Origin of the sequence: Alteromonas sp. P256 (genome assembly GCF_036864455.1) — a bacterium.
GTDB lineage: Bacteria > Pseudomonadota > Gammaproteobacteria > Enterobacterales > Alteromonadaceae > Alteromonas.
Genome location: NZ_JAZETM010000010.1, coordinates 1 through 115,343, shown reverse-complemented (window position 1 = coordinate 115,343; position 115,343 = coordinate 1). Strand labels below are relative to the sequence as shown.

Annotated in this window: 105 protein-coding genes, 5 tRNA genes and 1 pseudogene (1 of these 111 running past the window's edge); 75 read left to right on the top strand and 36 right to left on the bottom strand. The window is 44.7% G+C overall.

The window, feature by feature from the left end; all coding sequences use genetic code 11:
- Window positions 1–503, bottom strand: partial view of an ABC transporter ATP-binding protein gene (locus V7R39_RS14775; RefSeq protein ID WP_334031608.1) — the 5' portion only. Its footprint begins 277 nt before the window's first position; only the first 503 of its 780 coding nucleotides appear in the window; the start codon lies at window positions 501–503; its stop codon lies beyond the left edge, outside the window.
- A gap of 329 nt (window positions 504–832) precedes the next feature.
- Between V7R39_RS14775 and V7R39_RS14770 the strand changes: the two genes are divergently transcribed.
- Window positions 833–1,072 (top strand): type II toxin -antitoxin system TacA 1-like antitoxin, encoded by a 240-nt coding sequence (locus V7R39_RS14770; RefSeq protein WP_334031606.1) that lies wholly within the window; start codon window positions 833–835, stop codon window positions 1,070–1,072.
- A 1-nt stretch (window position 1,073) separates the two neighbouring features.
- The gene (locus V7R39_RS17865) at window positions 1,074–1,394 is read left to right on the top strand and encodes a type II toxin-antitoxin system RelE/ParE family toxin (protein ID WP_438823550.1); all 321 of its coding nucleotides are present in this window, start codon (window positions 1,074–1,076) and stop codon (window positions 1,392–1,394) included.
- A gap of 2 nt (window positions 1,395–1,396) precedes the next feature.
- On the opposite strand, the gene V7R39_RS14765 is transcribed toward V7R39_RS17865, so the two are convergent.
- The 9 genes from V7R39_RS14765 to V7R39_RS14725 form a co-directional block, all read right to left on the bottom strand.
- The gene (locus tag V7R39_RS14765) at window positions 1,397–2,098 is read right to left on the bottom strand and encodes a VC0807 family protein (RefSeq protein WP_032097241.1); all 702 of its coding nucleotides are present in this window, start codon (window positions 2,096–2,098) and stop codon (window positions 1,397–1,399) included.
- 44 nt (window positions 2,099–2,142) lie between these two features.
- Complete coding sequence (locus tag V7R39_RS14760) at window positions 2,143–2,685, bottom strand: rhomboid family intramembrane serine protease (protein ID WP_334031604.1); 543 nt, start codon at window positions 2,683–2,685, stop codon at window positions 2,143–2,145.
- Window positions 2,686–2,871: 186 nt separating this feature from the next.
- Window positions 2,872–4,038 carry a glutathionylspermidine synthase family protein gene (locus tag V7R39_RS14755; protein WP_334031601.1) on the bottom strand — a complete coding sequence of 389 codons (1,167 nt, stop codon included), beginning with the start codon at window positions 4,036–4,038 and terminating at the stop codon, window positions 2,872–2,874.
- Window position 4,039: 1 nt separating this feature from the next.
- Window positions 4,040–4,693, bottom strand: a complete 654-nt coding sequence (locus tag V7R39_RS14750) for a DUF1190 family protein (protein ID WP_334031668.1) — start codon at window positions 4,691–4,693, stop codon at window positions 4,040–4,042.
- A gap of 132 nt (window positions 4,694–4,825) precedes the next feature.
- Window positions 4,826–5,245, bottom strand: a complete 420-nt coding sequence (locus tag V7R39_RS14745; RefSeq protein ID WP_334031600.1) for a DUF350 domain-containing protein — start codon at window positions 5,243–5,245, stop codon at window positions 4,826–4,828.
- 11 nt (window positions 5,246–5,256) lie between these two features.
- Complete coding sequence (locus tag V7R39_RS14740; protein WP_287008722.1) at window positions 5,257–5,901, bottom strand: YjfK family protein; 645 nt, start codon at window positions 5,899–5,901, stop codon at window positions 5,257–5,259.
- Window positions 5,902–5,935: 34 nt separating this feature from the next.
- Window positions 5,936–6,991, bottom strand: a complete 1,056-nt coding sequence (locus tag V7R39_RS14735; RefSeq protein ID WP_334031597.1) for a potassium channel protein — start codon at window positions 6,989–6,991, stop codon at window positions 5,936–5,938.
- 117 nt (window positions 6,992–7,108) lie between these two features.
- Window positions 7,109–7,789, bottom strand: coding sequence for a PspA/IM30 family protein (locus V7R39_RS14730; protein WP_032097125.1), 681 nt, complete (start codon window positions 7,787–7,789; stop codon window positions 7,109–7,111).
- Between the two features lie 23 nt (window positions 7,790–7,812).
- A complete protein-coding gene (locus tag V7R39_RS14725; RefSeq protein ID WP_032097124.1) occupies window positions 7,813–8,202 on the bottom strand; it encodes a DUF2170 family protein in 390 nt (129 codons plus the stop codon).
- Between the two features lie 322 nt (window positions 8,203–8,524).
- On the opposite strand from V7R39_RS14725, the gene V7R39_RS14720 reads away from it, so the two are divergent.
- From V7R39_RS14720 to secF, 6 genes are all read left to right on the top strand, one after another.
- Entirely contained in the window at window positions 8,525–8,728 is a 204-nt protein-coding gene (locus tag V7R39_RS14720) for a DUF6471 domain-containing protein (RefSeq protein WP_235207730.1), read from the top strand.
- A 475-nt stretch (window positions 8,729–9,203) separates the two neighbouring features.
- The gene (queA, locus tag V7R39_RS14715; protein ID WP_334031595.1) at window positions 9,204–10,250 is read left to right on the top strand and encodes a tRNA preQ1(34) S-adenosylmethionine ribosyltransferase-isomerase QueA; all 1,047 of its coding nucleotides are present in this window, start codon (window positions 9,204–9,206) and stop codon (window positions 10,248–10,250) included.
- Between the two features lie 487 nt (window positions 10,251–10,737).
- Complete coding sequence (gene tgt / locus V7R39_RS14710) at window positions 10,738–11,850, top strand: tRNA guanosine(34) transglycosylase Tgt (RefSeq protein ID WP_334031593.1); 1,113 nt, start codon at window positions 10,738–10,740, stop codon at window positions 11,848–11,850.
- Window positions 11,851–11,902: 52 nt separating this feature from the next.
- On the top strand, window positions 11,903–12,241 hold the full coding sequence (gene yajC / locus V7R39_RS14705) for a preprotein translocase subunit YajC (protein WP_032097120.1): 339 nt from the start codon (window positions 11,903–11,905) through the stop codon (window positions 12,239–12,241).
- Between the two features lie 55 nt (window positions 12,242–12,296).
- Complete coding sequence (gene secD, locus V7R39_RS14700; protein ID WP_334031592.1) at window positions 12,297–14,141, top strand: protein translocase subunit SecD; 1,845 nt, start codon at window positions 12,297–12,299, stop codon at window positions 14,139–14,141.
- Between the two features lie 10 nt (window positions 14,142–14,151).
- The gene (gene secF, locus V7R39_RS14695; protein WP_334031591.1) at window positions 14,152–15,090 is read left to right on the top strand and encodes a protein translocase subunit SecF; all 939 of its coding nucleotides are present in this window, start codon (window positions 14,152–14,154) and stop codon (window positions 15,088–15,090) included.
- Between the two features lie 199 nt (window positions 15,091–15,289).
- On the opposite strand, the gene V7R39_RS14690 is transcribed toward secF, so the two are convergent.
- The gene (locus tag V7R39_RS14690) at window positions 15,290–16,162 is read right to left on the bottom strand and encodes a LytTR family DNA-binding domain-containing protein (RefSeq protein WP_334031590.1); all 873 of its coding nucleotides are present in this window, start codon (window positions 16,160–16,162) and stop codon (window positions 15,290–15,292) included.
- Between the two features lie 136 nt (window positions 16,163–16,298).
- Between V7R39_RS14690 and V7R39_RS14685 the strand changes: the two genes are divergently transcribed.
- Window positions 16,299–17,594 carry an acyltransferase family protein gene (locus V7R39_RS14685; protein ID WP_334031589.1) on the top strand — a complete coding sequence of 432 codons (1,296 nt, stop codon included), beginning with the start codon at window positions 16,299–16,301 and terminating at the stop codon, window positions 17,592–17,594.
- A gap of 171 nt (window positions 17,595–17,765) precedes the next feature.
- On the opposite strand, the gene suhB is transcribed toward V7R39_RS14685, so the two are convergent.
- Entirely contained in the window at window positions 17,766–18,542 is a 777-nt protein-coding gene (gene suhB / locus V7R39_RS14680; protein ID WP_032097239.1) for an inositol-1-monophosphatase, read from the bottom strand.
- 552 nt (window positions 18,543–19,094) lie between these two features.
- On the opposite strand from suhB, the gene trmJ reads away from it, so the two are divergent.
- The 20 genes from trmJ to der all read left to right on the top strand — a co-directional run bounded on the left by trmJ (window position 19,095) and on the right by der (window position 39,847).
- Entirely contained in the window at window positions 19,095–19,847 is a 753-nt protein-coding gene (gene trmJ, locus V7R39_RS14675; protein ID WP_334031588.1) for a tRNA (cytosine(32)/uridine(32)-2'-O)-methyltransferase TrmJ, read from the top strand.
- A 13-nt stretch (window positions 19,848–19,860) separates the two neighbouring features.
- Window positions 19,861–20,685 carry a serine O-acetyltransferase gene (cysE, locus tag V7R39_RS14670; RefSeq protein ID WP_334031587.1) on the top strand — a complete coding sequence of 275 codons (825 nt, stop codon included), beginning with the start codon at window positions 19,861–19,863 and terminating at the stop codon, window positions 20,683–20,685.
- Between the two features lie 272 nt (window positions 20,686–20,957).
- Complete coding sequence (iscR, locus tag V7R39_RS14665) at window positions 20,958–21,443, top strand: Fe-S cluster assembly transcriptional regulator IscR (RefSeq protein ID WP_163104967.1); 486 nt, start codon at window positions 20,958–20,960, stop codon at window positions 21,441–21,443.
- Window positions 21,444–21,460: 17 nt separating this feature from the next.
- A complete protein-coding gene (locus V7R39_RS14660) occupies window positions 21,461–22,627 on the top strand; it encodes an IscS subfamily cysteine desulfurase (protein ID WP_334031586.1) in 1,167 nt (388 codons plus the stop codon).
- A gap of 230 nt (window positions 22,628–22,857) precedes the next feature.
- Window positions 22,858–24,294, top strand: coding sequence for a Fe-S cluster assembly protein SufB (gene sufB, locus V7R39_RS14655; RefSeq protein WP_032097237.1), 1,437 nt, complete (start codon window positions 22,858–22,860; stop codon window positions 24,292–24,294).
- Between the two features lie 3 nt (window positions 24,295–24,297).
- Entirely contained in the window at window positions 24,298–25,059 is a 762-nt protein-coding gene (sufC, locus tag V7R39_RS14650; protein WP_032097114.1) for a Fe-S cluster assembly ATPase SufC, read from the top strand.
- A complete protein-coding gene (gene sufD, locus V7R39_RS14645; RefSeq protein ID WP_334031584.1) occupies window positions 25,056–26,312 on the top strand; it encodes a Fe-S cluster assembly protein SufD in 1,257 nt (418 codons plus the stop codon). Before sufC ends, sufD begins: the two co-directional genes overlap by 4 nt.
- A complete protein-coding gene (locus V7R39_RS14640) occupies window positions 26,309–27,526 on the top strand; it encodes an aminotransferase class V-fold PLP-dependent enzyme (RefSeq protein WP_334031582.1) in 1,218 nt (405 codons plus the stop codon). The genes sufD and V7R39_RS14640 overlap by 4 nt, the downstream gene beginning before the upstream one ends.
- A gap of 9 nt (window positions 27,527–27,535) precedes the next feature.
- A complete protein-coding gene (locus V7R39_RS14635; RefSeq protein WP_334031580.1) occupies window positions 27,536–27,892 on the top strand; it encodes a HesB/IscA family protein in 357 nt (118 codons plus the stop codon).
- Window positions 27,893–28,005: 113 nt separating this feature from the next.
- Complete coding sequence (gene sufT / locus V7R39_RS14630; RefSeq protein ID WP_334031578.1) at window positions 28,006–28,539, top strand: putative Fe-S cluster assembly protein SufT; 534 nt, start codon at window positions 28,006–28,008, stop codon at window positions 28,537–28,539.
- A 19-nt stretch (window positions 28,540–28,558) separates the two neighbouring features.
- Window positions 28,559–28,969 carry a SufE family protein gene (locus V7R39_RS14625; protein ID WP_334031577.1) on the top strand — a complete coding sequence of 137 codons (411 nt, stop codon included), beginning with the start codon at window positions 28,559–28,561 and terminating at the stop codon, window positions 28,967–28,969.
- Window positions 28,970–29,241: 272 nt separating this feature from the next.
- Window positions 29,242–29,673, top strand: a complete 432-nt coding sequence (ndk, locus tag V7R39_RS14620) for a nucleoside-diphosphate kinase (protein ID WP_032097108.1) — start codon at window positions 29,242–29,244, stop codon at window positions 29,671–29,673.
- Window positions 29,674–30,095: 422 nt separating this feature from the next.
- On the top strand, window positions 30,096–31,214 hold the full coding sequence (locus V7R39_RS14615) for a bifunctional tRNA (adenosine(37)-C2)-methyltransferase TrmG/ribosomal RNA large subunit methyltransferase RlmN (RefSeq protein WP_334031574.1): 1,119 nt from the start codon (window positions 30,096–30,098) through the stop codon (window positions 31,212–31,214).
- Between the two features lie 36 nt (window positions 31,215–31,250).
- On the top strand, window positions 31,251–32,516 hold the full coding sequence (gene pilW / locus V7R39_RS14610) for a type IV pilus biogenesis/stability protein PilW (RefSeq protein ID WP_438823551.1): 1,266 nt from the start codon (window positions 31,251–31,253) through the stop codon (window positions 32,514–32,516).
- Between the two features lie 6 nt (window positions 32,517–32,522).
- Window positions 32,523–33,542 (top strand): RodZ domain-containing protein, encoded by a 1,020-nt coding sequence (locus V7R39_RS14605; protein WP_334031570.1) that lies wholly within the window; start codon window positions 32,523–32,525, stop codon window positions 33,540–33,542.
- A gap of 8 nt (window positions 33,543–33,550) precedes the next feature.
- Window positions 33,551–34,669: a flavodoxin-dependent (E)-4-hydroxy-3-methylbut-2-enyl-diphosphate synthase gene (gene ispG / locus V7R39_RS14600; RefSeq protein ID WP_032097105.1), complete on the top strand. Its 1,119-nt coding sequence runs from the start codon at window positions 33,551–33,553 to the stop codon at window positions 34,667–34,669.
- 77 nt (window positions 34,670–34,746) lie between these two features.
- Window positions 34,747–36,030, top strand: a complete 1,284-nt coding sequence (hisS, locus tag V7R39_RS14595) for a histidine--tRNA ligase (protein ID WP_334031568.1) — start codon at window positions 34,747–34,749, stop codon at window positions 36,028–36,030.
- Window positions 36,031–36,042: 12 nt separating this feature from the next.
- Window positions 36,043–36,663, top strand: coding sequence for a YfgM family protein (locus V7R39_RS14590; RefSeq protein WP_334031567.1), 621 nt, complete (start codon window positions 36,043–36,045; stop codon window positions 36,661–36,663).
- Window positions 36,664–36,705: 42 nt separating this feature from the next.
- Window positions 36,706–37,962, top strand: coding sequence for an outer membrane protein assembly factor BamB (bamB, locus tag V7R39_RS14585; protein ID WP_334031565.1), 1,257 nt, complete (start codon window positions 36,706–36,708; stop codon window positions 37,960–37,962).
- 439 nt (window positions 37,963–38,401) lie between these two features.
- Window positions 38,402–39,847 carry a ribosome biogenesis GTPase Der gene (der, locus tag V7R39_RS14580; RefSeq protein WP_334031564.1) on the top strand — a complete coding sequence of 482 codons (1,446 nt, stop codon included), beginning with the start codon at window positions 38,402–38,404 and terminating at the stop codon, window positions 39,845–39,847.
- A gap of 154 nt (window positions 39,848–40,001) precedes the next feature.
- Here the strand turns inward: der and V7R39_RS14575 are convergent, their stop codons facing one another.
- Both V7R39_RS14575 and xseA read right to left on the bottom strand, forming a co-directional pair.
- On the bottom strand, window positions 40,002–41,051 hold the full coding sequence (locus V7R39_RS14575; RefSeq protein WP_334031562.1) for a hypothetical protein: 1,050 nt from the start codon (window positions 41,049–41,051) through the stop codon (window positions 40,002–40,004).
- 11 nt (window positions 41,052–41,062) lie between these two features.
- The gene (gene xseA / locus V7R39_RS14570) at window positions 41,063–42,415 is read right to left on the bottom strand and encodes an exodeoxyribonuclease VII large subunit (RefSeq protein WP_334031561.1); all 1,353 of its coding nucleotides are present in this window, start codon (window positions 42,413–42,415) and stop codon (window positions 41,063–41,065) included.
- A gap of 100 nt (window positions 42,416–42,515) precedes the next feature.
- Between xseA and guaB the strand changes: the two genes are divergently transcribed.
- The 4 genes from guaB to V7R39_RS14550 all read left to right on the top strand — a co-directional run bounded on the left by guaB (window position 42,516) and on the right by V7R39_RS14550 (window position 48,713).
- Window positions 42,516–43,985, top strand: a complete 1,470-nt coding sequence (gene guaB / locus V7R39_RS14565; protein WP_334031560.1) for an IMP dehydrogenase — start codon at window positions 42,516–42,518, stop codon at window positions 43,983–43,985.
- A gap of 179 nt (window positions 43,986–44,164) precedes the next feature.
- Window positions 44,165–45,742 carry a glutamine-hydrolyzing GMP synthase gene (guaA, locus tag V7R39_RS14560; RefSeq protein WP_334031558.1) on the top strand — a complete coding sequence of 526 codons (1,578 nt, stop codon included), beginning with the start codon at window positions 44,165–44,167 and terminating at the stop codon, window positions 45,740–45,742.
- Window positions 45,743–46,112: 370 nt separating this feature from the next.
- Complete coding sequence (locus tag V7R39_RS14555) at window positions 46,113–47,735, top strand: methyl-accepting chemotaxis protein (protein ID WP_334031557.1); 1,623 nt, start codon at window positions 46,113–46,115, stop codon at window positions 47,733–47,735.
- A 78-nt stretch (window positions 47,736–47,813) separates the two neighbouring features.
- Window positions 47,814–48,713, top strand: coding sequence for a histone deacetylase family protein (locus V7R39_RS14550; protein WP_334031556.1), 900 nt, complete (start codon window positions 47,814–47,816; stop codon window positions 48,711–48,713).
- Window positions 48,714–48,762: 49 nt separating this feature from the next.
- Here V7R39_RS14550 and V7R39_RS14545 read toward each other — a convergent pair whose 3' ends face one another.
- The 6 genes from V7R39_RS14545 to folD form a co-directional block, all read right to left on the bottom strand.
- Complete coding sequence (locus V7R39_RS14545) at window positions 48,763–49,773, bottom strand: phospholipase A (protein ID WP_334031554.1); 1,011 nt, start codon at window positions 49,771–49,773, stop codon at window positions 48,763–48,765.
- A gap of 36 nt (window positions 49,774–49,809) precedes the next feature.
- Window positions 49,810–50,658 (bottom strand): MBL fold metallo-hydrolase, encoded by an 849-nt coding sequence (locus V7R39_RS14540; RefSeq protein WP_334031552.1) that lies wholly within the window; start codon window positions 50,656–50,658, stop codon window positions 49,810–49,812.
- Between the two features lie 42 nt (window positions 50,659–50,700).
- A complete protein-coding gene (locus V7R39_RS14535; RefSeq protein ID WP_334031550.1) occupies window positions 50,701–52,425 on the bottom strand; it encodes a proline--tRNA ligase in 1,725 nt (574 codons plus the stop codon).
- 82 nt (window positions 52,426–52,507) lie between these two features.
- The gene (gene tsaA / locus V7R39_RS14530) at window positions 52,508–53,224 is read right to left on the bottom strand and encodes a tRNA (N6-threonylcarbamoyladenosine(37)-N6)-methyltransferase TrmO (RefSeq protein ID WP_334031549.1); all 717 of its coding nucleotides are present in this window, start codon (window positions 53,222–53,224) and stop codon (window positions 52,508–52,510) included.
- A complete protein-coding gene (locus tag V7R39_RS14525) occupies window positions 53,221–53,871 on the bottom strand; it encodes a DUF1415 domain-containing protein (protein WP_334031548.1) in 651 nt (216 codons plus the stop codon). The genes tsaA and V7R39_RS14525 overlap by 4 nt, the downstream gene beginning before the upstream one ends.
- A gap of 191 nt (window positions 53,872–54,062) precedes the next feature.
- The gene (gene folD, locus V7R39_RS14520; protein ID WP_334031546.1) at window positions 54,063–54,917 is read right to left on the bottom strand and encodes a bifunctional methylenetetrahydrofolate dehydrogenase/methenyltetrahydrofolate cyclohydrolase FolD; all 855 of its coding nucleotides are present in this window, start codon (window positions 54,915–54,917) and stop codon (window positions 54,063–54,065) included.
- Between the two features lie 468 nt (window positions 54,918–55,385).
- Here folD and V7R39_RS14515 point away from each other — a divergent pair.
- The 11 genes from V7R39_RS14515 to V7R39_RS14465 all read left to right on the top strand — a co-directional run bounded on the left by V7R39_RS14515 (window position 55,386) and on the right by V7R39_RS14465 (window position 65,171).
- Window positions 55,386–55,462, top strand: a tRNA-Pro gene (locus tag V7R39_RS14515).
- A gap of 41 nt (window positions 55,463–55,503) precedes the next feature.
- Window positions 55,504–55,580: transfer RNA gene (locus V7R39_RS14510), tRNA-Arg, on the top strand.
- 87 nt (window positions 55,581–55,667) lie between these two features.
- Window positions 55,668–55,743 (top strand) — tRNA-His (locus V7R39_RS14505).
- A gap of 7 nt (window positions 55,744–55,750) precedes the next feature.
- Window positions 55,751–55,835, top strand: a tRNA-Leu gene (locus V7R39_RS14500).
- Between the two features lie 43 nt (window positions 55,836–55,878).
- Window positions 55,879–55,955, top strand: a tRNA-Pro gene (locus tag V7R39_RS14495).
- A gap of 339 nt (window positions 55,956–56,294) precedes the next feature.
- On the top strand, window positions 56,295–57,599 hold the full coding sequence (gene tig / locus V7R39_RS14490; RefSeq protein ID WP_334031544.1) for a trigger factor: 1,305 nt from the start codon (window positions 56,295–56,297) through the stop codon (window positions 57,597–57,599).
- A gap of 98 nt (window positions 57,600–57,697) precedes the next feature.
- Window positions 57,698–58,327, top strand: a complete 630-nt coding sequence (gene clpP, locus V7R39_RS14485; RefSeq protein ID WP_032096878.1) for an ATP-dependent Clp endopeptidase proteolytic subunit ClpP — start codon at window positions 57,698–57,700, stop codon at window positions 58,325–58,327.
- A gap of 74 nt (window positions 58,328–58,401) precedes the next feature.
- Window positions 58,402–59,676 carry an ATP-dependent protease ATP-binding subunit ClpX gene (gene clpX, locus V7R39_RS14480; protein ID WP_334031543.1) on the top strand — a complete coding sequence of 425 codons (1,275 nt, stop codon included), beginning with the start codon at window positions 58,402–58,404 and terminating at the stop codon, window positions 59,674–59,676.
- Between the two features lie 399 nt (window positions 59,677–60,075).
- Complete coding sequence (gene lon / locus V7R39_RS14475; RefSeq protein ID WP_163104990.1) at window positions 60,076–62,430, top strand: endopeptidase La; 2,355 nt, start codon at window positions 60,076–60,078, stop codon at window positions 62,428–62,430.
- A gap of 304 nt (window positions 62,431–62,734) precedes the next feature.
- The gene (gene hupB, locus V7R39_RS14470) at window positions 62,735–63,007 is read left to right on the top strand and encodes a nucleoid-associated protein HU-beta (RefSeq protein ID WP_012518978.1); all 273 of its coding nucleotides are present in this window, start codon (window positions 62,735–62,737) and stop codon (window positions 63,005–63,007) included.
- 271 nt (window positions 63,008–63,278) lie between these two features.
- Complete coding sequence (locus V7R39_RS14465; RefSeq protein ID WP_334031541.1) at window positions 63,279–65,171, top strand: SurA N-terminal domain-containing protein; 1,893 nt, start codon at window positions 63,279–63,281, stop codon at window positions 65,169–65,171.
- Window positions 65,172–65,223: 52 nt separating this feature from the next.
- Here V7R39_RS14465 and V7R39_RS14460 read toward each other — a convergent pair.
- The 4 genes and pseudogenes from V7R39_RS14460 to V7R39_RS14445 form a co-directional block, all read right to left on the bottom strand.
- Window positions 65,224–65,556: pseudogene (locus tag V7R39_RS14460) on the bottom strand (excinuclease ABC subunit A); the annotation flags it as partial.
- An 81-nt stretch (window positions 65,557–65,637) separates the two neighbouring features.
- Window positions 65,638–67,887: a catalase/peroxidase HPI gene (gene katG, locus V7R39_RS14455; protein ID WP_334031540.1), complete on the bottom strand. Its 2,250-nt coding sequence runs from the start codon at window positions 67,885–67,887 to the stop codon at window positions 65,638–65,640.
- A gap of 460 nt (window positions 67,888–68,347) precedes the next feature.
- Window positions 68,348–68,518: a hypothetical protein gene (locus V7R39_RS14450; RefSeq protein WP_334031539.1), complete on the bottom strand. Its 171-nt coding sequence runs from the start codon at window positions 68,516–68,518 to the stop codon at window positions 68,348–68,350.
- Between the two features lie 117 nt (window positions 68,519–68,635).
- Window positions 68,636–70,354 (bottom strand): lysophospholipid acyltransferase family protein, encoded by a 1,719-nt coding sequence (locus V7R39_RS14445; protein WP_334031538.1) that lies wholly within the window; start codon window positions 70,352–70,354, stop codon window positions 68,636–68,638.
- Window positions 70,355–70,546: 192 nt separating this feature from the next.
- On the opposite strand from V7R39_RS14445, the gene V7R39_RS14440 reads away from it, so the two are divergent.
- Genes V7R39_RS14440 through V7R39_RS14430 form a run of 3 tightly spaced genes read left to right on the top strand, consistent with a single transcriptional unit; the run spans window position 70,547 to window position 73,278 of the window.
- Entirely contained in the window at window positions 70,547–71,368 is an 822-nt protein-coding gene (locus V7R39_RS14440; RefSeq protein ID WP_334031537.1) for an SDR family oxidoreductase, read from the top strand.
- A 60-nt stretch (window positions 71,369–71,428) separates the two neighbouring features.
- The gene (locus tag V7R39_RS14435) at window positions 71,429–72,526 is read left to right on the top strand and encodes a phosphotransferase family protein (protein ID WP_334031536.1); all 1,098 of its coding nucleotides are present in this window, start codon (window positions 71,429–71,431) and stop codon (window positions 72,524–72,526) included.
- A complete protein-coding gene (locus V7R39_RS14430; RefSeq protein ID WP_334031535.1) occupies window positions 72,526–73,278 on the top strand; it encodes an SDR family oxidoreductase in 753 nt (250 codons plus the stop codon). The genes V7R39_RS14435 and V7R39_RS14430 overlap by 1 nt, the downstream gene beginning before the upstream one ends.
- A 103-nt stretch (window positions 73,279–73,381) precedes the next feature.
- Here V7R39_RS14430 and rpsT read toward each other — a convergent pair whose 3' ends face one another.
- Entirely contained in the window at window positions 73,382–73,645 is a 264-nt protein-coding gene (gene rpsT, locus V7R39_RS14425; RefSeq protein WP_032096948.1) for a 30S ribosomal protein S20, read from the bottom strand.
- A gap of 336 nt (window positions 73,646–73,981) precedes the next feature.
- On the opposite strand from rpsT, the gene murJ reads away from it, so the two are divergent.
- The 11 genes from murJ (at window position 73,982) to V7R39_RS14370 (ending at window position 88,745) form a co-directional block, all read left to right on the top strand.
- Entirely contained in the window at window positions 73,982–75,541 is a 1,560-nt protein-coding gene (gene murJ / locus V7R39_RS14420; RefSeq protein ID WP_334031534.1) for a murein biosynthesis integral membrane protein MurJ, read from the top strand.
- 166 nt (window positions 75,542–75,707) lie between these two features.
- Window positions 75,708–76,628, top strand: coding sequence for a bifunctional riboflavin kinase/FAD synthetase (gene ribF, locus V7R39_RS14415; RefSeq protein ID WP_334031533.1), 921 nt, complete (start codon window positions 75,708–75,710; stop codon window positions 76,626–76,628).
- 134 nt (window positions 76,629–76,762) lie between these two features.
- Entirely contained in the window at window positions 76,763–79,582 is a 2,820-nt protein-coding gene (gene ileS / locus V7R39_RS14410) for an isoleucine--tRNA ligase (protein ID WP_334031532.1), read from the top strand.
- On the top strand, window positions 79,575–80,126 hold the full coding sequence (gene lspA, locus V7R39_RS14405) for a signal peptidase II (RefSeq protein ID WP_334031531.1): 552 nt from the start codon (window positions 79,575–79,577) through the stop codon (window positions 80,124–80,126). Before ileS ends, lspA begins: the two co-directional genes overlap by 8 nt.
- A gap of 11 nt (window positions 80,127–80,137) precedes the next feature.
- Window positions 80,138–80,605: an FKBP-type peptidyl-prolyl cis-trans isomerase gene (gene fkpB / locus V7R39_RS14400; RefSeq protein ID WP_032096892.1), complete on the top strand. Its 468-nt coding sequence runs from the start codon at window positions 80,138–80,140 to the stop codon at window positions 80,603–80,605.
- 2 nt (window positions 80,606–80,607) lie between these two features.
- Complete coding sequence (gene ispH / locus V7R39_RS14395) at window positions 80,608–81,552, top strand: 4-hydroxy-3-methylbut-2-enyl diphosphate reductase (protein WP_334031530.1); 945 nt, start codon at window positions 80,608–80,610, stop codon at window positions 81,550–81,552.
- A 489-nt stretch (window positions 81,553–82,041) separates the two neighbouring features.
- A complete protein-coding gene (gene pilV / locus V7R39_RS14390) occupies window positions 82,042–82,671 on the top strand; it encodes a type IV pilus modification protein PilV (protein WP_334031529.1) in 630 nt (209 codons plus the stop codon).
- Window positions 82,668–83,639 carry a PilW family protein gene (locus V7R39_RS14385; protein ID WP_334031527.1) on the top strand — a complete coding sequence of 324 codons (972 nt, stop codon included), beginning with the start codon at window positions 82,668–82,670 and terminating at the stop codon, window positions 83,637–83,639. Before pilV ends, V7R39_RS14385 begins: the two co-directional genes overlap by 4 nt.
- Window positions 83,636–84,199 carry a pilus assembly PilX family protein gene (locus tag V7R39_RS14380; RefSeq protein ID WP_334031526.1) on the top strand — a complete coding sequence of 188 codons (564 nt, stop codon included), beginning with the start codon at window positions 83,636–83,638 and terminating at the stop codon, window positions 84,197–84,199. Before V7R39_RS14385 ends, V7R39_RS14380 begins: the two co-directional genes overlap by 4 nt.
- A gap of 8 nt (window positions 84,200–84,207) precedes the next feature.
- Window positions 84,208–88,281: a PilC/PilY family type IV pilus protein gene (locus V7R39_RS14375; RefSeq protein WP_334031525.1), complete on the top strand. Its 4,074-nt coding sequence runs from the start codon at window positions 84,208–84,210 to the stop codon at window positions 88,279–88,281.
- A 2-nt stretch (window positions 88,282–88,283) separates the two neighbouring features.
- A complete protein-coding gene (locus tag V7R39_RS14370; protein WP_438823549.1) occupies window positions 88,284–88,745 on the top strand; it encodes a type IV pilin protein in 462 nt (153 codons plus the stop codon).
- Window positions 88,746–88,870: 125 nt separating this feature from the next.
- On the opposite strand, the gene V7R39_RS14365 is transcribed toward V7R39_RS14370, so the two are convergent.
- Genes V7R39_RS14365 through V7R39_RS14350 form a run of 4 tightly spaced genes read right to left on the bottom strand, consistent with a single transcriptional unit; the run spans window position 88,871 to window position 91,273 of the window.
- Complete coding sequence (locus V7R39_RS14365; protein WP_334031524.1) at window positions 88,871–89,164, bottom strand: hypothetical protein; 294 nt, start codon at window positions 89,162–89,164, stop codon at window positions 88,871–88,873.
- A gap of 39 nt (window positions 89,165–89,203) precedes the next feature.
- The gene (locus V7R39_RS14360; RefSeq protein ID WP_334031523.1) at window positions 89,204–90,157 is read right to left on the bottom strand and encodes a hypothetical protein; all 954 of its coding nucleotides are present in this window, start codon (window positions 90,155–90,157) and stop codon (window positions 89,204–89,206) included.
- Window positions 90,147–90,743, bottom strand: coding sequence for a prepilin-type N-terminal cleavage/methylation domain-containing protein (locus tag V7R39_RS14355; RefSeq protein WP_334031522.1), 597 nt, complete (start codon window positions 90,741–90,743; stop codon window positions 90,147–90,149). The genes V7R39_RS14360 and V7R39_RS14355 overlap by 11 nt, the downstream gene beginning before the upstream one ends.
- Window positions 90,737–91,273, bottom strand: coding sequence for a GspH/FimT family pseudopilin (locus tag V7R39_RS14350; protein ID WP_334031521.1), 537 nt, complete (start codon window positions 91,271–91,273; stop codon window positions 90,737–90,739). Before V7R39_RS14350 ends, V7R39_RS14355 begins: the two co-directional genes overlap by 7 nt.
- 79 nt (window positions 91,274–91,352) lie before the next feature.
- On the opposite strand from V7R39_RS14350, the gene V7R39_RS14345 reads away from it, so the two are divergent.
- Window positions 91,353–91,736 carry a type IV pilin protein gene (locus tag V7R39_RS14345; RefSeq protein WP_334031520.1) on the top strand — a complete coding sequence of 128 codons (384 nt, stop codon included), beginning with the start codon at window positions 91,353–91,355 and terminating at the stop codon, window positions 91,734–91,736.
- Window positions 91,737–91,761: 25 nt separating this feature from the next.
- Here the strand turns inward: V7R39_RS14345 and V7R39_RS14340 are convergent, their stop codons facing one another.
- Entirely contained in the window at window positions 91,762–92,328 is a 567-nt protein-coding gene (locus V7R39_RS14340; protein ID WP_334031519.1) for a GspH/FimT family pseudopilin, read from the bottom strand.
- Window positions 92,329–92,612: 284 nt separating this feature from the next.
- Here V7R39_RS14340 and nadE point away from each other — a divergent pair, with 284 nt between their 5' ends.
- On the top strand, window positions 92,613–93,449 hold the full coding sequence (gene nadE / locus V7R39_RS14335) for an ammonia-dependent NAD(+) synthetase (RefSeq protein WP_334031664.1): 837 nt from the start codon (window positions 92,613–92,615) through the stop codon (window positions 93,447–93,449).
- Between the two features lie 2 nt (window positions 93,450–93,451).
- The gene (locus V7R39_RS14330; protein ID WP_334031517.1) at window positions 93,452–93,790 is read left to right on the top strand and encodes a P-II family nitrogen regulator; all 339 of its coding nucleotides are present in this window, start codon (window positions 93,452–93,454) and stop codon (window positions 93,788–93,790) included.
- A gap of 71 nt (window positions 93,791–93,861) precedes the next feature.
- On the opposite strand, the gene V7R39_RS14325 is transcribed toward V7R39_RS14330, so the two are convergent.
- Together V7R39_RS14325 and ygfZ are read right to left on the bottom strand one after the other, a co-directional pair.
- A complete protein-coding gene (locus V7R39_RS14325) occupies window positions 93,862–94,347 on the bottom strand; it encodes an FKBP-type peptidyl-prolyl cis-trans isomerase (protein WP_334031515.1) in 486 nt (161 codons plus the stop codon).
- Between the two features lie 56 nt (window positions 94,348–94,403).
- The gene (gene ygfZ / locus V7R39_RS14320; RefSeq protein ID WP_334031514.1) at window positions 94,404–95,417 is read right to left on the bottom strand and encodes a CAF17-like 4Fe-4S cluster assembly/insertion protein YgfZ; all 1,014 of its coding nucleotides are present in this window, start codon (window positions 95,415–95,417) and stop codon (window positions 94,404–94,406) included.
- 155 nt (window positions 95,418–95,572) lie between these two features.
- On the opposite strand from ygfZ, the gene V7R39_RS14315 reads away from it, so the two are divergent.
- Together V7R39_RS14315 and V7R39_RS14310 are read left to right on the top strand one after the other, a co-directional pair.
- Window positions 95,573–95,851: an FAD assembly factor SdhE gene (locus V7R39_RS14315; protein ID WP_200883152.1), complete on the top strand. Its 279-nt coding sequence runs from the start codon at window positions 95,573–95,575 to the stop codon at window positions 95,849–95,851.
- Window positions 95,852–96,432: 581 nt separating this feature from the next.
- Window positions 96,433–97,437, top strand: a complete 1,005-nt coding sequence (locus tag V7R39_RS14310) for a MaoC family dehydratase (protein WP_334031513.1) — start codon at window positions 96,433–96,435, stop codon at window positions 97,435–97,437.
- 123 nt (window positions 97,438–97,560) lie between these two features.
- Here the strand turns inward: V7R39_RS14310 and nadB are convergent, their stop codons facing one another.
- Window positions 97,561–99,246, bottom strand: coding sequence for an L-aspartate oxidase (gene nadB, locus V7R39_RS14305; protein WP_334031512.1), 1,686 nt, complete (start codon window positions 99,244–99,246; stop codon window positions 97,561–97,563).
- A gap of 197 nt (window positions 99,247–99,443) precedes the next feature.
- On the opposite strand from nadB, the gene rpoE reads away from it, so the two are divergent.
- The 10 genes from rpoE (at window position 99,444) to V7R39_RS14255 (ending at window position 108,744) form a co-directional block, all read left to right on the top strand.
- Entirely contained in the window at window positions 99,444–100,022 is a 579-nt protein-coding gene (rpoE, locus tag V7R39_RS14300) for an RNA polymerase sigma factor RpoE (protein WP_032096904.1), read from the top strand.
- A gap of 99 nt (window positions 100,023–100,121) precedes the next feature.
- Window positions 100,122–100,703 (top strand): sigma-E factor negative regulatory protein, encoded by a 582-nt coding sequence (locus V7R39_RS14295; protein ID WP_334031511.1) that lies wholly within the window; start codon window positions 100,122–100,124, stop codon window positions 100,701–100,703.
- Between the two features lie 101 nt (window positions 100,704–100,804).
- On the top strand, window positions 100,805–101,935 hold the full coding sequence (locus tag V7R39_RS14290) for a MucB/RseB C-terminal domain-containing protein (protein ID WP_334031509.1): 1,131 nt from the start codon (window positions 100,805–100,807) through the stop codon (window positions 101,933–101,935).
- Window positions 101,928–102,383: a SoxR reducing system RseC family protein gene (locus tag V7R39_RS14285; protein ID WP_334031508.1), complete on the top strand. Its 456-nt coding sequence runs from the start codon at window positions 101,928–101,930 to the stop codon at window positions 102,381–102,383. Before V7R39_RS14290 ends, V7R39_RS14285 begins: the two co-directional genes overlap by 8 nt.
- A gap of 190 nt (window positions 102,384–102,573) precedes the next feature.
- Window positions 102,574–104,370: a translation elongation factor 4 gene (gene lepA / locus V7R39_RS14280; RefSeq protein WP_334031506.1), complete on the top strand. Its 1,797-nt coding sequence runs from the start codon at window positions 102,574–102,576 to the stop codon at window positions 104,368–104,370.
- On the top strand, window positions 104,370–105,272 hold the full coding sequence (gene lepB, locus V7R39_RS14275) for a signal peptidase I (protein WP_334031504.1): 903 nt from the start codon (window positions 104,370–104,372) through the stop codon (window positions 105,270–105,272). The genes lepA and lepB overlap by 1 nt, the downstream gene beginning before the upstream one ends.
- Window positions 105,272–105,958: a ribonuclease III gene (rnc, locus tag V7R39_RS14270; RefSeq protein WP_334031502.1), complete on the top strand. Its 687-nt coding sequence runs from the start codon at window positions 105,272–105,274 to the stop codon at window positions 105,956–105,958. The genes lepB and rnc overlap by 1 nt, the downstream gene beginning before the upstream one ends.
- Window positions 105,945–106,883, top strand: coding sequence for a GTPase Era (gene era / locus V7R39_RS14265; RefSeq protein ID WP_334031501.1), 939 nt, complete (start codon window positions 105,945–105,947; stop codon window positions 106,881–106,883). The genes rnc and era overlap by 14 nt, the downstream gene beginning before the upstream one ends.
- A 197-nt stretch (window positions 106,884–107,080) precedes the next feature.
- Complete coding sequence (pdxH, locus tag V7R39_RS14260) at window positions 107,081–107,719, top strand: pyridoxamine 5'-phosphate oxidase (RefSeq protein WP_334031500.1); 639 nt, start codon at window positions 107,081–107,083, stop codon at window positions 107,717–107,719.
- A gap of 77 nt (window positions 107,720–107,796) precedes the next feature.
- A complete protein-coding gene (locus V7R39_RS14255) occupies window positions 107,797–108,744 on the top strand; it encodes a TatD family hydrolase (RefSeq protein WP_334031499.1) in 948 nt (315 codons plus the stop codon).
- An 18-nt stretch (window positions 108,745–108,762) separates the two neighbouring features.
- Here V7R39_RS14255 and V7R39_RS14250 read toward each other — a convergent pair whose 3' ends face one another.
- Complete coding sequence (locus tag V7R39_RS14250) at window positions 108,763–109,434, bottom strand: hypothetical protein (protein WP_334031498.1); 672 nt, start codon at window positions 109,432–109,434, stop codon at window positions 108,763–108,765.
- Between the two features lie 174 nt (window positions 109,435–109,608).
- Between V7R39_RS14250 and serB the strand changes: the two genes are divergently transcribed.
- Window positions 109,609–110,553 carry a phosphoserine phosphatase SerB gene (gene serB / locus V7R39_RS14245; RefSeq protein WP_334031663.1) on the top strand — a complete coding sequence of 315 codons (945 nt, stop codon included), beginning with the start codon at window positions 109,609–109,611 and terminating at the stop codon, window positions 110,551–110,553.
- A gap of 37 nt (window positions 110,554–110,590) precedes the next feature.
- Here serB and V7R39_RS14240 read toward each other — a convergent pair whose 3' ends face one another.
- Window positions 110,591–113,203 (bottom strand): PilZ domain-containing protein, encoded by a 2,613-nt coding sequence (locus tag V7R39_RS14240; protein WP_334031496.1) that lies wholly within the window; start codon window positions 113,201–113,203, stop codon window positions 110,591–110,593.
- Between the two features lie 184 nt (window positions 113,204–113,387).
- Between V7R39_RS14240 and radA the strand changes: the two genes are divergently transcribed.
- Window positions 113,388–114,758, top strand: a complete 1,371-nt coding sequence (radA, locus tag V7R39_RS14235) for a DNA repair protein RadA (protein WP_334031495.1) — start codon at window positions 113,388–113,390, stop codon at window positions 114,756–114,758.
- Between the two features lie 25 nt (window positions 114,759–114,783).
- On the opposite strand, the gene V7R39_RS14230 is transcribed toward radA, so the two are convergent.
- Window positions 114,784–115,191: a PilZ domain-containing protein gene (locus V7R39_RS14230; protein ID WP_334031494.1), complete on the bottom strand. Its 408-nt coding sequence runs from the start codon at window positions 115,189–115,191 to the stop codon at window positions 114,784–114,786.
- Window positions 115,192–115,343: the final 152 nt, after the last annotated feature.

Genomic DNA, 115,343 nt, shown 5'->3' with positions numbered 1-115,343 from the left:
ATTGGCTTTTTCGCAAGAGGCAAAATATTGAGCTGTTCCATAAGTTCAGTTTGATACTGCGGGTTGTAGTTACCTTTTAATCGCGCGGTAAACGCAATGTTATCCCATGCATTAAAACAATCAAACAGGTTGTAGCTTTGAAATACTATCCCTAAATGATTCTTTCGAAAATCATCCACATTGCTTTTATTTCTCGCAACATTGTTTAAAACAGTCTCTGTTCCGAACGTACCTTTTTTAGCCGCAGCTAATTTTCGGGCATTGGAGGAAGCGTCCTGAGATGGGCTTTTACTGCCTTCATACAAGTAATAATCGTTAACTGAAATGGTACCTGAGGTAGGCGTATCAAAGCCTGCAATAAGCGATAAAAGCGTTGACTTGCCACACCCTGAAGCCCCTTGAATACTCACGGAATCGCCGTTATTTACCGAAAGTTCTAAATCACAAAGAATAGGTGCGCTAACGCCTTCAAACGACTTTGTTAACTTTTCAATTTTCAACATAGGTGACAGGAAGACCTTTTCGAGTAATAGAAGTAAAGAACAATTCATTCAGGGTCGCAGTTTGGCAACTCTATAGGATTTTAAAGAGGCAATCCTGACGACAATTTTAAGCTAGCCGTCTATTTCAAGCTAACAATTAATTTGTTCTATTATTGCGTCTTACTGATAGGTTTACGTTGCCTCAGCACTTTTGGAGCAGCAAAAAATAGCAATAATAAGAATAAGAATAATGGTAAATGGGGGCAAAAGAGGTAAATTTAAAAAACAACAAATTGACATAATGTTGTATCTGAACTATCGTTTTCAGCATCACCCCTATGGAGTTGTCTATGAGACTTTCAATTGATATTACTGCAGAACAGCACCAGTTTCTTAAAGCAGCAGCTGCTATTCAGGGCAAGAGCATAAAAACCTATGTGTTAGAATGTGCATTGCCTTCACAGGAGGAATCTGAGGCATTTAAAAAGTTGGAAAGCCTTTTGAATAAAAGGACCAATAGCGCATTAAGTGGTGCCATTTCAAACAAAACACTCGATGAAATATTCGATGAAGAGTTAGCAGATCAGTAACTTGACTTCATATCTTCTATCAAAAGACGCTGAAAATGATATTCGTGAAATAGTTCGCTACACCCTAAAAAACTGGGGTGAAAAACAAGTAAAACTATATCGCTCTGCATTGAGAAACCAATTCGACAAAATTGGTACAAATGAAGTTGTCTGTAAATATTATTCTAAAACACTCCCCAGCGTAAAATTTACGATTGTAAAAGAGCACTTCATTTTCTACATTTCACCTCTAAACGAAAAGCCAATAATAATTGCCGTACTACATAAATCAAGAGATATGGTGCGGCACCTATCGAGCAGGTCTAAAGGTACGCTTTATTAAAATTACTGATTAATAAAGTTATCGAGCTCTTCACCCGTAATTTTCTTTATTTGAGCAAATAGATACCACAACGCAGCAATCAGCAATACCATGCTAGGAATGACGATCACGGGGTAGCTCAGTGCTGTCATTCTGCCAAGCTCTTCGGTGTAGGCCGTTGTGCCAGGCTCGCTGACGAGTATCATTTTTGCCAGTATGTAATTAAGCGCAGAAGACAAAAAGAAAGAGCTTGCAACAATATATGAGCTTACCGCTACTTTTTTATTAAACTCAACCTGCTTGCCTTTAGCGTCAAGTACCTGATTTAGATGAGGCCAATTGATAATTTGGTCGTTTAATATCAACATCTTGACTAAAGGTTTTTCGGTATATTGAGTGACTAAAACTGCAATGCCAATAAGGCCAGGGATCGCGGCTTCCTTTATCGCAATATACTCGGCGGGAAGTTTTAATAGGCTAAATCCCCCGGTAAGCAGTACACTGATAATCCCAAGAATAGAGAAGCCATTTACTTTACCCGACTGCTTTAAATCATAAAGCCCGTAGCCGATGGGAAAGCTTAGCGCCGCCACTATGCTCCACGCTGGGCCTAAATAATCCTCAGAGCTTGCATAGCTCATAAGCACTACGGGAATAATGATATTAAAGGCGAGGTTGCCAAAAAAGCCCTGATTTTTTTGCTGAGGTTGTTGTACTGCTGACATAGTAATCTGTAACTTCAAATTCTGTAGTGTGATTATACGGAAAGTTATTTCCGTGCCCAGTGCCAAGCGGCAAATAACCCACCTAGAAAGCCAAATAGATGATATTCAAACGAAATAAACTTCGATGTGGGGAGCACGCCGACTAACATTCCGCCGTATAGCGCAGCAACCACCAAGGAAATGAGCAAATATCGAATCTTATTACTTCGAAAGCCAGCCAATACCAAAAAGCCAAAGTATCCATATACCATGCCGCTAGCCCCAATATGTGTAGCGCTTCGGCCAAACAGCCATACGCCGACGCCGCCAATAAGCAGCGCACACACGGTAGCAATAATGAAAGTGCGTTTGCCCCATTGCATTGTTAACCACATGAATAGCATTAGCGGCAATAGGTTTGCCAATAAGTGTGTAGGAGTGCCATGAAGAAAAGGGGCAGTAAAAATAAATGGCAAGTGATTTATAGAGCGTGGCACAACGCCAAAGGCATTGAGTGAATTACCCGTTAAAAGGTTTGCCACTTCAATTAAAATTAACAGTGCGCCTATGGTGAGTATGATGCGCAGCTGCATCGATAGCGACTTCATAATGTGTCCTTTACGATAATACTAAATATGTATTGTGAGTACTACGGTGTTAATATTGCGGTGCTAGAATGCAGTACATGTAATATAGGTTTTAGAGCGCACATGGTCACAAAATCTTTCGTTTACAGAATCTTGCGCTCATAAAGTCTTTCGTTTACAGGTTCTTGCGCTCATAAAGCCTTTCTTTTATAAAATAATGTGAGGCACATAGCGCGAGAGGTCTTGTGTAATGGCAGACGTATCCTCTCTGATTGAAATTCCCGCGGGCATGTCATCTACCAGCCAGCTGCCAATTAGGGTGTAATTATCACCAAAGGTGGGTAAAGGTTCAAATGCCTGCACAATAAAGCCTTCTTCTCCGTAGGGACCGCTGCTTAGCTCATCCTCTTTGCCATCCTGAAGAATCGAAACGTTTGCCCCCTCCCGTGAATACAATGGTTTTTTAATCCATTTACCCGACGCAACCGCTTTATCAGCTTCATCGCTGAAATACGATGGTAGCAGGTTAGGGTGGCCTTCAAACATCTTCCACAGCATGGGAAGCAATGCTTTGTTCGATAAAACAGATTTCCAAGCAGGCTCTAGCCAATTCACTTCTGCACCTGCCAGTGCGTCGCCGAATTCTTCCCGAAGCATAAACTCCCACGGATAAAGCTTAAAACAATCTGTGATGGGACTGTCGTTTAAATCGGTAAACACACCCGTATCTGCAATGCCGATATCTTCAATAAACACGAAGTCGGCGAGCAGCCCAGCTTCTGCTGCGCAATCTTGAAGGTACTGCACGGTACCTCTGTCTTCATCGGTATCTTTGCAACAGGCCATGTGAACTTGCTGAATATTATAATGCTTCGCTATTTCACGGAATCGATGTACCAGCTTTTCTTGCAGGCTGTTAAATTGATCTGAATGCCTAGCCAGTTTCCCATTATCCACGTTCTGCTCTAACCACAGCCACTGCCAAAAACCCGATTCGTATAAGCTGGTGGGCGTGTCGGCGTTGTTTTCTAGTAACTTTGCAGGGCCTGCACCGTTATAAACAAGGTCTAAACGAGAATATAAACTGGGATCGGCATTAAACCAGCTTGATTGCACCAAATCCCAGTGTTGTTCGGGTATGGCAAATCGGCGAAGTAATGATTCGCTGTTCACTACTTTCTCCACCACCGCTAAACACATTTGATGTAATTCTGCGGTGGGCGCTTCAATATCGTTTTCAATTTGCGCTAGCGAAAACTGATAATAGGCACTTTCATCCCAATAAGGCTGCCCGTACATGGTATGAAAATGAAAGCCGAACTCTGAGGCTAGCTGCTGCCAGTTTGGGCGCGGCTGGCAGGGCATTCTAAACATGCTAGCCGCCCCATCCGCCTTTGCGACTGCTGCTACCCCATGAAGATTTAGCGCGCACGCTACTGCCGAAGCCGCCTCGCTTCATTGTGCGGTTAACCGTAGGTTTTGGTTTTAACTGATCCTTACTTACTCGATAATTGCGCTTTCGAATATCGCCATCGAACACATGTCCGTCGGCCGTTATCCACCGTGAGCGAAAGGGCGAGTTGTATGAAGATGAGGTATACAGAGGTTGTGAATAATAGCGGTTTGGCGAGAGTAATGAGCTCACCATGTAGCCCGCCATAAACGGCATGAAAAAGCTGCCGCCGTTAGCGTTGACGTTACGGCACTGATTAGGGCCGAATTCGTATTCACAGTCGTATTCTGAATTAAATCGTGGGCTTGTGCGCAGCGCTTCTTCAGCCGCAGTTTTATAGGCCGCCTCGCACTTTTCTAATGCATCAGGATAATCCTGCTTGCAGTCATCAATTGATGTATAAATCTTAGCTTCTTCTCGCTCGGCGCCGCAGGCAGAGAGCATTACACTGGCAACGCCAAGTGCCAAAGGTTTAACGCTAAACGTTTTGCGCATTCGGCTTAAATTGATGTGCTTACTGCGTTTGGTTTTTACTTCAGGCTCAGCGTTCGTCTCAGATAAGACTTGAGTACTCATACAGTTGCCATCGCTGGTAGAAGTATTTTTACAGCTGGTTTTATAGCTGCTTTCGCAGTTACTTTCAAAAGACGTAGCGCCAAGTGGGCCCTGTTTATTTGTGTTGTCTGTTGAGTCTGTCATAGCGGCTCCCTAATAGGTCATGCATGCTGCGTTGAGCAAGCCTACGGCAATTGACATACTGGCAAGCATCACACCTGCAGAAACTTCGTTGTTGTTAATACGCTCAGCAATTTTTGGCATAAAGCTGAATCGTAAAATAGCAAAAGCCAGAGACTGAGCAATAACGGCAACAATGGCCCAAATGGCGAAGTCGATGACGGCAACCGAGTTTGAAGCGGCACTTCCAAGGGCAATAGCAAAACCGATAATAGCCCCGCCAAAACCAATGGCTGCGGCAACGTTTTTGTCTTCTTTAACCAGTTTCCACTCTTCATGGGGTGTGACTAACGCATACACCAATTTAAAAATAAATAAGAACAGGATTGAAAGGCCAAAGTACAAAGCAAAGTTGTCTAGTCCTGCAAGAGATTGCATGATTGTATCCGTCATATTTCTTGTTCCTATCCGTTAATAGTTATATCTGCTGGTTGAATATCAACGCCTGTTGAAATTACCAAGCATCGGTCTAAATTATTACCTACTTGCTTCTCTTCTCCAACGACTAGCAGGGTTTCCACCCGTTCATTATCTATTGGACGTTCGTAAAGCATCATAAATTGATCTGTTTTGCTTATGTCACCATCTTCCTCGTAGGTGGTTTCGGTGACTGCCACGGGGGGAGACTCGTCGCCAATGGCGCCCCATACTCGTGTAAAGGTGGTGCCGTCTAGGTCATAAGTTGGCTGACTAATAATTGATGATAAACACGTGTTCCACTGCGCATCACTGCCAATGGTTTGTGTGTCGTAAAAATGCCAGAGCTTGACGTCGGTTACGTGGTTTTCACTCATTCCGCCATCGAGAATAACCTGCAAAAATCCATCGTCATCGGTGTAAAATCTGAGTATGGTGCCGCCGGTGTCAAGCGGTGCTTCGCCTACAGCTTGTATAAGGTGCGAGCGAGCCGCCTTTTCTATGGTGAGCGATGGCTCTAGCAACGACATTTTAAGGTTATCGAGTTCAAACGAACCGCCTAAATACAGCCCCATTACTTCAGGTGTTTTTGGTGCTGCAGGTTTCGCTTTTTTAAACAATTTACCAAACATACGGGGGCTCCTTTTTGATAGCCTAGTGTGCGGGCTAATCGGCGTCCAGCGTTAACCAGTCAATCGAATTGATTCGACTTAGCGCAATATAAAAAAGGGTGTCACCAGGATTCAGTGTGCCCTCTAATGGAGGATTCACCACCATGTCTTTCACTTGCCCGCGGGGCGCATAACCAATAAATATGGCGTCGTGCTTGCGTTTCAAGTTCATAAATAACTTTGCGATTGAGATTGCAGGGCTCGACGCTGGAATTTTTACCGAAAACTGAGCTTGGCCCTCATCAATACTCAACAGGTCGTGATGCAGCATGCTCGAGCCAGGATCGAAGGCTGATTTTGCCAGCATTTCAACCGCAACGCTGGGGGTACATTCAACCTTAGGGCAATGGTCTTGCAGCAGGTCGACTAAGCTTTCGTCTTCAAAATATGCCACTTGATGTGCATCGGGGTTACGCTTCGTGCAATACAGCGCAGTGGTCATGGTGACGTCGTCGTAAGGATTATCTAGCAAAATAGTAGACGCCGAGGAAACGCAGGCTCTGTCCATGTCTTCATCTTTATTGAACGAGTCTACTTTGACAAATTCGATAACGCCGGGCATGGGGTTACTAATATCGGCTTTAACGCACAGCACAATATCAGGTTTAGGGCTCATTGCATTTCGCTCCTGTAACAGGAGGTTAAGTAGCAGCATGGTTCGCTGTTCATTCCAGCCGATAACCAGTATGTGGTTGTTAACATCTAAGCTTGTCATACCCAATAACCCTTTTCTCCATTGTTCAGACACCCACGCGGCCAACCGGCCAATAACCATGGCAAAAATACTTAAGCCCAGCGGAATGACGTATATCGCCACTATTAGTTTTCCCGCCGAAGTTACCGGTGATAAGTCGCCGTAGCCCACTGTCGAGGCCGTTACTGCTAACCAGTAAAAGAAGTCGACACTGTTAATGAGTTCATTTTCATCTGCAGCATAAAGCAGCCAATAGCTACTTACTGCATAAAACGCCGTTACGCCTAAAATGGTGTACCAGCGAGATTCAGCGAAATACTGCAGCATGACTTTGCGCAGTTTTATCCATGGGGACATAAAAGAAGTAACCCGTGTTTTCCGTGCGTTAACTGTGCCTTGAAGCGTTTAACTTGTCTAGCCGTGCTAAAACTAAAAAAAGGGGGAGCGTAAACGCTCCCCCTTTTTGCTATCTTTTTACTTGCCTAAAATTCTAGCAAGTTCATCGTCAGCAGATGTTTTTCCGCCTTTGATACCTGCATCAGCCAGTCGTTTTTCAAGATCGCTGCTCGATTCTTCACCCGCTAGCTCTTCGGCGGCTTGAAGCTCAGCATTACGCATTTTTTGCTTATCTTGAATACGGGACAGTGATTCTGTGGCCGTTTTCATTTTGCTGTTTGCGCCCATGTGTCGTGATGACACTGCAACTTGTGCTTTTTGCACGCTCTCAGTGGCTTTCACCATATCAACCTGCTGCTCTAGGCGGCGAAGGTTGGCTTTAGCTTGTTGAATGTTTTGCGCTAACTGCTTTTCCGATTGCTTGAACTGGTCAAGGTATGACTGCTCTTGCGCTCGTTCTTCATTTAGCTCAGACACCTTCTGTGCACAATCAAGAGCAAGTTGACGGTCATTATCGACTGCTTTTCTAGCATGTGCTTCATATTCAGCGATGGATGAATCAAAGCTTTCTACTTTTTGCTGCGAAAGCTTACATTTTGCAAGAATCTGAGTACGTGCGTGGTCAGATTTGCGTAACTCTTCTTTCGCTTCTCTAATTTCCTGCTCCAGAATTCGGATGGCCTGACTGTCGGCCACTGACTGCGCTGCTTCGGTAGCGCCACCCTTTACTGCGGTAATTAACTTTTTCCACACTGACATTTGCTTCTCCTTCGAAGTAAATTTTAGTTAAGGTGCATTTCGTAAGCATCTAAGAAAGATGCAACGTTCTGAAACAAGGTTTCAACTTCAATAACAATACTCTCGCCTTTCGACTGCGCACTTAGCGCGCCAAATGCGGTGTAATACTCATCGCCACCAATGGTTGATATTCCAACGGTTGTGAGTGGAAACACCATGTGAGAAGACAGAATTTCATGGTCTAACGCGTGCTTGTCCTTCACTTCTGAAGCAGCAAACAAGAGACTTTCTACTAAAATTTGCTCACCACTGATTGCTAGCCAGGCATCGATGCCATCTTGATTAGCAATGAGTAAGCAATTTTCCTCTCGTGTTACCACAAAGTCATCAACCTCTTTTAGTAAGGCTTCGATGCTTTCCAGTTCCCAACTCATAGTGTTCTCCTTAAATTATTGAAGCGATAATGTCGTAAATGAAAAAGGTGCCGTTACCTTCGGCATTGCTACTGTAACCAGTATTTTTCATCTTCGCCAACATCTTGACTTGAAGTGTATATCCATTGTGCCATAATCGTCAATAACAAATATGCTTCTTAAGTGTAAAAAAGTGTGTTTTTGTAAAATATACGTCACAAAAGAGTGTTTTTAGTGGTGATTTTAAGGGCGTTTTTAATGGCTGGGGAGGCCGGTTTTGAACAAAGAATTGAGTGCGAAAAATGCATGGAGACAAACCGTAGCGCGGGTGATTAAGTCAGAAATGTCTGTGCGCGGCGTGAAATATCAAGACTTAAGCCAGCGGCTTGCTGCAATTGATATCGAGCAGAGTGCTGATAATTTAAGAAATAAGGTGAATAAAGGTATTATGGGGGCTGATTTAATGCTGCAAGTACTTTATGTGCTTAAAGCTCGGCCTTTAGACGCCGCTGTGTTAGAAGAGATCTTAACTGACCTTCAACCATGATCTTGGTATGATAATAGAAATAGCAGGAATAATAGCACGTAGAAAAAATGAGCAGTAAATTGAGAATCAAAGGCTAACGTGACGGCCAATACGTCGACTAAGATAAAAGCAGCAGGCAAAAAAATACCCAGCAAGTAGCCGAGTATCAAAGATAAAGAATTGTCAGGGAGAACATCATCACTATCTGGGTTGTATCTTAACCGTTTAAGCTGCCTTGTACTTATTTTAATCAGCTGTAAGTGGTATGAAATTTCATAACGGATTATATGGCACCATACCCATGCGAGGACCTACGCGAAGATGTTTATAGTTTTTAACTGGTTTTAACGTGTTTCTCGTTATTTAATTACCCGCATTTTATGGCTTGTTATTGTGCTTACTGTGGTTATTGTCACAACTGCTTGTAATCACTGCTTGAAATGACTGCACTGTGCAACTTTTAATTAACTAAGTAAGAAGAGTATCTCACCACGTTATGAAACTTTCTGATTTTAGCTTCGAGCTCCCTGAAAAACTTATCGCGAAATATCCTACTGAGCAGCGTGCTGCTAGCCGCCTTTTGCGTTTAGATGGAAAAACGGGAACCGTTACCCACTCAATGTTCGCCGATATGGTATCTCTTGTTGAACCTGGCGATCTGCTTGTATTTAATGACACACGGGTTATCCCAGCCAGACTGCTCGGGAAGAAAGAAACGGGTGGACAAGTAGAAGTGCTTATCGAGCGCATTACCACAGACAACACCGCTCTTGCTCATGTGAGAGCGAGCAAAGCGCCGAAACCAGGCACAAAACTTGTTTTAGAAGACTGCGTTAATGTGACCGTGACGGGCCGTGATGATGCTTTATTTATTTTGCAATTCGACCATGATGAAACCGTTTTGCAACTATTAGAAGCTCATGGGCACATGCCATTGCCGCCCTACATAGACAGACCTGATGAAAATTCAGACAAAGAGCGCTATCAAACGGTATATAACGACAAGCCAGGTGCGGTAGCAGCGCCAACGGCTGGTTTGCACTTTGACGAACACATTCTTGGTGCGCTGAAAGAGAAGGGCGTTAACTTGGCCTTTGTCACTTTGCATGTGGGGGCGGGAACGTTTCAACCAGTGCGAGTCGATAATATTACCGAGCACAAAATGCACGCCGAATATGCTGAGGTACCTCAAAATGTGGTCGATGCTGTGCTTCAAACGAAAGCAGCGGGCAAGCGAGTCATTGCTGTGGGTACAACTTCAGTGCGCTCGTTAGAGTCGGCTGCGAAATTCAGTACCATGCGAAGCGACGGTGATGTCATTGGCACGTTTTATGATGATACCGAAATTTTTATCTATCCAGGCTTCGAATTTAAAGTGGTGGATGCGATGTTTACCAACTTCCATTTGCCAGAGTCTACGTTGATGATGCTGATTAGTGCATTTGCTTCTAAAGAGCACGTGATGAATGCATATCAAGAGGCCATTGATAAGGAATATCGATTCTTCAGCTATGGCGATTCCATGTTTATCGAAAGAAGCTAGTTCAGAATTTTTGTAATGGCCTTTTGGAACAGCTCTTGGAATAGCTCTTAGAATAGCCTCTTGTAATGGCTTTTCGGATAGATTCTCTGGAAAGCGCTCTTAAATAGCGCTTTCCTTAGCTCGTTAAATAGCTTCCTAAATAGCTATCAAAGAATTTCCCTAGATAGCTCCCTAAATAGCTCCCAAAATAATAGCCTCAATTTCTACTTCAAACGGCTATTCTCAAACATCTATTCTTAAATGCCATTCATTCTTAGTTACTCTCACTTAAAGCCCTCTTTTACAGCCAGATATTCGTTCACTTCAATAGAAACATAGATACAGGGAATGATCTCGCGTAAATTACTGGTATAATCCCGCCCCATGATTTCAAACCCAGTTTTATACCCAGCGCACGTTTTTTATCAGGCGCACGTTATAGACCGATTATATCAAAAGCACTTTTATACTTAACGCGAAGAGTGCGCAAAGATGGGAAAGTTCTTACATGCAATTTGAGTTATTAAAAACAGAGGGTCGCGCCAGGCGCGGGCGTCTTGTATTTGAACGTGGTGTTGTCGAAACGCCAGCGTTTATGCCGGTAGGTACCTACGGCACGGTAAAAGGAATGACACCGGAAGAACTGAAAGAAAGTGGGGCACATATCTGTTTGGGTAATACCTTTCATTTAATGCTTCGCCCGGGCACAGGTGTTATTCGCCAGCATGGTGACCTGCACGACTTTATGAACTGGGACAAGCCTATTCTTACCGATTCAGGCGGTTTTCAAGTATTCAGTTTAGGTGATCTGCGTAAGATCACCGAAGAGGGCGTAACGTTCCGCTCGCCAATTAACGGCGAAAAGATCTTACTCACACCTGAAAAGTCGATGGAGGTTCAGCGAGATCTGGGCTCTGATATTGTGATGATTTTCGACGAATGTACGCCTTACCCAGCCACTGAGCAGGAAGCGCGGGTGTCTATGGAAATGTCACTACGCTGGGCCGAGCGAAGCAAAGAGGCTCATGGTGACAACCCTGCTGCATTGTTCGGTATTATTCAAGGCGGCATGTATGAGGGGCTTCGTGACGTTTCTCTTGCAGGCCTTGAAGCGATTGGTTTTGACGGTTATGCCATTGGTGGGTTATCAGTTGGCGAGCCTAAAGAAGACATGATCCGCATTATCGAGCACACAGCGCCAAAGATTCCCGAAGATAAGCCTCGCTACTTGATGGGTGTAGGTAAGCCAGAGGACTTAGTGGAAGCGGTTCGTCGCGGCATCGACATGTTCGATTGCGTTATGCCAACCCGCAATGCGCGCAATGGCCACTTGTTTGTAGGCGAGGGGGTTATTAAGATTCGAAACGCTAAACATCGCAACGATACATCGCCATTAGATGAAAATTGTGACTGTTACACTTGTAAAAATTATTCTCGCTCTTATTTACATCACTTAGATAAGTGTAATGAGATATTAGGCGCACGATTGAATACCATTCATAACTTGCGTCACTACCAACGTGTAATGCAAGGTATGCGCGATGCTATTGAAGCGGGCACAATGGATGAGTTTGTACACGACTTCTACGAACAGCGAGGGCTGCCGGTGCCGGCGCTCTAAAATCGAAATAATAACGAAAATATTTTAATAACGAGAATACTTGGGGAATTTTATGAGTTTATTTATCTCAAACGCGTACGCGCAATCAGCGGGTGGTGCATCACAAGGTGGCGGCATGGAAATGATAATCATGCTGGCTGTGTTTGGTCTTATCTTTTATTTCTTGCTTTATCGCCCACAAGCAAAGCGTGTTAAAGAGCATAAGAACCTAGTATCGTCACTTGGCAAAGGTGATGAAGTGCTCACCCAAGGTGGTTTAGTAGGAAAAATCACAAAAGTGTCTGACGATAAAGATTTTATTGAAATGGCACTTAACGAAGCAAGCAACATAGTTGTGCAGAAGTCTTCAGTTACTGCTGTGTTGCCAAAAGGCACAATGAAGTCGCTGTAAGTAAAAAACGCCGAAGCCGAGACGCTTCTCGGCATCGGCACGAAAGGATTATCCAGTGCTAAACAAAAATTCAATATGGAAAGTATTAAGTGCACTCTTTGTGGTTGCAATGTGTGCACTTTATGCCCTTCCCAATATTTACGGTGAAGATCACGCCGTACAAATTTCAGCAGGTCGTGATGCGGTTGTCACCCAATCAATGGTTGAGCAAGTTGAGTCTGCACTAGCTGAAAAATCAATTACGCCTAAGCGCATTGAATTCGAAAATGAGCAAATACTTGTTCGCGTTTCAGATTCTGATACCCAGCTTGTCGCACGTGAAACCCTAGAGAAGCTGCTTGGCGACGACTACTTTGTAGCGATGAACCTAGCGCCTGATACCCCTGAGTGGCTAGAGAGCTTAGGTGGAACGCCAATGAAGCTTGGTCTAGACCTTCGCGGCGGTGTCCACTTCCTGATGGAAGTTGATATGTCTGAGGTGATCACCAAATCGTTAGAAGACGCGGAAAGCGGATTCAGAACGTCCCTTCGCGGTGAAGACATTCGCTATCGCGGCGTTAAGCAAGTGGGTAATCATATCGATATTACCTTTCGCGATGAAGACGCGCTTGATAAAGCAAAGTTTTTCCTGCGCAACCAAAGCCGTGACTTAACCTTTAACGATGTTGACGACCTTACGTTACGAGCGACGTTTGCCGAGAGTAAGCTTCAAGAAATTCGCGACAATGCGGTTAAACAAAACATTACCATTATTCGTAATCGTGTTAACCAACTTGGCGTGGCCGAGCCTCTTGTGCAAAAACAGGGCGCTGACCGTATTGTGGTTCAGCTCCCAGGTATTCAAGATACCGCACGAGCAAAAGAAATTTTGAATGCGACGGCTACGCTTGAATTCCGCATGCTTGATCAGAAAAATGACGTTCGAGACGCATTAAACGGGCGTGTACCGCCGGGTTCTCAAATTATTGAAGACCAGCAAGGTGTGCCACAGCTTTTGGAAAAGCGCATTATGCTTACGGGTAGCCATATCATCGATGCCAACAGCGGCGTTGACGAATACGGCTTGCCTAACGTCAATATTTCTCTTGATTCTGAAGGCGGCAACAAGATGTCACGCTCTACTCGTGGCAATATCGGCAAGCCGATGGCAACCGTCTTCATTGAGTACAAAGCAACCGGTGAGCGCAACAAAGAAGACAAACTCATTTTTGAAAAAGAAGAGCAAGTTATCTCAGTGGCTACCATTCGTGCACAGCTTGGCAGTAAGTTTCAAATTACTGGGCTAGACTCGCCAAAAGAAGCCCGCGACCTTGCACTTTTACTTCGCGCAGGAGCACTAATTGCGCCTATTCAGATTGTTGAAGAGCGCACAGTAGGGCCAAGCTTAGGTAAAGAGAATATTGAACTGGGTACTCAAGCCATTGTGTACGGCTTACTCGCGGTACTTGCTTTTATGCTGGTGTACTACAAGGCATTCGGCATTGTGGCAAATATTGCGTTGGTGACTAACTTGGTGATGATTGTGGGCATTATGTCTATGATCCCTGGCGCTACGCTTACCCTTCCTGGTATGGCGGGTATTGTACTTACCGTTGGTATGGCGGTAGATGCGAACGTGCTTATTTTTGAACGTATTCGTGAAGAGTTGCGTGATGGTCGAAGCCCGCAGCAAGCGATACATCACGGTTACGACAGCGCATTCTCAACGATTTTAGATGCGAATATCACGACATTTATTGCGGGCCTTATTTTGTTCGCAGTAGGTACAGGTCCAATTAAAGGGTTCTCTATTACGCTTATGATTGGTATTGCCACTTCTATGTTTACCGCTATTTTGGTTACGCGCGTTATCGTCAATGCTGTGTATGGTGGGAAGCGTCTAGAGAAACTGGCGATTTAAGGAGCGTAACATGCAATTATTAAAACTATCCGAAACCGTCAATTTCATGCGCCTTCGCGTTCCCGCGATGGTGCTGTCTACTTTACTTATTTTGGGCTCATTCGTTTCTTTAGGCGTTAATAGCCTGAACTGGGGACTGGATTTCACCGGCGGTACGTTGATTGAAGTTGGCTATGAAGACAGTGCTAATTTAGAGTCTATTCGCGCTCAGTTAAATAACGCTGATTTTGAAGATGCCATAGTACAAAACTTTGGTAGCAGCCAAGAAGTACTTATCCGTATTGCGCCTCGCGATGGTGTAAAAGCGGTCACTATTGGGAACCAAGTTGTTGATGCGTTGCGTGCCGACGGTACTGACGTTGATATGCGACGTATTGAGTTTGTAGGGCCAAATGTTGGTGAAGAGCTAACAGAGCAGGGCGGTCTTGCCATGCTAGTAGCACTTATTTGTATTTTGGTTTACGTGGCAATGCGTTTTGAATGGCGTTTCGCTCTAGGCTCGGTATCCGCCTTGGCCCATGATGTTATTCTAACGTTAGGTTTGTTTTCAGTACTTCAAATTGAGTTTGATTTGACAGTACTTGCTGCGGTACTGGCGGTTATCGGTTACTCACTCAACGATACTATTGTTGTGTCTGACCGTATTCGCGAGAACTTCCGCAAAATCCGTAAAGGTGAGCCAATTGATATCATCAATACCTCGCTGACCCAAACCTTGAACCGCACAATAATTACTTCATTAACCACCGTACTAGTACTTGTTGCCTTGTTCTACAAAGGTGGTGCACTAATACATGGTTTTGCCACAGCCCTTTTATTTGGTGTGGTAGTAGGTACTTACTCATCGGTTTATATTGCAAGCTCTGTTGCTTTAGCGCTGGGTATCAGTAAAGAAGACCTCATGCCACCACAAGTGGAGAAAGAGGGTGCTGACCAAGAGCCGCTTTAGAAAAGCGACGTAGCAAAAAGCTAACACTGTATAATAAGCCGCACATGTGCGGCTTTTTTTATGGCGCGGCTTTTTTTATGGCGCGTAAGGTGAGTCCACGGTTGATAATCAAAGTGCTTATGAAAGCATAAAGGAATTGAATATATATAACTTGCGGCTAGCGACTTTTGCTTTCACGGTGGAAATAAAATAGAGGCGTTTATTGAGTTGCGGTTAATTTGAATCTGCGCGACATCTTTACCGTTTGCCCTGATGTCAAAGATATAATGCCGTCGCCGCTTACTGCGACTTCAATATTGTTAATATCATTAATTTTAACCGCAAAGGAGCGATGCACACGTCTGAACGGCAGGTGCGTATTGGCGTCTAAAAATGCGCTTAACGTTGTTCGCATGGGATAAACATTTGCGCCAATGTGCAAGTTTACGTAATTGCCCGACGAGGCCATCCAATTAATGTCTCGCTTGTTTATTAAGAATTCGCGGCCGAGCTTTTTTATCAGTAATAGGTCATCAGAGGGTAATTCAGCGTCTTTTTTGTTGCCCGGAGACTTCTCCCTGTCTAATGCAATGCTGCTGGCATTACCAAGCCAATGAGCAATTGTGTAGCGATAAAACCCTATAAGCACCACAAAGAAAATAAAAGACCACACGTCTTTTCGTATCTCGTAGAGTAATTCAAAGGCCCACTGTTCTAAAGAAACAGCGAATTGATAATCTCTGCCGGCTAGTGCGTATATAACTTCTCTGCTTATCACCATAAACAAGACGTGGCTTAACGCAAATAGTAAACCGATAACAATGTACTGATAAGCGCTAAAAAGAGGGTGGCCCCAGTTCCAAGGGTAGCGATTAAGCGCGACAGCAAGTGCACAAACCACAACAAAACTTCCGATGGCACTGGTGTATTCCCAGACAAAAGGTTCCCATACAGAAAACGGCAGCGGCGGGGTTCTCATTGCCTCCATCAGTACGGTGGTGCTGTTAATGAACCCGTTAATAATAAAATACAGGGCGAGCAAACAAAGGGAAATTGATGTTTGGTGTTTCTGGAACCACATTTTATTGATCATGCGTTCTTTGTTTCCTCTTATCACTTAAATCCACCGTTTGTCACCAATTCGAGTCCTTTCAATTACTTAGCTGCTATCTTGTTTGCATTACTGCCATCAATACTTACACAGGCTCAAACATTTAAAAAGGGGCAAAATGAATACAACAGACCGAGCACCAAATCGTTGCAAGGAAAGGTGTACGAGAATTGTCGCGCTGGATTATCTTAGAGTGCTGGCCGTAATTGTGCTGCTATTTTTCCATCTTGGCATGATCTGGGTACCAGATTGGCAATTTCATTTTAAGCAACAAACGAACTGGTTTTGGTTGCAACATATTATGATGTTGAGCTCTCCATGGAGAATGGGGCTGCTGTGGTTTATTGCTGGTACCTCGCTTTATTTTATGCAGCAAAAGTATGGAATGCGCTACCTGTTAACTCGCAGAAGTAACGCTATTTTGCTACCTCTTTTATTTGGAATTTACTGCGTTGTCCCCATTCAACTTTTTGTTGAAATGACTTACAAGAATGCAATAGATACATCATTTACCGACTTCTTAATTGTCTTCTATTTCGGACCCAGTGATTATTTCGAAGGCTTTAGTTCCGGTATATGGCATCACGTTGATGTAAATCATCTATGGTTTTTACGCTCATTGTGGCGCTTCACACTATTACTGATTATTTTTCATTGGCCTTTGCACTGTATTCGTCAATGGTTTGGTTGCTTTAATGCGTATTGGCTGGCTTTGTTTGTTGTGGTGGTAATGTTCACCATGCACATTGATGATGCCGATACAAAACGAGATGTGTATGGATTCTCATGTTTAGTTTTTGGCTTTCTTTTTGGAGGCACTGATGAATTTTGGCGGTGGTTGAAGAGGTATCTTCGCGCGATTGTTGTTTTAGCACTAATGACAACCATTTTATATCAAACTGGTTTTGGTATTGAGCGCTATTTACCTGCACACGACCCAGCGTATAACGCAGAAGCGCATAACGCAGTAGCGCATGACGCAGAAGCACAGAGTGAAATAGCGCGCTTTTGGCTCAATAATATTGCTATGTTTGCATATTACTTTGCTAAAGCAATAGGTCTTATTGCTATACTCGCAGTCGCTGATGTGATTTTCGACAAACCAAATTTGATAGTGACAAAAGTAAACAGATACGTTTTCCCCTTTTACGTCCTTCACCAAAGCGTGTTGATAGCTGTTGCCTTTACCGTCAGTCACTATGCTCTGTCGGCAATGTTTTCTATGCTAATAACATTGTCGGCCACTGCATTCATTAGTTTTGTTTTACTATTGCTTTGTCGTTACAGTAATTGTGTTGGGGCTTTACTGGGTAAGCCTCCGATGCCAGGACACTGGCTAACAAGTTTGCCAGCACACATTGCGATCGCCGCAATTACGTTACCGCTAGCACTTAGGCTTATTGGCTTATCGTAATCGACATCGGTGTAAGGTTTTATTAGAAATAAAATGACGTTACGGAAACAAAAAAGGCGTAAGTACGAATACTTACGCCTATATAATCATTGTATTTTTACACTGATATGCAGTGACAAGCGAGAGACGCTAATCACTCAATGTCGCCTTAAGTTTTACCTTAATACGCTGTTACTTAAGGTGCTTAACAAGGCCTTGAACGACTTTTCCGCTTCCAGCAACGATTTCGCCTTTGTGCAGCGGATCGTTACCGCCTTTAAAGTCTGTAACCAAACCGCCCGCTTCACGAACAATTAGCTCGCCCGCTGCAATATCCCAAGACTTAACACCGCGCTCGTAATAACCGTCGTGACGGCCAGCAGCAACGTATGCTAGGTCAAGTGCAGCACTTCCTGCGCGACGTAAGTCACCCACTTCGTGGAAAATTTTATTGAGGCTAAGGGCATATTCGCCAAACTGTGATTTGTTTTTAAACGGTAGACCAGTAGCAATAATGGTTTCGCTTAAATCACGAGGCTTTGATGCACGAATACGGTAACCATTAAGCTGAGCGCCTTGTCCGCGACTGGCTGTGAATAATTCACTACGGATTGGGTCAAATACAACGCCTTGCTCTAAACGGCCTTTATGAAGAAGTGCGATAGAAACCGCAAAATGAGGAATGCCTTTCACAAAATTGGCGGTGCCATCTAGCGGGTCGATAATCCACTGATAATCAGTGTCCGAGCCTAGTATCTCTCCTGATTCTTCGCCTAAAAAGCAATGATCAGGGTATGACTGCTGAATTTTATAGATAACCGCTTGCTCTGCGTCTTTGTCAACTTGAGTTACGAAGTCGTTCAACCCCTTCGACTCGGTTGCAATTTCATTATGTTTTTCAAAACCACGAACAATGACTGTTCCAGCCGCACGCGCAGCGCGCACTGCAATATTCAGCATAGGATGCATAGATAAACCACCAATTGTAAAAGACCAATGAATTACGCAAGTTGTATAATGTTCAAGTTGTAAACAGCATTATAACTGTACAAAAAATAGCTTGCCTAATTCGAAAACGGGCGGAGTCTAACAGAATCGATGAACGATGCAAATGAATTTGCTAAGCAAGCCTGTCTTAATCATCTTACTTAGGTGCTACCTAAGTGCTGCCACACGAAACAAATTACACCTAGTAACAACTAATCCGAATGCCACAAATTATTGAGTCATAAGCAAGTGAGTCAAAAGTAAGCCAATAGCCATCTATACCGCTGCTGTGCTACACTTTACGCTAATTAAAGACGTCTCTGCCATTCTCTGATAGCAGGCTGTTTGTTGATGCTTAGGTTGCTAGAACTGGGTGTTAATCACCTAGTTATTGAGAGCTTTGCTTGTAAGAGCACAGTATGTATGACCAAAGTGTGCAAGGGCATATGAACGTCGCCTTCTAAGGCACCGCTTTTAAGCGCTAGCCGTAATAAGACAAAACAATTAACTATTCAGTAAATAGGTATCGCAAGCATGCTTGAAAATATTCGCATTATTTTGGTTAACACCTCTCACACAGGAAATATAGGCTCTACTGCACGCGCCATGAAAACAATGGGCTTAAGTAGCTTATATTTAGTTGACCCAGTGAATGAACCTGATGGTCAAGCAAGCGCATTAGCAGCGGGTGCAGGCGACGTGCTAGCCAATGCGAAAATTGTCAACACGCTTGAAGAAGCAGTAAAAGACTGTGGGCTCGTTGTTGGCACTTCTGCACGCTCGCGCACGCACTCTTGGCCAATGCTAGGGCCACGAGACTGTGGTGAAAAGTTGGTGCAAGAGGTCAGTAAATATCCCGTCGCGTTGGTGTTTGGTCGTGAGAATAGCGGGCTTTCCAATGAAGAACTGCAGCAGTGTCATTTTCATATGTGTATTCCGGCAAACCCAGAATACAGTTCACTAAACCTAGCAGCGGCGGTTCAAACGCTATGTTATGAAATTCGTATGGCGTACTTGAATAGAGAAACATACCCTGAAGTTGAAGAAGAATATCCTCTCAACGAAGACTTAGAACGCTTCTATGTGCACCTTGAGTCCACACTGGAAAGAACCTCTTTTATCCGTAAGAGCCACCCCGGGGTGGTTATGACTAAGTTACGCAGACTGTTCAATCGCTCTCGCCCTGAATCACAGGAGCTTAATATTCTACGTGGTATTTTAGCGTCAATCGATAAATCGGTTAAATCAAATAATGAAGACGCTAACGAAGCGTCTTCATCACAGTAACAATGAGTAAAGCATGTTCAGCCGAATAAAAGACGACATTCAAGGCGTATTTCATCGCGACCCAGCAGCGCGCAATACGTTTGAAGTATTAACCAATTATCCTGGCCTGCATGCTGTGTGGTTGCACAGAATTAGTCATACATTATGGAATGCTCAGTGGAAGTGGCTGGCTCGAACGCTGTCTACGTTTAATCGGTGGTTGACGGGTATTGAGATTCACCCTGGTGCTACGTTAGGGCGACGTGTATTTATCGACCACGGTATGGGGGTGGTTATTGGTGAGACCGCTGAAATTGGTGACGACGTTACGCTTTACCATGGTGTGACATTAGGCGGAACCAGTTGGAAAGCAGGAAAGCGCCACCCAACCCTTAAAAACGGCGCAGTGGTAGGCGCTGGTGCAAAGGTTCTTGGGCCTATTACCATTGGCGAAAATGGCAAAGTGGGCTCAAATTCTGTTGTAGTGAAAGATATCCCCGACGGCGCTACGGCGGTGGGTATTCCAGGAAGAGTTATTGTTACCAAGCAAAAAGATGCCAGCGTTTCCGTTAATCCTCAACGAGACAAAATCGCACAGAAATACGGTTTCGACGCCTATGCCGTAGCACCAGATAATCCTGACCCCGTAGCCAATGCCATGGGAATTATGCTTGAGCATATGCATCAGATGGACACAAAAGTAGAAGAGATGTGTAAGGTTATTCAGTCTCTTGGCGGCGATGTATGCACAGAAAACCTTCATAATATTAGCGCGGAAGATTTTGCTGATACTGGCTTTGAGTTAAACGAAGCTCAACAAGATAGCAGTACCCACAAGTCATTCGATCCAGCTATTTGATGCAGCTACTTAATGCGCCATTCTATTTATTAACTTCTGCTTATTAAGAGAGGGGTGCAGCAGTACTCGTTCTTATAGTATCTTTTAAATAGTATCTTTTAAATATTATTGTCCTTATTAATATAAAGAGTGTTGCAATCTTCGATTAGCGCATTTATCTAATTAATTAAATGACGTTGAAATAATACCTGACTAAATTACTAGGTCTTATACTTGACCATTTTAGTCAGGTATGTAAAAATTCCGCTATACAGTGAAGGCGGGAGACAATAATGAAACTTACCTCTAAAGGTCGCTATGCGGTAACTGCGATGCTTGATGTTGCATTACATTCAAAGCGTGGCCCTGTTCCCCTTGCCGATATATCTGAAAGACAAGAAATATCGCTTTCTTACTTAGAGCAGCTATTCTCGCGATTGCGCAAAGAGAAGCTGGTAGACAGCGTACGTGGTCCTGGCGGTGGTTATTTACTTGGCCGCAGCGCCAATGAGATTGCCATTGGTCAAGTGATATCAGCGGTTGATGAATCAATAGACGCCACACGTTGCCAAGGTCAAGCTGACTGTCAGGGCGGCGACCGCTGTCTAACACACAGCTTATGGCAAGATTTAAGCGATCGTATCTCAAGCTTTTTACACTCTATTACACTTGGCGAATTAATGGAAAAGCATGATGTGCGCGAAGTAGCAGGGCGACAAGATAATAATAGCGCTCTTCGCAATATAGCCAACGATATTGAAGTAAGCATTAGGCTTTAACAAAGGCATTGATGACTATGACGCTATCCACTCCTATATACCTAGATTACGCCGCCACAACTCCCGTAGACCCGCGAGTTGCCCAAGTTATGGCGAAGTGCCTTACCCTTGACGGTAATTTTGGCAATCCCGCATCAAGAAGCTACCGCTTTGGTTGGATGGCCGAAGAAGCCGTTGATATCGCCCGTAATCAGGTTAGCGATGCGCTAAATTGCGACCCAAGAGAAATTGTATTTACCTCCGGTGCCACCGAGTCGAATAATTTAGCGATAAAAGGCGTCGCCGATGGTTATGCATCTAAGGGCACGCACATCATTACCGTTAATACGGAGCACAAAGCGGTGCTTGATACCTGTGAGTATTTGCAAGCACAGGGCTTTGACGTGACTTATCTTCAGGTAGGCCCCGACGGCTTAGTTAACTTGTCGGAGTTAGAGAATGCAATGAGAGACGACACTATCTTAGTCTCTGTCATGCATGTAAACAACGAACTAGGTGTAACGCAAGATATCGAATCTATTGGGAAGCTTTGCCGTCAATACAGTGTGTTATTTCATGTGGATGGAGCACAAAGCGTGGGAAAGGTTGCCATAGATCTCAATGAGCTTCCGATAGACCTGCTGTCTATGTCGGCACACAAGTTTTACGGGCCAAAGGGAATGGGGGCACTTTACGTTCGCCGCCGTCCTAAGATTAATTTAGAAGCACAAATTCATGGCGGTGGTCATGAGCGCGGTATGCGTTCGGGCACGCTGGCAACGCACCAAATTGTGGGCATGGGCGAAGCACTCGAATTGGCGAGTCGAGACATGGACGCTGAAAACGAGCGTATTAAAGCGCTTCGTGTCGCTCTATGGAATGGGCTGAGCAAGATTGAGGGCGTATACCTAAACGGCCATGAAGAAAAGCGCATAGCGGGTATTTTAAATGTCAGCTTTGCAGATGTAGATGGCGAAAGTTTGATGATGGGGCTAAATGATATTGCCGTGTCATCTGGTTCTGCATGCACATCGGCAAGTTTAGAGCCCTCGTATGTGCTTAAAGCATTGGGGCGAAGTGATGAACTGGCCCATGCAGGAATTCGATTTAGTGTGGGCCGATTTACGACCCAAGACGACATCGATTACGTAGTAAGTAAAGTAACAGATGTAACAAACCGATTGCGGCAAGTGGCGTTAGCTTAAGATTTTTTAAAGCAAGTAGCGCAAAATACGTCGCTGAATATTTGAGTGGATTACTCAGGTATTATATAATACCGCACCAATTTTTAAGGCTGCCACCATTGTAAAATGCTTACTGCACGAGGTTTGTGCGGTGAATTAAGGGAAATTACCAAGACCGTGGGGTAATTTTCCAAGCCAAGGTGAATGGAAGGCTTAGGTAGCAAATGCAGGCAAACAAGCGAGACCCAAACATGAGTGAACAGATCGAACAGGCGTTAGAAAGAAAGTACGATGCTGGTTTTTATTCAGAGATCGAATCGGACACGTTTGAAAGCGGCCTAGATGAGTCGATTATTCGTCGCATTTCCGCAATGAAAAACGAGCCTGAGTGGATGCTCGAATGGCGTCTAAAGGCTTATCATGCGTGGCTTGAAATGGAAGAGCCTGACTGGGCCCATGTGGAATACCCAAAAATTGATTTTCAGGCAATTTCTTATTACTCGGCACCCAAGAGTATGGAAGACAAGCCTCAGTCGTTAGATGAAGTCGACCCAGAGCTACTGCGTACTTACGAAAAGTTAGGTATTCCGCTTCACGAACAAGAAATGTTAGCAGGCGTTGCGGTAGATGCAGTATTTGACTCTGTATCAGTGGTCACAACGTTCCGCTCTAAGCTAGAAGAGGCTGGCGTCATTTTCTGCCCAATCTCTGAGGCGATTCAAAAGTATCCAGACCTTGTTAAAAAGTACATTGGGTCAGTAGTACCGCGTACGGATAATTATTTCTCTGCGCTAAACTGTGCCGTGTTTACCGACGGTTCATTTGTTTATATTCCAAAAGGCACTCGTTGCCCTATGGAGCTTTCCACCTATTTCCGTATTAACGAAATGAACACCGGTCAGTTTGAGCGTACGTTAATCATTGCCGATGAAGGCAGCCATGTGAGTTACTTGGAAGGGTGTACTGCGCCGCAGCGCGATGAGAATCAGCTGCATGCCGCGGTGGTTGAGTTAGTTGCAATGGACGACGCCACGATTAAATACTCTACGGTTCAAAACTGGTATCCAGGTGATGAGAACGGTAAAGGGGGTATTTACAACTTTGTGACCAAGCGCGGTATTGCACACACCAACGCTAAAATCTCATGGACTCAGGTTGAAACTGGATCAGCAGTAACCTGGAAGTACCCAAGCTGCATCCTTAAGGGCGACAACAGCGTAGGCGAATTCTACTCTGTAGCCCTTACTCGCGGACGCCAGCAGGCAGATACCGGCACGAAGATGATTCACATGGGCAAGAATACGCGCTCAACCATTATCTCAAAGGGAATATCTGCAGGTAAAAGTAACAACGCTTATCGCGGTCTTGTGCAAATGGGACCTCGTGCAGACGGCGCGCGTAACTTTACTGAGTGTGACTCGCTGCTTATTGGTGATAAATGTGGTGCACATACGTTCCCGTATATCGAAAGTCGCAACCCGTCGGCAATAGTTGAGCACGAAGCGACAACATCGAAGGTAAGTGACGAGCAATTGTTTTTGTGTCGCCAACGTGGTTTAGACACAGAGAAGGCCGTTTCTATGATTGTTAACGGTTTTTGTAAAGAAGTATTCAAAGAGCTGCCAATGGAATTTGCCGTAGAAGCCGGCAAGCTGCTCGAAATTAGTCTTGAAGGTTCAGTGGGGTAATCAATGCTTAGTATAAAGAATTTACATGCCAGCGTAGAAGAAAAAAATATCATTAAAGGTCTTAACCTAGAAGTTAAGCCAGGTGAAGTACACGCTATCATGGGCCCCAATGGTGCCGGTAAAAGTACGTTAGGTTATGTCTTGTCAGGCCGTGATGGCTATGAAGTGAGCGAAGGCGACGTAACGCTTAATGGAAAAGATTTGCTAGACCTTGAAGTTGAGGAGCGTGCCCGTGAAGGCTTGTTCTTAGCGTTTCAATACCCAGTAGAAATTCCTGGTGTTAGCAACATGGAATTCATGAAAGAGTCTGTAAATGCCATGCGTGAAGAACGTGGTGAAGAAGCTTTGACAGCTGCTGAGTTTTTGAAAAAGGCTAAAGAAGCCTGCAAACAAGTGCAGCTGCCATTAGATTTTCTCAAGCGTGGTGTTAACGAAGGCTTCTCAGGTGGTGAGAAAAAGCGTAACGAAATCATGCAAATGATTTTGTTAGAGCCGTCACTGTGCATCCTTGATGAATCAGATTCAGGCCTTGACGTCGATGCTCTTCAAGTTGTTGCCAACGGCGTAAACAGTCAGCGCGACGGTAAGCGTAGCTTTATCGTAGTAACGCACTATCAGCGTTTACTTGATTATATCAAACCAGATTTCGTGCACATTCTTGCCGACGGCAAAATTGTGAAAAGCGGTGATGCATCACTTGCTCACGAGGTAGAAAAAGAAGGTTACGCATTCCTAGGGAAGGCGTACGAGGAGGCAGAGGCATGAGTCAATGGCTACAACAGGTCATTGATGGGGCGCAATTCGACGATTATTTAGCGCCCGTGCGTCAGCAGGCCTTAACTCAATTAAAAGCCGATGGTTGGCCAGCTCGCAGAAACGAGAGCTGGCGTTTTACGCCGCTTACTTCTGTAGAAAAGCGCGAAGCAAAAACGACAACGCAGGCCGACGTTCTACCGGTACCCGCTATCGATAACCTAAATGCTATCGATTTAGTGTTTGTTGACGGCGTATTGGCAACGCAGGTGAATACGCTAGATGTACCAAAAGGCATGAGAATCACGTCGCTTAAGCATGACGATGAGGCAACTCAACAAGCAATATCGAGTATTTACGGGCAAATCAAGCCTGCGCGACATATGTTTGGTTTGGTCAATGATGCATTGTGTGAGCATGGTATTTTTATCAGCGTCGAAGAAAACGCCAAAATTGATACACCAGTGCGCATTGTTAACATGGCCACGCAAAACGTCGATGCTCATACCCGTGTTGTTGTAAAAGTTGCAAAGGGTGCCTGCGCCACTGTGATTGAGCAGGGTGTGGGTGATGTAGACAGTTTAACTACTGCTTTTGCTGAATACGATATTGCTGATGATGCTCATTTAGAGCACTACCGCTTTGCTATGTTTACAGCGGCGGCTAAGCAGCTTGGTGGAAGTCACTTCAAATTGCACAATCGCTCTACACTGAATTCTACTTTGGTGGGTTACGGAAGCGATTTATCTCGCCTAGATGTGGATATTCATCACGCTGGTGAGTTTGCCGATGCCAAAATGAATGCTATTTATTTGTTGGCAGAGGGTGAGTTATTCGACCTTCACTCAACTATTGAGCATGCAATGCCAAACGGTACCACAGAAGAAAATGCCCGTGGTATTGTGGGCGATAAGGCTCGCGCTGTATTTAACGGCCGAATTCATATTCACCGTGATGCACAAAAGACCTTGGCAGAGCTTAACAACCGCAATCTATTGCTTTCTCGCCGCGGTGTTATTAATACAAAGCCTGAGTTAGAGATTTATGCTGATGACGTTAAGTGTGCTCACGGTGCAACCGTAGCTGAAATTGACGAAGAAGCACTTTATTACCTGCTTACTCGCGGTGTACCGCGCAGCAAAGCCTTGGTTATGCTTAATTTTGGGTTTATTCAGGAGTTGGTTAACGATGTACCAAATAGCGCAATCCGCGAATGGTTACAGCCGTTACTCAGCGAACGTTTTTCCCAGATGGAGGTGAAATGAGCTTAGATGTTGCTGCACTTCGTGCCCAGTTTCCTATTCTTTCTAAAACGGTAGATGGGAAGTCGCTGGTATATCTAGATAACGCTGCGACCACGCAAAAGCCGCAGGCGGTGATTGACGCCATTGTCGATTTTTATACCGGCACTAATGCTAACGTTCATCGTGGTGCGCATCATTTGTCAGATGAGGCAACCCGTCGCTACGAAAATGCGCGAGCAAGCGTAGCGAGCTTTATCAATGCGAATGCCCGTGAAGAAGTTATCTGGACTGCAGGAACAACCGAGGCTATCAACATAGTGGCAAACGGTCTTGCTCAGCTTTTAGCCGAGGGCGACGAAGTCATGGCGACGGAGTTTGAGCATCACGCGAACTTAGTCACATGGCAGCAGGCTTGTCGTAAAGCAGGTGCTACGCTTAATATTGTGCCTATATTTGATAACGGTGAGCTAGACATTGATGCGTTTGAAAAGCTGCTTTCGAGTAAAACTAAGCTAGTGGCATTTCCTCACGTATCAAATGCGCTAGGCACGGTAAACCCGATTAAAACGCTGACAGAAAAAGCGAAGCAAGTAGGTGCTTGGGTGCTTGTTGATGGCGCGCAAGGTATCGCTCATGGCGGTGTTGACGTTCAGGACATTGGCTGTGATTTTTATGTTTTTTCTGGTCACAAACTTTTCGGTCCAACCGGTATTGGTTGTTTGTGGGGTAAAAAAGAGATTTTAGAGTCTTGGCCAGTTTGGCAAGTAGGCGGCGAGATGATTAAAGATGTCTCTTACCACGAGGCGACTTGGGGGGCACTGCCTAATAGACTTGAAGCAGGCACGCCAAATATTGCCGGTGCCATCGGAATGGGCGCTGCGGTTGAGTGGTTCAAGCAGCTCGATGTAGCCGCGCTACATGAACACGAGCATGCCCTTTTGTCTTATGCAACAGAGCAAGCAGAAGCGCTAGAGGGTATGAAAATAGTCGGCACCGCACCGGATAAAGTTGGTGTATTAAGCTTTTTACTCGACGGTGCACACCCTGCAGATATTGGTTTTATTCTCGATAGGCAAGGTGTTGCAATTCGCACTGGCGACAATTGTGCGCAGCCATTAATGAAGCGCTTTGGTATTCCTGGAACTGCCCGCGCTTCATTTTCAATTTATAACACGCTTGAAGAAGTGGACAGCCTTTTTGCTGCACTTAAAAAAGCTAAAATGATGTTGGCCTAAGGGGGCTTTATGAGTGTTGAAACGTTTGTACCGAGTACACAACTCATCTCGCTAACAGACAGTGCCGTTAAGCATTTCGAAAGTAAGCTTAAAGAAAAGCCTGGTCAGTTAATTCGTCTATCAACGCGAGTGAGCGGTTGTACTGGATATGCCTATGTGCTGGATTTTGCAGATAGCGCAAAAGATGATGATGAAATTATTGAGATTTCACCTAGGCTAAACGTGGCTATTGCTGCGGATGCAACGGGCCTTTTAAAAAACACTGAAATTGATTACGTGCAAGAAGGTGTTAACGGGGTGATTAAATATAATAACCCTAATGTAGTTGATGAGTGTGGTTGTGGCGAGAGCTTTAATGTCGGTTAATCTGGCAAGTACATAGTTTCACAAGTACTCAGTTTCACAAGTACTCAGTCTCACAAGCACACAGCCCCAAAAGAATACGGTCTCACGCAAAAATAATAGAGCACTAGCAGTTTATGAAGCAAAAAATGGTGGTAACTGAGCGCGAATGTAAAGCGCGTTTGGTACCGGCGGGGAATCCTGTTGTTATCCCCGAAGGCGAATTCGTCAGCATAACCCAAGAGTTAGGTGGTAATTATACCATCACTTGGAAAGGCAATATGTACCGTATCGACGGTACCGATGCCGGGGCCATTGGTCGTAAAGAAATGATGCTCAGTTTTGACGAGCCTAGCGATGGAAACATAAGCAAGCAGCAAGTGTGGGACGCGCTAGAAACGATTTTTGACCCAGAAATTCCTATCAATCTTGTTTCTCTTGGGCTTATTTACACCGTCAATATTCAACAAGAGAGTGGGGTTGTGGACATTGATATGACATTAACCGCACCTGGTTGTGGCATGGGGCCGGTATTGGTTGGCGACGTAGAGTACCGCGTTGCTATGGTTCCTCATGTAAATAAAGTAAATGTTGAGCTCGTGTTCGATCCACCTTGGTCTCGTGAAATGATGAGTGAAGAAGCACAGCTAGAAGCTGGCCTTTTCTTTTAAATTAAAAACAGGACAAAAGATGAAGTTGCCTAGCAGTGAAGAAATTATTGATGACTTAGCGTTTTTCGATGATTGGGAACAGCGCTATCAATACATTATCGACTTAGGTAAGTCCATTCCTGGCTTACCAGAAAGTGAGAAAACACCGGAACATTTGGTAAAAGGTTGCCAAAGTAGTGTGTGGTTGGTTGAATCTTTCGATAACGGTAAAATTACGTTTGATGTAGACAGCGATGCGGTGATTGTTCAAGGTCTTCTGGCGCTAGTGCTTGCTGCCTATAACAATAAATCGCCGAAAGACATCACACAGTTTGATGTGGACGGGTACTTTGAAGCTTTAGATTTAGAGCGTCATATTACGCCCACCCGTGGTAACGGACTTCGCGCCATCGTAGGCAAAATACAAGATTTAGCTCGCGAGAACGTGTAGACGAGCTTTTTTTTAAAAGGCAAAATTAACCACTCAGTATTTTGGTTAAATGAACATTTTGCTCAAATGGACTGTGTTCTCTAAATTAATACTTTAAATACAAGGGTTTGGTAGCATACTAGCAATGCTTTCATGTGCCCACGAGGCAGTGTAAAACGCTAAAGCTCAAGGTGACTGAGTCGCTTTACAAATAGTCACTAGTCATTGCGGTCATTATTGCCTATAATTCGCCGCCAAAATTGAAAACACACTTATTTGTTTGGAGAAAAAACATGGCTCTTGAGCGCACTTTTTCGATTATCAAGCCTGATGCGGTAGCAAAAAACGTAGTCGGCGCAATTTACAACCGTTTTGAATCTGCTGGTCTTCGTATCGTTGCTTCTAAGATGTTACACATGAGCAAAGAGCAAGCGGAAGGTTTCTACGCAGAACACAAAGAACGTCCTTTCTTTGGTGCTTTGGTAGATTTCATGACATCTGGCCCAGTTATGGTTCAGGTGCTTGAAGGCGAAAACGCTGTACTAGCTAACCGTGAAATCATGGGTGCAACTAACCCAGCTGATGCTGCTGCTGGAACGCTTCGTTCTGACTATGCTGCATCAATCGACGAAAATGCGGTTCACGGTTCTGATGCACCTGAATCTGCTGCTCGTGAAATTGCATACTTCTTCTCAGAAGAAGAGATTTGCCCACGTACTCGCTAAGTACGTAGTCAAATTAAAGTAGAGTTTTTTAAACTCTGAAACGAGGCTCCTGCCTCGTTTTTTTATACCTGAAGTGGGCAATTATCTATGCGCACTGGTATTTCTTTTTATGCAAAGGCATACATGGTAGAATTTGCACAAATTTTAAGCGCTAATCTTTAGGGAAATCCTTATTGCAAAGGTTGAGTAAAGATTAAGCAAAATGTGCATAGGCAGTTAAAGATAACCTAGCGAAAGTTAGGAAGTAATAGAGTAAAAAGCGTCAGTATCGGTGTTTTATGTGCAGCACTAAAGACAGTCACACTTCTTCGTTAAAGTGTGACTGTCTTTAGTCGCTTCTGAAGTACAACGCACAGTACTAGCACTCTTAATTAAGCAGTTCGAGGTAGTAATCCTCGCAAGGTAAAAGGGTCATTTTATTCATGGCAAAAACAAACTTATTAAATTTAAATCGCGAAGGCTTGCGCAATTTCTTCAAGGAAAAAGGAGAGAAACCATTTCGTGCTGATCAAGTAATGAAGTGGATTTATCAGCAGGGCGAAAGCGATTTTGAGAAAATGAGTAACCTCAATAAAAATCTTCGTGCCATGCTTATTGAAAATTGTGAGATAAGAGCGCCCGAAATTGCTTATTTTCAAGAGGCCAGTGACGGCACTATCAAGTTTGCACTCACACTAGAGGGCGGCCAAGAAGTAGAGTCTGTTTGGATCCCTGAGGAAGAGCGAGCCACACTGTGTGTATCTTCACAAGTAGGTTGTGCCCTTGAATGTACCTTCTGCAGTACGGCTCAGCAAGGGTTTAACCGTAATCTTAGTGTGAGCGAGATTATTGGTCAGGTGTGGCGCGTAGCTACATTTTTAGGTCTTTCAAAAGATACTAGCCAACGTCCCATTACCAACGTGGTCATGATGGGAATGGGCGAGCCCTTACTTAACCTTAAAAATGTGGTTCCAGCCATGGACATCATGCTAGACGATTTTGGCTTTGGTTTGTCAAAACGTCGCGTTACATTGAGCACGTCAGGTGTAGTGCCAGCGCTGGATATGCTGGGCGATCAGATAGACGTAGCGTTAGCCATTTCACTACACGCGCCGAATGATGAATTGCGCAATGAGATTGTACCTGTAAATAAGAAATACAATATTGAAGCGTTTCTTGCTGGCGTACGCCGTTACTTGGCAAAGTCTAAAGCAAACCAGGGCAGAGTGACGGTTGAGTATGTTATGCTCTCTCACATTAACGACAGTACCGAGCAGGCACACGAGCTAGCTAAAGTACTGAAAGATACGCCAAGTAAAATTAACCTTATTCCATTTAATCCCTATCCGGGGTCACCGTATACCTGTTCTAGTAATTCTAGAATAGATAGGTTTGCTAAAGTGCTAATGGAATATGGCTTTACGACAGTTGTTCGCAAAACCCGTGGCGACGATATTGATGCTGCATGTGGTCAATTAGTAGGCGATGTTGTCGACAGAACAAAAAGAATGTTAAAAAAACAGGTGAAGGGCGAAGCAATTTCAGTAAAAATGGCCCAATAATCATTAAGATATTAGGGTAAGACTATGCCAACTGGACTGCAAAAAGGATTAAGAAGCAGCATGCGCGCCGCATTAGTGGGCGCATCGCTATTCATTGTGGGCTGTGTTAGCAGCAGCCAAACAGGCATTAACAATGCTGATTTCGATCCTGAGGAAGCGGCTCGAACGCGCATGTCATTAGGTCTTACCTACCTTCAAAACAACAATTACACTCAAGCGAAGCGCAACCTCGATAAAGCGATAGAGTTTGATCCGCGCTCGGCCGATGTACAATATGCAATGGCCTATTACTACCAACTGGTAGGGGAAAATCAGCGTGCTGAGGAATACTATATTACCGCGCTAGACATTGAACCTGACAATGGCGATATCGCCAACAGCTTTGGCGCCTTCAAATGCCAAAACGGCCAGTACGACGAAGCTAAAACATATTTTCTACGCGCCATCGATAATCGCTCGTATTCAAATGCTGCACAAACCTACGAAAATTTAGCCCTTTGCGCTCAATCACAAAATAATATTCAAGACGCCATAGCGTATTTTGAGAACGCGCTAAAGCATCAACCCGCACGCGCGAAAACACTTTTCCTGCTTACCGAACTTTACGTCGCTACTGAGCAGTGGCAAAAGGCAAAATCTGCCCTTCGTCGTTATGAACGGGTTGCAAAAGTATCACCTGATTCACTGTGGTTAGCATTTGAAATTGCAAAGGGGCAGAAAGATGACGCTGCCGCAAAGGGTTATGGAGATATGTTATTGTCGTTATTCCCTAATAGCACTTTAGCGAAACGCTATTTGGCAGAGCGCTCAAACCTAAATGCTAAGGTAATTAAAACCGTCAAAACGGTGGTGAAAGACTCAGGAAATGGAAACGGTGTAAGCGCAAATCAAAGTGGCTCGATACTAAGACCAACCACAGAGCAAACGGTGTTAGTTGTGAATAGCGACGAGCAGTCAACTGATTCAGCGCCAGCCCCTGAATCTGCTCCAGAGTCGAGCTCTGATGAAAGGTCAAAAACAATGGCCAAATCAGCCGCTTCAGAGCTTGGCGCTGAAAAGGTGAAAGCGGGCGATCCCTTGGCGCAAGATGCAAACAATGAAAATGTTGCCGCAAAGCCTGATTTATCCGACCAAACGAGTAAATTCCATGTAGTAAAAGAGACGGAAAACTTATATCGTATTTCGTTGTTATACAATATTAAGATGTCTACGCTGCAAAAGTGGAATAACCTAGACAATGCTGGCGCTATTATTGCTGGTCAGAAGCTTTGGTTAGTACCACCGAGTATGCAGGAGGAATAAAGGTTAATGGTGTCAGAAGAAAACGCGAGTCAAGAAGTCACATCGCAACAAGAAAAAAGTACGCCAAGTCCTGGGACCTTATTAAAAGAGCGCAGAGAAGCGTTAGGTCTCTCACAACAAGAAATTGCCAGTAAGCTTTTCTTAAAAGCATTTCAAATCAATGATTTAGAAAATGATGTTATTGATGAAAAGTCATCAGTTACGTTTACCAAAGGCTATGTTCGAAATTACGCTAAGCAACTAGGGTTGCCTTCACATGATGTTATTGAGGCCTTTGAGCGCTTTCATAATCAATCTGAAGTACCGTCATCTGATAAACTTCAAAGCTTTTCAAAACGTGTCGCAAAACAGACACATGATGACCGCTGGATGATGGTGACTTACATTATTCTGCTAATTATAATTGGTGGCGTGGTGTTGTGGTGGTATCAGCAGCCTGGTGACGACACAACAACAGATGCATCATTAATTGAGTCGGTGAAAGAGGAGGCCATAGCGAAAGCACGTTCGCCGGAGACTGAATCTTCAATCTCTGATGATGAAATCTCTATAGGCAATGCACCAATGTCTGGCGAGAATTCAACGCGCACTGCTCAAGACGCTAGCAGCGCTTCTTCGTCAGCGTTATCAAATTCTCCCTCTAACCTTACAAGTCGCGACGGTCTAGACAGCGGTTCAATTTCAGCGCCGCCATCAGAAATTAACGACAGCAATAATCTTACCGCGCTTGTCAGCAGTATGACAGAAGGCGAAGATGTCGATTTAAATGTAAACGAGACCGCTGCGCCTATATCGATGACCTTTACGTTCAGTGAAGATTGTTGGGTGAATATTGCGGATGCCACCGGAGAGATTATCGCCACTGGCGTAAAGCAACAGGGACGGGTAATGGACATTCAAGGTATTCCTCCTGTTGCAGTTACCCTTGGCGCACCTGATAATGTGCGCATATCAGTTAATGGCGAGCTAGCAGATATCACATCGTTTCAAAATGGAAAAATAGCTCGTTTCACGCTTCCTTTATAGGTATTTAGATGTTTGCAGAAAGCCCTATTAAACGCAGAAAGTCCACACGTATTAATGTGGGAAATGTTCCTATAGGTGATGGCGCTCCCATCGCTGTTCAATCGATGACGAATACGCTCACTACAGATGTTGCTGCAACGGTTGCTCAGATAAATAGAATTGTAGCTGTAGGCGGCGACATTGTGCGAGTCTCCGTGCCAACCATGGACGCAGCTGAAGCGTTTAAAGAAATTAAGCGCCAAGTAAGCGTGCCCTTGGTGGCAGATATTCATTTTGATTATCGCATTGCTTTAAAAGTTGCCGAGTATGGCGTGGATTGTCTGCGTATTAACCCAGGTAATATTGGAAACATGGAGCGCGTGCGTTCTGTAGTAGATTGCGCTAAAGACAACAATATCCCTATTCGAATTGGGGTTAACGGCGGATCGTTAGAAAAAGATTTACAAGAGAAGTACGGTGAGCCTACGCCAGAAGCGTTAGTTGAATCTGCCATGCGTCACGTGGACATTCTCGACAAACTCAATTTTGATCAATTTAAGATTAGCGTGAAAGCATCGGATGTATTTTTGGCCGTTGGTGCCTACCGGCTGCTCGCGCAAAAAATTGATCAGCCATTGCATTTAGGTATTACAGAAGCTGGCGGACAGCGTGCAGGCGCGGTCAAAAGCGCGGTAGGGCTTGGCATGCTACTCGCCGAAGGCATTGGCGACACCATACGCGTCTCTCTTGCAGCCGACCCTGTAGAAGAGATAAAAGTAGGCTTTGATATTCTTAAGTCGTTACGTATTCGCTCTCGCGGTATCAACTTTATTGCGTGTCCTAGCTGCTCTCGCCAAGAGTTTGATGTGATAGGCACAGTAAATGCGCTAGAGGAGCGTCTTGAAGATATCTTAACGCCTATGGACGTCTCTATTATCGGCTGTGTTGTCAACGGTCCAGGAGAAGCAGAAGTGTCAGATTTAGGGCTTACCGGCGCTCGCAACATGAGTGGTTTGTACGAAGATGGCAAGCGCGTAAAAGAGCGTTTAGCTAACGACGACCTCGTTGATAAGTTAGAAGCCAAAATTCGCGCGAAAGCGATGCGGATGAGCGAAGAAAACAAAATCCAGGTATCGGTAAAAGACTAAGCCTGCAACGTTGTTGTTTGTTCCCAAAGCCCCTATAATGCGGGGCTTTTCACTATTTAGCAGTATGAGAATTTCAAGTGGCTAAGACTATTCAGGCAATTCGAGGCATGAATGACTGCCTACCGGAGATTTCCGGTACATGGCAAAAAGTAGAATCTGTACTTCGACAGGTTGTGGCGAATTACGGTTACCAAGAGATACGCACGCCCATTGTCGAGAGTACCGACCTCTTTAAACGCTCTATCGGTGAAGTCACTGATATTGTTGAAAAAGAGATGTACACGTTCGAAGACAGAAATGGCGATAGCTTAACGCTGCGTCCTGAAGGCACTGCGAGCTGCGTAAGAGCCGGAAATGAACATGGGCTGTTATATAACCAACAGCAACGTTTGTGGTACATGGGGCCAATGTTTCGCCATGAACGTCCACAAAAAGGTCGTTACCGTCAGTTTCATCAGTTTGGTGTAGAAACATACGGAATAGACGGGCCAGATATTGACCTAGAAGTTATTTTACTCAGCGCTCGTTTTTGGAAAGCATTTGGTATTGAAAAGCACGTTACGCTGCAAGTCAATACGCTAGGCTCTAATGAAGCGCGTGCTGCTTACCGCGACACGCTCGTTGAATTTTTAAAGGCGAGAGCGGATCAGCTAGATGAAGACTCACTTCGTCGATTGGAAACTAATCCACTTCGCGTTCTAGATAGCAAGAATCCAGAGGTTCAAGCTGCCATCGCCGATGCCCCTTCTCTTATCGACCACTTAGACGAAGAATCGAAAGCGCACTTTGAAACTCTTTGCGCACGATTAACCGAAGTTGGCATTGCCTATGAAGTGAATCCTCGATTAGTGCGAGGCTTAGATTATTACAATAGAACGGTATTTGAGTGGGTAACGGACAGCTTAGGCGCACAAGGTACGATATGCGCCGGCGGGCGCTACGATGGTTTGGTAGAGCAACTTGGTGGTAAAGCGACACCGGCGGTTGGTTTTGCAATGGGTATAGAACGTTTAGTGTTGTTGTTAACCACGCTGACTGATGAAGGCCAAGACGACAGTTTTGCTGATGTCTATGTGACCGCTATGGGCGATGACGCCCAGTCTTATGCTATTGAAGTCGCAGAGCACTTGAGAAACCAATTGCCCGATACGCGCATCATGATGCATTGTGGCGGCGGAAACTTTAAAAAACAATTAAAGCGCGCGGATAAAACCGGTGCTCGTCTAGCGCTACTTTTAGGTTCGGACGAAATGCAATCACGCAAAGTAGGCGTTAAGCCCCTTCGCGATGGTCAAGAGCAAGTTACAGTGAGTTTTGAAAGCCTATCAGATACGGTTTTAAAACTGCTGAGCGAAAAATAAGAAGAGGACATCATGGAACAGTTCGCAACAGAAGAACAACAAGTTGAAGCGATTAAGCGTTTTTGGAAAGAGCATGGCACTGCCATCATTGTGGGTGCTGCCTTAGGCCTAGGTGGTCTTTTTGGATGGCGTCAATATTCAGATATGCAAATTGAAAGCAAAGAAGCCGCTTCCGTTGCTTATCAATCGGCGGTAGAAACCTTCGCTGAAGAGGGAAGTAGTGCCAGTTTAAAATCGTTTATTGAAGAAAATAAAGATACAGGTTATGCCAGTATCGCAAACTTACTCGCTGCTAAAAAAGCAGCTGATTCAGGTGATTTAGACACTGCGGCCTCTCATTTAAATGAGGTGATCACATTTGCTGAAAATGCGCAAATGAAAGAATTGGCGTCCCTTCGCCTAGCCCGTGTGCAAATTGAAATGAACCAGCTCGATGCTGCGTTGTCTACGCTTGGCAACGTATCAAACGACGCATTCTCTGCAGAAGTATCCGAACTTAAAGGGGATGTATATCAGCAACAAGATAAGTTCGATGATGCGCGTTTAGCATACTCTAGTGCATTAGAAAAAAATGCCAACAACCCACTGCTGCAAATGAAGCTTGATAATCTTGCTGTTGCGGCAGCTCAGTAAGCTTGGGTCGAAAGGCTGATAAAAATTAAAGAGGTACGCAATTTGTTTCACAACACCTGTGGCCGTAAGGGTCGATTTGCTCGCACCATTTCAATGGCGTTGGCGGTTTCAATTACTTTGTCTGGCTGTTCAACCGTTTCTGACTGGTTCGCTGATGAAGAAGAACTGGAAATTCGTCGCTTAAAGCCCATCGAAGCTAAGTTTTCTCCAATGGTAGAGTGGGAGCGAGATATCGGTGATGGTGTCAATCATTACTTTTCACGCCTTAAGCCGGTTTACGCGTACGACAAACTTTATGCAGCAGACCGCCACGGCAACGTCGTTGCCATGGAGCCTGAAACAGGCAACGTAGTATGGGAAAAGAACTTTGCTACGTTTCGCACAGAAGGCATGCTGAGTTCTGTTAGCAATTTATGGAGCAGTGGTGAAAGTGCCCGTATTGGTGGTATTTTTGTTGCTGATAGACATGTTTTTATTGGCACTGAAAACGGCTATGTTGCTGCGCTAGATGCCGAAAGTGGCGAGCTAGTGTGGGACGCTACCGTGCCAGGTGAAGTATTAGCAGCCCCAGCAGCCGATGACGGTATTTTAGTGGTTAATACCGGTTCTGGCAGCTTATTCGGTTTTAATACACGAACCGGTGAGCAGCTGTGGCGTCATGAAGGCGATACACCTCCTTTAACATTACGCGGCATTTCAGGGCCGATAGCGTCAAATGGCGGTGTGATTGTGGGTGCTCCAACAGGCAAGCTTCAGGTTAATCTTATTGATACTGGTGTATTGGCATGGGAAACCGTTATTTCTACGCCATCAGGTGCCACCGAATTAGAGCGTATTGTTGATATCGACACTACTCCTGTGCTGTATGGCGGAACTATTTATACCGTCTCGTACAATGGTACGTTGGCGGCAGTTGAACTGCGTTCAGGTCGAGTAATCTGGAAACGAGAGTATTCTTCATATCGCAACCTAAATATTGATGGCAATCAGATTTTTGTTGTTGATAACGCGTCTACCGTTTACGCTTTAGACAGACGAAACGGTGTAGAGCTTTGGTCGCAAGGTACGCTTAAGCAGCGCTCATTGACGGCAGCAACGCCTGTGGGTGAATACGTAGTTGTGGGCGATAAATGGGGTTTTCTGCACTGGATTGAAAAGGAAAGTGGTGACATTGTTGCCCGTTTAGACGTGGGTGGCGATGACGAAGATGACTCTATTTACGTAGAGCCTATCGTTGCTGAAGGCGCGATAGTTGCTATTACCCGCAACGGAGTGGTGGCTTCGGTCAAAGTCCCGTAAATAAGGTTCCTTAAATAAACTCCTGTAAATAAAGCACCTTAAATAGAATAGCCCCTCAAAAGAGAACCTAAAAAGCGCCGTCACAACGGCGTTTTTTTGTTGCCAGACTTTCCCAAAAGCCGAGTTTAAAATGTCCGTATTTTTTGTTGTGTCACCTTGATGTAGAGCCTCTGTACCTGCAGTCATACGCCGCGATTACGCACATTTTAAGTCTCGCTGAGTGGTTAACGGACTATGCCAACTGGTATTATTCTCTCATCATCACTCATAGGTGATGAATCCGAATTGGTATTACCCCCCTTAAAGGGTATAATGCGCTCATTCAAAACCGCAAGTTGTCAACGAGCTATTGGTGCTATTATTTAAAGCACAGATTACTTCGTTATTAAACGCTTGCGGTTTATGCTTTTTAGCTTTCATGACCTTTAGGATCTGATAAATGTTACCCGTTGTTGCTCTGGTTGGCCGTCCCAATGTTGGAAAATCGACCTTATTTAATCGTCTTACAAACACTCGCGATGCACTCGTTGCTGATTTCCCTGGTCTCACGCGAGATCGAAAGTATGGTCAGGCCAAATTCGAAAGACGTCAATTCATCGTCGTGGATACAGGGGGAATTACGGGTGATGAAGAAGGCATCGACGCTGAAATGGCCCAGCAGTCACTTCTTGCCATAGAAGAAGCTGATGTCGTGATGTTTTTGGTTGATGCAAGAGCAGGGTTACTGCCAGCAGATCAAGGCATTGCCGACCATCTTCGTCGCATTAACAAAAAAGTTTTTATCGTTGCTAATAAAGTAGATGGTATTGACGGCGACAGTGAGAGTGCTGAGTTTTATAAGCTTGGGTTAGGTGAGGTTAAGCAAATTGCTGCCGCCCATGGTCGAGGTGTGAGTCAATTATTACAAGACGGTTTAGCGCCTCTTGAAGCTGATTTTCCAGATATGGAAATAGTGGATGACGTCGAGCCTGAAGGCGAAGAGGATGCAGAAGCACAGCGTCAACGACTTCAAGACTTACCTATCAAGCTTGCCATTGTGGGTAAACCGAACGTTGGAAAGTCTACGCTAACCAATCGCATTTTAGGCGAAGAGCGGGTGGTGGTTTATGATGAGCCGGGCACTACTCGCGACAGTATTTATATTCCTATGGAACGAGATGAACGGGAATATGTTCTCATCGATACTGCCGGCGTGAGAAAGCGTAAGAAGATCAACGAGGCGGTTGAAAAGTTTTCCATTGTTAAAACTCTTCAAGCCATTGAAGAAGCGAACGTAGTGCTATTGGTTATTGATGCTCGCGAGGGGATCACCGATCAGGATTTGAGCTTGCTCGGTTTCGTTTTAAACTCTGGCCGTTCGTTAGTGCTAGCGGTCAATAAGTGGGATGGGTTAAGTAGTGATGTGAAAGACGATATTAAGCGTGAAATGGATAGACGCTTAGGCTTTGTCGATTTTGCGCGCATTCACTTTATTTCAGCTCTTCACGGTTCGGGTGTGGGTAACTTGTTTGAATCTGTTCAGGAAGCGTACTCAAGCGCAACTAAACGCATAAACACATCAATACTCACTAAGATTATGGAAATGGCTCAAGATGACCATCAGCCACCGCTTGTTCGCGGCAGAAGAGTGAAAATGAAGTATGCCCATGCGGGTGGTTACAATCCTCCTGTTATTGTTATACATGGCAACCAGGTAGATGATTTACCGAACTCATACAAGCGCTTCTTAATGAACTACTTTAGAAAAGCACTTGAGATCATGGGAACGCCCATCAAGATTGAGTTTAGAGAAGGGGCCAACCCGTTTGAAGGGAAGAAGAATAACTTAACGCTAGCGCAGCAGCGTAAACGCCGTCGCATGATGTCTTTCTATAAAGACAAATAGTACGAGCAAAATAGTAAAAAACCGACGATTACGCTTGGGTAACTCGTCGGTTTTTTGTTTTAAAGCCCAGTTTTACCGTTTTGTTCCTGTCGCGTGCTTAATAACAATTACTGTACAGCATCAATTCAGAACAGCAGCATTTCAGAATAGCTATTTATAACAGCTTTCGAACCCGCTTCATTAACACCGATTCCTTTGGTACATCCACACGCTGTATTAGCTCATTCACAAGTGGATCTGAGAAATCGGTAGGAAAGGTGGTGGCTATTTTTATGATTTTGTCATGCTTTCTAAATACGTAGGTAGATGCATAGAGTGTGGGGGCTTTCTCAGACTCGGCCGTAATGCCAAGTCGCCACCCATCGGCAATGCCTTCTACTTTATATGGTGCTGCCGGGCTAGAAAGAGTAAGAGTAAGTTGCTGAGCTTTTGCTACCGCACTCGCTTTCGCTAGGTCGACATCAAGTTGCTCGTTTAACAGCGTGCGATCATCTTCAGTTATCTTGTGTGTAAACGGGTAAACAATGACATCAACGAGGGCATCTTCATAAGCAGGATGCGTATATCGGGTAATGGCGCCACTAAATGGATCTGCAAAAAGTTGGGTGTCTAGCTTAGTAAACTGCCCAAATGAATTAGGCACTGCTAAGTCATGCTGGTAATTACTTGCCTCAAGAGCGCGATAAAGGAATTCTGCGGTAAAAATTCCTTTCTTGACCGCATTGTCTTCCCACTGCTTGATAAGTGTTTCGGCATATTGAAAATTTCCACTCTCAGCCGGTTTCTGTGCACTTGTCTTAACAATATGGGAGTTTATTTCCATTCCCCGCCACTGCAGCGTTATTTCAGCAAATTGAGTGGATACTTTCCCCACATTGGCTATTAACAGTTCATAGTCATTATTCTCTGCATAAGGCTGCAGCGACGTTAAATATGAGGTTGCTTTTAGGGCAGACACAAATTCGTCGGGAGTAATACTATCTTCTTCGCAGCGACTCTCTGGCTCATTGCACAAGGCTATGAGCTCAGACGACGGATAGGTAGAAAATACAGAGACTGGTGCCGAGACGCTATGTACGGCAGGTTTGGTTACAACGGCGTGTGCTATAGGTAAAAAAGTACCAATAGAAAGGAGTGCTCCAGTTGAAACCATAGCAAGAGACAAAGAGGCTATTCGAAAAGCGAAGCTGCGAAAGGTCGGCATAATTGGCTGAGTTATTCCTTTAACGTTTTGATTACTTTACTGGTTATTTCACCGTCCGTCACTCGGGTTGTTATTGTATCGCCATTATTCACCGCTTCTACACTCGTTACGGCAGCGTTTTCAGAGAGAGTAATACTGTAACCTCTTGCCAGTGTAGACAGTGGACTTACCGATTGAAGTAATGATGCATTTGACGCCAGCTGTTGCTTTTTGGTGCCAAGCAGTGCGGCCATGCTATTGAGTAATCTCGTTCTCACATAGGCCAAATTACTGTTTGATTGCGCGAGGCGTTGTGCTGGGTTTTGTCTATTCAGCCGGCTAGTTAGCGATTGCAGTCGTTTATCAGCGCCTGCTATATCTCGCTGCATTTTGTGAAGCAATTGCAGCTGCAATCGGTCTAGTGATTGCCATTGATGCTGTATTTTACTCTGCGGGTGTAAGTTTTGTAATCGCTGACGCAAAATGGTCAGTTGTTGTTTGTTGCTAATGAGCTTCTGTGCAATCGCCCGCTGTAAACGCTGGCGTTTTTGCACCAGCTTTTGCACAACATCGTTCGAATCCTGGCTAAGAAGCTCAGCGGCAGCAGAAGGAGTAGGGGCACGCAAATCGGCTACAAAATCAGAAATAGTAAAATCGACTTCGTGGCCAACAGCACTCACAATGGGTAAATGACTGGCCGACACTTCTCGCGCTAATGCTTCATTATTAAAGCACCACAAGTCTTCTAGCGAACCACCGCCACGGGTTAGAAGCAGTACGTCAACTTCATTTCTTTCATTAGCTTTCTTAAGAGCCTGAATAAGCTGAGCTGGCGCAGTTTCTCCCTGTACCATTGAAGGGTATACAATAACCTGTGTTTGCGGGCTTCGACGTTTTAAAACGCTAAGTACGTCGTGAAGGGCGGCGCCGCTAGAAGAGGTGATTACGCCAATGCGAGTAATATAAGTGGGCAGGCTTCGTTTTGTTGATGCGTCGAACAGACCCTCGTTGTTGAGTTTCAGCTTTAACGCTTCAAAAGCCTGTTTTAGAGCGCCTTCACCGTCACTTTCCATATGTTCAACAACTAGCTGATAGTCGCCTCTAGCCTCATAAAGACCCACCGACGCTCTCACTAATATTTTATCGCCTTCTTTTGGTCGTACTCGCACCGAGCGGTTTGAGCCCTTAAACATGGCAGCGCGTACCTGGGCTTTGTTGTCTTTTAACGTGAAGTACCAATGTCCTGATGCTGCACAGACAAAATTGGAAATTTCAGCAGACAGCCAAATCAGGCCAATTTCGCCCTCAAGCACGGTTCTAGCCAATCGATTTAGCTTTGTTACTGTTAAAATTTGTCGAGATGTAGATGGCGAATTTGTAAACATAAAAAAAATCACATGGTTTAATACAAATAGAGTTTACCTTAAAACCAAAAAACACTACAATCACGCCGCAATTAACCCTCAACTGAATAGGTGTTGTTGCATGCTACGTATCATCCAAGAAGCCCTTACTTTTGACGATGTGTTGCTAGTTCCTGGCCACTCAACCGTCCTCCCTCACACAGCAAGTCTACAAACGCGTCTTACGCGCAATGTGACAATGAATATTCCTATGGTGTCAGCCGCCATGGATACGGTTTCTGAAGCCCCCTTAGCCATTGCATTGGCACAAGAAGGTGGGATCGGGTTTATTCATAAAAACATGAAGCCTGAAGAGCAAGCAAAACACGTTCTTGAAGTTAAAAAGTATGAGAGCGGTGTAGTATCCGACCCTGTTACAGTAACTAAAGACGCGACTATTGGCGACGTTATTGCTTTATCGAAAAGCAAAGGTTACTCAGGTTTCCCTGTTACCGATGAAGAAAATAACCTCATTGGTATAGTGACAGGTCGCGACCTTCGTTTCGAAAAGCGATTAGAGCTGCCTATTAGCAACGTCATGACAGGTAAAGACGACCTTGTCACGGTAAAAGAAGGCGCTAGTTCTGACGTGGTTCTTGATTTGATGCATGAGCATCGCATCGAAAAAATTCTAGTTGTGGACGACGCATTCAAGCTTACCGGCCTTATTACGGTAAAAGATTTCCAAAAAGCAGAAAACAAACCGAATGCCTGTAAAGACTCACTAGGTAGATTGCGTGTTGGTGCGGCTGTAAGTGTTGGCCCAGGTACTGACGAACGCATAAAACTCTTAGTCGATGCGGGTGTTGACGTACTGTTAATTGACACCTCTCACGGTCACTCGCAAGGCGTTATCGACCGCGTAAAGAAAGTACGACAAGATTACCCTGACGTACAAATTATTGCTGGTAACGTAGCCACTCGTGAAGGTGCAAAAGCACTAGCGGGTGCAGGCGTAGACGCAGTGAAAGTAGGTATAGGCCCGGGTTCAATCTGTACAACTCGTATTGTAACCGGTTGTGGTATGCCGCAGATTACTGCCGTCGCCGATGCGGTAGAAGCGCTTGAAGGCACGGGTATTCCAGTGATCGCTGATGGCGGTATTCGTTTCTCAGGTGATATCGCCAAAGCATTAGCAGCAGGTGCAAGCTGCGTGATGGTAGGCAGCATGCTTGCAGGTACCGAAGAAGCACCTGGTGAAGTTGAGCTTTTCCAAGGTCGTTATTACAAATCTTACCGCGGCATGGGGTCGTTAGGCGCCATGAACCAAAGCCATGGTTCATCAGACCGTTATTTCCAAGAATCCAATAATGCTGAAAAATTAGTACCAGAAGGTATTGAGGGTCGCGTTGCTTATAAAGGACCTATTGCCAATATTATTCATCAGCAAATGGGCGGCCTTCGCTCAGCAATGGGCTTGACGGGATGCGCTACTATTGAAGAGCTTAATACCAAAGCACAGTTTGTTCGCGTCACAGCAGCGGGTATGGGCGAAAGTCACGTGCACGATGTAAGTATTACTAAAGAAGCGCCAAACTACCGTCTAGGTTAAGGCGAGTTATTGTTCAGCGTGGGCATAGTGCCTGACACAGCCACGCTGTAAACCCACCCACGGGAGCTTGGCCTCGGCATCCATGCCTCGGACAGGTTGTTTACAAACACTTTGCCCACGCCATATGACGCCATATGACGCAATTTGGCTTAGTGGTTGAAAAGAAAAAAAGGCTTTTTATGAGTTCAGACATACACGCTCAACGAATACTTATTTTGGATTTTGGTTCGCAATATACACAGCTAATAGCACGCCGAGTACGTGAAATAGGCGTATACTGCGAGCTATGGGCTTGGGATGTAACCGAAGAGCAAATTCGCGCATTCAATCCCCAAGGGATCATATTGTCAGGCGGTCCAGAGTCGGTAACCGAAGAAGAGTCACCGCGAGCACCTGATTATGTGTTTGAGGCCGGCGTTCCTGTTTTTGGAATTTGTTACGGTATGCAGACTATGGCTCACCAGCTTGGTGGCGGTGTACTTGGTTCAGACAAGCGTGAGTTTGGTTATGCTCAAGTAGAGGTCATCAAGCCAAGTCCATTACTTGATAAGATTGAAGATGCTATCGGTGATAATGGAGCCGCTCGTCTTGATGTATGGATGAGCCACGGCGACAAAGTGTCTGCTATTCCCGCTGGTTTTGAGACCATCGCCCAGACTGCGTCTTGCCCTCACGCGGCTATGTATAACGAAGAAAAACAGTTCTACGGTGTACAGTTTCACCCAGAGGTGACCCACACTCGTCAGGGCATGCGTTTATTAACGCATTTCGTTATGGACGTGTGTCAGTGTGAAAAGCTATGGACTGCGGGTGCGATAATTGAAGATGCTATTGAGCGCATTAAGCAAAAAGTCGGCGATGATGAGGTCATACTCGGTCTTTCTGGCGGCGTAGATTCCTCGGTTACCGCCATGCTTTTACATCGCGCTATTGGCAAAAATCTTACCTGCGTATTTGTTGATAACGGGCTGTTGCGATTAAACGAAGCCGACCAAGTTATGGAGATGTTTGGCGACCACTTTGGTTTGAATATCATTCGTATTGATGCTGAAGAAAGATTTTTAGCTCGCTTAGAAGGTATTGAAGATCCAGAGCTTAAACGCAAAGCCATTGGTAACGAGTTTGTTCGTGTTTTTGATGAAGAAGCCGGCAAGCTTGCTAATGCTAAATGGCTAGCTCAGGGTACTATCTATCCTGATGTAATCGAATCTGCAGGGTCGGCAACAGGTAAAGCACACGTTATTAAGTCTCACCACAACGTTGGCGGTCTGCCAGATGACATGGCGCTCGGACTTGTTGAGCCATTGCGTGAATTATTTAAAGATGAAGTGCGCAAAATTGGTCTTGAGCTGGGCCTGCCCTACGACATGCTATACCGTCACCCGTTCCCTGGGCCAGGTTTGGGAGTTCGTGTACTTGGTGAAATTAAAAAAGAGTACTGCGACCTATTGCGTCGTGCCGATGCTATCTTTATTGAAGAGCTATATGCGGCAGACTTATACCAAAAAGTGAGTCAAGCATTCACCGTATTTTTACCGGTACGCTCTGTAGGCGTTATGGGCGATGCGCGTAAATACGACTGGGTAGTTAGTCTTCGCGCTGTTGAAACAATCGACTTTATGACGGCGCATTGGGCACACCTGCCTTACGATTTCCTTGGTAAAGTGTCTAACCGTATTATTAACGAAATAGACGGTATATCTCGTGTGGTATACGACATCTCAGGTAAACCGCCCGCTACTATTGAGTGGGAATAGTGAATGCTATTACAAAAGCTAGCACGAGCAGCTTAAGTGAGTAGCTTAAAAAGTAGGTTAACACTAGTTTAATAAGTCGCTTAGCATAACCTTAAGAAGAGCCCTCGTGGCTCTTTTTTCATTTCTATTGCACCTTTCTTTTTCGACATCGTTGACTATATTTAGTTGGGCAACAAATGCAGTACTTGTGAGTGATGTTTTTCGACATATTTTTACTATGTCTCACTAGGGTATGTTGTTGAAACTTCGATATAAAATTTAAGGTATAACAGGTTAAGCAATGGTATGCCTTCTCATACTTATGGCGTCACATAACTGTCATAAAAATATCATTTAATACTCAAGTATAATCTAAAATAAGGGTCTAATAGTGTTCAACTACACCAGCATAAGCCGTTTGGTTATTATGCCCGTTCTTGCCAGCTTTTTTCTTTTAGTGTTATTGAACGCGGCATCAATTTTCAAGTCATTCACGTTGCTTAACAATTTCGATGAACTTGAAAATACGCTTGTACAGTCAGAACGTGATGTTAATGACATACTCAATACGTTCAAAACGCAAGTGCAAGAATGGAAAAATGTTTTGCTTCGAGGCCATAAACAAGCAGACAGAGAAAAATACTGGGGGCGATTTAAGCAGCGTGAAAGCGACATTCAAACAAAGTTTAGTACCATGCTGCAAAACGAGGTAATCAGTAACGAAGCAAAAGCAGAGATTCGCCAGTTTCAAAAAGCTCATAACATAATGGCAACCAAATATCGCGAAGGGTACGACGCTTTTGTCAATTCTGGCTTTAACGCTAAAGTCGGTGATAGCTATGTACGAGGCATCGATAGAGAGCCCGCGAAACTATTGGGCAGTATTGCTGAGGATATAGCATCACAGTCGGCTAACGCTATAGAAGAGCTTAAGCAAAGCGCGCGTAACATGCTGTGGCTTATTCTTCTTGCCGCCATTGTGTTATCAATATTGTCTTTGAGTTACGTTATCGCAAGGCTTCGTTCACAGGTAATAAGACCTACTAAAGACATTGCGTCGTGCATCGCTAACCTTGCCAAGAGTGAATACGATTATTCCCTCACATATTCGAGCCGCCACGAGCTTGGTATATTGGCAAATTCTGCAAGGGCATTGCAACACAAACTTAAAGTTTCTGTTGAGCAACTCAAAGAGGCTGAGCAGGAAATGAGTGATACAGTGTCTGCACTAGGAAGCGTGAGTGATACAATAATGGAAGGGGCGAATGAGCAAAGAGACACGTCTCGTTCTTTGGACACTAGCACGGATAAGTTAAAGGGCATTGTGCAAAATCTGGTAGCTATCACTGACCAGGTAGCCGTAGCCACCAACAATTCAGAGCAAAATGTAGCAAGTTGCTACACCACATTCGAAAAAGCTAACGTTGGGTTTAGGCAACTTGCGCAAACGGTTACTGCATCAAGTGACATTGTGACTGAGCTTCAATCTCGCAGTACGAACATTCTAAAAGTTGTGAATGTTATCAATGAAATAGCAGATCAAACTAATTTATTAGCACTTAATGCAGCCATTGAGGCAGCAAGGGCAGGAGAACACGGTAGAGGCTTCGCTGTAGTTGCTGATGAAGTAAGAGCGTTGGCGGCTAAAACTCAACAATCCACCAGAGAGATTAACGATATTCTAAGCAGCTTCGAGTCAGAGGCAATGAGTGCGGTAACGGCTATGAATGCTGGCAAACAGCTATCTGACACCAATGCCGCTGAGGCAGAGTCGGCACTTGAGCGATTAAACACGGTTGTGAAGGATATCCAAGAGACGGCGAGTGTGGTGGTGGCACTTAATGAAGCGGCTGATGAGCAAGAGGCTGTGCTAGGGCAAGTTGAATCTATTATTGGTAATGTAGTGTCTTCTGCTGAGCGCTATCATGAACTCGCCCAGCGTGACGATATGTCCCGCTCAATGAAAAATATGTCATACAACGTTGAAAAAGTGGTGAACAGTTTGACCCGCTAAGCCTGCTTTGACAGTATTCACTGAGGAAGCGTCAGCTTCCTCTGCCACTAATGCTGTTAATAAGGTTATTGAGACTTCATGATCCCCCTAGTATTTCATCCCATCTATAGCCAACTCTCATTGCCAGACCGGCATCGATTTCCAATCGAGAAGTACGTGGGAATTAGAGATGAGTTAGTTGCCCGGGGAGTGAGCTCATCGCGTTTTAGCGCTCCAACCCCAATAACGGATACTGAGTTAACACGCTTCTACTCTCCCCAATATGTAGAACAGCTCACCACAGGTACTCTTGATAACAAAGCGATGCGACGAATAGGCTTTCCTTGGTCTGAGCAACTGATAGCGCGCACGCGAACGGCTGTGGCCGGAACAATCCAAACTGCCAATCTCGCCATAGAGTCCGGCAAAGCCTTAAATTTGACCGGCGGATATCATCACGCATTTGCCGATTTCGGATCGGGTTTTTGCCTGTTTAACGATTTGTATTTGGCAGCGAAGGCTATGCAATCTCACGAGGGCATCGATAACATTCTTATTATTGATTTAGATGTGCACCAAGGAGACGGTACTGCTAAGCTGGCCGAAAACGATGATGATATCTTTACCCTTTCTCTTCATGGTGAAAAAAACTTTCCCCATAGAAAACAGGTATCCAACATTGATATTGGTCTCTCTAAAGCGGCCGAGGACGATGAATATCTCACCACGTTGGAGCAGGCTATCACACTCGCATTTCGCCAGTTTCATCCCGATGCCATTATTTACGATGCTGGCGTAGACGTGCACATCAATGATGATTTGGGACTGTTAAATATTTCCACAAAAGGAGTATATCAAAGGGATAAAATGATTTTCGATTTAGCCGAGCGGCAAGGGCTCCCTATTGCAGCGGTAATCGGAGGGGGATATCAACGGGATATTGCGGCGCTTGTTGATGTACATATACAACTGTATCGCGCCGCAGGTGTTGTTAAATAGCGGTTTCCAGCTTTCCTGCACATAACCTAAAACGTTTTGCCAACAGGCCTTAAAGAAACGTTACTTGGAAGCCTACGCCAATACGCTCTTGTGAGCGGTTGTAGTCTATCAGTGAGTCGCCATAGCCATTGAAATATTGCACTAGCAGTTCATAGCGGTCTGAAATAGGGTAGGTCATATCCAATTGAAAGCTACCTCTATTTTCATCAAAGTCCAAGTTATTTCGAACAAGAGCGAGCATTTTAAACGCGCCAATTTTTCTGCCATAACCAAGCTCGAAGCGGCCGTAAAAATCCTCTATGTCTGGGTTGTCATCGCCACTGGCATCTAAGGGATCGTCTTTTTCATCTTCTGGCACGCGATACCATGTTTTTAGATAATAAATATCGTCATTGTCGCTAAAGGTGATGGAGGCAAATATACGGTTCCAACTGCGAGAACGAAGGCCACTTTGGCCATTAGACATATGATTAAAACCTAATTGAAAGGTATTAAACTTATACCCTAGTACTGAGTAGTCGCCGGTCTTTTGCCAAAAAACTTCTGGTTCATAGTTGGTTTCACGAAATGGTTTAGACACCTCACTATTGTAAAGTTGCCAAAACGAGGTGAGTGTGAAACCAAAATACAGTCCGTCAAAACCTGTGTCCTCTAGGTATAAAGGCAGCTTCATGCTTACCTGAAATTTAGCCTCTTTGCTATCTACATTTTCTTCTGTTAAATCCTGATTACCCGCGGAGTTTGGGTTTTTAACATACGTAAAAGGAAGCAGGTAATTTTGGCGATGCTGAGTAATAGCGAACACATTATCGAGGGCTTCTTTATCACCTGCTATTCTATCATCCAGCGCACTTTCTGTTGTGGTATCTCGCTTGATGATATCGATAACTTCAATGCCTTCTTCAATAGCTGAAGGTAAATCAGTTTTGTCTTCCTTTTTAGCAGCATCAGATGTTGTTTGTTCATCGCTTGAGTCTGACTCCTGCGCATGCACAAGGGTATTTGCACCTAGTAAAATGTACGTAGATGCAATTAAAAAAAACAAAGGCTTTAAATTCACCTTTTACTCTCCGAATTATAATATTAAAGTTCTAAGTTAAGGCTTGTTGAAGTCTAGTGTTTGGCCTTCAGCGGAAGCAAATATGGTCAGCGGGGATTCAGCTGCAACAACGAAGTCATTACAGTGCGCAACCACAAAATCAATGTCGTCGTCAGTGCGCTCTGGGTCGTGACTATATAAAGCGAGTTGTTTAACATTACTTGCCATAGCAAGTTTGACGGCTTCTTCAGCAACAGAGTGTCCCCAGCCATTTTTAGCAGGCATATCTGAGCCCATATATTGGGCGTCGTGGATTAACAGGTCGGCGTTACTAGCAAAAGCAGCAAATGTCTGAAAATCCGTTTCCTTTTTATACGGAGGATAGAGCTCGTTATCGGTTATGTAGGCTATTTTGCATCCATCGGCTTCAATGCAATAGGCGCTCCCTTTACCTGGGTGATTCATCGGTACACGTTGAATATGTGCACTGCCAACAGTAAAGCTTTCTTGCTCTGCTGGTAGCTGCACAATGTCTATATTCGCGTGCAAAGCAGTACGTGGAACAGGAAATAAGGAGCCTTCCATTTGCCGAAGTATCTGATCAGGCTCATCGAGATTAGTCTGACCTGGAAAAATATTAATTTCTCTGTCTTCTTGATAAATCGGCGTGAAAAAGGGAAAGCCCTGAATATGGTCCCAGTGGTTGTGGCTAAGGAGAATGTTAATTGGCGACGTCTTCTGAATAAGTTGAGCGCTTAGTAAGCGAATACCTGTACCTGAGTCGAGGACGATATCGGTACCATCCTCAAGCTCAATATGCACACATGCAGTGTTACCGCCATAGCGCACGAAGTCCGCACCGGGAGTCGGAATTGAACCTCTGACGCCATAAAATGTTAACCGCATATACTAAGCCCCATCATCTACATATTTGGGCAACGCCAGAAGTTAGAGCGCGGCTATAAAGTCTTTAGCGGCACTGAGATCTAATAACTGTTTATCGCCAGTTCTTCTATTCTTATATTCAACTTGTTGATTATCCAAGTTTCTTTCGCCAATAACAATACTATGAGGTATACCAATTAATTCCATGTCATTAAACATGACACCTGGACGCTCTTTTCTGTCGTCGAAAAGTACGTCAATGCCAAGGGCTAAAAGCGCTTCGTAAAGGGCTTCAGCTGCTTCCTTTATGCGATGCGATTTGTGCATGTTCATCGGTATAACCGCCACCTTGAAAGGTGCGATAGCGTCAGGCCATTTAATACCAAACTTGTCATGGTTTTGTTCTATGGCAGCGGCAACAATACGAGATACGCCAATACCATAGCAGCCCATGGTAAGCGTTTGATGCTTACCCGTTTCGCTTAATACGCCGCAGTTCATGGCTTCAGAGTACTTTCTGCCAAGTTGAAAAATATGACCCACTTCAATGCCGCGTTTTATGTCAAGGTTTCCTTCACCGTCAGGAGATACATCTCCAGCGACTACGTTACGAATATCAACCGCGTTAATCTCTTCAGACCAATTTGAATTAATCGCTAATGTGTTTTGCTCGCCAGCGCCGCAAGTAAAGTCGGCTAGCGCTGCTGCGCTCAAATCAACGTAGGTAGGAATAGTTAAGGTGGTTGCATCTGCAAATAAAGGAGAAACGCCCAGTACCTGTGCAGCTTTTTCAGCAGAGGCTTGAACCAGCGGTGTAGCAACGCTACCAATTTTTTCTGCTTTGACATCGTTGAGTGTGTGGTCTGCTCGAAGTACAAGCGCAACCCATTTTTCATCACTGTTTAGCGCAGCGTCAGCGTTGCCTTCATCGGTTTCAGCGCCTTTAACTACAAACACGTTTAGCGCGTTGCTCGCTGCAATATTAATACTGCTAAGTGCCTCTTCTAAAGTGTGACCATTCACAGGCTTAGTCTCACGCACAGCACCAGAGGCCATTGCTTTTTCAGGTGCAGTAGCGGGAGCCATCTCTACGTTTGCCGCATAGTTGCTCTGATTAGAGAACGCAATGGCGTCTTCACCTGAGTCTGCCAATACATGAAACTCATGAGAATGATTACCACCAATTGAGCCAGAATCGGCAATGACTGCACGAAAATCTAGGCCCAAACGGGTGAAGATATTGCTGTAGGCATCGTACATCTTTTGATAGGTAGTTTCTAAGCACGAGTCTTCTAAGTGAAAACTATAGGCGTCTTTCATTGTAAACTCGCGGCTTCGCATAATGCCGAAGCGAGGGCGAACTTCATCACGAAATTTGGTTTGTATTTGATACAGGTTCAGCGGCAGCTGCTTATAACTGCTCACCTCATTGCGTACAAGAGCAGTAATAACTTCTTCATGAGTGGGACCTAATACGAAATCACGCTGATGGCGGTCTTTCACACGCAGTAATTCTGGGCCGTACTCTTCCCAGCGACCAGATTCTTCCCAAAGATCGGCAGGTTGAACAACAGGCATTAATATTTCAATTGCGCCGGCTTTGTTCATTTCTTCACGAACGATATTGGCCACTTTATTGAGAACGCGAAGGCCTGAAGGCAGCCAATTATATAACCCCGACGCTAACTTTCTGATCATACCAGCACGTAACATTAGCTGGTGGCTGATAACCTCTGCATCTGCAGGTGTTTCTTTTTGCGTGGCGAGCAAATATTGACTAGTGCGCATGTAAAACAGTATTCCTGTAAAATAAAATTTGATCTTACGTATTCTAATTAAGTACGAGCCATTAGGCTACATACTGAGTAGTTTATATTGTATTTATCTGTGTCACGACAACAATGCCGTTCTTCACTACAAATCCTATGTCCCGATCGTAAAGGGTTACTTTGTAGGTTTTTTCATCACTTGCTGTGCTTTGTTTATAGGCGGGGCGGGGGTCTTGGCCTAAAATTTCACGCACTAGAACGTCAAAATCGCTGTGTTGCTCACAGGCTTTTAGAAGCTGTGGTGAAATTTCGTCTAAAAACGCTACCGGTCGTTGAGGTATAGGGCGCATTTGATCAAGGCTATCGGTGGCGTTTTGAATACTGTCGGCATAGTGCAGGTAAGGTTTAATATCGATGATGGGAGTACCATCCACTAAATCTATGCCTTCAACCACTAATCTTGGTTTGCCGTCGATAGTATGAATACCATTATTCTTTACTACCGACATACCGATGGAATTGGGTCTATGGGTACTTCGCGTTGCTAGCACTCCCATGGTGGCATTACCGCCTAAACGAGGGGCTTTAACCGTGCTTTTCCAACCTCGTTCCATTGTTTCGTGAAATACAAATAGAAGCCATAGATGGCTGTAACCTTCGATACCTTTCAACATATTGATATCGTCAAAACCGGTGGCAAAGGAAATAATGCCCTTTGCTGCGCTTAGGTTAGCCTGCCGAGGTACCGCAAATTTTTGCTTGAATGGTGTTGCTATGGTGGCAATTGCGTTAATGCGAAATTCATCGTTTATCGTCATTTTGTTGAATCTTTGTTGTTTTTTGCTTGTTTGATAGACGACAACGTTTTTTCAAAATAAGGGCAGCCAAGTTCGTTGGCTTTTGCGATATTATGGGTATATATCTTTTGTGCATCCTCTTCGTTTTTCATATAACGAGTAATGTCGCTTTCTCGAATTATATGTAAGAGCGGATAAGGTGAGCGGTTAGTGTAATTTTCAGAGTCATCAATGCTGTTGCCCTCAAAAACATACTGTGGGTGAAAACTGGCTAGCTGATAGCGCTCTGAAAAGCCCCAGTCGTGGAGCATGGCCTCTGCGATGGACAGCACATCTAAGTATTCATTAAAATCTGTAAACGACGTGTTTGAAAGAATTATGAGGGTGGTTGCAATATCGTCAGCATTATCTAAGCGTTTCAATTCCTCAAAAAGTGCTTCTAGTACATCACCGGTATTGCCTGCTATTACACAGCAATGAATTTGATTTGGCGTTCTTACGAAAGATGCGAAGGGGCAAAAGTTATGGTGAATAACAACGTCATCAACCCACTGCATAGTGGCCTCTATGTAGTGTGCGTGGCTGTCGCTAGATTGCTCGTTACCAGAGCTCTCATCACTAGAGTGCTGTGTCGCTTGTTTAGCGTCTGAAGATTCAACTGGTTTCATCAAATAACACTGTTCGCTAATATGTGCCTCAAGTATAAAGAAGCAATCAAGTTTGTAAGAGTGTGCTGTAAGAAAACACCCAGCTATAAGCTAGGCCATTCTATGAAGCGCTACGTTAAGGCATTTCTTAAAAGCATCGCATAGGTCGTATGCGATGCGAAACTAGCGCAATGATGTCACTAAGAATGCTGCTAAGAATGATACTTTACGTACGCCTCTAGCGTGTTTTCAATAAGGCTTGCTACCGTCATCGGGCCCACGCCGCCAGGCACTGGCGTTATCCATCCAGCACGCTCTTTTGCCTGCTCAAATTCGATATCACCAATTAATGAACCGTCGCTTACACGATTGATACCCACATCAATAACAATGGCGCCGGGTTTTATCCAGCTACCAGGAATGAAATTGGGCTTACCCACGGCAACGACCAGCAAGTCAGCGCGCTGAACATGATTCTTTAAGTCTTGCGTAAACTTATGACAAGTGGTTACTGTACATCCCGCCAGCAACAGCTCAAGACTCATTGGGCGACCAACAATGTTTGATGCGCCAACAATGACTGCGTCTAAACCTTTTACCGGGCGCTTCGTTGATTCAATCATTGTCATTATGCCCTTAGGGGTGCAAGGGCGAAGGGCCGGTATTCGTTGCGCTAAACGGCCTATGTTATAGGGATGAAATCCATCTACATCTTTGTGCGGGTGAATGCGCTCTAAGACACGCTCAGCGTTCAGTCCTGCTGGCAGCGGTAATTGAACGAGAATACCGTCTATTTCTTTGTCTTCGTTAAGTTCATCTACCAATGAAAGAAGTGCTTCTTCTGTGGTGTCTGAGGGAAGGTCAAAAGAACGAGATATAAATCCTACTTCTTCACACGCCTTTCGTTTATTTGATACATAGACTTGAGAGGCAGCGTCACTGCCAACTAATACTACGGCCAAGCCGGGTTGGCGCTTTTTCGCTTTTATTAATGAGTCGACGTAAGAAGCAACATGCTGGCGAACTTGCCTGGCAATTAGTTTGCCATCAATTAGGTGAGCAGTCATAAACACAAATTCATAAAGTAATTAATGAGTGTTGCTTATTGTTTCACAAAACCAATATATGAAACCAGTTTATTATTTCGGTAAATCTGAGCTTTTGATTAAAGACTGAGAGTGGAGGGTATGACTTCTTAAAAGTAGTACTTAGGACATTGTTCTAAAATGTCTAATTAAGAAAAGCAGATATCAAGTGCGCTTATTAATTTACTTTCAATTCTTTTTTTCATCTGCGCTTTTTATTTATGCTTACCAGTCATCTGCGTATTTAAGTTTTTGCGGCTTACCAACGGCCAATACCTCAATTTCACGTTCAAAAAGCATACGGTTTGTATAAAAAAACACAATAATGCACGCTTTATGAGCGGTTGGTTTTTTTATTTCAAAAAGTGTTTGACGAGATGGGGGCAAGTCAGTAATATTCGCACCCCGTAACGGCACAGAGGCAAAACGCTTCAAAAGCAGTTACACTGTCGGTGAGTGGCGCAGCTTGGTAGCGCACTTGTTTTGGGTACAAGGGGTCGCAGGTTCAAATCCTGTCTCACCGACCACTTTTTTGCAAAAACATTTGCAAAGAAAAAAGATTCGTCGAGCGCCCGTAGCTCAGCTGGATAGAGCAACGGCCTTCTAAGCCGTGGGTCGCAGGTTCGAATCCTGCCGGGCGCGCCATGCGGGTCAGGTAGGTCCTGACCACATCGATAGAATCTTTACGTTTACATGTTTATCAATTCACATGTAAACTATAACACCTCAGTGGTGGGCGTAGCTCAGTTGGTAGAGCCCCGGATTGTGATTCCGGTTGTCGTGGGTTCAAGTCCCATCGTCCACCCCACTTTTTCGCGGGAGTGGTGGAATTGGTAGACACGCTGGATTTAGGTTCCAGTGCTTCACGGCGTGAGAGTTCAAGTCTCTCCTTCCGCACCATAAGTTCAAGCTTCTTTCAAAAGCTTTTCAGCACTTCTATTGTCGGTGAGTGGCGCAGCTTGGTAGCGCACTTGTTTTGGGTACAAGGGGTCGCAGGTTCAAATCCTGTCTCACCGACCACTGCTTTATCTCCCTATATTTATCATTTTCAGCGGCGTTCTGCATGAATTTTCAATAATTCTGCCTTTCTGCGCGTTTATTGCGCAAAACGATGTTAAAAGCGTGTTTTTGCCTCTCGACTCTCAAAGTGTGCGGCTGTATACTACCGCGTCTTTTTTTAACCAATACGTTTATTTCAAGTTGCGTGTTTACACACTTAAATTCTTATTTGGATTGTGCAACTTTGAACCCATAAACGATTTTTAACGACCTCTACCCCGAGTGATGTGCTTATTAAGCATGACGGGAGAGGGGATTGAAAACAAAACGCCTGAAAAGGCGTATAGTTGAGGTAATATAATGCAAGTTTCAGTCGAGACGACCCAGGGTTTAGAACGCCGTCTTACTATCACCGTTCCAGCTGACACGGTTGATTCAGCAGTTAAGTCACGTTTACAACAGTTGGCGAAAACACAGCGCATCAACGGTTTCCGTCCTGGCAAAGTTCCAGTAAGCGTAATCAAAAAACGTTTCGGCCAAGCAGTTCGCCAAGAAGTTTCTGGTGAAGTCATGCAGCAAAACTTCTACCAAGCAGTTATTCAAGAAAAAATTCAGCCTGCTGGTATGCCGAAGTTTGATTTAACGACAGACGAAGACGGTAAAGATTTAGAATTTACAGCATCTTTTGAAGTTTACCCTGACGTTGAAGTGAAGGGTGTAAGCGACATCGAGATTGAAAAGCCGACGGTAGAGATTACTGACGAAGACCTAGACAACATGATGGAAACGCTTCAGAAGCAGCACGCGACTTGGAAAGAAGTTAAGCGTAAAGCGAAGAAAGATGACAAAGTAGTCATGGATTTCGTAGGCACTATCGACGGTGAAGAGTTTGAAGGCGGAAAAGCGGAAGACTTTTCATTAGAGCTTGGTCAAGGCCGTATGATCCCTGGTTTTGAAAAACCACTTGTTGGCGCTAAAGCGGGTGAGGAAGTGACTATTGAAGTGACTTTCCCGGAAGACTACCACGCAGAAAACCTGAAAGGTAAAGATGCAGTATTCAAGGCGACAATTAAGAAAGTTGAAGGTCAGGCACTCCCTAAGGTAGACGAAGAGTTCGCAACACTATTTGGTGTTGAAGAAGGCGGCGTTGATGCGCTTAAAGCGGAAGTTCGTAAGAACATGCAGCGCGAGTTAGACCAAACGCTTAAAGCACAAGTAAAAGAAGATGTTATCTCTAAGCTAGTAGATGCAAACGAGATTGACATTCCGCAGGCGCTTATCGATCAGGAAATTGATGCACTTCGCGAACAAGCGAAGCAGCGTTTCAGCCAACAGGGCGGTGGTCAAAATCTTCCAGACCTGCCTGCTGAGTTGTTTACAGATAACGCGAAACGTCGTGTTTCAATTGGCCTACTTCTAGGTGAAGTGATTAAGCAAAACGAGCTTAAAGCTGACGAAGAACGCGTAAAAGAGATGATCGAAACAGCGGCATCAGCGTACGAAGATCCAAGTGAAGTTGTAGAGTACTACAACAACAACCAAGAGCTAATGCAGCAAATGCAGAACGTTGCGCTAGAAGAGCAAGCTATCGAGTGGGTTCTTGAGCAAGCTAAAGTTACTGAAGTAACCAAAGCTTTTGACGAGGTAATGAACAAACAGGCGTAATTTTTTACTGTCTGATTGACATTACTTGTCAGCAACTGCTTAAATGCTCGGAGCCTTCCGAGCATTTTTGTTTTTAACGCTAGATAATAAAGGTAGTTATGACTAACACTCCGTTTGACCCTATGAATGCACTTGTTCCAATGGTTGTAGAGCAAACCTCTAAAGGTGAGCGCTCTTACGACATTTATTCTCGCCTATTAAAAGAAAATGTTATTTTCTTGGTGGGGCAAGTTGAAGATCACATGGCCAACCTTATTGTTGCGCAGATGTTGTTCTTAGAAGCGGAAAATCCAGAGAAAGACATTTTCCTTTATATCAATTCTCCTGGCGGTTCAGTTTCAGCAGGTATGGCAATTTACGATACCATGAAGTTTATCAAGCCTGATGTGAGCACAGTATGTATGGGCCAAGCGGCTAGCATGGGAGCTTTCTTGCTTTCAGCGGGTGCCAAAGGCAAGCGCTATTGTTTACCTAATTCTCGAGTGATGATTCATCAACCTCTCGGCGGATTCCAAGGCCAAGCATCAGATTTTGAGATACACGCGAAAGAAATTCTTTATATTAAAGAAAAACTAAATCGCCTAATGGCCGAACATACCGGTCAAGACTACGAAAAAGTCGCAAAAGACACAGACCGTGATAATTTCTTAAATGCATCTGATGCAAAAGAATATGGATTAGTTGACCAAGTGTTGGCAAACCGTTCTGACGTTGCTGCAACCAAGTAGTATAGTTATAGTAAATCTGAGCCAAAATATCGTGTGATTTAGTGTGTGGCTCAGGCAAGGCAGAGGCAAAAGTAATGAGTGATAAGCAAAGCGGTGACGGTGATAACAAGCTACTGTACTGCTCGTTTTGTGGCAAAAGCCAGCACGAAGTGAGAAAGTTAATAGCAGGCCCGTCGGTATTCATTTGCGACGAGTGTGTTGAGTTATGTAACGATATCATTCGCGAAGAAATCAAGGAAATTGCGCCTAAGCAAAAGCAGGATGCTTTACCTAAACCCGCCGAGATCCACGAGCATCTTAACGATTATGTGATAGGGCAGGACCACGCTAAAAAAGTACTCTCTGTAGCGGTTTATAACCATTACAAGCGCTTGCGCAATGGTGATGTTCACGATGGCGTAGAGCTTGGTAAAAGTAATATTCTTCTTATCGGTCCAACGGGAAGCGGTAAAACACTTCTTGCTGAAACACTAGCTCGATTGTTAGACGTTCCATTTACCATGGCCGATGCGACTACGCTAACCGAAGCGGGTTATGTGGGTGAAGACGTTGAAAATATAATTCAGAAGCTTTTACAAAAATGCGACTACGATGTAGAAAAAGCCCAACGCGGTATTGTCTATATTGATGAAATCGACAAGATCTCTCGTAAGTCAGACAACCCGTCAATTACACGAGATGTGTCTGGTGAAGGTGTACAGCAAGCGCTGTTGAAGCTTATTGAGGGCACAGTAGCGTCTGTTCCTCCACAAGGCGGAAGAAAGCACCCTCAACAAGAGTTCTTGCAGGTAGATACGTCAAAAATCTTATTTATCTGTGGTGGTGCATTTGCCGGTCTTGATAAAGTGATTGAGCAACGTGCACAAAAAGACACGGGTATAGGTTTTGGTGCGACGGTTAAATCAAAAGAAAATGGTAAGCAAATAAGTGAACTGTTTAAGCAAGTTGAGCCAGAAGATTTGGTGAAGTACGGATTAATTCCAGAATTTATCGGTCGTTTACCTGTCGTAACAAGCTTAGAAGAGCTAAACGAAGAAGCACTTATTCAAATTCTTCGCGAGCCGAAGAATGCGATAACTAAGCAATACGGTGCACTTTTCTCAATGGAAGACGTTGAGCTTGAGTTCCGCGAAGACGCATTAAACGCTATTGCGAAAAAGGCAATGGAGCGTAAAACCGGTGCTCGTGGGCTTCGTTCTATTGTTGAGGCAGTATTGCTCGAGACAATGTACGATCTTCCGTCTACCGACGATGTGAGTAAAGTGGTGATAGATGAGACCGTTATACGCGGCGAGTCTAAACCTATTTTGATTTACGACAGTAATGAGAAAAAAGCCGCATCAGAATAGCGATTAATTTGCTGGAAAAAGGCCCTTCGGGGCTTTTTTTTTCTCTAGCACATTATTTTGCATTGATATTTGAGCCTTAGCCGCCGCGTCCAATTTTCGGCGCTATGCCCGCTAAGCTGTCTGTTATTTGAGCTAACAGCACGATAAAGTCCATCCTTTGATATAGATCTGCCCTCTGCCTATTGCCTTAAGCGTTAAAATCGATAATGGTATTTGTGTGAGCTAATGATAAACGCGACGCAATGTAATCGATAATATCTAATTCACGTATCTAATTTGCTTTGTGTAGAAGCAAAAGGTAAGGGATGGTAAGGAATTAACGCACTTTAAGAAGTTTAGATTGAACTTTGCTCTTACATCCCCATATAAAACCACATCGGAAATAAATTGAGAACAAGTATGACAGTTGAGCGTGAAAATCGCATTGAAATTCCTGTGCTTGCCCTGCGGGACGTGGTCGTATACCCGCATATGGTCATACCCCTTTTTGTAGGGCGTGAAAAATCTATCCGCTGCCTGGAAGCAGCAATGGAAAACGACAAACAAATTTTCTTAGTAGCACAAAAAGATGCTGGCGTTGATGAGCCTGAATCTGATGATATCTACACAGTAGGTACTATAGCGACTATTTTACAGCTTTTAAAATTACCGGACGGAACGGTGAAAGTTCTAGTTGAAGGTAGTGTACGCGGCCAAATCGAAAGCTATAAACAAGCCGATCCGTATTTCGTTGCTGCCGTTGACCAAATTGATGATGAAGACATCGAAGAGAGTGAGCAGGAAGTTCTCATTCGCTCCGCAGTCTCTCAGTTTGAAGGTTATGTAAAGCTGAATAAAAAGATACCGCCGGAAGTACTCACTTCACTAAACGGTATCGAAGACGCTGCACGTTTAGCAGATACCATGGCAGCACACATGCCGCTTAAGCTGACGGAGAAGCAAAAAGTATTAGAGATGCAAAGCGTTAACGAGCGTCTTGAATACTTGATGGCGCTGATGGAAGGCGAAATCGATCTGTTGCAGGTTGAGAAAAAAATTCGTACCCGCGTTAAGAAACAGATGGAGAAAAGCCAGCGCGAGTATTATTTGAATGAGCAAATGAAAGCCATTCAAAAAGAGCTTGGCGAGCTAGACGATGCACCTGACGAATTTGAAGCGCTAGCTAAAAAGATTGCTGACGCCAAAATGCCTAAAGAAGCTGAAGACAAAGCGAAATCAGAACTTCAAAAGCTGAAGATGATGTCGCCTATGTCAGCAGAGGCTACTGTGCTTCGCAGCTACATTGAATGGTTAACGAACGTTCCATGGAACAAACGTTCTCCTGTGAAAAGAGATTTGGCAAAAGCTGAAGAAGTGCTTAATGAAGATCATTACGGTCTTGAGAAGGTCAAAGAGCGCATTCTTGAGTATCTAGCCGTTCAGCAACGCGTTAAGAAGCTGAAAGGTCCCATCCTGTGCTTAGTGGGTCCTCCTGGTGTAGGTAAAACATCACTGGGTCAGTCTGTAGCTAAAGCAACCGGCCGAAAGTATGTGCGTATGGCACTTGGCGGCGTGAGAGATGAGGCCGAAATTCGAGGCCATCGTCGAACTTATATCGGCTCTTTGCCCGGTAAACTTGTTCAAAAAATGGCGAAGGTTGGGGTGAAGAACCCGCTATTTTTGCTTGATGAAATTGATAAAATTTCATCTGATATGCGCGGCGACCCAGCATCAGCTCTGTTAGAAGTGCTTGACCCAGAGCAGAATAACAGCTTCAGTGACCATTATTTAGAAGTGGATTACGACCTCTCTGATGTGATGTTTGTAGCTACATCGAACAGCATGAATATTCCGGGTCCGTTATTGGATCGCATGGAAGTTATACGTCTGTCTGGTTACACCGAAGATGAAAAGCTGAACATTGCGAAAAACCACTTAATTGGTAAGCAGATGGAGCGCAATGGCCTTAAAGCCAAAGAGCTTGAAATTACTGACTCTGCGGTTATCGGCATGATTCGCTACTACACAAGAGAAGCGGGTGTACGTAGTTTAGAGCGTGAGATTTCAAAGGTTTGTCGTAAAGCGGTAAAAGACGTTCTTCTTAAAAAGAACAAAGACAAGGTGTCGGTAACTCAAGATAATTTAAAAGATTATCTTGGCGTTCAGCGCTTTGATTACGGTAAGGCCGACAAAGACAACCAGATTGGTCAAGTGACTGGTTTGGCGTGGACTCAAGTTGGTGGCGATTTACTTACCATTGAGACTACATCGGTGCCAGGTAAGGGGAAAATGACCTCTACAGGCTCTCTTGGCGACGTAATGCAAGAGTCAATCAAGGCTGCCATGACGGTGGTAAGAAGCCGCGCAGAAAAACTTCGTATTAATGAAGACTTCTATGAAAAACGGGATATTCACGTGCACGTGCCGGAGGGCGCAACGCCGAAAGATGGCCCGAGTGCCGGTATCGCCATGTGTACTGCGCTGGTGTCGTCACTTACTGGCAACCCGGTGAAGTGTGAAGTTGCTATGACCGGCGAAATAACGCTACGGGGTGAAGTTCTCGCCATTGGTGGCTTAAAAGAAAAGCTTTTAGCAGCCCATCGAGGCGGTATCAAAACGGTCATTATTCCTAAAGACAATGAACGTGATTTGGAAGAAATTCCTGATAACGTGAAAAAAGATTTGGCGATTCACCCAGTAAAATGGATTGATGATGTCCTCGACATTGCACTTCAGGAGCCAGTGGAAAGTTTTAAGGTAGAAAAGAAATCGTAAATAGTAATGGCTACAATGCTTAATTTTAAAGGGTTGTAGCCAATTTCTTGTACTTTTTGATTAAAAAATGTACGTAAAATTAAAGAATTGCCGTTTTTTTTAAAATTAGGGCTTTCAAGACCGAAAAGTTGTGTTACCTTAAAATGGTTATCGCTTAAAGCCTTGCCACAAAAGGGATTGCAGCGGTTATTTTAAAAGTTAATTAATTGTGACAGATGCTTGATGTTAACAATCAAGCTTGTTATAACGTCCAAACCAAATTTTTGGACAAACAGTATAATAACAATTGAAGGGGATCAAAATAGTGAACAAGTCTCAACTTATCGACCAAATTGCTGCTGGTGCAGATATTTCTAAAGCAGCTGCTGGGCGCGCACTTGACGCATTCACTGACTCAGTAACTGCGGCGCTTAAAGACGGCGACCAAGTAGCACTAGTGGGCTTTGGCACTTTCTCAGTTCGCGAACGTTCAGCTCGCAGTGGTCGTAATCCACAAACTGGTGAGACTATTCAGATTTCAGCTGCGAAAGTTCCATCTTTCAAAGCCGGTAAAGCTCTGAAAGACGCTTGTAACTAAGTCAAAAGATATAGAAAAAGGCGATGGCTAGTCCATCGCCTTTTTTATTTGTACACAACATAATTAATAACCCCGCCGCGAATAACGTTTACCTTGTACTAAGCCTGATAAGAAAGTCTTAGAAACACACAGATTAGTTTGTTTTAGGTCGTTTATCTTCATCGGCATTAGGTTATAATCATCGCTTATTTTACCAGTGGCAGCTATTACATCGCTTTGCGAAAAGGTATTGTCAGGTATCAGTAGTAAGCAACGGAGTTGAAGAATAATCATGCTAGAAAGAATCAGAGAAGGTTCTCAAGGCCCATGGGCGATGGCAATCATTGCGCTAATCGTTTTGAGTTTCGTATTTGCTGGTGTAGGAAGTTACCTCACATCGCCAGGCACGTCTGCAGTGGCTACGGTAAATGGCGAAGAGATCTCGGCCCAAGAACTAGACCGTGCGTATCAAAATCAGCGCGCACAAATGGAATCACAGTTTGGCGAAAGCGTTGCTCAGCTATTTTCCAGTGAAGAGTACCTTGCAAACTTTAGACGTAGCGCGTTGGACCGCTTAATTTCAGAAAAGCTAATTCAGCAACAGGCATCAGAGATTGGTTTGCGTGTAAGCGATGAACAAATTCGCGAAACCATAGTGCAAATGCCAGAGTTTCAATTTGGTGGTCAATTTGATAACGAACGTTTTCAAACTATCCTTCGTCAAAACGGTTTCTCACCTGCAGATTTTCGTAATTACCTTCGCATTCAGATGACACAAAATCAGTTGGCTGCTGCACTGACTACCTCAGCGTTTGCGCTAGATAGTGAAGTGGAAGAGGCAAACATGCTTCAGCGCCAAACCCGCGACGCAAAATACCTAATGGTAAGCGCTGCTAGTTTTGCAGATTCAGTAGAAGTTTCTGAAGCCGACATCGAAACGTTTTATAACAACAACATTGCATCGTTTGATACCGAAGAAAAAGTTAAGCTTGCTTATGTGAAGTTAAGTGTAGAAGACCTTAAAGGTAGAGTATCTGTAGACGATGATGCGGTTCGTGCTTATTACGAAGCGAATTTACCGAGCTACGGTAAAGAAGAAGAACGTCGTGTTTCTCATATCTTGATTGAATCAGGTGATGATGTTGATGCGGCAAGAGCGGAAATAAAGGCACTAAAAGCCCAGCTTGATAAGGGTGCTGACTTTGCCACACTGGCATCAGAAAATTCAGACGATACTTTTTCTGCCGAAAATGGTGGTGACTTAGACTTTATAACGCCAGACATGATGGACGCTGAATTTGATGAAGCGGCATTTGCATTAGATAGCGTAGGCGACGTGTCTGATATTGTTGAAACGGATTTTGGTTTCCACATCATCAAACTGACTGATATCAATGAAGCTCAAACTAAATCATTTGAGGAAGTAGAAAGTGATATCCGCGAGTCGTTACTCTACGACCAAGCAATGGAAAAGTATTTTGAACTTCAAAATACATTGGCTGAGATAGCGTTTGAAGTACCTGACACACTAGAAGATGCGGCAAACGCGGTTGATCTTCCAGTTCAAGAAACAGCGTTATTCAGTCGCAATACGGCACCAGAAGAATTGAATCTTCCGGCGCTTTTAGACGACGCTTTTTCTCCAGAACTTATCGAAGAGCGTCTTAATAGCGACATTATCGAGTTAGATGACGAAAACATTGTTGCGATTCGAGTTATTGAGCATGAACCACAGCGCACACAGTCACTCGATGAAGTACGCGATAGTATTACCGCTTCAGTAAAATCAATGAAGGCAAGAGAAGCTGCACAGGCTTGGGCTTCAGATGTAGCTGTGAAAGTAAGAGCCAGTGAAGATGTATCAGCGCTTTTATCTGAAAAGTCTGCTACGTGGGAAACGGCAAAGGCTGTTCCTAGAAACGGTGGCACGTTGGCTGCTGCGGTTGTTGAGACCTTGTTTACTCTTGCTCCTGAAGGTGAAAAAAATGTTGACGTGGCAACTACCATGAATGGTGACGTTGCGGTAGTTCAGCTAGAAGGGGTTAATGCAGCGCCGGTACTTGAAGCTGAGTTGGGCAATAGCCTTAAAGAGCGTCTTGGCCAGATGAAAGGGCAGCGATTGTACGAGCAGTACATTGAAGCGCTTCGTTCTCAAGCAGACGTTACCATTGCAGAAAGCGTATAACGCGACTCGAGAGAATAAGTTTAATACCAAAAGGGGCATCAAATAGTGCCCCCTATTCTAAAAACGGTGCGGTTTTGCTCAAAGCGCTTTTAGCCACTTCGCGAGGCGTTCCTTGCGCCACCACCGTACCGCCTTCTTCCCCCGCTCCTGGGCCGATGTCAATCACGTAGTCACTCGCTGATGCCACCTGCATATTGTGTTCTACCATTATCACGCTGCTGCCTTCATTGACTAATGCATTTAAGTGTTTCATTAACAAGCTGATATCCGCAGGGTGAAGGCCCGTGGTAGGCTCATCAAGAACATAAAGTGTATGCTTTTTTTCAGCGCGTTTTAGTTCAGTTGCAAGTTTTATCCTTTGCGCTTCTCCGCCTGATAATTCCGTAGTCCAAGCGGATGAAAAAAAGCCCAGCGTATTGTGGCCAGGCTTTTTATTTGCATGATAGCGTTAGCGAATAAGCAGCGCTTATTTGCGATACCATTCGTTTTGCAGTTCAAAACGGTCTAGCATCATGACTTTGTGCCATGCTTTTACGAAAGCATGGACAAACTTTTCATGACCAGTAGACGCCCCGTAAACATCACACACTGCTCTTAGCTGTAAGTTCGATCCAAACACAAGATCGCACCGCGTTGCAGACCACTTTTTCTCACCCGTGGCCACATCGCTTCCTTCGAACAATTCATTGTCATCGGTCACTGGCTTCCACTTAGTATTGATATCTAGCAAGTTGACAAAAAAATCATTGGTTAATACCCCTGGTTTTTGCGTAAACACACCGTGTTTAGAACCGTCGTAATTGGTGTCTAAAACCCGAAGGCCGCCAACTAACGCAGTGAGTTCAGGAGCCGATAAATCAAGGAGGTGGGCTCTGTCGACTAACATGCGCTCAGTATCTTCACCATACTTACCTTTTACATAGTTTCTAAAGCCATCGGCATGAGGCTCAAGAAACGAAATGTTATGCACGTCGGTTTGCTCTTGCGTAGCGTCCATTCGGCCGGGTTCAAAAGGTACGGTAACGTCAACACCTGCTTCTTTTGCTGCTTTTTCTATTGCGGCACTACCTGCTAATACCACAAGGTCTGCAATAGAAACTCGTTTGCTTGTTTGCGCATCGTTAAAGGTTTTCTGTATCTCTTTAAGTGACTCAAGTACGCCTTTAAGTTGACTTGGGTTATTGACTTCCCAGTTGATCATTGGCTCAAGTTGAATTCGTGCACCATTCGCGCCGCCGCGCAGATCCGTTTTTCTAAACGTTGAGGCAGAGGCCCATGCAGTGCTTACCAGTGCAGAGATACTGTGTTCAGTTGCAAGAATACTGGCTTTAAGCGCAATAATGTCTATTTCACCAATGAGTTCATGGTCGCACTTTGGAATAGGATCTTGCCAAATTAAGCTTTCCTCTGGCACATCTGGGCCAAGTAATCGGTTTTTAGGCCCCATATCTCTGTGGATTAATTTATACCACGCCTTGGCAAATGCGTCGTCGAGAAGTTCTGGCTGGTCAACAAACTTCTCACATATTTTTAGGTAAGCAGGGTCTTTGATAAGGGCAATGTCGGTGGTCATCATCATAGGAGGATGACGAAGTCCTTCTACATGTGCGTCAGGAATAAGGTCAGCAGCTTCCCCATTTTTCGGACGCCATGCTTTACCCCCAGCTGGGCTCTCGGTTTGTTCCCACTCAAATTTAAACAAGTTTTTTAAGTATTCGTGGTCCCAGCGGGTAGGGTTTGATGTCCATGCTCCCTCGATACCATTTGTGGTGGTGTATTGGGCATTGCCCGAGCCATTGCTGTTTAACCAGCCTAGGCCTTGGTTTTCAATAGGTGCTCCGCTTGGTTCTGGGCCTAAATGAGATTTATCCGAGCCGCCGTGGCTTTTACCAAACGCGTGACCGCCTGCAATAAGCGCAACGGTTTCTTCGTCATTCATGCCCATTCTTCCAAAGGTAATGCGAATTTCTTGCGCTGAAGAAATGGGATCCATATTGCCAAAGGGGCCCTCTGGATGAACATAAATAAGCGACTGACGAGACGCGGCAAGCGGATTCTCTAGGTCATAGTCTTCGGTGCCAGGCTCACCTGTCCAACGCTTGTCTTGAGTGGCCATTTCGGTTTCTGGACCCCAATAAGTAGCGTCATCAGCCTCCCAGCAGTCTATGCGTCCGCCGCCAAAGCCAAAGGTTTTGAAACCCATTTGCTCTAGCGCGAGATTACCCGTTAGCATAATCAAATCTGCCCACGAGATGTTGTCACCGTACTTCAGCTTAATAGGCTGTAATAGGCGTATCGACTTATCGATGTTGCCGTTGTCTTCCCAAGAATAAAGAGGTGCAAAGCGCTGTAGCCCCTGCGCCGACCCTCCACGTCCGTCGAATACGCGGTATGAGCCCGCAGAGTGCCATGCCATCCTAATCATCTGAGGGCCATAGTTACCGTAATCCGCTGGCCAGAAATCTTGCGATGTGGTCAAAAGTGCCAAAATATCTTTTTTTACCGCGTCTAAATCAAGAGATGCGAACGCAGCGGGATAATCAAAATCCTCACCTAGCGGGTTTGCAGATGGAGATTGGCTGTGCAGAAGTTCAATAGGCAGCTGACCTGGCCACCAATCCGCATTCATAGGAGGAGTGCCTATCGCACCGCCAATACGTTTACTTTCGATGGCCTCGTAACCACCGGCGATGGGGCATTTCATTTTATCAGACATTCAATAGTTCCTTTTTATATTGCGCCCCATAGGAAAGCCTTAACGGATGATTATGTTTCACAGTAATCACAGCAAGCTAAAGCTTCTTTATCAGCCGTTCCAAGTCCTGCTTCAGTGAACCGCTTCGCTGAAATGCTTGAATGACCCAGATGAAGAGCAATGTGTTGATTAAACATTTTTTATATAGTTGACTACGCCATGCTGATGGCAAAGTTCACAACAACGAAATTATCAGCGTTGAGGTGAACTAAACTGCCACTATCGGCGGTGCGAAATAGATAAAAAATAAATAAAGTGAGGGGGAAATTTAGAAACTAAAAGCCGAAAGCCAAAAGCCAAAAAATGCCGCGACGCACTAGTTATTAGCTTAAAAGCGGCCCTAAGAGGGCCGTTGTCCGACATGCAGTGCTGAGCCCAGTGAGATAAGGCTTAAATGGCGAAAAGGTGTTTAAAAGGCGCGTTAATGGGTTAAGAATATCATCACGGTATAAAATAATGCGATAACGCCACTTAGCACAAGAATATAGAGAAAGCCTTGCTTACCTTGCTCTAAAGAATATTTGTTTGCCTGCAGGTAGCCGAACCACAGCAGAGAAAGAATAAGTGGAACAAGTACAATTATTTTTATCATATAAGGCCCTAAGCTACGCACTTCACAGTGACTAAACATTACTTCAGGCCTTGTTATATCAATGTATGGTATTAAATGCCAACGACCTAACGGATATTTCATTCTATTAAACTGTATTCAAGCCGTTGCCTTTAGCACATCGTGACATAGATATCGTTTGCGCTTTTTTTCAGTAATTGCCATTGCATCAACCACCACAAGGCCATCTATACAGTCGTTAAAATCTGGGTCAACGTTAAACCCTAAAAAGGCGACACCATCGGCTTTCGCTATTTCTGAATACTGCTTATACAGCGTGGGTACATTTACGCCCATATTAGCGAGTAGGTGCTTAAGTATGGTAAATTCGGCTTTGTAATCGTCACCTGTAAACACGTGCAAAGGCTCTCTGGCCGGGCAAAAAGGTTGTTTACACGTGACACTGCCAAACTTAGCCGGAAAGTATGTTGAATAGAATTGCACTAAAAGATCTTTAGCTGTATCAGGATAGGCATTGCTTAATGACACTGCCCCGAACAAATAGCGGTACTTTGGATAGCGACTAAGAAAAACGCCAATGCCGAACCACAGATAGTCGAGGCTTCGCTTTCCCCAATATCGAGGTTGTATAAAACTTCGCCCTAACTCTAGGCCTTGTTCAAATAGGGCTTCATTATTTTCGCCGTAATCAAACAACGTAGCGGAGTACAATCCCGTTGGGTGGCCTTCTTCGCTAAGCGTTTGGGCGTCACCGAAACGATAGGCACCCACAATCTCTAAGTCGCGCTCATCCCACAGCACTAGGTGATAGTAGTGAGAGTCGTACTGGTCTATGTCTCGTCGCTTATTAGTGCCTTCTCCAACAGCTCTAAATGCTATTTCTCGAAGACGTCCTATCTCACGCATAATGGGAGAGCAATGAGTATGCTGATAAAGATAAATCGACTTTCCATCGGCCGTTTGCCCCAAATGTTCACAGGCGCGAACAGCCCGTGAGAGCTCTTTTCTGTCCTCTGGCATTGCAATAGCAGCTTGGGTTTCGAACACGCCCTTTTTGTTATTGCCTATGCGATAAAGATGTCGTTTAAACAACTTCACTTTTTCTTTTAGTGCTAGGGTTGGCTGTTGATAAGACTCAAATGCAATGAGTTCCCCAACGCGGATGGGCAAATGTTTACGCCGCTGCTTAAACATTTCCTTCACGAGTAGCGCAGTGGCCAACGGCTTGTAAATCATAGACACGCCATAAAAAAGAGGACTATTTTTAGCATCGATATACACAGGAAGAATAGGGGCTTTAGCGTGACGGGCAATGCGCAAAAAACCTGAATGCCAGCGCGTGTCACGAACCCCTTGAGGTCTAAGTCTGGAGACTTCTCCGGCGGGAAAAATTAATACGGCACCTTCCTGTGATAAATGATGGTGAATGGCGGACAGATGCTGCTTTGGGGTTCCTCCCTCCATATTGTTCACAGGTAGCAACATGCTGTGCAGTGGTTCAATGGCCATTAGCATTTCATTTGCGACTACTTTTAAATCGTGTCGAACTTCACTTACGAGTTTAATTAATGCAAGCGCATCAAGAGAGCCAATGGGATGGTTTGCAATTATCACCACGCGACCTTCACTCGGAATTCGCTCTTTCTCGATGTCTCTCGCAGAATAGCTGACATTAAAATACGCCAGTACTTGCTCAACAAAATCAATATCATTGTAATGCGGATACGTGTCGCCAAACGCTTGAATGTCTTTTTCGTGTAAAAGGTGGCTTAGCGCGAAAGATAGCGATTTGAATAAAAGAGGATTGTTCGCGACCTGAGGGTAATGTTTGTTTAAAACGTCGTTGACAGTAAACATAGCTTCTCTCGTTTTTTTGCACACACTAACAGCCTAATGTGACGTTTTTGACATACTTTTTTGTCACTTATTTTACAGTGGTCGTGTTAGGTGTTTGCGGCTGATTAGACCGGAACTTTTGAATCCACCGGTAAAAAAGGTAAACTCAGAGCCTAATATTCAATAAAAATAACGATAAAGAGCAGAACGACTATGCGTATCGTCATCACCGGTGGAGCCACCGGACTGGGCAAAGCACTTGCCACTAAGTGGGCTGAAAAGCATAAAGGGGTAAAAATTTGTATTGCCGACATCAATCAGGCTCGCGGCAATGAGACCGTTGAGGCACTTACCTCAATAGGAGCCGACGCCTTCTACATTACCTGCGATATCACATCCGAAACGAATGTGAATGAACTTGCCAGCACATTAAGCGCTAAGTGGCAGGGTATCGACTATGTATTTAATAACGCAGGCGTTGCCACCGGCGGCAGCTTGCTTGATGAAACGCCAGAGCAGTGGCAATGGGTATTCGATATTAATATGTTAGGCATGGTGCGAGTGAGTAGGGCGCTGTTGCCACTGATGCAAACGCAGGGGCACGGTTACTTCGTAAACATTGCCTCGCAGGCTGGAATAACACCTATCCCTTATATGGGCAGCTATAACGCCATGAAAGCGGCGGTGGTGGCCTTCTCTGAAACAATGAAGTTGGAACTTGCGCCAGATAATATTGGGGTGAGTGTGGTTTGCCCCAGTTTTTTCAAGACTCATCTTGATGAGTCGATGCGAAGTGCCAACCCTGCATCACATAAAATGCTGAATAAACTTTTTGCCAAAGCAGACATGAGCAAAGAGGATGTGGCGCAAAGTATTTACCAGCAAGTAAACGCTAAGCAGTTTCTTATTTTGACCCACAAAGAAGGTAAGCGCGCCTTTTTGTTGAAAAAGTTGCTGTCATCGACGCGCTATTTAAACATGATGCTGTCGCAGACCAAAACCATGAAGCAAGTGATGGACAAGCGAGACAGCTAACGTTCTTTATCTAAAAGTTCGAGAACGGCAAAGCATTAACCTGTGTAAAGCGGAGAAAGAATGAACCAAGGCGTCGTAGATAAAGCACAGCAAGTGCGAAGTGGTGAAGAGCTAAGTGCAGAAGCGGTAAATCATTGGCTTAAAGATAATCTCGATGACTCCATGAAGGCCCATTGTAATGGCTGTGAAACTAAGCCAGAAGTAACTCAATATGCAGGTGGAGCATCTAACTGGACTTACTGCTTAGATTACCCCAATACATCGATGATTTTGCGACGAGGCCCGGCGGGCACAAAAGCAAAAGGTGCTCACGATATGGAGCGAGAGTATAAACTTCAGCGAGCGCTAAAACCGGTCTATCGCTATGTACCCACCATGTACGCCTACTGTGAAGATGAATCGGTTATTGGTGCCGATTTTTACCTCATGGAAAAGTTCACTGGCATTATACCGCGCAAAAATCTACCTCGAGATTTGAACACAACAAAGGCTCAAACGGCACAGCTGTGCACCAATGTGCTCGATAGCTTAATTGAGCTTCATAAGGTAGACCATGAGAAAGCCGGTTTATCTCACATAGGTAAAGGAAAGGGCTATATTGAGCGACAAATTAGCGGCTGGAGTGCGCGCTACAGCAAAGCGAAAACGTGGAATGTACCCTCAGGTAAAAAGGTAATGCATTGGCTTGAAAAACACATGCCTGACAAAGAGCGTATATGTATTACCCACAACGATTTCCGCTTCGACAATGTTGTACTTAACCCAAATAACTACACTGACATCATTGGGGTGCTTGATTGGGAATTAGCAACCCTGGGAGATCCACTCATGGATTTGGGAAATTCGCTAGCCTATTGGGTTGATGCCGATGATGACTTTTTAGCCCAATCTACTCGTCGTCAGCCCACGCATTTAGAGGGTATGTTTACCCGCAAGCAAGTTGTCGCCTACTACTGCGAGAAGATGGATATTGACGTAGAAGACTTCACGTTTTACGAAGTGTATGGGCTTTTCCGTTTAGCGGGGATCGCTCAGCAAATTTATTATCGTTATCATCTCGGACAGACTAATAACCCGGCGTTTAAGCGTTTTTGGGTATTTATTCATTACTTACTGTGGCGCTGCAATAAGGCCATAAAAGCTTCAGGAAAAAAATAATGACAATAAGAGAAAATATTCTGATCACTGGGGCAAGCTCTGGGCTTGGTAAAGGGATGGCCATTGAGTTTGCCAAACAAGGTCGAAACTTAGCACTGTGTGCTAGGCGCTATGAAAACCTTGAAACGCTAAAAGCAGAGTTACTCGAGCTTAACCCAGATATCAATGTGTTTATTCGTTCTTTAGACGTTAATGATCACGACGCAGTGTTTGAGGTTTTTGATGCGTTTAAACAAGATTTAGGACGCCTTGACAGAGTTATCGTTAATGCCGGTATGGGGAAGGGAGCATCTGTAGGAACGGGCTATTTTCACGCGAATAAACAAACTGCTACCACCAATTTTGTGTCAGCGTTAGCACAATGCGAAGCGGCGATGACAATATTCAGAGCGCAGAACAGTGGACACCTAGTGACGATATCTTCAATCAGCGCGGTGAGAGGCTTTAGGCGTGCCATGACCGTGTATGCAGCCACTAAAGCTGGCCTTACATCACTGTCTGAAGGAATACGCATGGATGTGATGAATACGCCTATAAACGTTACCTGCATTCATCCAGGCTTTATTCGCAGTGAAATCAATGAAAAAGTAGAGAAAGTCCCTTTTATCGTTGATACCGATGTGGGTTGTCGGGCAATGGTTAAGGCAATAGAAAAAGAAAAGGCAAATGCTTTCGTACCTAGCTGGCCTTGGGCACTATTGCACTGGGTAATGCGTATTGCACCAGCAAGTACAATAAGAAAAATGAGTTAGTAGGATAGGGAGCGAGTGCATTTGGATGTAAAAAGCATGTAGACAAAAAATACAGACATAAAAAAAGCGCCCTAGGGCGCTTTTTAATTGCTAATCGTAAAGATTAACCTAGTGCTTTAATTTGCGCAGCTAGGCGACTCTTGTGACGAGCAGCTTTATTTTTGTGAATCAAGCCTTTAGTAGCCATTCTGTCAAGTACTGGAGTAGCAGCAGATAATGCAGCTTGTGCACCTTCTTTATCGCCATTAGCGATAGCAGCAACTACTTTTTTGATGCTTGTACGAGTCATTGAACGACGGCTAGCGTTGTGCTGACGACGCTTTTCGGCTTGGATTGCACGTTTCTTAGCAGACTTAATGTTAGCCAAGGTGTAACTCCCAAATAAATTCATGTCAAAAACGAGGGTGCGGATTGTGCCTACCAATCGCTAAATTGTCAAACGATTTAACGGTGTAAATCGATGGCTATTTTGAAAGCACAATCTATTAAACACAGTCTCTGCTAAAAACAGTAAATGTGCTCAACACGTTGCGCATTCATCGCGAAAGCTATGCCTAAACATTGCATCCCATAACGGGCGCGGATTATAGCAATAAAATACGTAGAAATGCACAACTATTTTGAATAAATCATTTCACCTGCTAGCGCCTTTGGTTATCATGATCCGCTCACTCCCCTTCGTTTACTCTATCGGAAAGCACACGTGTCACGGAAGTTAATCAAATCAGGCTTAATAGTCAGTGTAATGACCCTAGTTTCACGGGTTTTAGGTCTTGCACGAGACGTTGTCGTTGCAAAACTAATGGGTGATGGAGCAGCCGCCGATGTATTTTTCTTTGCCAATAAAATTCCCAATTTCCTACGACGACTTTTTGCTGAAGGCGCATTTGCCCAAGCGTTCATCCCAGTGCTTACAGAAGTTCACAACAATGATGACAAGAAAGAACTACGAGAATTTGTCGCAAAAGTAAGCGGCACCCTTGGTGGTATCGTTTTTATTGTCTCTATTTTGGGCATTATTGCATCGCCGGTACTTGCTGCATTATTTGGCACCGGCTGGTTCATTGCTTGGCTACAGGGTGATGAAGCAGGGGATAAATTTGAACTTGCTTCAACCATGCTCAAAATTACTTTCCCATACCTCGCCTTCATTTCACTAACGGGGCTTTCCGGTGCCATTTTAAATACATTAAACAAATTTGCCGTTGCTGCGTTTACCCCCGTACTGCTCAATGTATGTATTATCGCATGCGCCATATACCTATCGCCCAGTATGTCACAACCCGCTTTTGCTCTTGCGTGGGGTGTATTTATTGGTGGCATAGTACAGTTTCTTTTTCAGCTGCCGTTTTTATTTAGAGCGGGCCTATTGGTAAAGCCAAAATGGGGCTGGCACGATGCGAACGTGGTTAAAGTACGCACCCTTATGATCCCCGCATTATTTGGCGTGTCGGTTGGCCAAATTAATTTATTATTCGATACGTTTATCGCCAGCTTCTTAGTGACCGGCTCCATCAGCTGGTTATATTATTCCGACAGGTTACTCGAATTCCCACTGGGTTTATTCGGAATCGCTATTGCCACTGTCATTCTGCCCACGCTATCTCGAAATCACGTCACCAATAACCCAAAAGCATTCGCCGCGAATATCGATTGGGCTTTTCGAATGGTGTGTTTGTTAGGCATACCTGCGGCGGTAGGCCTGGGTACGATGGCACGTCCCATACTGACCGTTATTTTTCAACGGGGCGCATTTACCGCAGACACTGCCATTATGGCCTCTTATTCACTCACCGCTTATTCTTTTGGCTTAATCAGCTTTATGTTGGTGAAGGTGCTGGCTCCGGGATTTTATTCCCGCCAAGATACAAAAACGCCCGTTAGGTTTGGCATATGGTGCATGGTTGCCAATATGGTGTTTAACCTCATTTTTGCTATTCCATTTGGGTATGTTGGATTAGCGATTGCAACGAGCATGTCAGCCACGCTGAATGCAGCGCTGCTGTATATCACATTGCGAAAGCAAGGTGTGTTCGAGTTAAGTAGAACTTCACTACTGTTTATTGCCCGTGTTGTGATAGCAAGCACCGTTATGGGAGCGTTAATTTATTATCGCGACCGTGGACTCGCTTTCTTCGACCTAGCACTCTCTGAGCAAATGATAGACGTGGGGCTAACCATTTTGTTATCCGTAGGTGGCTTCCTTACTACCATGGTGCTTTTGGGAATGAGACCTCGGCATTTTCGAAGTGGTGGCGAATAAATAGCGAGTATAAGGGCAAGAATCGTGAAAATTGAGCCCGTCGGTATGGGAATTTGCCTGATTGCTGGAACGCTTGTCTGATTGGCACGGCGCTTGGTAATTCGGGCGGGGTCAGCTATAATCGCGAGCTTTGTATTTCTAGCAGTTAAAAAGGTAGTGGTTAACAGTGGAATTTATCCGCGGGCTAAATAATGTAAAACCTCACCATAAGGGGTGTATTCTCACTATTGGCAAGTTTGATGGCGTACATAGAGGCCATCAGGCGGTACTCGCTAATGTAATGGAGAAAGCGAGCTCGCTGTCGTTGCCCGCCACTGTGATGGTTTTTGAACCGCAGCCAGAGGAAGTTTTCACGCCAGAAAAGGCACCCGCGCGTATCAGCCCACTTCGGGAAAAGTACGAATTGCTAAGCCAGCAGGGCGTAGACAGACTGCTTGCCGTACGCTTTAACGCTCAATTTGCAAAACAAAGCGCAGATACCTTTGTCCATGATTTGTTGGTTGATAAGCTGGGCGTTAAATTTCTTGTTGTAGGTGATGATTTTCGCTTCGGTTTTGGCCGCAAAGGCGACTTCACCATGCTAGAGGCTGCCGGGCGCCGGTACGGCTTTGATGTGGTTAGTACCCAAAGCTTTACTATGCATGCCCACCGCATAAGCTCTACTGCCGTGAGAGATGCACTGGCGCAAAGCGACTTTGGCCTAGCAACAGAAATGCTAGGTCGTCCGTTTGCTATTCACGGGCGAGTTGTTCACGGCGAAAAGAAAGGCCGGACCATAGGTTTCCCCACGGCTAACGTCATGCTTAAGCGTTTCAAAACACCTATTCACGGCGTGTTTGCGGTGCGGATAGACATAGACGGTGAACATTACAATGGGGTTGCAAATGTGGGTACCAGACCCACATTAAATGGGGTTAGAAACCAATTAGAAGTACATATTTTCGATTTGTCGGCAGACTTATACGGTAAGCCCATCACCGTGCTACCTATGGCAAAAATACGAGATGAAATTAAGTTTGCTTCTTTTGAAGCATTAAAAGATCAAATACAGGCTGATGCCGCCAAGGCGCGTCTGTTGTTAGCATAGTTAATCGTGATAAAGTCGCAGCGCGCATTTAAATGTAAAAGCAACTAAATGTAAAAGCAACGGCATCATATAACGCCTTCGCAGTGTCATAACGACATTGGATGAAACTTAAGGTAACCGGATAAAACAATTTTATGAGTGATTACAAAGCCACATTGAACCTTCCAGAAACTGCGTTCCCTATGCGCGGTAACCTTGCTCAGCGCGAGCCAAAGATGCTTAAAGACTGGCAGGAAAAAGGGGTGTACACCAAAATCCGCGAAGCTAAAAAAGGTAAAAAACCTTTTATTCTTCACGACGGCCCTCCTTATGCGAACGGCAACATTCATATTGGACACGCGGTTAACAAAATTCTCAAAGACATTATCGTTAAGTCAAAAAATCTGTCTGACTTTGACTCTCCTTACGTTCCGGGGTGGGATTGTCATGGTTTACCTATTGAGCTTATGGTTGAGAAAAAAGTAGGAAAGCCAGGTAAAAAGGTCACCGCCGCCGAGTTTCGTCAAAAGTGTCGCGACTATGCGCAAAAACAAATAGACGGTCAAATGGCTGATTTCAAGCGTTTGGGCGTATTCGGTGAATGGAATAATCCTTATAAAACAATGGATTTTTCTTCTGAAGCCGACATTATCCGAGCGTTAAGTAAAATTGTAGATTCAGGGCACCTTGAAAAAGGGTTTAAACCTGTTCACTGGTGTACAGACTGTGGCTCGGCCTTGGCTGAAGCGGAAGTTGAATACCAAGATAAAGTATCGCCAGCTATCGACGTGAAATTTCCGGTTGCAGATTCAGCAGCCATTGCGTCGGCATTTGGCATAGAGGAAAGCGAACTGCTTGCTCACAATACTGGGGTCGTTATTTGGACCACCACACCGTGGACATTACCTGCAAACCGCGCGATAAGCTTACACCCAGAATTTACTTATACCATTGTTGAAGTTCAACCTTCAAACGACTGGTATGTGGTCGCTCAAGACTTGCTTGAAAGCTGCATGACTCGCTACGGTGTGGACGAATTCCGCGAAGTAGCAACATGTACCGGTGTTGCGCTAGATAAGCTTAAGGTTAATCATCCGTTTTTAGATATTAAAATACCACTTATTCTTGGCGACCACGTGACCACTGAGTCAGGTACGGGTTGTGTACATACTGCGCCTGCTCATGGTGTTGACGATTTCAACGTAGGCAAGCAATACGATATTGAGGTGTATAACCCAGTAGGTAATAACGGTGTTTATCTTGAAAATACGCCGTTATTTGCAGGTCAGTTTGTGTTTAAAGCGAATCAATCCATTATCGACACCGTTCAAGAAAAGGGAAACCTTATTTTGAACGTGAAATACGAGCACAGCTATCCACATTGCTGGCGTCATAAAACGCCAATCATTTTCCGTGCAACGCCGCAGTGGTTTATTAGTATGGATAATAAAGGGTTGCGCGGGGAGTCGTTAGAGCAAATTAAGCAAACTAAATGGATCCCTGAGTGGGGCCAAAACCGCATTGAAAAAATGGTGGAAGGGCGTCCTGACTGGTGTATCTCTCGTCAGCGTACGTGGGGTGTTCCTATTCCACTATACGTTCACAAACTCACTGGTGAAGTGCACCCTCAGTCTTCCTCTCTCATGGAAAAAGTCGCATTGGAAGTAGAGAAAAAAGGTATTCAAGCCTGGTGGGACATCGACGATGCACAGCTTTTAGGCAACGATGCGGATAGCTACGATAAAGTGACTGACACATTAGACGTATGGTTCGACTCTGGTGTCACCCATTACTTTGTGGTTGACCGTCGAGAAGACCTTCCTGCAAGTGCTGACCTTTATCTAGAAGGTTCAGATCAGCATCGCGGTTGGTTCATGTCGTCTCTCATATCATCAACTGCAATGCACGGTCACGCGCCGTACAAAGAAGTACTCACTCACGGATTTACTGTTGATGCCCACGGTAAAAAGATGTCTAAGTCTGTGGGTAATGTGGTTGCACCTCAAGAAGTGACTAATAAGCTAGGCGCCGATATTCTGCGTTTGTGGGTAGCGTCGACAGATTATCGCGGTGAGATTGCGGTTTCTGATGAAATTTTAAAACGCGCAGCAGATTCTTATCGTCGAGTTAGGAACACGGCTCGTTTTCTACTAGCAAACCTCAACGGATTTAATGTTGAAGATGCGGTAGCAGAAGAGGAAATGGTCGCGTTAGATCGCTGGATTGTTGCCCGTGCTAAAGCATTGCAAGACGAACTTTTCGAAGCGTATGAAAAGTACGATCTGCTTGTGGTAACGCAAAAAATCATCCACTTCTGCTCAATTGAGCTTGGCTCGTTCTACCTTGATGTAATTAAAGACCGTCAATACACCGCTAAATCAGACGGTATAGCACGACGCTCTTGCCAAACTGCCATGTACCATATCATTGAAGCGCTAGTTCGCTGGATTGGTCCCATCACCAGCTTTACAGCCCAAGAAATTTGGGAAGCATTGCCTGGCGAACGCAGTGAATTCGTATTCACTGAAACATGGTACGAAGGCTTTAACGGCTTCACACAAAGCGACACCTTTAATGATGACCTTTGGCATAGCGTTATCAGCGTGAAAGACGCCGCTAACCAAGCCATGGAAAAAGCCCGAAAAGAAGGTCAGCTCGGGGGCTCGTTAGAGGCAAGCATCAGCCTTTATGCCACAGAGTCTTTATACAATGCGCTTTCAAGCTTCGACAATGAGCTTCGTTTCGTTCTAATTACCTCAGGTGTATCACTGACCCTAGTGGACAGTAAGCCTGCTGACGCGCAAGAAACCGATGTTGATGGTTTGTGGTTGAGCGTCAGCAAAGCGAAAGGCGAAAAATGCGTGCGCTGTTGGCATCACTTAGAAGATGTTGGTACTCATGCTGGCCACGAAGAGCTGTGTGGACGTTGTGTAACCAACATTGATGGCGAAGGGGAAGTTCGTCAATATGCCTAATTCCAACGTGTCAGGTAATAGGGTCTTTAGTCAAACTGGTCTGCGTTTTTTGTGGGTAAGTGTGGTGGCATTTGTTCTTGATCAATGGAGCAAGTATGCGGTGTTAAATTCGATGAACTTGTATCAATCGATAGAAGTTCTTCCGTTTTTTAACCTGACTTATGTACATAACTACGGCGCAGCATTTAGCTTTTTGAGCAATGCCGGTGGATGGCAGCGTTGGTTCTTTACCGCTATCGCCATCGGTATCAGTGCGGTAATCTTGTGGTGGCTTAAACAGTCGCCACGGTCACAAAAGCTTTTACCCGTGGCTTTTGCGTTTATTCTTGGTGGTGCACTTGGTAACGTCTACGATCGTTTAGTGCATGGTTATGTCATCGACTTTCTTGATTTCTACGTAAACAATTGGCACTGGCCTGCATTCAATATTGCCGATAGTGCAATTTTTATTGGAGCAGGTTTATTGATTGTAGATATGTTTAAGAACGGTGATAAACATACAGACAAACCAAACGCTGATAGCAGCAAAACTTCACAGCAGTAATCGGAATAGATATGACAGACTCATTAGTAATAGGTAATGACAGCGAAGTTATTCTTCACTTCGACTTGAAGTTAGAAGATGGCTCTGCGGCGGACAGTACCCGGGTTAATAATAAGCCGGCGAAAATGGTAATGGGTGATGGAAGCCTTACTCCTAATTTTGAAGCCTGTCTTTTAGGTTTGAAAAAAGGCGATAAGAAAGCGTTCACGCTAGAAGCGAACGATGCATTTGGCGAGCCTAACCCAAACAATATGCACTACATGGACAGAAGCCGCTTCGGCTCAGATCTGAGCATCGAGGAAGGCATGATATTGGCCTTCGCTCAGCCAGATGGCTCGGAAATTCCAGGTATAATCCGAAGTGTCGCGGGAGATTCTGTAACGGTTGACTTTAATCATCCGCTTGCAGGGCAAACCGTTGTATTCGATGTCGAGATTGTTGATGTTAAATCTGGAGCTAGCGCTCAAGGCGAGAAATAACTATGCAAATTCATTTAGCTAATCCACGAGGCTTTTGTGCCGGCGTTGACCGCGCAATCACGATAGTAGAGCGCGCTTTAGAGATTTTTGAACCGCCTATCTATGTACGCCATGAGGTTGTGCACAACAAGTTTGTTGTTGATGGGCTTCGCGAGCGCGGCGCACTGTTTGTGGATGAGCTTCATGAAGTGCCAGACGACAGCATTGTTATCTTTTCGGCTCATGGCGTGTCACAGGCCGTGCGCAAAAATGCGACTTCTAGAGGCCTGAAAGTGTTTGACGCTACCTGCCCACTAGTGACTAAAGTGCATATGGAAGTTACTCGTGCGAGTAAATCTGGAACTGAATGCATTTTAATTGGGCATGCAGGGCACCCGGAAGTTGAAGGTACTATGGGGCAATACAGCAATGAAGATGGGGGCATCTACCTTGTCGAGTCCCAAAGCGATGTTGAAAAGTTGACGGTCAAAGACCCATCAAGGCTCTATTACTGCAGTCAAACTACGCTGTCGGTAGATGATACCGCTGACGTTATCGACGCGCTGCGCGAAAAGTTTCCCGCGATTAATGGCCCTCGCAAAGACGACATTTGCTACGCCACGCAGAACCGTCAAGACGCGGTACGCGATTTGGCAACCGATTGTGATGTGTTGTTGGTAGTCGGGGCGCAAAATAGCTCTAACTCCAATCGTTTGCGTGAGCTTGCCGAGAAGATTGGCGCGAAAGCATATCTCATTGCCGATGCTAACTGTATTCAAGAGTCTTGGTTGGAAAACGTTAACCATGTTGGCGTCACCGCCGGCGCCTCGGCTCCTGAGGTACTTGTGCAAGGGGTTGTAGATCGCCTTAAAGCATGGGGAGCAGTGTCTGCTTCTGAGCGCTCGGGTAGAGAAGAGAATGTTGAATTTGCGGTGCCTAAAGAGCTGCGAGTGAAGCAGGTAGTGTAAGTAGCTGGGTGTAAGTAGCTGGGTGCAAGTAGGTGGGTGTAAGCGCAATAAAGTTGCACTCGCTTAACAAGGGTAGCAAAGGCTAAAGCTATCAAAGCGCTATCACAACATCTCAGTGAAGCTAAAAAAAACCGCAGTTTTTACTGCGGTTTTTTTATGCTAAAGGCTACTGGCGCAAATCAGAAAAAGAATGGATTATACGCACTGGTATTTCCATACCGATAGCACTGCGACCGCCAAATACGGTTGTCGATGAATATCCCGCTGATTATCAGCGTAGACCAAGAGATTTCGAGAAAAACCGTAAGTACATTTGGCTTATTTTCGGTTTAAAGAATGTTAAAGTGGATAGGCATGATGCTATTAAGTTATACGTTTTAATCATCAAAGATACTTTTTTTAGTATGCTTACCGTCTAAACTGCTGTGCTGGCATTAATGTAAATGACTAATAGTTGGTTAGGCAATTATGGCAACGCATGAGGAAACAATGAAGCACGTTAAGGACAACCCCATCATCTCGCAACGAGGCGTAGGATTAATCGAAATCCTAATTACGCTATTTATCCTTGCTGTGGGGTTGTTAGGTGTTGCTGCGCTTCAATTTACCGGGTCATTTGCCAACAAAGACGCAATTAGCAGAACGCAGGCGGAATTGGTCGCCGCACAAGTGGCTGAGCGTTTACGCGCAGCAGCAAGGCCTGCGACTGTTGGTGATGGTATGGTAGTCAATAATGCGTATTTCTCCAGCAATTCATATAACTTTTCCACATTAAGCTGCACCGGCTCTAGCCAACCTTATCAATGTTTTTGTCTCACTCGCCCAGCCGGTATTCCCAACTGCGAAAGTAATAACTGCACAGAACTGCAGATGGCAGAGTACGATGGGTGGGCGTTATCTTGCTCGGCGGTCCAAACTAATCCACAAACCGAGATTGCAGTGAATTGCGATGACAATAATAGTGCAGATATTTATTCTTGCAGCACGGGCTCGCGCATTGAGGTGATGTTGACATGGCCTGTTGCGTCTTCGAGCACGCGACAATACACCAAGAATAGCCGATGTAATCCAAATACCGGCGATAGCAATGCCTGTGTTGTTAAGGATATTACGTTATGAGCCGTTCGAATCGGTGCTTAGCTATTTTCTTTAAGGACTGGTCTCCTAAAAGAAATAGCGCTAAAAAGAGTATTACCTTCAATAATAATTGCACGAACAGTAATTCTGTAAACCGCGCGGCTACAGCTAAACAGGGCGGTTTTTCGTTGGTAGAGTTAATGATAACCCTCACTCTAGGTCTCATTATTTCAGGTGCCATTATTCAGGTACTGGTAAGCAGCAGCGTAACAAATAAACTCAATCAGGCTGTGTCGCAAGTACAGGAATCGGGTCGTTTTATTATGAGTCGACTATCGAGAGAGTTTTATGAAGTGGGTCGTTACGACCTTATCACTGCCAATGTGGATGCGTCGGTGGATATCGTAGCCGAGTCAGCCTACATTCAGAATAATCCTGTCGCTATCCCCGGAGATTTCATCAACAGCCCTACGCTAGGCAGTATTCAAACCACTAGTGGCGGAAATGACAAACTAGTGGTGAACCTTTTGGCTGCCAACGATTGTACCGGCAGCAAACATGGCTACCCAGTGGACACCGAATTTCACGTGGTGAATCATTACTTTGTTGTTGGCAGTGAGCTGAAATGCACTGGTTTTGATGGAAGGGTTCTTCGGGGTCTTAAATCTCAAACGGTGTCTCCGGTAACGGTTACCTTATTAGACAATATCGAAAGTTTTCAAATTCAATTTGGCGTGTCAGATACGGTAACGACATCACAGGGGCAGGCGGTTACTTACGTTACACCTGACCAGATTGGAAATTTACGTACATTGAATCAACAGGTAGTCTCACTTCGGTGGGCGCTCATGTTAAAAAGCTATCAAAATGAAGTGCGCCAAACGAACGCACAAAAATTTGCCTTACTTAACGAAGCTGCGAAGACCATGGATACAGCACATTACTATCAGGTCTTTTCTAAGACCCTTGCGCTTCGCAATATGAAAAACTTTGTTAGGAGTTCACGATGAAACAGCGTGGTTTAGTCATGGTGTTTGCATTACTTGTGCTGCTTTCTATCACCGTATTAGGTGTAAGCGCAGTCACTAGCAGTTTATCGCAATCGAAAATGGCCATGTCGATGCAGCAAAGTGGTCTTGCATTTGATGCGGCGGAATCAGCAATAGCTGGAGTATTCTTTGAGTCAGAAGATGAAGTGTTACTTGCTGACGATACGTTGACCGATCCGCTTTCAGAGGCGAGGCAAGGGACGACCTTCGACCCAAATGTAGATGAAATGAGCTGCTTTGATGAAGGAGATTGGACCGATAGGCATATGACAGCCGGTGGTTTAACGACGGGAAGTCGTCATGTTACTTCGGGAAATTATCAGTCGTCTATGTCGACTAAAAGTTGGTCTCGAACTGCTTTCATACGAGAACAGGCGTGTCGAGGCTCGAGCAACGTTATTGGTGGCAGCAATGTTAACTGTCATGTTTTTATTATTAGAGGATGTGGAAAAGTTTCCGGCAAGCCTTCGGTGGTAGCAAATTCACTAGCCGCGTCGGTCTTTGGCCCAGCATCTCAATAGGTAGTAATATGAAGAAGTTAACAAGTTACATTACATCACTCGTCTTGTTCAGTTGTATTGGCTTTTCTGCCATGGGCGACGATTTAGACATCTACCTTGGCAATGCGGACAGCGCCGTTACCTATAACCCAAATGTGCTTTTCATTATGGACTCATCAGGCAGCATGGGTGCTTATGATGGCACCAGCCAGTCACGGATGCTGCGTGTGCAAAACGCGTTAAAAGATGCTCTAGATTCGGCCACTAATATTAATGCTGGCCTTATGCGCTTCTCTGATTACGGTGGCCCAATTCTCTACCCTATAAGGGATATAGACGATGCGGTTCGCCCTGAGATTGTCTTGTCCACTGGGGAAAGTAACAACGATGCACATGAAATAGATGGTTCTGTAACAACGTCGTCAAATGAGCTCATACTGAGTAAAGGGACAAAGACGGTGACGTCTGGTTTGCGCTTTGAAGAACTGCGAATTCCCCAAGGCGCCACCATTGTTAGCGCCAATATTCGATTTACGTCCGAAGGCTTTAATATAGCCGACACGTCGCTCGTTATTTCTGCTGAGGCAAAGGCAAACAGTGAGGGGTTTAGTGCATCAAGCAATAACCTTTCTTCACGAACAAAAACCACCGCCAATGTAGAGTGGGTGAGTAACAATAGCTTTCCGACTACTGGCGAGGTGATTACTACGCCAGATATTAGCGATGTACTGCAAGAGGTTATTGACCTTAGCGATTGGTGCGGTGGTAAAAACCTAAATGTGCTCATAGAAGGTACGAGCAGTACTGGGATAAGCGACCGCAAAGCCAGAGCTATAGATGAAGGGTTGAGCGGTGCACCACAGCTTGTAGTGTCTTATGACGACACAACGGCAACGGGCTGTACCCAAGGTGAAAGTGTATATCAGGTCGCCAGTCAGCGCGACAATTCAGAAGAAGATACTAATGGCTACCCAAACACAGGTAATGAGCTTACCTTTTATGATAGAAGTAACGATAATATTGCCATCCGCTTTCGCAACCTCAATTTACCTCAGGGCGCTGAGATTACACAGGCGTACCTTGAGTTTACGGCGTATCAAACGAGAACGTCTTCCAGTGCAAGCATGCGTATTCGCGGAGTAGCAAGAGATGATGCCTCAGACTTTCACCCAAACCAGCGCTTTAGATTGCGAAATTTGCCAAAAACCGCAGGCATCACTTGGTCTATGCCTAATTTCTATTACAACAATACGTATCGCTCGCCAGATATAAAAGACATTGTAAAAGACATTGTAGATCGTTCAGGATGGCGGCCTGGTAACGATATGGCATTTGTGTTTGACAACTTCACTTCTCGGCGAGGTGCGTATACCTATTCCGGTTCGCCATCTCGTGCGCCACGCTTAGTGGTTAAATACAATGGGGCGGCGACACCAGGCGCATCAGCGACTGTGCGCGAACATCTAATGAGTAAGGTAGACGAGCTCAGCGCAAACGGGTTCACTCCGATTGTCGATACCCTTTACGAAGCCGCTAGTTATTACGGTGGTAATGCGGTGTATTACGGCCTTGAGCGGGGTAAAAATGACGTCAATAACTCAGTAAGACGTAGCACCCGAGTCAGTCATCGTTCTTCTTATATCGGCGGTGACCCCATTCGTCCATCTGGCTGCTCTGAAGGAAACCTTTCCGATAGCGACTGTATCAATGAGCGAATTCCAGTAGGCGCAAATTATATTTCGCCAGTTTCAGACCTTCAATGTCAAACCAACAATCATATTGTGTTGCTGTCAGACGGTGAGGCGAATAACAATCATAGTGTGGATGAAATTCAAGCGTTACTAGGTGAAAACTGTACCGGTAACGGTGGTGAGAAATGTGGGCTTAACTTAGTCAAAAATATCAGTAAAGCAGAAACCTCAGCCATTGGTCCTCGGGTGATAACGCACACTATCGGGTTTGCTGCTAACAGTACCGCAAATAACTTCTTAAACCAGCTTGCTATTCAAAGCGGGGGCGGATTTTACCAAGCGGACAACAGTGAGGACTTGCTAGAAGCATTTAACACTATATTGCGTTCGGTAAAAGACGTTAATGCCACCTTTGTGTCACCTGGTGTGGCGGTAAATCAGTTAAACCGATTAACGCACCGAGATGAGCTGTATTTTGCTCTATTTAAGCCAAGCGAAGGAGCCATTTGGCCTGGAAATTTGAAGCGTTATCGTTTGAGCGGCGATGAGGTGTTGGACAAAAACGGTTCTAGTGCTGTCGATACGGCGACCGGTTTCTTTTCTGAAAGTTCGCACAGCTATTGGTCGGTGTTTGCCGATGGCAACGATGTAAGAAACGGCGGAGCCGCCAGTAAGCTATCGTCTAATCGAAATTTGTATGTGTTTGATGCGCCAGGCCCAATCATCAGTACTAACAATATGCTCCATGAAGACAATAGCACTATCACTGAATCAGATTTAGCCATAGCGAGTGAAACTGATGCTGAAGCACTCAGAGATGTTCTATTGAAATGGGCCCGTGGGGTAGATGTAAAAGATTCAGATGGTGATGGCAGCACGAGCGACTTTGTCCCTAGGATGGGCGACCCGATACACTCACAGCCCATCATCGTCAACTACGGTACCAATGATTCAGCCATTTTCGTGGCTACTAATCACGGCATGCTTCATTCTTTTGACACCCAAACGGGCGATGAGAATTTTGCTATGATGCCAAAGGACTTGTTGCCCAATATTGATCACTTTTACAAAGATGCGTCGTCATTTGACCATAAGTATGGGCTAGACGGCGATATGGTGCTGCGAACCGTTGGCAATAAGATTTATCTCTACGTTGGCATGCGAAGAGGTGGTCGTAACTATTATGTGTTTGATGTTACGCAAAAGACATCACCAAAATTAGTGTACAAAATTGAAGGTGGCACTGGTAGCTTAAGCAAGCTTGGTGAAACCTGGTCTAGACCCACCATTACCAAAGTTAAGATAGGTGGCGTGGTGAAAGACGTCATGATTGTTGGCGGTGGGTACGACAATGCTCAAGACAATAGAATTGTAAGATCTGGTGACGCTGTAGGTAATGCGGTCTTTATGTTTGATGCCAATACTGGCGCGCTTTTATGGCATGCCAGTAATGCCGATGCCAGTTTAAACCTAACTAGCATGCAATACAGTATTCCAGGTCGAATTTCTGTGATTGATAGGGATAACGACGGTTTGGCCGACCACATGTACGTGGCCGATACGGGCGGGCAGCTATTTAGACTTGATATCTATAATGGAGAAACGGGTGCCGATTTTATCAAGGGTGCCCGGTTGGCCGACTTTGGCGGTGATACCGCAGAGTCAAATCGCCGGTTCTATTATGGCCCAGATGTGTCCGAAGTCGCATTAGGGGATGAGTTGTATTATGGCGTGGCACTTGGCAGCGGCTGGCGTGCATCACCGCTAGATACTGCGGTGGAAGATAACTTCTACATGCTTAAAGACGACGGCGTATTCAACCGCGATACAGACGGTGACTATAAGTTTATGTCAACGGTGTTTGAAAGCGATATGTATAACGCAACCAGCCATGCATTGACCAGTTCGGTTGAGTCTGAGCGAGAGATTGCAGCTCAGGACTTTGCCAACAAAGCTGGGTGGTACCTCAATCTTTCCACTGGGGGCGAGAAGGTATTATCATCACCGCTGATCATTGACTATAAAGTATTCTTTACCACTTATGTGCCATCTTCAAGCAGCACGAGTGCCTGTGCACCGCCTACTGGCAACAGCCGGGCTTACCTAGTGAATTTGTTTAACGGTAATGCCCTTACAGATCTAAATATCAACGGTATTCTTGATGACGGTGACCGTGCGGCTGATCTTAAGCAGACGGGGATAGCGCCGGAAACCAAAATTCTGATTGAGAGCATTACCAGTCCGGTTGTGTGTTTAGGTACAGAGTGCGTTTCTGCTGTTATTGAAGTAGATGAAGACGGAAACGACGAAGCATGTACCTCTGCCTTTGAATGTTTGGGGCAGAATATTTATGGGCGGTTTGAGCGTATTCAGCGCGGAAGTTGGCATTCAGAGACAGAGCGAGAGCAATAATTGTGAGACAGGTAAAACAACAGGGCTTTTCACTGATTGAACTAATGATTGTGGTGACTATTATTGGCATTATTGCAGGTATTGCATATCCCTCTTATCAGGGGGTTATCGCCGATGGTTACAGAGGAACAGGGCAAGCGGATTTACTCGCCTTTGCTGCTGCCATGGAGCGCCATCAAAGCGGTTCGTTCAGTTATGAAGGAGCTGGCAGTGGTGGAAGCAACACGGGGGCGCCTGCTGTTTTTGCCACCTATTCACCATCATCTGAAAATGCGGAAAGCAAGCGCTATAACTTAACGATTGTTGCCGCAAATGCTACTAGCTATGAGCTCAAGGCCACGCCTGTGAGTGGCTCTGGGCAAGCAGACGATGGCGCCTTATTTTATTTCAGTGATGGTCGAAAAGGCTGGGACAGAAACAACAATGGCTCGCTCGACACTGGCGAGTATTGCTGGTCTTGCTAAAATATTATTGGGAGCTCTTGAGATATTTCCCTTGAGAAATAGCGTTTGAGGAAAAGCCCTTAATAAGCCTTCACAAAAGATCGCTGGAGACTGAAACTACAAGAAGAGAAGCTAAGGGATAAATGTTAAAGAGTAAGTGTTAAAGGGCCCAATTCTTGAACATCGGCCCAGGCTTGCTCATAACTATCAATCATCATTTGCTTTCTCGCACTGTTTATAGTGGTATTGCGAGAAAGCTTTTTGTCATAAATGGCAATCCATAGCGATTCAGTGTGAGTAAACGCCCCTACCATACCCACAGTGACTGATAAAAATAGGGCAGTCGCTATAAGTACTTCAACCAATGCGCCTCCGTGTTGTGTGCACCCTCTATTTGAATGAAGTCGGTTTTCACGACACATTGTGCTCAAGGTTTTCATCTTTTCTCTATTCCTCTAAAAACGTTGTCTATGGCTGTATTAGAACTTTGCATGCCAGCTACCGGGAACCGCAATAATCTTAGCCAGCTTGGGTGCCTGTTGGAGAGTGCGCAAAACATGTGGCGAGTACGTGATGGCACCATCATTTTTCACAGTAATAGTATGCGAGGAGGTGAGAGCTCCATTTATGCTAGCACCGTACTTCACTGTTGCAGAGTAAGTAATTCCATCGTCTGATAATAAAATGATCACGCCATAAAAAGACGTTCCGCCTAGCACAGTTAAATGGCCGTTTTTAATGATAAGCAGCATCGGATTTACACTGCTGCTATGATCTACGTCGTTGTTGTTAAGTTCACAGTCTCCGTTTATCCAATGCATGGTTGCCTCATCTAAATCGGTACATGAACTTGCAACAACACTTAATGGAAAATATGTTGGCATTAATGCAGAGGTGCTTCTGTTAAAAAGCCACTGGGTGAGGTGTGTATCGGGTATGGTGGCCTGTAATGTAGTGGGTATTTTGATAAGCGATGGGTATCGTAAAAAACGTTGTTTAACTTTGGTATTAGATTTAGCGTGATGCAGCGTTATATCGAAGGCTTTCACGGTTTGAGCTCCACTCCCATGATAAACACTAGACATAATAGTGTGCGCTATCGATGTATTACCTAATGCAACTGCGTTGGGAGGTTGAGTACGAAGCTGAGAGCTAATATTGCGCATCTCTTTTTTTGTGTCTAAGTAGCGTTCCTGGGTCACTCCTAAAGCTTCCTGAACTGCTTGAAAGTCGCTAACAGCAACGGTTACGCTAGTTAAGGTGAATGCCGCAATACTCAGCAATACAAGCACAGACGAAATAATAAAAAGACCTTGCTGTTTTCGTCGGTAAGCACTCAGCATCTTCATTGCATCTGCGATGCTTTTTAACGAAAAACGAGTCAACGAATAGCGAGTTGATAGTATGCTATTCAACAAAGCGCTATTGAACATTGGCTACCTCTACAATAAATGTTGTTGAGGCTTCTACGCCAGAAAATACTCTGCTAGAGGCTTTAATGTATATTTCATAGGTAACGCCCCATCCACTTACGTGTAATCGGGTAATTGAAAATTCACTCACGCTAACATCTTTGGTGTCGGTTAGGTCTTGCCAATGAGTTTGCGAACAGCTTCGTTTCCCAACGCGATATTCAATGGCCTTATCTCGTAACCTAAAACCAAAAAACTCATTTGGTGCAAGCGTAATAGTGCCGTCACTATTTTTATCGTAAGAGAAGGTAAAACAGCTATTTGGCGCTTCGGAGCTAAAACGAGAAACATCAATAGACGGCAGGCTTGCATGAGAGACAGCAAGCTGTGTCGCTATTGATTGCTCTATATAACCCGCTTGTTCTAAGTGAGCTGTAATCACATGCTGCAGTGACTGAAATTCGGCTTCAATGGCAACGGTATGTTGAACTTTTAACAGCGCACTGTAAAAGAATGCAGTATGACGGGACGCCAAAACCAATAAAGTACTTGCTATGCCAGTGGCCACAAGCAGCTCTACAAGACTAAACCCTTTGCTTTTCAACATGTGGCAACACCGCTTAGGCTGGATGTGGAGCAGTGTTTAATTCGTCCCAAGGCGCTTATCACCACCTTGCCTGAATGAGACGGGCTTTTTACCGTGATGGTCGTATTATTCCCGAAGTTTACCGCGCCGAATTTGCTAAAGGTAACAATGCGATTCTTATTGTTCGCGGTTGTCAGAGTCATTCCTGATTGCGTTGCTAAGAATGCGTACTCTTTTCCATCAATGCTACAGGCATTAGGGGCTGCGCAATCACAGGATACTAGTCGGCTAGTTCCCGCACACTGACCACCTGTAACGTCTACCACAAATGACACATTTGATTGTGAGGCTACGGCGACTACTCTAGCTGCCTCAGCAAGGCTACTGACATGACGAAGAGCCTGTTTAAACTTGTTCGCCTCGTGCCACTGTGCGAAGGAAGGCGCAGCTAAAAGCAGTGTAGTAATAAAGATGGAGAGTGTGACCATTAGCTCCAGTAACGTTAAACCATTTATGTGCTGTTTGTACTTAACGGCGTTGTTATAAACCATGCTTGGGGTCGGTTATGCCAAATAGGGTGAATTGATATGGTTAATCTATAGAGAAATTAAGGCGCAGGTAATCTGTACTATGGAAGGTAATTGTTTTAAGAGGAGAGGGCTTACCCTTGTTGAGCTGTTAATTGTACTGTGTATCGTGGGTATTTTAACCACATTAACAATGCAGTCTTATCAATCAGGAAAAAGGGTAACGTCTCGCTATTTGGCGAAAAGCCACATGATAAAACTTCAGGCCATTCAGTCGCGCTATTGGCTTAGTAGTGGTGCCTTTGTTCCGCTATCAAAGTTACCCGATATAGACACTGGTGGTGTAAAAATTAAGGAAGTAGCGAGCAGTACTAGTCATTACGAGTTTAAGGCAGTGCTTACGTATTTTGATAGCAAAGCCCCTTGCCGGACGCTTGTTGTCACCAACACGGCCTTATTGCCAAGGCAGTGTTGGTTGGCTCATTAAGCTCACTGCTTATGAACAGCTTAGCTTATGAACAGCTCAAATCTGCGCCCGCTAAGTCTTCTTTCGTGCCATCCCCATCACTGTCTATTGCTACTGAAATTCGGCCATACAGCGAGAGAAGCAGTGCTGAAGCATACTCGCTGCTATTGTCTTTTGGGCAAAGCGTAATGGTGGCTGCTTGGCTTATACCCCCTTGCTCATTGAAGGTGATAGTGCCCGATATGCCGTAAATTGTATTTGCGCTATTGAGTGGATCGCTGGTAGTGATAAGCGTTTCAGAAGTATCACGGGAGCCGTTACCATCATCATCAACGAAAATCATGGTGGCGTTTTTCCAGCTGCTTACACAGCTTGTGTAATTTTTGGTTGGACACATAACAACGTTTGATTGCTCATCTACTGCTGTAAATCGAGCACGCTGAGCCACTGCGCTTAAGCTGTTAAGGTCTGAAGTGATCCTGCTTTTTATCAGAATGCTTTGTATAGCAGGGGCAACCGTCGTTAGCATAATAGCAACAATCGCTATGGCAATGAGCAGCTCTAATAGGGTGAGCCCTGCTTGGTTTACTGTAACTTGCCTATTATTTTTCATTCGACTTTTTATCATAATTACTTAAAGTTCTTGGTCAAAATCTGACACTTTTTTAATCCCGTATGCAGAATTTGATAAACAAAAACGCCAGTATTTAGCGTACACTAAAGTGGTTGGGCATAGCGTATGTTTTACTTCTATTGCGCATAGTTCGCTATACGTCTTTATGATAAGCCTACTACAAGTACTACGATTACCGTGGCATTTAATCTTGCCACTAACATCTATACAGATAATATCGTAAACTCACCGACTAAGACGCTTAAAAACACGTGGATATTATGATGCAAAAACAAGCAGTTATTGAAGAGATGCAAGTGCTTCCTGAAATCGATGTTGAATTTGAGGTAGCGCGAAGAGTGTCATTTATTAAAAAACAGTTGCTCACCTCAGGGTTAAACTCTTTAGTGCTAGGTATTAGCGGCGGGATAGATTCATGTACTTTGGGCAAATTAGCACAGCTTGCCGTCAATGAACTGAATAAAGAAAATCATGAAAACTACCAGTTTATAGCGGTCAGACTTCCTTATGACACTCAAGCTGATGAAGATGATGCACAGCAATCTATCGATTTTATTCAACCCTCACACTCTGTGACCGTCAATGTTCAACCAGGCGTTGATGCCATACATACTTCTACAACGAACGCGTTGAAAGAGACGGGGTTGCTTCCTGACAGTACTGCCAAACAAGACTTTGTGAAAGGCAACGTTAAGGCGAGAGCGCGTATGGTCACGCAATATGAGATTGCCGGCATGGTGGATGGGCTTGTGCTAGGTACCGATCACTCGGCTGAAAATATTACAGGGTTCTATACTAAATACGGCGACGGTGCTTGCGACCTAGCCCCGCTTTTTGGTTTAAGTAAACGCCAAGTTAGAGCACTGGCATCGCATTTAGGTGCGCCTCATAACGTGATCACCAAAGCCCCCACAGCCGACTTGGAAAGCCTGTCTCCACAGAAAGCAGATGAGCAAGCGCTGGGAATGACGTACGATCAAATCGATGATTTTCTGGAAGGTAAGCCAGTTTCCGCTGAAGTGGAAGAGAAATTGCTTTATATTTATGAACGTACACAGCATAAGCGTGTACCCATTCCAACAATCTATGATGAGTTGTAGTCATGAAAAAAATTGAAGCTATCATTAAGCCATTTAAAATGGACGATGTAAGGGAAGCATTAGCTGAAGTCGGTATTGCAGGGATGACCGTTACTGAGGTAAAAGGTTTCGGCAGGCAGAAAGGGCACACTGAACTGTACCGCGGCGCTGAATACCAAGTCGATTTCCTCCCTAAAATTAAGGTTGAGTTAGTGCTTGACGACGAGCGCGTGGAACAAGCATTAGATGCTATTCAAATGGCGGCCAAAACAGGTAAAATTGGTGACGGCAAAATATTTGTTTATAACGTAGAAAGTGCGGTTCGAATCCGAACCGGTGAGCAGAACGAAGACGCTATCTAACTAATACGGTGCTGATAGAGCGCAAAAAAGGGAGCGTGTCGCTCCCTTTTCTTTACACTTTAGCATGTGGCTTAGTGTTCGTGTCCGCAACCTTCAGGTCCGTGCACGTGTCCATGTTCGCGCTCTTGCTCAGTCGCTTCTCGAATATCTACTACATTAACGTCAAACGTTAATGGAATACCCGCCAAAGGATGGTTACCATCAACAACCACTTCTTCATCATTGGTCTCTATAATAATGACAGACTGTTCGCCTTGTGGTGTAGTGGCACGAAAAGACATGCCTACTTCAACTTCTGTACCTTCAAACATTGAACGAGGAACGGTTTGAACTAACTCGTCTACACGCTCTCCGTATGCTTTTTCAGGCTCGATAGACACGTTGAAGCTATCGTCTTTGTCTTTTCCAATTAATGCGTCTTCTAGTCCCTCAATAAGGAAGCGTTGACCAAGCAACACGACTAGCGGTTCTTTTCCTTCAGAAGAATCCAATGTGGTTCCATCTTCGGTTGAAACAGTATAGTGAAGTGTTACAACGCTATCAGAGGTAATAGTCATATAAAATCCTAAGTTTTCCCATGTGGGTAATGAATGTAAATCGTTTGCCGTAACAATCAGCGACGTTTCTTTATGATGTTGCTGGCTTGTTGCTCAATACTGTACGGCAAAGCACAAGGGTAACAGGTTACAGCCTCATTATCAGCCAACCTGTGTAAATCTTGTGGGGTGGTCTCGTTAGAAAGTACCGCCATAAAGTGAGTTTCATTGCCTAAGCGGGCAACGCTTGTTACCAAGCCTGCTCTTCGCCAATTATCGCCAAGCTGCTTTTCAATAGTATCTCCAGCAGAAACCTCAACATTTCCATCAATACAAAAGCTGAATGCAGCACGTTTGTTCTTCCCTAAAAAACGGGTTCTCGCCACCACTTCTTGGCCCATGTAGCAGCCTTTATCAAAATCAATGGCATTAAGGGCGTGTACATTTAGCATTTGGGGTACATATTCACCCACTGTACTTCCGTTGACAGCTGCGTGAGCACTAGCAATTTTTATGGCGTCAAACACCGACTGTGAATAACAGGGAAGTTCGTTCTTGGCTATGTTTGCTTGAACGTCGTCGCTAGCTTGTTGGTGCAGAACTACGAAGTAACCCTTTTGCGCCGTATCGGTTTTAAAGCAAAGTCCATGCTCGCTTTGATAGCTGATAAGAGAACCGTCGCTATCGGCTTCGTCTAAAGACACGTCAGGAAAATGTTTGCTTAAAAGGGCTACCGCTTCAGTGCCCGAAACAAAAAAAGCATTGAACTCGCTGCTGTCATCGACGATGTCTACTTTTGAAAATACGCCGTACTTATTAAGCTCAGCCAGGGTACGGGCACCAGCGTCTTCATTGGTCAGTAGCAGTATTTTTGAGCCAAATCGCGCCAGATAGCCCGTTGACCATGTTTTACCTTTGTTATCGCAATGGGCGTAGTGCCGTACCGTTTTGTCATCTAACTTATTAATATTGACAGTTAGCTGGCCCTGCAGATAGCTATCCGCTTGTTCACCCTCTAGGGATATAATCATGGTATTGGCAAGTGTTACAGCATAATGTTTTGGTAATGCATCTAGGGTTTTTAATGACATGATGGCGCTCTTTTTAGAAACGTATAGTTTCAAGGTATGGCAAAAAGCTGATTTATCAAGGGGGAGGTGGCGGGCAGTCGTAAATTCTTTACGTTAAGTTTGCTTATCAGACCAAAAGAGCAGTGATCCTACGGTGACACGCGTGGTACTATTTAATGATAACAATTGAGGTTAAAGAATATATGTTTGAACCCAAACGATTAGCGAGATTAAAGTGGGCATGCCGTCGCGGCATGCTTGAACTAGATGTATTATTACTGCCTTTTGTAGAGCAAGCGTTCGACGAATTAAGCTACGAAGAAAAAGTTACCTTTGAGCGTTTACTAACAAGCGACGATCCTGATTTGTTCGCGTGGATAATGGGTCACCAAAAATGCGACGACCCTGAGTTAGCCGCGATGATTTCAACCGTCGTCAATCGTGTCAAAGTATAGAATACACATATCGTATTCACCTTACAGAGTGACGTTCAACCGCGTCACTCTATCCGCTCTACTGTTAGTTGTATTGCAATGTTTGCCATCGAGTCTTGTGACGTGGATTGATGAGACAACCCTTACCGCTCTCACGCTCCCCCTGCTTTTTATATGGATTTACTGTTCGCTTTTTTGTATACCAAAGCTCAGTCAATCAAAGCTCAGTCAATCAGCGTTTAGTCAATCAGCGCTTAGTCAATCAACGCAGAGAAATTCTCTAAACCAACTGGATTTGATGTTGTCGGACGAGGGTGTCGTGCATATTGTGGACGGCGTCTCTTGTGACAAGTTTATGAACCTGACAAGAAAAAGACTTACCAGCTCTCAGACTAATGATATATTTCAGCTTCACGGTGCGTCTCAGCTTTTCCCTTGGGGGATTTGTCTGGAGATGACGCGAGTAAAACAAAAATGGTCCGATAAAGATCACGCTCACTTTTGCTGGGTACTGAAAAACGAATGTTCTGAACGTGATTATCGCAGATTATGTAGAGCGGTAATTTATGTCAGAAAAGGGTATGGACTTAGGGACAAAATGAATGTTTCGTGAATATACAAAATCGCTGTTTAAGCGCGTTGATAAGCGACAGTTAATGCAGTTCAAACCTCCACGGTTACCGCAACGCATTTACACCAAAACCCTCAATATAGACAACAAACACTACGGTAAATTTTGTCAGGAAGTGGCTTGGCCTGCGAGTGAACACGTTCATCCTTTATATCTGCAAATGCTTTCTCTTCCTTTGCAAATGCGCTGTTTATTAGACAAACAAAGCCCGTTTCCTTTACTTGGATTAATTCATTGCGCTAACAAGGTAGAGGTTTTTGAGCATTGCAGTCTCTCTGAGCCTGTTGAATGTCGGGTTAGGTTTAGTGATGTTAGACCTCATGCAAGAGGGTGGGAAGTGGATGTTTTACTTGACGCATTGCAAAACTCAAAGTGCGTTTATAAAGCTGTAAGTAGTTACCTAGTTAAGGTGAAAGCGGTGCATGTTGCTCCAAGAGCAGCGCAGACAGAGCACGTTTCAACCGATAAGAGTGATGAGGCCATACACCGAGAATTAGTATCAACGCTCACTGCAAGTTCAGACACAGGAAGGCGCTACGCCGCTATTTCGGGAGACTATAACCCTATTCATCTATCGACTGTTTCTGCGAAGGCATTTGGTTTTAAAACTGCTATTGCCCACGGAATGTGGACACTGGCCTGTGTTATCTCTCAATTTGTTGACAATGCTGCCGACAAAGCCACTGTTGATGACACGGTTGAAGCCAAGGCCGAAAGCATAGATAACGCAGAAAAAAAGCAGGGCTCAGGCGATGATAAAGCGTTATGCAACGGCTATATCAAAGAAGTGTCGTGTAAATTTAAACAGCCCGTTTATTTACCCAATGAATTGACCGTGTTCAGTAAAAGCCTAGCTAGCTCTTCAAGCGCAACATCAAAATCGTGTGCTAACCCGTATGCTAAAAATAGTACCGAGCTAGAAGTGACCAGTGCCAAAGGCTCAATTATTCACTTACACGCGTTTTTGCATTATTAAAAAAAGTGTGCGTTACCGTTTACGTTAACGCACACCTTTAGTGTTTAACACTACCACTGCGTACCTTTTCTTGTGTACAGGGGCATGCCAGAGAGTTATTTGTTTGCGCTGAATGTCTAGAGCTCAACGCATATCGCTGAAGCTTCCTTCAGTAATGAGTGCCCCAACACTTTCTCCCGACAGCTGATTATTGGGTGTCAACACGGTGGGCTTAGTGTCACTTAGCTGTTCAGGATGGTCCAGATTGAAATGAAGGCCTCTACTTTCTTTTCTTTCCATGGCGCATCGCACAATGAGTTCTGCCACTGTGACCAAGTTTCTCAACTCAAGCAAGTTGTTGCTTACTCGGAAGTGGGAGTAATATTCGGTAATTTCCTGCTCTAACAACTTAATGCGTCGCATAGCACGTTCTAAACGTTTATCGGTTCGAACAATACCAACATAATCCCACATAAAAAGTCTCAGCTCGTGCCAGTTGTGTTGAATAATAACTTCTTCGTCTGAGTTTGATACTTGGCTTTCATCCCAAGGAGCAATAGTTTCGTCATTATCTTTAGTGGGGAGGCTGTTAATAATATGCTCCGCTGCTGAACTGGCAAACACCACACATTCCAATAAGGAGTTTGAAGCCATTCTATTAGCACCGTGCAAACCGGTATAGGCGACTTCGCCAATAGCGTAAACGTTGTTTAGATCGGTCTTTGCATTAAAGTCGGTGATCACACCACCACAGCTATAATGCGCTGCCGGTACCACCGGAATTGGCTCACGGGTAATATCGATACCTAAGGAGCGACATTTGCGATAGATGTTAGGGAAGTGTTTAACAATAAAATCGGCAGGTTTGTGACTGATGTCTAAATACATGCAATCTGCGCCCAAGCGTTTCATTTCATAATCTATGGCTCTTGCAACCACATCACGGGGCGCAAGATCGCCACGCTCATCAAACTTCTGCATAAAGCGAGTGCCATCAGCGTGACAAAGGTTAGCGCCTTCGCCGCGCAATGCTTCTGTGATGAGAAAGTTTCGCGCCTGAGGATGAAACAGGCAAGTAGGGTGGAACTGGTTAAATTCCATGTTTGCCACTCTACATCCGGCGCGCCAGGCCATAGCAATGCCGTCACCGCTTGATACATCTGGGTTTGATGTGTATTGATATACTTTGCTGCCCCCGCCGGTGGCTAGTGCAATAAAGGGCGCACGGATAACTTCAACGTGCTCTTGATGACGGTTCCATACATACGCACCTACGCACTGGTTTTTCTCAGTCTTCGATGGGATGAGGTCAATGGCATTATAGCGCTCGAAAAAATGGATGTTGGGGTGAGTAGATACCGCATCGTTAAGCGTAATTTGCAGCGCTTCACCGGTGGCATCCGCGGCATGCAATATTCTGCGATGACTATGACCGCCCTCTCGGGTTAGATGAAACTTCTCTTCGCCAGATTCGCTTTTTTCTCTGTCAAACGGCACTCCGTAACTAATTAGCCATTCCAAAGCCGCTTTTGCCCGTTCGGTGGTAAAGCGAACTGCTGGCTCCTCACAAAGGCCGCCACCGGCCATTAGCGTATCGCTAACATGTGCATCGATTGAATCTTGTTCATCGAATACGGCAGCAATACCACCTTGGGCGTAACGTGTTGAGCCTTCATTTCGGTCGCTTTTACTCAACACAATAACTTGACAGTGGTCAGCGAGCCTTAACGCAAGGCTTAGCCCAGCTGCGCCGCTTCCGATTATTAACACATCACATCGATGTTCTATGGCATTTGGTGTGGAAGTTAGTGAAGACGATCCAGATTTCATGTATTTTTACATCAATATATACAAGCAAAGGTTCAGCAAGTCTAATGGATGAGTGGCAAAACACAATAATTCTTAGGGCGTGAACATGGTATTATTTAAAATAATTAATGCTTTAACAGAACTTTTTTAAATAGAACACGTCTATAAACAGGCTTAATAGAGCTATTGTGGATATGAAGTAGGGAGTAATGGCTCGAATGAGCGAGCAAGTAACCGACCAGCAACTGGTGGAAAGAGTACAACGTGGTGATAAAAACGCATTTAACTTGTTGGTAACCCGTTACCAGCACAAAGTTATGCACCTAGTGTCTCGATACGTTAAAAATACAGGTGATGTTGCTGACGTAACACAAGAAGCGTTTATAAAAGCATATAGAGCGCTCCCCAATTTTCGCGGAGACAGTGCCTTTTACACCTGGCTTTATCGCATTGCGGTAAATAGCGCTAAAAACTATCTCGTTTCTCAAGGCCGAAAGCCCCCCGCAAGCGATGTGGATGCTGAAGAAGCCGACTACTATGAAGGTAGTGACGCGCTAAAAGAGCAATCGACTCCCGAACGGAGCTTGCTGTCGGATGAGCTAGAAGAGACGTTATTTAAAGTGGTGGAAAAACTGCCTGATGACCTTCGTATGGCGATAACGCTGCGTGAAATTGAAGGGTTAAGCTACGAAGAAATTGCCAGTGTAATGTCTTGTCCTGTAGGTACCGTGCGATCGCGTATATTCAGGGCCAGAGAAGCCATTGATAAAGTCATTCAGCCGCTGTTGGAAAATTAATTTAAATAAACTTCAAAAAAGATGAACTTTCTCTTTTTTGGGATGACTAACAGCTGTGTTAGGGTAGTTAACGATCAAAAACGATCTGGATATGAATATATGACGCAACAGCAAGAAAAATTGTCCGCATTCATGGATGGTGAAGCAGAAGACGATAAAATCATCGACGCGATCAAGCATGATGCAGAGCTTCAAGCTAAATGGCAGCGATACCATGTCATCCGTGGTACCATGCGCAAAGAAGCAAGCGTAGCGCCAGAAATGGATATTACAGCTAGCATTGCTGCGGCCTTGGCAGATGAACCTGCGATTGTGGCACCCAAAGAGTCTCGCTGGCGCTCAATCCCCATCATTGGGAATGTGGTTCCATTTGCAACTCAATCTGGTCAGTTTGCCGTTGCAGCGTCGGTAGCGTTAGCCGTTATTTTAGGTGTTCAGCACCTTAATCAGCCAGCGCCTACAGAGCCATTCATGACGGCACCCACTGCGGGTCCTCAAGGTGGTTTAGCGCCGGTAAGTCTTGAGCAAACTCGGACGTTGCCACGCAACGACATGAATGAAGTGCTTGAGAAGAAGCGTAAAATTAACGCGCTTATCGCCGACCATGAGCAACAAATAAAATTGAAACAGGTGCAGGCCGAAGAGGAAGAAAAAGCCTCTGACGATACTAACCGCCCATAGGCGATTGTGGCAACGCCACCATTTCAACTAGTATCTATTATTAGTAACTTTGCATACCAGCACTTGCACGTGCTGGTATGTCTGTTTTAAAGGCAAGGAAAATGCGCTGTAACCAATTTGTTCTCCTCATCACAGGGGCTTTATCAATCTTCTCTCCTCTCTGTGTTCATGCGCAATCAAGCGATTCGTCTCTTTCAACTAGCCCTGAGTCAAATAGCCTTGAGTCTAATAGCCTTGAGTCAAATAGCCAAGCAAAAAACGCAACAGAAAGAGAGGCCAACGCAGATACAGTAAAACAAACAGAGTCGGCGGTAGAGAGAGAAACTAACGCACTGCAAACACCGGTACAGTGGTTACAACGCCTTCAATCACTCATCTCTTCTGCCAATTACCAGGTATCGTTTGTTCAAACCACCGTTGGTAAAGAAACGGTGCCATACCTTTGGCGTCACGGCGTACTGGATGACGGTACTGAAGTAGAGCAGTTGAATTTGCAAAATGGGCCAGGCCGCGAGCTTATCCGCGTTGACGGTATCGTGAGTGTATTTGAGCCTGATACACAGCCTTACAGCATTCGCTCTCGTTTTATCAATGGGCCCATTCCCAATATTCTCCTTCATAGTCCACAGAAGCTGCTAAAGAGTTACGAATTTGTATTAGTTGGCCGGGCTAGAGTCGCTGGTCGTTCTGCACAGCAAATTAGAATTGTGAGTAGGGACAACACCCGGTTTGGCTACCAGCTTTGGCTTGATGAAGAGTCGGGCATGCTATTAAAGCTTAATATGCTGGATTTACAGGGCGCCTTACTGGAACAAATACAAATTAGCGCATTTTCTGTGATGGCATCGCCGTCTCCCTATTTTGCCAGAATTAATCCGTCGTCTTTGCCTGAGCCAATTATGATGGCAAGCAGTCAATCTCGCGCTCATGGGTGGGAAGTTAACTACCTTCCTGTGGGTATGAAAGAGGTGAAACGAGATACACGACGACTAGCACTGACCGGTCAGGTGGTAGAGTATAAAATGTACAGTGATGGCTTGGTAGATGTGTCTGTGTACGTTCAACCTATTGAGGATGCACTGGGAGGCGATATCGCTTTGCGCAATGAGGTGAGTACGTTTCTTACGTTAAAAGCAGGTAAAGCACAGGTAACGGTGTTAGGCGAAATTCCACTTCAAACGGCAAAGGCGATTGCCACCTCAATTAGCGCGGTGAATAACAGCGATGATTGAGGAGTCTGCGACGGTGGTGGCGGTTGACGGTGATAGCGTCACGGTAGAGTCAGCAATAAAATCGACCTGTAGCAGTTGTCAGGCACAAAGTGATTGCGGTACGGGCGCTATATCGCGCGCGCTCGCACCGAAAATGCAGCGTCTAACATTGTCTACACCAATGACGGTTTCTGTTGGTCAAAGTGTCACTATTGGTGTGCCTGAGGCCGGCGTGCTAAGTGCCTCGGCATGGCTTTATCTTCTTCCTCTATTTATGTTTATCGGCTGCTTCTCGCTAGCCTCCTACCTTCTGCCTACGATTGGTCTAACTCATGAATTATGGGGAATACTCCCAAGCACTATTGCAACGGTGTTAGTGTATCGATATACGGCTAAGAAGTTACAGCGGGTAGAGTCTGCAAAGTATCGACCTGTCCTACTTAAAGCAGAACCTCTAGAACGTGAGTGAAAAGCTTATTTAAGGCTGAATTTTACTGTCTCGTCTCATGGCTTGTGCTGTTTAGCAAAATATACTCGCTGCTAATTCGCTTTTCCGCCCATAAATGGGTAAAATCCGCACGCGTCGCGTTTACGTCTTAACGTATAGCGCGCAGTATTTTTTCGTTTAATGAATTTTTCTGCAGGTAAATTCCAGCATTATGCAACAATCGCACATTCGTAACTTCAGTATTATCGCCCATATCGACCACGGTAAATCGACATTGTCAGACCGTCTTATTCAACATTGTGGCGGGCTTTCAACTCGCGAAATGGCTGAGCAAGTTCTAGATTCCATGGATTTAGAAAAAGAGCGTGGAATTACAATAAAAGCGCAGAGCGTAACGCTAGAGTACAGCGCCCAAAACGGTGAAACGTATCAGCTTAATTTCATCGATACACCAGGTCACGTTGACTTTACCTATGAAGTATCTCGCTCACTGGCTGCCTGTGAAGGTGCGCTACTGGTGGTTGATGCGGGGCAGGGCGTAGAAGCACAGACCCTAGCAAACTGCTACACCGCCATTGAGATGGATATGGAAGTGGTGCCTATCCTTAACAAAATAGACTTACCTCAAGCGGATCCAGACCGTGTGGCAGAAGAGATTGAAGACATTGTCGGTATTGATGCACTAGAAGCGGTACGTTGTTCAGCGAAAACCGGCATTGGTATTGAAGACGTACTCGAAGTTATCGTCAATAAAATCCCACCTCCAGGTGGGGACAGAGAAGCGCCACTAAAAGCACTTATCATCGATTCATGGTTTGATAATTACCAAGGCGTTGTCTCATTGGTACGTATTGTTGAAGGGCAACTCAACAAGAAAGACAAAATTCAAATTATGTCTAACGGCCAAAGCCATCAAGTGGATAAAATTGGTGTGTTTACACCTAAAGCGCTCGATACCGGTATTCTTCGCGCTGGTGAAGTGGGTTTCATTATTGCCGGCATTAAAGATATTCAGGGCGCGCCAGTGGGCGATACTATTACACTTGCAAAAGCACCTGCCACCGACATGCTGCCCGGATTTAAAAAGATAAAGCCGCAGGTTTACGCGGGTATCTTCCCCATTAGTTCAGACGATTATGAAGACTTCCGCGATGCGCTAGCAAAGCTAAGCCTAAACGACGCGTCCTTATTTTACGAGCCAGAGAGCTCTGCAGCGCTAGGCTTTGGTTTTAGAATCGGCTTTCTCGGCATGCTTCACATGGAAATTATCCAAGAGCGTCTTGAGCGAGAGTATGACCTTGGCCTGATCACCACAGCGCCAACGGTAATTTACCAAGTTGAGACCACCAAAGGCGCAATACTCACCGTTGATAGTCCGGCGAAATTACCACCAGTTAATGACATTGCTGAAATTCGCGAGCCCCTTGTTGAGGCCAATATTTTGGTGCCTCAAGAATACCTTGGTAACGTTATTACTTTGTGTGTTGAAAAGCGCGGTATGCAAACCAACATGACTTATCACGGCAAGCAGGTTGCTGTAACATACGAACTGCCCATGGCAGAGGTAGTGCTTGATTTCTTCGACCGCTTGAAGTCGACAAGTCGAGGTTTCGCGTCACTCGATTACAACTTTAAACGCTTCCAAACTTCAGACATGGTGAGAGTGGATATTCTGATTAACGCTGAACGCGTTGATGCGCTAGCAGTAATCACCCACAGAGATAACTCGCAAGGTCGCGGTAGAGAACTCGTTGAGAAGTTGCGCGAGCTTATCCCGCGTCAAATGTTTGATATTGCTATTCAAGCGGCTATTGGTAACCATATTGTCGCTCGTAGTACGGTGAAACAGCTGCGCAAAAACGTTATTGCAAAATGTTATGGCGGCGACGTTAGCCGTAAGAAAAAGCTACTTCAAAAGCAAAAAGAAGGTAAAAAGCGCATGAAGCAGATTGGTAACGTTGAGCTGCCGCAAGATGCCTTCCTTGCTGTATTGAAGGTAGGTAAATAATGGCAAATTACTTTTCCCTTATCTTGGTTGCATTGACGCTGATTACAGGGCTTATATGGTTAGTTGACAGTGTGGTGTTTGCACCAAAGCGCAAAGCACGTTTACAGGCGTCAGCAGTTGCCGAGAATGCTAGCTACGGCGAAGATCCACAATTACCGTATCTTGTGGATACATCACAGCAAATATTTCCGGTTATTGCCTTCGTATTAGTGTTGCGCTCATTTTTATATGAGCCATTTCAAATACCGTCTGGCTCTATGATGCCAACGCTGCTCGTTGGCGACTTTATATTGGTTGAAAAGTTTGCGTATGGTGTCAAAGACCCTGTATTTCGCAGTAAGCTGATTGAGACCGGAGCGCCAGAGCGTGGCGATGTGGTGGTGTTTAAGTATCCAGAGGATACCGGCATCGATTACATCAAGCGCGTGATAGGCATGCCAGGCGATACTGTGGTTTATCAAAATAAGCAGGTGTACATAAAGCCTAAATGTGTCGAGAGTAAAAACTGTCCAGCACTTGAGGCCGTGCCTTTGTCTTTCCAAGAGCGTGGTGAATTTGTTCAGGATATGGCGCAGCTAATGCGTTATACCGAATCGCTTGGCGACATAGAGCACGATATTTTACGCCATCCGCTGCGCGATATTTCTCCAGTGAATTTTTATACGCAACCCGGAACGCGCCGCAATGAATGGATTGTGCCTGAAAACAATTATTTTGTGTTAGGTGATAACCGCGATAACAGCCGTGATAGCCGTTTTTGGGGTTTCGTACCCGATGAGAACTTAGTCGGCAAAGCGGTAGCAATTTGGATTTCGTTTGAATTTGAGCGCAAGCCACAAGATATGTTGCCAACTTGGATCCCAACAGGCGTTCGATTTGAGCGTACAGGTGGCATTCGTTAATGCAGGGAATAGATAAATATCGTGGTCTTTACAAGGCGATAGACTATACATTCAACAATATCGCTTTGCTCGATCAAGCTTTTACACACAGAAGTGCGGCAAAACAGCACAATGAACGCCTAGAATTCTTAGGTGATGCCATATTGGGAATGATTATTGGCGAGACGTTATACAAGCGCTTTCCAGACGTGCCTGAAGGCAAGTTAACCCGTATGCGCTCAACGCTGGTGAAAGGCGATACGTTAGCCGAGCTAGCTCGTGAGGCCAGTATGGGTGAATTACTTCACTTAGGTCCCGGCGAGCTCAAAAGTGGCGGCCATCGTCGCAGCTCTATTCTAGCCGATGCGGTAGAAGCGTTGCTTGGTGCAATTTATCTCGACTCCGGTATGGACGAGGTGCGCCACGTTATAGACAGACTGTGGGAAACGCGCATAAATAAGTTAGACCCCCACGCTCACCCTAAAGACAATAAAACACGTCTACAGGAGTTTTTGCAGGGACGAAAATTACCTCTGCCTACTTATGAGGTGCTGTCGATTTCTGGGAAAGATCACGCGCAGGTCTTTCAAGTTAGCTGCACGGTGGAAAGTTTACCTGAGCCTGTTAAAGCGTCAGGAAACAGCCGTCGCAAAGCTGAACAAGAAGCAGCTCGTCTAACGCTGGAGAAGCTCGATGACCAACAATGACAATGAAATACATTATTCACAACCGCAGACACGCTGTGGTTTGGTGGCTATCGTTGGCCGCCCTAATGTAGGTAAATCTACCTTGCTCAACCGTTTGTTGGGGCAAAAAGTCAGCATTACCTCTAGAAAGCCGCAAACAACGCGACATCGCATACTAGGCATTGACACCGACGGTGAATATCAGGCTATATATGTTGATACGCCAGGGCTTCATCAAGATGAAAAGCGTGCCATTAACCGGTATATGAATCGGGCGGCCTCTAGCTCGTTAGCAGAAGTTGGCTTGATTCTTTTTGTGATTGAGGGTGATCGCTGGAACGCAGACGACGAAATGGTGCTGACAAAGGTAAAGCAATCAAAACTACCTTGTTACCTTATCGTCAATAAAATGGATAAAGTAGAGAATAGAGAAGGTTTTGTTACCCACCTTAGACAGCTTGGCGAGAAGCATACCTTCGAACATATCATCCCAATTAGCGCTAAGCAGGGCAAAATGGTGGATGATATTCGCGAGTTAGTTGCTAAGTCTCTTCCGCCGAGCGACTTCTTTTTCCCTGAAGATTATATTACTGATCGCTCTAGCCGTTTTATGGCCGCAGAGATTATTCGCGAAAAGCTTATGCGCTTTACTGGTGACGAGCTTCCATACTCGACCACGGTAGAAATTGAGCAGTTTAAAATGGCCGAAAATGGCGTGTACCGAATAAGTGGGCTTATTTTGGTAGAACGCGAAACGCAAAAGCGCATGATCATCGGCAAAGGCGGTAAGCACCTTAAAACAATAGGCGAGCATGCCCGTAAAGACATGGAAAGCCTGTTCGACAACAAAGTGTTCTTAGAGCTTTGGGTTAAGGTGAAACAGGGTTGGGCTGACGATGAGCGAGCGTTGCGCTCGCTTGGATACGGCGATGACAGCAACTTTTAATACTCATTTACATGTCGTTGCAATTAGTGTGATCCCTTCCTGATCGTTATTCGTTTTTAACGTCTTATTAGTATTTGTTTATGCGCAATGGACTACCATCAAAGTATGGCTGTTTATCAAGGGCTGTTCTTAATAAAGTGTCGCTCTTAGTAAAAAGTCGCTTTTAATGATGTAGAAACATTGCGCAGGAGAAATTAATGGCTATTTCAGATATGCGCAGACAGTACTCAAAGGGAACCTTGAGCGAGTCAGACGTTACCGACACACCTTTTCAACTATTCGATAAGTGGCTGCAAGATGCCATTGATGCGAATATTCCAGATCCCACCGCTATGACAGTGGCAACAGTGGATGAAAGCGGTCAGCCCTCACAGCGTATAGTGCTCTTAAAAGATGTAAATAAAGATGGCTTTGTTTTCTTTACAAACTTAGGAAGTAGAAAAGCCAAAGAGCTTGCGTTAAACCCAAAAGTCTCTTGTCATTTTCCCTGGTTTTTTATGGAGCGGCAGGTGCGTGTTTGTGGCACGGTAGAAAAGCTATCCACCAGTGAAAATGCCTCTTATTTTTTCTCCCGTCCCAAAGACAGCCAGCTAGCGGCTTATGCTTCAAAGCAAAGTAAGCCAATTGGCAGTAAAGCACTCTTGCTTACGCAATTTAAGCAGTTAAAAGACAAGTTTGCGAACAAAGAACTTCCTGTGCCTGATTTTTGGGGGGGCTTTAGAATTGTTCCTCATCAAATCGAGTTCTGGCAAGGCGGTGAAGATAGGCTTCACGATCGTATAGAATACAACATTGATAAAGCTGGTTGCTGGAGCACTCAGCGACTAATGCCTTAGTATTTGTCCACTTATCAACAGCACTTTAAAAGCATATTTGCTGTTATACGAAGAAGTGAGTATCGGAGAGGGGTTACATGATAGACAGTCACTGTCATCTTAACTTGGCCCCCTTGGAAAGCAACCTTACTGAAGTGCTGCGCAAAGCTAAGCAAAATGGCGTTAAGCGAATAATGGTGCCAGGCATCACGCCAGCGTCTTGGAAAGTGCTTAGTAGTTATAACAGCCAGCCCTTCTGCGATATTCTTCCCATTGATACCGCCATTGGTTTGCACCCTTACTTCCTGCCTAAACAGCGCGATGAAATCCCTCCTTTACTCAAGCAGTTTGAAGAAGCCGTTGCTGGTGCGGTGGTAAATACTAAGGAAAGTCTGTCTGTGGGTGAGGGGGCTTTACCAAACGCTCAAGGCTGTTCATCCAACGCTAAAGGCTGTTCATCCAACGCTCAGGGCTGTGCTCCTGTAGCTCAAGGCTGTTCATCCAACGCTAAAGGCTTTTTCTCTGCCATTGGAGAAACAGGGTTAGACGGTCATATTCCTGTTGATATGAATGTTCAAAAACAGGTGTTACATGCTCATTTAAATATAGCGGATTCTTTTGGGCTTCCCGTTATTTTACACCACCGAAAGTCTCATCACTTGCTGCTAGAAGCCTTGAAGGCGTCTTCGTTTAAGGGAAGGGGTGTTGTCCACGCATTTTCAGGCAGTATAGATGTTGCTAAGCGCTACATAGACAGAGGATTTTGTTTAGGCATTGGTGGCACAATTACTTACGAACGAGCTAAGAAAACGAGAGATACGGTGACGTATCTACTTCGGCATCATCCAGAGCATATTTTACTTGAAACCGATGCGCCCGATATGCCAATGTCAGGCAGGCAAGGTCAGCCCAATATGCCTCACTACCTAACAGATGTGGTTGCAGCCCTCTCAGGCCTGTCTGGTATAGAGCCTGATGAGATTAAGACAATCACATCTGCAAACTATGCACGCCTTTTTAAGCCATCGCTTTTTCAAACTATCTGATGCAAATAGAGATGAATATTAATCATTACCCAACTGGGCGAATTTGTTGATTACCCAAGGCCTAAACTTGTAGAAGCCTCGGGTTACATAAATGCCTATCACCAATGCTAAAAATAAAACAATAACCCCAATGAGCAGCAGCTGTGCTCGCAGGGCTAGTGGGTCTTCTAATATCACTTTTGTATTCATGTGAATATGAACGTAACCAATTACGTCGTCGCTATTATTTACAATAGGCTCAACAAACGTAAGAGGCCGCACGTCCTGAGACTGGCTAAGAGCAACGACACTTTCGGTTTTTGGCAAAGGCGCAATGTACTGTCCTTTTTCATCAAATATAGCAATGCCAAGAATATGTGGCTCTTGGGTTAACACAGTGGCTGTACTTTTAAGTGCCAGCGCTCTTGTAGCATCGTTAATAGAATTAGCGTCGGAATTCGCATTACCAGTCGTATCTATAATGGGGGAAACAAGCTTTGCATATTGGCGTGCAGCGCTACTGCCGGCATACTCGGTTTGGGCAAGTAGCCACTCTTCTTGATAACGTTGAAGCATAAGTAGCAGGGCAATAAACAAGCCAACTACCAGGCTTGCCAGTACTGTATGCACCAGTCGTTTAACGACGGTATAAAGCGAGTGAGAATGACTTGCTGACGAGGTCAATAAGTTGGTTTCAGCCTTTGCCAACATGGAATTCCGTAAACGGGTGAATATGAGTGTAACAGTAGGATAAATCTTACTAATTTGAAAGCGGATATTTTATTACTCTGCTCAATTCGGTAGCATGTAGCCATCTCCACTTTTAAGGATTTACCAGTGCTCGACACGTTTAAACAGTTGTTAGGTGATAACGCAGCAGACGATATGCATTGCGCTTCAACGCTAGCGGGTGTCATTGCCATGCAGCAAAGTGATGCGTCTTTTCACGCCTCAATGACTATTATAGGACAGGCACTTACACCCTACATAGTCGGCAATATTTTAACTGACACCCGGTCGCACTTCGATACAGTAAGTCTAACTTTCCATCATTTACATCAACAATTTGGTGATGATGTGGTGGTAGTAAAAGGAAATGTGCTCGACGAAGACACGTCAATCTTAAAATCCCTACTTGGTGCCTTATCTGAAACGTTTAACGTTGATATCGGGGTACAGCAGTCTCAGCCTTCTCTTTCTGAAGGTGGTTTGTTAGTCATGGATATGGACAGCACCGTAATTGGCATTGAGTGTATTGATGAAATTGCCAAGTTGGCAGATGTTGGTCAGGAGGTTGCCGAAGTCACAGAAAAGGCAATGCGTGGAGAAATAGCATTTAACGAAAGTTTACATCACCGTGTTGCGTGTCTTAAGGGTGTGCCCGTTGAGCGCTTGCGTCAGATCAGAGACTGTCTGCCTATTATGCCTGGCATTCAAGGGTTACTTAGTGAGTTGAAAAAGCACAATTGGAAGCTAGCCATTGCATCGGGCGGTTTTACTTATTTTGCTGATCACCTAAAACGTAGATTAGAGCTTGATTACGCCACGTCTAATACCTTAGTTATTGAAAATGGACTATTGACCGGGAAAGTTGAAGGCGAAGTGGTTAACGCTGATGTGAAAGCCGAGACAGTGAAAAAGCTGGCGTCAAAGTGGAGTATTTCAGAGTCCCAAACTGTGGCCATGGGCGATGGAGCTAACGACCTTGTGATGATGGCGACATCGGCGCTTGGTGTAGCGTGTCACGGTAAGCCTGTGGTGAACGAGAAGGCTGATGTTGCCATACGTATAGGCAGCCTTCACAGCTTGCTTTACTTTTTAGATAAATAGCCAATAGCGAATAGTAAAGAGGGAGCGACTCCCTCTTTTAGGCGTTTTGTGGGTTTTGAGCTTCTGGTTTCTGGGGTGATGAGCTGTTTTCACTGCCAGCGCCTTCTAGATTAACCCCGCTGCCAGCTAAAGTGCGTTTCGGATTGTTTATTTGAGTCATCCCATCCAGCGTTCGGTTCTGCGCAATTTCAGCTGGGGTAAAACCATATCGTACTAACACTTCATCGGTTACGTCCACAAGGTGGGCACAAGCTGCAATACTCCACATCTTTTTCTCAAGCTCTCTTGCCCTGTGCATTGCATACATAGTGACGTAATTTATTTCTGTCTGCAGCATTGATAGGTCGGGTTTGCCTGTGGTGGTAAGCATCACGTGTATGGCAATAAATTGTCCTCGATTCATTGCCTCTTTAATGAAATTCTGCCGCTGTGTGTTGTTTTCAAATTTGTGAGAGTAGCGAGGAATAATGGCTATGCGTGAGTCTTTTTGACTATTGTCAAAAGAGACAAAGAGTTCTTGTCGCAACGGCATATTTTCTAGTTTTACGGTTTTTACGCCGTTTTGCACGAAAGGAGAGTCTTGCTTTCGATCTCGGAATAAAAATTCCAGATTTACTTTGCCTCGCTCTGCGTACTGCGTAGTAAGAAGGGTAATCCGCTCATCTTGTTTTCCAATGATGCCCGCTTGCGGCGTATACCTAACGCCTTCTTTGCTCATAAGAAAAGAAAGAGAGGTCGCATTTCTAGCATTAATACAGCGAAGAGCTTGTCCCATACCCGGGATATCTTCTTCGTCAGACTCCGCATGCAGGTTTGCTTTGTTTTTCTTTATAAGCTCTTCAAAAAAGCTTCGTGCCGTTTTACCTTCATCACCCGGTGCTGCTTTTAAGTGCAGAATGTTCTTATCGACATTGTGATAAATGATTTCGTACTGTAACTGCATGACGTCAAACGAAGTGGTAATGGCTTGAAGGCGAGGGAATGCGACTTCAACCCGCCCCTCTAAACTACCGGCGTACTCTTTTGTTAACTCTACTCGAAGGCCTAAACCATGAACTGAGATATCTTCGCTGACACCTTTATGAACGGTGTCATCACCATTGAAACGCGCCTCTATATGAGTTCGTAATCGATAGCGACTCTCAATTCTTAACTCTTCATTTTTGAATCGCACAACTTGAATGTCAGCGGGAGGACGGTTTCGGGGGTGACCAAAGTTACGCAAGTGCGAAAGATTGTCTCGATTAAATGTAAAATCGTTGTAAGTTTCTTGCCCTGTTATCGATGTAACATCGGTAATATGGGCAAGGTAGCGCAAATTTTTAAGCTTCGACATAAGCCTGGCAGAAAGCGGGGTATTGAGCTTTTTTACTTTACTCCCAACAGAATCTGGGATGGAAAGGGGGATATGCGCCTGTTCCGGTACCATTGTGGTAAGCGCTATCTTATACACTCTCCAGCTCGCTTTTTTAGAGCCGAACCCCAAGAACACTTGTTTAAGCAGGTCTTTTTGCATTAACTCTTCAAAAGAGGCCGAATAAAAATACACTTTACTGTTTTGTAGATGGGTAAAGCTGTATACAAAGCATTCTCTTACTTCTTCAGACTTCTGCAATAGGCGTTTGAGTCGCTCTTGAGTCAGCAGAAAATTTAATCGGCAATTGTCTTCTTCATCCTGCCAGTATTGCAACGTTTCCCGGTTTACCTCGTTCATCATTGCAAAACGAGGCACCAAGGTTTGATTCACAGCGTCGATATAAATCGGTAATGTTGGGCTGCGCGGTGAGAAATACTGTTCAGAGGTTTTACTGGTTATCGCTTCTATAGTGTTATTCATATTCACTTTATAGCGACGCTTGTTGCCGTGAATAAAACTTTCTAAAAATTGATCAAAGCTTTTGTTGGGATGATCTGAATCACGTTGCAATGCGAGGTAGTTCACGTCGTTTTTGGTTGAGATTTTAACCAGCTTGTAAGCTATACCGTTTTTCTTATCCATTGTGAACTCACTTTCGAGTCCTCTGAAGTAGATAAAAAGTAGTTCACCTTTCTCGAAAATGGTGTCTTTCGATAATTTGACCTGCAGACCCTCAAGAGAAATGTCCACGCTGAGGCCGCGCATCGATTCGTTATATTTATTAAATATCTCCACCGCCACCGCAAAGTTCATTCGTTCGGTGTTGCGCTGTCGGTAGTCGAGCAGGTTAACGGTGGGTACTTTAAATTGCTCTAATACTGCAGAGCGTTTTTTTAACTCTGGACGTACTTTTTCTACCCGCTCTTGTGCAACCTCACGTTCCTGCATTAAGCGAAAGTTATTTTCTGTGCTTTGCACAGCCTCATAAACACCATACGTGTAGCGGCCAAATATTCGCAGCTGCTCTTCAAACTTGTCGACAGCAATATCGTCCATGTAGTGATTTCTACCTTCATGGGGATATTTTTTACATTTACCGTCCACGTGTCCGCGCAGGTCAATCGTGCGCATGCAGGGTTTTGCAAGACGCTTTACTTCCATTTTGATCAGGAAGCGCTTTTCCTTTGGGATATCAGAGGCAACTTGCAGTAAAACTTGATTGAACTCAGGCTCGTTCACCATCGGCTTTAACTGTTCGATTATGTCAGCGTACTGTGCTAAGTCTTGACTCATCTATGCGCAACTTTGTTGTTTACATTTTTCATTTTAGTTTTTATCGGCCGTGGTAGAAAAGACCTTAACCTTTGAATTTCCCGGGTAAGTCCATTTTTCATCTTTAAATTCAAGAAGCCTTGTACTTATTCCAAAGCCGTTTAATGATAGAATACTCTTTTTAAGTTGTGGATAAAACTGGAAAATGGCAAAACGTAAAACTGCTTATGTGTGTTCAGACTGCGGTGCGGAGTTTCCTCGTTGGCAGGGACAATGCACAGAGTGTAAACAATGGAATACCATCAGCGAGTTTGTAGTAGCTAGCGCCAAAGAAAATACGCGTCAAGTAAACGCTGGGTACGCGGGGCAAACTGCGGCAAAGATTGAAAAATTAAACGCCATTGACCTAGAAGCGCTACCTCGTTTTTCTTCAGGTTTTAAAGAGCTGGACCGCGTACTTGGCGGCGGCATTGTTCCAGGAGCAGCAATGCTAATTGGTGGCTCACCCGGAGCAGGAAAAAGCACGCTTTTACTTCAGGTAATGTGCCAAATGGCGAAGACTGAGAAGGCACTGTATGTGACCGGTGAGGAATCGCTACAGCAAGTTGCTATGCGCGCTAAGCGTTTGTCCCTACCTGATGACAACTTGATGATGCTAGCCGAAACCAACGTCGAGACAATTTGTGAACTAGCACTGACTGAAAAACCAAAAATAATGGTTATCGATTCGATTCAAGTTATGCACGTTGCTGACGTTCAATCAGCACCGGGTAGTGTGTCTCAAGTGCGAGAGGGTGCAGCCTATCTAACTCGCTTTGCCAAACAAAATCATATCGCCATGTTTATCGTTGGCCACGTGACCAAAGATGGCAACCTTGCAGGACCCAAAGTGCTTGAGCACTGCATTGATAGTTCGATGATGTTGGAAGGGGAAAGCGATGGGCGTTATCGCACCTTGCGCAGCCATAAAAACCGATTTGGTGCGGTCAATGAGCTGGGTGTTTTTGCGATGACTGAAAAAGGTTTGAAAGAGGTAAAAAACCCGTCTGCCATATTTTTAAGTCGTGACGAGAATGAAACCCCAGGCTCCAGCGTTATGGTTATCTGGGAAGGCACCCGTCCATTACTTGTAGAAATTCAAGCGCTGGTAGACTATTCACAAATGTCTAATCCAAGGCGGATTGCGGTGGGCCTTGATCAAAACAGGCTGTCGATGTTACTTGCCGTACTTCATCGCCACGGCAACGTTCAAATGAACGATCAAGATGTGTTTGTGAATGTAGTGGGTGGGGTAAGAGTAACAGAGACTGGCGCCGACTTGGCTTTGCTATTGGCAATGATTTCAAGCTTTAGAAATCGCTCGCTGCCTAACGATCTTATTGTTTTTGGCGAAGTGGGTCTAGCGGGTGAAATTAGGCCTGTTCCCAATGGCACCGAACGCATCATTGAAGCCGCGAAGCACGGATTTAAACGTGCAATAGTGCCAAAAGCTAATATGCCGAAACAAGCCATGCAGGGCATGAAGGTAATACCGGTAGCCCGCCTGTCTGAAGCACTAGATGCATTGGAACAGTAAGATAATATATATCGAACAGTAGATGTTAATTAGCGTGTTCATAAACAGCATTGACTAACGCATTGAGATCTTTTTCATCAATGTTGTCATCTGGGCTATTTAAACTAATTAAGCGTCGTAGGGCACTGACGCAGCTTATATCCATTTGTGACACCTTACATCCTAAAGACACCTTCGACTTGCGGCTATCTGAATGCCGATAAAGTTGCTCTATATACAGTGTGATGAGAGGGCTATCTTCGTTGGATCTAAAATTAGCCACGTATGGGTCATGACTATCGAAAGGCAATTTAGCCAGTTCAGTTTCACTAGCGAGGAGTTTAATTCCTTGTAGGGATACATCATGAACAATGACATCTATTTCGCTATCGTTGTGGGCAAGTTTTCCCGGAACATTTAATGCAACCCTTTGAAATTGGCGCTTATCTGTCATGCTCTCTTATCTCTTTAAATCCTATTACCTCAGTATTAGCGAATAACGGCGTGTTATCAACGTAAAGACATAATAATTTGCGAGATGCTGTTCATTTTATAAATTTGTAAGTGTGCCGTTACAAAAAAAGGCCCTCTGTTTGAAGAGGGCCT

Coding starts and splice junctions, on each gene's coding strand:
- era (WP_334031501.1), top strand. CDS start 105,945: ATGACCAACAATGACAATGAAATACATTATTCACAACCGCAGACACGC.
- clpP (WP_032096878.1), top strand. CDS start 57,698: ATGACTAACACTCCGTTTGACCCTATGAATGCACTTGTTCCAATGGTT.
- V7R39_RS14730 (WP_032097125.1), bottom strand. CDS start 7,789: ATGTCAGTGTGGAAAAAGTTAATTACCGCAGTAAAGGGTGGCGCTACC.
- tig (WP_334031544.1), top strand. CDS start 56,295: ATGCAAGTTTCAGTCGAGACGACCCAGGGTTTAGAACGCCGTCTTACT.
- V7R39_RS14230 (WP_334031494.1), bottom strand. CDS start 115,191: ATGACAGATAAGCGCCAATTTCAAAGGGTTGCATTAAATGTTCCGGGA.
- ileS (WP_334031532.1), top strand. CDS start 76,763: ATGAGTGATTACAAAGCCACATTGAACCTTCCAGAAACTGCGTTCCCT.
- V7R39_RS14315 (WP_200883152.1), top strand. CDS start 95,573: ATGATAACAATTGAGGTTAAAGAATATATGTTTGAACCCAAACGATTA.
- V7R39_RS14450 (WP_334031539.1), bottom strand. CDS start 68,518: ATGATAAAAATAATTGTACTTGTTCCACTTATTCTTTCTCTGCTGTGG.
- yajC (WP_032097120.1), top strand. CDS start 11,903: ATGAGTTTATTTATCTCAAACGCGTACGCGCAATCAGCGGGTGGTGCA.
- V7R39_RS14365 (WP_334031524.1), bottom strand. CDS start 89,164: ATGAAAACCTTGAGCACAATGTGTCGTGAAAACCGACTTCATTCAAAT.
- V7R39_RS14250 (WP_334031498.1), bottom strand. CDS start 109,434: ATGTTGGCAAAGGCTGAAACCAACTTATTGACCTCGTCAGCAAGTCAT.
- radA (WP_334031495.1), top strand. CDS start 113,388: ATGGCAAAACGTAAAACTGCTTATGTGTGTTCAGACTGCGGTGCGGAG.
- ndk (WP_032097108.1), top strand. CDS start 29,242: ATGGCTCTTGAGCGCACTTTTTCGATTATCAAGCCTGATGCGGTAGCA.
- V7R39_RS14550 (WP_334031556.1), top strand. CDS start 47,814: ATGATCCCCCTAGTATTTCATCCCATCTATAGCCAACTCTCATTGCCA.
- V7R39_RS14465 (WP_334031541.1), top strand. CDS start 63,279: ATGCTAGAAAGAATCAGAGAAGGTTCTCAAGGCCCATGGGCGATGGCA.
- V7R39_RS14690 (WP_334031590.1), bottom strand. CDS start 16,162: ATGATCAATAAAATGTGGTTCCAGAAACACCAAACATCAATTTCCCTT.
- tgt (WP_334031593.1), top strand. CDS start 10,738: ATGCAATTTGAGTTATTAAAAACAGAGGGTCGCGCCAGGCGCGGGCGT.
- iscR (WP_163104967.1), top strand. CDS start 20,958: ATGAAACTTACCTCTAAAGGTCGCTATGCGGTAACTGCGATGCTTGAT.
- V7R39_RS14535 (WP_334031550.1), bottom strand. CDS start 52,425: ATGCGCACTAGTCAATATTTGCTCGCCACGCAAAAAGAAACACCTGCA.
- V7R39_RS14740 (WP_287008722.1), bottom strand. CDS start 5,901: ATGTTTGGTAAATTGTTTAAAAAAGCGAAACCTGCAGCACCAAAAACA.
- sufD (WP_334031584.1), top strand. CDS start 25,056: ATGAGTCAATGGCTACAACAGGTCATTGATGGGGCGCAATTCGACGAT.
- lspA (WP_334031531.1), top strand. CDS start 79,575: ATGCCTAATTCCAACGTGTCAGGTAATAGGGTCTTTAGTCAAACTGGT.
- V7R39_RS14575 (WP_334031562.1), bottom strand. CDS start 41,051: ATGCCGACCTTTCGCAGCTTCGCTTTTCGAATAGCCTCTTTGTCTCTT.
- lepB (WP_334031504.1), top strand. CDS start 104,370: ATGGCAAATTACTTTTCCCTTATCTTGGTTGCATTGACGCTGATTACA.
- fkpB (WP_032096892.1), top strand. CDS start 80,138: ATGACAGACTCATTAGTAATAGGTAATGACAGCGAAGTTATTCTTCAC.
- V7R39_RS14380 (WP_334031526.1), top strand. CDS start 83,636: ATGAAACAGCGTGGTTTAGTCATGGTGTTTGCATTACTTGTGCTGCTT.
- V7R39_RS14310 (WP_334031513.1), top strand. CDS start 96,433: ATGTTTCGTGAATATACAAAATCGCTGTTTAAGCGCGTTGATAAGCGA.
- serB (WP_334031663.1), top strand. CDS start 109,609: ATGCATTGCGCTTCAACGCTAGCGGGTGTCATTGCCATGCAGCAAAGT.
- V7R39_RS14760 (WP_334031604.1), bottom strand. CDS start 2,685: ATGAAGTCGCTATCGATGCAGCTGCGCATCATACTCACCATAGGCGCA.
- suhB (WP_032097239.1), bottom strand. CDS start 18,542: ATGCATCCTATGCTGAATATTGCAGTGCGCGCTGCGCGTGCGGCTGGA.
- folD (WP_334031546.1), bottom strand. CDS start 54,917: ATGACTGCTCACCTAATTGATGGCAAACTAATTGCCAGGCAAGTTCGC.
- sufC (WP_032097114.1), top strand. CDS start 24,298: ATGCTTAGTATAAAGAATTTACATGCCAGCGTAGAAGAAAAAAATATC.
- V7R39_RS14615 (WP_334031574.1), top strand. CDS start 30,096: ATGGCAAAAACAAACTTATTAAATTTAAATCGCGAAGGCTTGCGCAAT.
- V7R39_RS14635 (WP_334031580.1), top strand. CDS start 27,536: ATGAGTGTTGAAACGTTTGTACCGAGTACACAACTCATCTCGCTAACA.
- lepA (WP_334031506.1), top strand. CDS start 102,574: ATGCAACAATCGCACATTCGTAACTTCAGTATTATCGCCCATATCGAC.
- secF (WP_334031591.1), top strand. CDS start 14,152: ATGCAATTATTAAAACTATCCGAAACCGTCAATTTCATGCGCCTTCGC.
- sufT (WP_334031578.1), top strand. CDS start 28,006: ATGAAGCAAAAAATGGTGGTAACTGAGCGCGAATGTAAAGCGCGTTTG.
- nadB (WP_334031512.1), bottom strand. CDS start 99,246: ATGAAATCTGGATCGTCTTCACTAACTTCCACACCAAATGCCATAGAA.
- nadE (WP_334031664.1), top strand. CDS start 92,613: ATGCAAAAACAAGCAGTTATTGAAGAGATGCAAGTGCTTCCTGAAATC.
- V7R39_RS14770 (WP_334031606.1), top strand. CDS start 833: ATGAGACTTTCAATTGATATTACTGCAGAACAGCACCAGTTTCTTAAA.
- tsaA (WP_334031549.1), bottom strand. CDS start 53,224: ATGACGATAAACGATGAATTTCGCATTAACGCAATTGCCACCATAGCA.
- V7R39_RS14720 (WP_235207730.1), top strand. CDS start 8,525: ATGTCTGTGCGCGGCGTGAAATATCAAGACTTAAGCCAGCGGCTTGCT.
- ygfZ (WP_334031514.1), bottom strand. CDS start 95,417: ATGTCATTAAAAACCCTAGATGCATTACCAAAACATTATGCTGTAACA.
- V7R39_RS14385 (WP_334031527.1), top strand. CDS start 82,668: ATGAGCCGTTCGAATCGGTGCTTAGCTATTTTCTTTAAGGACTGGTCT.
- queA (WP_334031595.1), top strand. CDS start 9,204: ATGAAACTTTCTGATTTTAGCTTCGAGCTCCCTGAAAAACTTATCGCG.
- pilV (WP_334031529.1), top strand. CDS start 82,042: ATGAAGCACGTTAAGGACAACCCCATCATCTCGCAACGAGGCGTAGGA.
- V7R39_RS14525 (WP_334031548.1), bottom strand. CDS start 53,871: ATGAAACCAGTTGAATCTTCAGACGCTAAACAAGCGACACAGCACTCT.
- V7R39_RS14605 (WP_334031570.1), top strand. CDS start 32,523: ATGGTGTCAGAAGAAAACGCGAGTCAAGAAGTCACATCGCAACAAGAA.
- der (WP_334031564.1), top strand. CDS start 38,402: ATGTTACCCGTTGTTGCTCTGGTTGGCCGTCCCAATGTTGGAAAATCG.
- V7R39_RS14660 (WP_334031586.1), top strand. CDS start 21,461: ATGACGCTATCCACTCCTATATACCTAGATTACGCCGCCACAACTCCC.
- V7R39_RS14430 (WP_334031535.1), top strand. CDS start 72,526: ATGACAATAAGAGAAAATATTCTGATCACTGGGGCAAGCTCTGGGCTT.
- V7R39_RS14290 (WP_334031509.1), top strand. CDS start 100,805: ATGCGCTGTAACCAATTTGTTCTCCTCATCACAGGGGCTTTATCAATC.
- V7R39_RS14345 (WP_334031520.1), top strand. CDS start 91,353: ATGGAAGGTAATTGTTTTAAGAGGAGAGGGCTTACCCTTGTTGAGCTG.
- V7R39_RS14735 (WP_334031597.1), bottom strand. CDS start 6,991: ATGTCCCCATGGATAAAACTGCGCAAAGTCATGCTGCAGTATTTCGCT.
- V7R39_RS14355 (WP_334031522.1), bottom strand. CDS start 90,743: ATGTTGAAAAGCAAAGGGTTTAGTCTTGTAGAGCTGCTTGTGGCCACT.
- V7R39_RS14745 (WP_334031600.1), bottom strand. CDS start 5,245: ATGACGGATACAATCATGCAATCTCTTGCAGGACTAGACAACTTTGCT.
- V7R39_RS14240 (WP_334031496.1), bottom strand. CDS start 113,203: ATGAGTCAAGACTTAGCACAGTACGCTGACATAATCGAACAGTTAAAG.
- ispG (WP_032097105.1), top strand. CDS start 33,551: ATGTTTGCAGAAAGCCCTATTAAACGCAGAAAGTCCACACGTATTAAT.
- xseA (WP_334031561.1), bottom strand. CDS start 42,415: ATGTTTACAAATTCGCCATCTACATCTCGACAAATTTTAACAGTAACA.
- V7R39_RS14255 (WP_334031499.1), top strand. CDS start 107,797: ATGATAGACAGTCACTGTCATCTTAACTTGGCCCCCTTGGAAAGCAAC.
- sufB (WP_032097237.1), top strand. CDS start 22,858: ATGAGTGAACAGATCGAACAGGCGTTAGAAAGAAAGTACGATGCTGGT.
- cysE (WP_334031587.1), top strand. CDS start 19,861: ATGTTCAGCCGAATAAAAGACGACATTCAAGGCGTATTTCATCGCGAC.
- V7R39_RS14340 (WP_334031519.1), bottom strand. CDS start 92,328: ATGAAAAATAATAGGCAAGTTACAGTAAACCAAGCAGGGCTCACCCTA.
- V7R39_RS14725 (WP_032097124.1), bottom strand. CDS start 8,202: ATGAGTTGGGAACTGGAAAGCATCGAAGCCTTACTAAAAGAGGTTGAT.
- pdxH (WP_334031500.1), top strand. CDS start 107,081: ATGGCTATTTCAGATATGCGCAGACAGTACTCAAAGGGAACCTTGAGC.
- V7R39_RS14755 (WP_334031601.1), bottom strand. CDS start 4,038: ATGTTTAGAATGCCCTGCCAGCCGCGCCCAAACTGGCAGCAGCTAGCC.
- guaB (WP_334031560.1), top strand. CDS start 42,516: ATGCTACGTATCATCCAAGAAGCCCTTACTTTTGACGATGTGTTGCTA.
- lon (WP_163104990.1), top strand. CDS start 60,076: ATGACAGTTGAGCGTGAAAATCGCATTGAAATTCCTGTGCTTGCCCTG.
- V7R39_RS14625 (WP_334031577.1), top strand. CDS start 28,559: ATGAAGTTGCCTAGCAGTGAAGAAATTATTGATGACTTAGCGTTTTTC.
- V7R39_RS14440 (WP_334031537.1), top strand. CDS start 70,547: ATGCGTATCGTCATCACCGGTGGAGCCACCGGACTGGGCAAAGCACTT.
- V7R39_RS14445 (WP_334031538.1), bottom strand. CDS start 70,354: ATGTTTACTGTCAACGACGTTTTAAACAAACATTACCCTCAGGTCGCG.
- rpoE (WP_032096904.1), top strand. CDS start 99,444: ATGAGCGAGCAAGTAACCGACCAGCAACTGGTGGAAAGAGTACAACGT.
- trmJ (WP_334031588.1), top strand. CDS start 19,095: ATGCTTGAAAATATTCGCATTATTTTGGTTAACACCTCTCACACAGGA.
- guaA (WP_334031558.1), top strand. CDS start 44,165: ATGAGTTCAGACATACACGCTCAACGAATACTTATTTTGGATTTTGGT.
- rnc (WP_334031502.1), top strand. CDS start 105,272: ATGCAGGGAATAGATAAATATCGTGGTCTTTACAAGGCGATAGACTAT.
- V7R39_RS14375 (WP_334031525.1), top strand. CDS start 84,208: ATGAAGAAGTTAACAAGTTACATTACATCACTCGTCTTGTTCAGTTGT.
- clpX (WP_334031543.1), top strand. CDS start 58,402: ATGAGTGATAAGCAAAGCGGTGACGGTGATAACAAGCTACTGTACTGC.
- V7R39_RS14360 (WP_334031523.1), bottom strand. CDS start 90,157: ATGTTCAATAGCGCTTTGTTGAATAGCATACTATCAACTCGCTATTCG.
- V7R39_RS14350 (WP_334031521.1), bottom strand. CDS start 91,273: ATGGTTTATAACAACGCCGTTAAGTACAAACAGCACATAAATGGTTTA.
- V7R39_RS14325 (WP_334031515.1), bottom strand. CDS start 94,347: ATGACTATTACCTCTGATAGCGTTGTAACACTTCACTATACTGTTTCA.
- V7R39_RS14640 (WP_334031582.1), top strand. CDS start 26,309: ATGAGCTTAGATGTTGCTGCACTTCGTGCCCAGTTTCCTATTCTTTCT.
- V7R39_RS14765 (WP_032097241.1), bottom strand. CDS start 2,098: ATGTCAGCAGTACAACAACCTCAGCAAAAAAATCAGGGCTTTTTTGGC.
- katG (WP_334031540.1), bottom strand. CDS start 67,887: ATGTCTGATAAAATGAAATGCCCCATCGCCGGTGGTTACGAGGCCATC.
- V7R39_RS14295 (WP_334031511.1), top strand. CDS start 100,122: ATGACGCAACAGCAAGAAAAATTGTCCGCATTCATGGATGGTGAAGCA.
- V7R39_RS14330 (WP_334031517.1), top strand. CDS start 93,452: ATGAAAAAAATTGAAGCTATCATTAAGCCATTTAAAATGGACGATGTA.
- V7R39_RS14285 (WP_334031508.1), top strand. CDS start 101,928: ATGATTGAGGAGTCTGCGACGGTGGTGGCGGTTGACGGTGATAGCGTC.
- V7R39_RS14435 (WP_334031536.1), top strand. CDS start 71,429: ATGAACCAAGGCGTCGTAGATAAAGCACAGCAAGTGCGAAGTGGTGAA.
- V7R39_RS14590 (WP_334031567.1), top strand. CDS start 36,043: ATGGAACAGTTCGCAACAGAAGAACAACAAGTTGAAGCGATTAAGCGT.
- V7R39_RS14685 (WP_334031589.1), top strand. CDS start 16,299: ATGAATACAACAGACCGAGCACCAAATCGTTGCAAGGAAAGGTGTACG.
- V7R39_RS14540 (WP_334031552.1), bottom strand. CDS start 50,658: ATGCGGTTAACATTTTATGGCGTCAGAGGTTCAATTCCGACTCCCGGT.
- ispH (WP_334031530.1), top strand. CDS start 80,608: ATGCAAATTCATTTAGCTAATCCACGAGGCTTTTGTGCCGGCGTTGAC.
- V7R39_RS14750 (WP_334031668.1), bottom strand. CDS start 4,693: ATGAGTACTCAAGTCTTATCTGAGACGAACGCTGAGCCTGAAGTAAAA.